Genomic DNA, 115343 nt, shown 5'->3' on the forward strand with positions numbered 1-115343 from the left:
GTCGCGACGGCCGCGCCGCTGGCGATGCTCGGCGGCGCGCTCGTCGGCCCCGGCTCTGCGGTCACCGACCTCGCCGCCAAGGCGGGCGGATCTGTCGCGAAAGGCGTCCTCGGCAAGCTCGGCGGCACCAAGGGCGTCACCGCCGCGAGCATCGGCGGCGTGGGCGCGGCCGTGGTCGTCGGCTGGTTGCTCTGGCCCACGGGCCCGCAGGTCGGTGGGCAGAGCCAGGGTGAGATCCACGCGTCCTTCACCCGCCCCGGAGTCCTGCTCAGGCAGCCGAACATGCCGGCTTCGGAGACCCCCTCGATGGATCTGAAGCTGTCGGTGGCCCCGGCCCGCGTCAAACCTGGGACGGACGTGCGCCTCGTGATCGAGTTCAGGGCGCGCACCCCGAACTTCGTGGAGTACGCGCCCGGAGGGCGGCGCCGTTGCCTCGGCGAACACAGTCCGTCGACGGACCACTCCAACAGCCCCTACAGTTTCGACCTCGGCGCCTCCGGGAGGGATCTGGGGATGAAGGGCGGGACGATCTTCGCGTTCTACCCCGCTCCGCCGGCGAAGTTCAAGGAGCTTCCGAGCGGCAGGAAGGCCGTGGTACTTCCCTCGACGTCCAAGACCACGGGAGTAGCGGAGCCCTGGATCCAGGCTGAATGCGCCTACCGGAGCCGGTGGACCGAGACGCGTACGCTCGTCCTGCCGGGGGCAGAGCTTCTGGAGCCGGGAAAGTATCTCGTCAGCCCGTCGGTCCCGCCGCGGTTCTGGAGGACGACGCGGAACGGCGTCGAGTTCCCGCCAGAAGAAGCGGGGGCGGTGGCGCGGGGGGCGTTGCCGGTGATCGAGGTTCTGCGGGGTTGAGGGGTGGGGGTGAGCGAGGCCGGGGCACGGGGGGCGCTGCTATGATCGCCGCCATCGCGTGGGCGGACGCGGTGACAACCCTTTGACGCGAACCGGGCGGACGGGCGGCCCGCGCCTCCCCGGTTCACCGCGCCGTCGCCGCAGCCGACGACCGCCGAGGTAGCCGACAACCGCATAGGAGGCCGACCGCCCGCGGTGGCTTCCGGTTCAGCATCCGTCAGCCGCACGTCCACAGTTAGGGTCCCGTGTCGCCAACCCCTCCGAAGGCCAGGTGGCCGAAGGTCGCGCCCGTCCGGGCGGCCGTCGGGGGCAACCGGCTGTTCTCGGGGCTGCTCCTCGCGGGCGTGCTGCTCCGGGTGGTCGCGATGCTCGGGTATCCGCCGACGCTGTGGTTCAACGACAGCTACGACTACGTGCGGATCGCGAACGCGCCGTTCCCGCACCCGCTGCGGTCGGAGGGGTACGGGCTCGCGCTGTGGCTGCTGCGGCCCTTCCACAGCCTGTACCTGGTGACGGGGTTGCAGCACGCGGCGGTCGTGGTGATGGCGGTGTTCGGGTACCGGGCGCTCGTCCGCGACTTCCGGTTGCGGCGGCATTGGGCGGCGCTGGCGCTCGCGCCGGTGCTGCTGGACGGCTACCAGATCGAGCTTGAGCACCTGCTGCTGTCGGACACGCTGTTCACCGTGCTGGTGTTCGGGGCGGTGCTGCTGCTGGCGCGGCCGGGCACGACCGGGTGGCGGCGGGCGGCGCTCGCGGGGACGCTGCTCGGGGCGGCGGCGGTCACCCGGACGGTCGGGCTGCCGCTGATCGCGATCGCGCTGCTGTACCTGCTCGTCCGGCGGACGCGGTGGCCGGTGCACGCGGCGCTCGCGGTGACGTTCGCGCTGCCGCTCTGCGGCTACGCGGCCTGGTTCCACCACGACCACGGACGGTTCGCGCTGACCGGCACGGACGGCGTCTTCCTCTGGGGCCGGACCTCCGCGTTCGCCGACTGCGACACGTTCCGGCCGCCGCCCGACCTGGCCTCGCTGTGCCCCTACGGGGCGCCGGGCGACCGGCCCGCCTCGTCCCACCAGGTGTGGGAGGCGAACTCGCCGACGGGCTGGCGGGACGGCCACCCGTTCGAACCGGAGGTCAACGCGCGGGCCCAGCGGTTCGCGGTGTGGGCGATCAGGAACCAGCCGCTGGACTACGCGCGGGTCGTGACCTACGACTTCTTCGGCCGGACGTTCACCTGGCACCGCAGCCCGTATCCGCAGCCGGGCACCGAGAACAAGTACCGCTTCCCCGTCCGGCCCGACCGGATGCGCCCGCTGCCGGTGATCGGCGGCGGGGACCGGCTGTCGGTGGTGGCGGACTACGAGCACGGGTCCGGGCGGACGCGGGTCGTGAGCCCGTTCGCCGACATCATCCGGGGCTACCAGTTGGTGGTGCACGTGCGCGGCCTGATGCTCGGCGTGATGCTGCTGGCGGGCCTCGCCGGGATGGCGCTGCGGCGGGCGCGGCGCGGCGCCGGGCTGCTGTGGCTGACGGGGACGGCGCTGCTCGCCGTCCCGCCGCTCACCGCCGACTTCGACTACCGGTACCTGATGCCCGCGCTGCCGTTCGTGTGCCTCGCCGCCGCGACCGCGTGGGCGCGGCCGCGGCCGGACGCGCCGCCCGCCCCGGAGCCGGACGGGTCGGCGGGGACGGCCCCCGCCGAGCGGGAGGCCGAGGTCCAGCCCGCCGGGGCCTAGCCGAGGATCCGGGTACCGGTGCGGATGTCCGCGTGGGCGGGGCCGCTGTCATGATGAACGTGTGCGCCGACGTATGGGCATCGCGGTCGTCCTGCTCCTCATCGCGGGATGCGGCCTCATGCCGTCCCCCGAACGGCAGGCGACCGACCAGGCGCGTGAGAACGCGCGCGCCGCGGCCGCGCGGGTGGCGGGCCGCCCCCCGGCGGACGCGGGGCGCCTCGCGGCGGGGGTCCGGGGCGTCCAGGTGCTGCGGGAGACGCCCGTCGCGGGCGGGACGCGGCTGGTCATCCGGACGTCCGGCCGGGCCCACGAGGACGCCTGGAGCACCGAGCACATCACGATGCGGCGCTGCTACGCGCTGACGGTCGCCCCGTCGGCCGGTCCGCCGAGGCCGCACCGGGTGGACTGCCCGCGCGGGGCGCCGCTGACGTTCAGCTCCTAGATCGTTGATGGGGGTTTGTGGTTAGTGGTCGTAGGCGGTCAGTGATCGTTTGATCGGGGCGTCGGTCAGCCAGTTGTGCCAGATCGCGGCGTTGAGGGCGCAGATGCGCTGGCACAGGCGTGTCCACAGGCCCTGGGTGGTGCGTGCGGCGTGGCGTTCCAGCCCGAGTTGGTTCTTCAGCGTCCAGATCACTGCTTCGATGCGCTGGCGCAGCCAGCCGGGGAACACCGCGACCTGCGGTTCGGGCTCGTCTTGGCGGACGGGGCGGATCAGCACATGGCCCAGGTCGGCGGTGGCCTTCTCCACCCCGGCACCGGCGAACCCTTTGTCGCACACGATCGGGCACGGTCCCGGCGCGGCCTGCTGGACGTGCAGCAGGTGCACCGCTTGCTGGCGTTCGTTCAGCTCTTTGGGGTTGGCCAGGCTGAAGGCGCATACCGCTCCCTCGGCGGTGGTGATCAGCATCAGCTTGGCGCCCCAGTAGAAGGCGTGGTGCGATTGGTCCATCCCGTAGCCGGCCACCTCGCCCAGCGCCGAGCGGTCCACCGTGGTGCGCGAGGCACCGCAGCGCAACGGAGTGCCGTCCATGAGCCGCAGCCGGTCCTGCCAGGACGGGATTCGGCGCACCAGCCACATCGCGGCGGCGAACAGGGCCGGGGCTGCATCCCGCAGGTGCCGGTTGTACTGCGACTGGCCGGGCAGCCGTGGGAACAGGTGCCCGATCCTGCCGGGCGCCCGCCGCAGCCACAGGCGCTCGGAGTCGGCCCCGAGCAGGACCTGGGCGACAGCGACACAGACCAGCTCAGCGTCGTTGAGCACCCGGTCGGGACCACGCCTGCGGGGACGACCGGCCGAAGGCACGACATGGTCGTCCAGATGGACGTACAGTGCGGTCAGAAGGGCGTCCAGGTTTGTCTTCACACACCGATCATGGGCGCCCTTCACCATGCCCGCAGCGCTTCAGCAAACCCCCATCAACGATCTAGGGGGAGCCGAGGCGCGCGGCGGCGACCTTCTTCGGGACGACCATGCGCCACGCTTCGGTGACGAGCTCGTACATCTCCTCCTCGTCGAGCGCGGACGTCCACGCGTGCACCCAGTTGAAGCGCAGCGACGACTCCTCGGGCAGGTGGAACCTGTCAGGCTCGGAGGCGATGAGCGCGTCGCGCTCCTCCTTCGGGAACGCGAAGCCCATCACGGTCTCGTCCCGGGAGAAGGCCACGTAGACGATGGAGCCGACGCGGAACTTCACCCGGTCCCGGATCAGGTGCTCCGACGTGCGGGGCAGCGTCAGCGCGAGCCGCCGGACATCGTCGACCGTGATCATCGTGACCTCCTGTGGCCGTGGTTCACCGACGCACCGTATCCGCTGCGGCTGATCTTGTTACATTGGCCACCGGACGGAGAGGGTGGGCGTGAGCGAACTGGTGCGCTGGCGGACCGAGCACGGCGTCGTCGTCGTCGAGAGCGACCCGGACGAGCCCGGGTTCGATCCGGTGTCGGTGGGCGCCGGGGTGATCCATGACGCCAGGGAGCGGTTCGAGGACGCGCTGCGGAGCGTCCGGGACGCGGCGGAGTCGGCGCTCGCGACCCTGCGCGGCGGCGACCTGCGGCCGGACGCCCTGGAGCTGGAGTTCGGCGTGAAGCTCAACGCCGCGGCCGGGGCCGTCATCGCCAAGACCTCGGTCGAGGGGCAGCTCAAGGTCAAGATGACCTGGGGCGATCCGGCGGCGCCGGGGGCCGGGGCCGCGGAGGAGGGCTAGCCCCGTCGTGGACGGCTTGGAGTGGCGCGGGTGGGTCGGCCGGCCGGAGGGCGGCAGGCTCGGCGCCGCGTTCCTGATCTCCCCGACCCGGCTGCTGACCTGCGCGCACAGCGTCCGGGGCCTGGCGGAGGCGCGGGTCGGGTTCTCCGGGGCGGCGGGCGCGGGCGAACGCGCCAAGGTGATCGCGTGCGGGGACTGGAACGCGCCCGGCGACCTCGGCGACGTCGCGGTGCTGGAACTGGAGGCGCCCGTCCAGCGCCGTCCCGCGCGGCTGGCCGCGCCGGACGACCTGCGCGGGGCGTCCAGGCGGGAGTTCGGCGTCTGGGGGTTCCCGGCGCGGCCCGACGGCGGCGAGCGGCACGCGACCGTGACGACCCGCGCGCAGCGCAGCATGCGGGACGAGTGGTGGGAGCTGAAGCCCGGCCCCGGCGACTGGCTGGAGCGCGGATACAGCGGGTCGGCGGTCTACGACCTCGACACCCACGAGGTCATCGGGATGGTGACCAACGCCGAGATCCGCGACGGCCGCGCCGCGCTCGGCTGGATGCTGCCGGTCACCCGGATCCGGCACTACTTCGAGGAGCTGGACGACCTCCTGCCGCTGACCTGGCTCACCCCCGAGGCGCGCCGCGACCTGCGCGGGCTGCTGGAGGGCGTCCGGTTCACCGACCCGCTCGCCGCCGACCTCGCGCGGGTCGTGGGCCGTCCGCCGCTGGAGGGGTTCCGGTCGGCGTGGGGCGCGGTGCGGCACGTCGCCGAGGGCTGGTCGGCCGAGCACCTCGCCCGTTACCTGGCGGCGCTCGGCCCGCGCCTGCCCGAGGACCGCGGGCGGCGGCTGGCGTCCTGGTCGGGGCGGCACCTGGGCGCCGCGCCGCCGCGGCCGGGCGACGAGCCGGCGTCGGTGATCGTCCGGCTGGAGCGGCTGACGCACGGCGACGCGTTCGACCTCACCCTGCACACCTGGGCGGACGGACGGGAGGGCCCGTCCCTCCCGACCGAGCGCGTCACGAAGGACCGGGTGCGCGGCGCCGTGGAGAAGGGCGTCGCCGACCTCGCGCCCACCCTGTTCGGACGCGACTGGATGATCGAGTTCGCCGTCCCCGAGACCTGGCTCGGCCGGCCGTTCGAGGAGTGGTACGTCGACCGCGACCACGGCATCCAGATGCGCAAGTACCCGGTCGTCGTCCGGGACGTGGAGCGCCTGCGCCCCCGCTCGTTCCGGCTCGACCAGGCCCACCGGCGCTGGCGGCTGCTCACCGAGCGGGGCCGCAGCGAGCCCCGCCCGATCCACTGCGACGCGCCGCGCAAGGGCAGGGCCTTCCAGGACCTGCTGGAGGCCAACACCGACTACTGCGTGCTCGTCTACGGGTCGCGGCCGGTCAAGTCGTGGCTGACCGCCGCGCTCAACAACGGCGTCCCCGTCATGCTGTGGACGCGGACGCCCTGCGACGCCGCCACGCACGAGGACTGCCGGGGCCACCGCGTCCTGGACGAGCTGACCGCCGCGGTCGAGCACGCGCACCCCGGCGACCTGCCGCGCCTCGCGCTGACGCTCCGCAAGAAGGCGCTCACCGCGCCCCGGGACAGCCCGCACTGCGGCCGCGACCTCACCCTGCTGTGGGACGACCCGTCCCGCTTCCCCGACCCCCCGCTCGCGATGGAGGACTAGGTGCCCGACTGGCTGCTCTACACCGGGAGCCGTCACCCCCACGACGCCGTCGAGCGGCTGCCGCCGCCCCCGCCGTGGCGGGCGTTCGACGGCGGGCCCGTGCTGCCGCCGCCGTCCGGGCCGTCGGGGAACGCGCACCAGGCGCGGACGTACCGGCCGTCCGACGACGCCGTCCAGCAGGTCAACGCCGCGCTGTACCTGCGCCGCCCGCTGCTGGTGACCGGCCCGCCCGGCACCGGCAAGTCGACCCTCGCCTACGCGGTCGCCCACGAGCTGGGGCTCGGGCCCGTCCTGCACTGGCCCATCACCAGCCGGACGACCCTCCGCGACGGCCTCTACCAGTACGACCCGCTGACCCGGCTGTACGCGGCGGGCCGCGACGACGCACCCGCGGACGAGGACATCGGCCGCTACATCCGGCTGGGCCCCCTCGGCACCGCCCTGCTCCCCTACGCGCGGCCCCGCGTCCTGCTCGTCGACGAGATCGACAAGAGCGACATCGACCTGCCCAACGACCTGCTGACGATCTTCGAGAAGGGCGAGTACGAGATCCCGGAGCTGACGCGCCGCGCCGACCCGTCCGCCGAGGTGATGACGGCCGACGGGCCGCGCGTCGCGGTCACCGGCGGGACGGTCCGCTGCCGCGCGTTCCCGCTGGTCGTGCTGACCAGCAACGGCGAGCGCGAGTTCCCCCCGGCGTTCCTGCGCCGCTGCGTCAGCGTGGAGCTGCGGCAGCCCTCGGGGGAGGCGGAGCTGGCGGCGATCGTCCGCGAGCACCTCGGCGCGCTCGCCGACGACAGCGACGACCTCGTCCGCCGGTTCTTCGAGCGCTCCTCGGCGGGGACGCTCGCCACCGACCAGCTCCTCAACGCCGTCTACCTGTGCCGCCACGCCGGCGCCGCCGACCGCCGCGCCCTCGCCGACCGCGTCATGCCCTACCTGACGGGCCCGGCGGATGACGAGTGACCTCGACCGGTTCCGGGACGTGCTGGCGGCGGTGGGTCCGGCGCCGGACGCGCGGGAGCTGAGCGAGATCCTGTGGCTCGCCTGCCACGTCCCGGTACCGGACGAGACACCGAAGCCCGCGTCGCCGGTGCCGTCCGAGCCTCCCGCCGAACCCGTCGAGGACCGGCCCGCGTCCCCGCCGCCCGTGCCGGACGTCCCGTCGCCGCTCACCGCGCTGCATCCGCGTCCGGTCGCCGGGACCGGGCCCGGGGGCACGGCGGCCGCGGAGGTCCTCGTCCCGACGGCGCCGATGCTCGCGGACCCTCGGGGTGTGCAGCGCGCGCTGCGGCCGCTGAAGCGGCGCGTCCCGTCCCGGCACCGGCTCGAACTGGACGAGGAGGCGACCGCCGCCCGCGTCGCCGACACCGGCCGCTGGACGCCCGTCCTCGCGCCCGCGCCCGAACGCTGGCTGACGCTGGGCCTCGTCGTGGACGGCGGCCCCTCGATGCGGCTCTGGCGCCCCCTCGCCCGCGAACTCACCGAGGTCCTCGTCCGCCAGGGCTCCTTCCAGGACGTGCACGTCAACCACCTCGACACCGCCGGCCGCGTCTCCTCGGCCCCCGGCGCCCCCCGCCGCGACCCCGGCACGCTCGTGGACCCGTCGGGCCGCCGCGCCGTCCTCGTCCTCAGCGACTGCTCGGGCCCGCACTGGTGGGACGGACGGGCCGCGCGCGCCGTCCGCCGCTGGGCCCAGGCCGGGCCGACCGCGGTCCTCCAGCCGCTGCCCGAGCGCCTGTGGCGGCGCACCGCCGCGCCCGTGACGCCGGGCCTCGCCGTCCTGCCGCGGCCCGGCGCGCCCAACACCGACCTGCTGTTCACCCCCTACGACGGCGCCACCGCTCCGGGCGTCCCCGTCCCGGTACTGGAGATCGCGCCGCACTGGTTCGCCGCCTGGGCCCGCCTGGTCTCCGGCGCGGGCCCGCAGCCCGCCGCCGTCGCGACGCTGCCGGCCCGGCCGCCCGGCGGCGCGCCGGTCCGGCGCGAGCGCGACCTGCCGGTGGAGGAACGCGTCCGGCGCTTCCTGGCCGCCGCGTCCCCGGCGGCCGCCGAACTCGCCGCGCACGTCGCCGTGTCCGTCCCGTCCCTGCCGGTGATGCGGCTGATCCAGCACCGCGTCCTCGGCGGCCCGGGCCCCGGGCAACTGGCGGAGGTTCTGCTCAGCGGACTGCTGCGGCCGATGGGAGGCGTCCACTACGAGTTCGTCCCCGGCGCACGCGAGGCGCTGCTCGACACGCTGCCGCGCCCCGAGGCGCTGCACACCCGCGACGTCCTCGAAGCGGTCTCGGCCGAGATCGAGCGCCTGGCCGGCACGTCCGCCGAGACGTTCCGCGCCCTCCTCCCCCGCGACGGCGGCCCGGTCGTGCTCACCGCCGGCACCGACCACTTCGCCCTGGTCACCCCGCGGACCCGCGCCGTCCTGACCCAGGACGAGCCGGCCCCCCGGAGCCCCGCGCTCTTCGGCCACGACTTCGACCCGCTCGCCGCGTCCGCGCGGATGCCCCACGGCCTCGTCGTCGGCGAGACCGAGGCGCGGCAGCGGGTGGTGCGCGAGATCGTCACCGAACTCGCGGCCCACCACTCCCCCGCCGGCCTCGACATGATCTTCGCGGGGTTCGGCGAACATCCCCTCGGCGGGGCCATCGGCCTCCCGCACCACACGCACGACTACGAGGAACTCCTCGGCCGTCCCGCCCTGCTCGACGAGTTCCTCGACTTCCTTGCGGAGGAGATGACAGCGCGCGACCTCGGCCGCTTGTCCGGGCGCCTCCTGGTGGTCGCCGACATCTCGCTGACCTTCCCCTCCAGCAGGCGGGACGCGGCCGAGGCGCTCCTCTCCCTCGCCCAGCGGGGCGAGCCGCTCGGCGTCCACCTGCTGCTGTCGTCCACGACGGTCGAGCGGACCACGATCTGGCGCCGCTTCCTCCCCCTCCTGAAATGGCGCGTCGCGGCCACCCGCCTCCCACCGGCGGAACTCCAACAGGTCATGGGCCGCGCCACCCTCCGGTTCCCGACCGAGGACACCGCCTACCTCCTCACCCCCGGCTCCCCTCCACGCCCCTTCGAGGTCCAGGGCATCCCCACCCGGATCCTGCGGCCGCCTCAGTTCGATCAGCCCACCTACCAGGGCGTACCGCCGCCGTTCAGGTCGGCGCTGAGGTCCATCGAGACGAGGCTCAGGGCGCGCGAGGGCCGGCTGTCGAGCCCGCCGCACGCGATCTTCGAGGGCCCCTTCGCGCCGGACCGCGAGGCGGCGGCGACGGCCTACGGAAGGATGCTCGCCCGCCTCGGCGTGACATCCGCCGACAGGGTGATGCTGACATCGTGGACGGTTCTCAAGGGGTGGCTGAGCGGCGCTCCGGCCAATGCTCCGTCCCGCTGGCCGGGCACGATGCTGATCAGCGACGCGGACCTGATGCCGTCGGCCGCCGACTCCTCCTCCGTCGACGCGCTGGCGGCGCAAATGGACGAGAACGAGGGCCTCGTGGTCGTGCTGTGCGGAGAACGGGGGTTGCTACGGGCGCTGTCGGAGCGCCATCCCCGGTTCACAAGTCGCTTCGCGGGCATCACCGCCGAGAGGACGTTCGCCCTGGCCCCGGGAGCCCCCGCCGATCTCACCGAGGTGCCGCAGGTCAGCGGGCGGCGCCTGCCGCTCGGAATCGAGCACGGAGACGCGGACGAGCCGGTGGTGCTCGACCTGGACGTCCACCCGCATCTGCTGGTCACCGGGCCGCCCGGCACCGGCGCGGCGGACGTGATGCGGCTGGTTCTCGGTGAGCTGCTGAAGCGACTCCCGGCGGATGACAAACCGGTGTACTTCATCGACCGGGTGGCCGGTCCGGGCGTTCCCCCCGACGTATCCGAACGGTACCTTCGCTACGCCCGGACCCAGAGCGAGGTGGCCGCGCTACTGGACGAGGTCGGGACAAGGGTGCGCGGCGGCGGCCCGTCGCGCAACGCCGAGACCTATCTGGTGATCGAGGGCCTCTTGGAACGGGGTCACGAAGATCTCACACGTGCCGTCATGCCGCTGCTGGAGAGCAGTCACCAGACGGGCTTCCACCTCGTGATGTCGCATCCGCAGACGGTGCGGGCGGATCCCGGACCGCTGCTGAGCAAGCTCCGCGAACTCGCGGCCCCGGCGGTCATCACCGGACCCTGCACCGGCCCGGAGGCGGAGACCTGGGCGGTCACGCCCCCCTCGGAGCCGCTGCCCCGGGGGTGGGTGGTGGTGGCGCGGCCGGGCGACCGGCCCAAGATCGTCCAGTTGGTGACCTGACGAGTTTTGTACTGATCGGTTTTTTATTGTTACGGTGGGGCGCATGGCCAGGCCGCGGAGGTTCGAGGAGGGGCGGGCCGTCGACGCCGCGATGCGGGCGTTCTGGACGGCCGGGTACGAGGGGACGTCCACGCGCGACCTGTGCGAGGCGACGGGCCTCGGGCGCAGCAGCGTCTACAACACCTTCAGCAGCAAGCACGACCTGTTCATGAGGGCGCTGGCCCACTACATGGACGAGCGGACGGGCAGGCTCCTCGACCTGCTGGAGGGCGACGGTTCCCCGAAGGAGAAACTGCGGACGCTGCTGCTGCAAACGGCCGACCTTGAGACCGGTGACCCGGTCGGATGCCTGGTCGTGAACACGATGGTGGAGATGGTGCAGCGCGATCCGGAGATCGCCGCGATGGTCGAGCGGGACCAGCGGCGCCGGGTGGAGGCGCTGCGGGCGGCGATCGAGGCCGGGATGCGGGCCGGGGAGATCGACGCGGCCCGGGACCCGGCGGCGCTCACGCACTACATCGTCGCGATCGTCAGCGGGATGCGGGTCGCCGCCAGCGGCGGCGCGGACCACGAGACCCTCGTCTCGATCGCGGAGACCGCGATGACCGCGCTCTGAGGAGAACGAAGGCGGCACCGGCCGCCTTTTTTCACGTCCGAATTTTGAACTGAACGATCTAAAACAGGAGGTGGGACCGGATGCCACGGGCCGTCTACGTGCTGGGGCTCGCGATCTTCGCGCAGGGGACCTCGGAGCTGATGCTCGCGGGGCTGCTGCCGGAGATGGCCGGGGACCTCGGCGTGTCCGTTCCGCGCGCGGGACTGCTGATCTCGGCGTTCGCGCTCGGGATGCTCGCCGGGGCGCCGGTGCTGGCGGTGCTGACGCTGCGCTGGCCGCACCGGCGGTCGCTGCTGCTGTTCCTCGCGCTGTTCGCGGCGAGCCATGTCGCGGGCGCGCTGACGCCCGGGTACTGGGTGCTGTTCGCGACGCGGGTCGCGGGGGCGTTCGTGTACGCGGGGTTCTGGGCGGTCGCCGCGGTGGTGGCGGTCGGGCTGGTGCCGGAGGGCGCACGCGGGAAGGCGATGGGGATCGTCGCGGGCGGGCTCACGCTGGCGACCATCGTCGGGCTTCCGGCGGGGACGGTGATCGGCCAGCACCTCGGCTGGCGCGCGGCGTTCTGGACGGTCGCGGTCATGTCGGCGGCGTCGATGGCGGCGGTCGCCGTGACGGTCCCGGCGGGGCGGCCGGAGGGGCGGGCGCCGCGCCTCCGGGACGAGGTGCGGGCGCTGGCGACGCCGAGGGTGTGGCTCGCGTACGCGACGACGGCGCTGTCCACCGGGGCGCTGCTGGTCACCTTCAGCTATCTCGGCGCGCTGCTGACGCACACGACCGGCCTCGCCGAGCGGTGGGTGCCCGCCGTGCTCGCCGTGTACGGGGTGGGCGCGCTGATCGGCATCACCCTCGGCGGACGGACGGCCGACACCCGCGCCGTCCCGACCCTGTACGTGGGGATCGGCAGCCTCGCCGCCGTGTCCGCCCTGCTCGCGCTGACGATGGGGTCGCCGGTGCCGGTGATCGGGCTGGTGTTCCTGCTGGGCGCGTTCGGGTTCGCGACGAACCCGACGCTGAACACGCGGGTGTTCACGCTGGCCGCCGGCGCCCCGACGCTCGCGGCGGCGGTGAACGTGTCGTCGTTCAACGTCGGCATCACCGCGGGGCCCTGGCTCGGCGGCCTGGCCCTGGACGCGGGCGCCGGGTACGAGGCGACGGCCTGGATCGGCGTCGCCCTCGCCGTCGCCGCGCTCGGCGCGGTCGCCCTGGGGCGGGCGCTCGAACGCCGTCCCGCCGGTGAGCGGGAGAAGGGGGCCGAACTCCCCGCGATGAACGTCTGAGCAAGCGCGGAAGGCCGGTACGCGGAAACCGCGTACCGGCCTTTCCCATGCCGCCTTCTCGCCGAGGCCGTCAGTGGCAGGGCCGCGCCGTCAGGCCCCACAGCGCGCGTCTGCCCGGATGCTCGGCGACCGTCCAGATGCGGTGCTGGCCCCGGTAGCAGGTGAGGGCCTCCGGGCCGTGGGAGATGGTGCGGTGCGTCACGCGGCCCCAGCCGGACCCGTCGCGGCGCGTGCTGAGGAGCAGCCCGCGCTGCTCCCCCCGGTTCTGGGTGAACCACCAGTGGCCGTGCGTCCTGAGCGCGCCCTGGATCCGGTCGGCGGGCAGGGTACCGGCCCAGTCGGGGCGGACGCGGTCGCCGTCGCCGGTCAGCCCGCGCAGCGGCCAGGTGACCACCCGGCCCCGCGGGGCGGACGGGCGGCAGTACTCCCCCGCGATCAGCACCGGGCGCGCGGCCGTCCGGTCGAGGGAGAGCCAGGACGTCCGCATCGGGCCCGTGCCCCGGCACCTCGGCCCGGCGCTGCCCCCGGTGTAGCGCCAGCTCCCCACCTGCGCCATGACGTAGCGGAAGCCGTGGCCGTGGTACCTGCCGCCGTGCAGCCCGACCATGTCGTCGTGCTCGGTCGAGCCCGCCGCGCTCCTGGCCAGGTCGAAGATCTGCCTCATGTCGAACACGCGGAGCCCGTGCCGGGTGTCGGCGACGTACAGCTCGTCGCCGTACCAGGCGATGCCGCCGGCGTGGACGTCGATGTCGCGGTAGGTGACGCGGCCGTCCGCCAGGGCGGGCTCCACGAGCAGGACGTGCCGGTAGGTGCGCCGGTCGGGGTTGACGAAGGTGACCCGGGTGCTGCCCTGGTCGTGCCAGGACACCAGCAGCGGCCGGCCGCCGCCGCGCCACCGCTCGCCGCGCACCGCGTCGGAGACGCTCGTGACGCCCTGCGGCACCCACACGCCGGTCGTGGCGTCCTGGTGGTCCCAGCAGTACACGCGGGAGCCGGACGGGACGCCCGCCGCCCCGCCGCAGCCGCTCCCGAGCCTCCGCTGGCCGGAGGAGTTGATCAGCGCGTTCACACTGCTCCGGCGGAGCGCGCCATCGAGTACGCGCAGCGGGAACCCCAGCCCGGGGCCGCGCCCGAGTTCCATGTCGCTCCGGCGGGGGGCGGCGGCGCCGTCCGCGCGCGCCGGGACCGCGGCGGCGGCGCTCGCGACCAGGGCGGCGAGGGGGACGCCCGCCACGAGGACCACGGCGGCCGGACGCCTGAGCGCCGCGCCACGGCGGCGGCCCACCACTCTACGCTGCATGATCATCACAAGCCGCAACGTATCCCAGATGGGAGCCGGGTGACGGCGGCGACATCACCCGGGGAGTGCAACTTTAGTTTCGCTGACCATTACGTCAGCCGCGCCAACCCGTCCCGTCGCCCGCACGTCCCCGGCATGCCGACGGGGCGGCCCCCGCGATAGGAGGCCGCCCCGTCAGGGATGGAGGGGTCAGGGCAGGCGACAGGTCCCCGAGTCGGTCTTGGTCGGGTCGCTCTCGGAGGTGCCCGTGAGCGTGATCTTCGCCTTGCGGTCGGCGTTCGGGCCGGGCTTGGCCCAGACCTCGACCGAGGTGGCGCCCTGCGCCGGCGCGCTGGCGAGCGCGTTCGGCAGCCACGTCGTCCAGCCGTTGCCGCTCACGGCGGCCTTGAGCCGGAACACGTCGGAACCGTAGTAGCCGGTTCCGCCCTTGCCCTTGTTGTTGAGCTGCATCGTGCACTTCTCCCAGCCGGAGCCGGCCGGGGTCGAGTCACCGGAGTCGACCTTCACGCCGCGGCGCTGCGAGCCCGCGCCGTCCAGCGAGCGGATCGCGACCGTGTACGACAGGACGCCCTTGTCGTCGCGCTTCAGGTCCAGGACGTAGAAGTGCAGCCGGTTCTCCTGGTCGACGTACTCGTACTGGCTGCCGGAGTTCGTGCCCGCGTGGTAGAGGGCGTCCGAGAGCTGGCGGTAGTCGCCGATCGTCATCTTCTGGGGCGTGCCGTCCGGGCGGACGAAGTCGACCTTGTCGATGTCCTGCGGGTTGGCGTCCTTGACCCAGATGAACGGGGCGTCGTCGCGGTTCTTGGTCTTGGACAGCAGCACGCCGGAGTCCGGGGTGAAGGAGTCGAAGCCCATCCGGTCGACGACCTCGACCGTGTAGTTGTCGTACTTGTGCTTGGCGTCGCCGTCGCACAGCGGGTCGGTCGAGGGGTTGCAGCCGGGGCTCTTGTCGCCGCCGGTGCCGAACTTCAGGTTGATGCCGGCCAGCCCGCCCTTGCCCGGCTCGACGGCGCGCGCCGTGACCTTCGCGACGACCGTCCCGTCCTGGGCGAGCGTGTCGCGGTTGAGCTGGAGCACCTTCTCCGGGTCGACGATGCCGAGCTTCAGCTTGTTGCGGAGCGTGTGCTGCGCGCCCATCGACCCGCCGCTCGTGGCCGGGATCGTCCAGCGGCTGTGCGGGCCGCCCGGGCCGTTGAAGCTGCCGCGGCTCAGCATCTCCCACGGGCCGGTGTAGGCGCGCCGCGGCGGCATGCCGTACGGGTTGTTGTAGTTGTCGCCGATGCCGAGGATGTGGCTGAACTCGTGGGCGAACACGCCCATGCCGGAGCTCTCCGCCTGCGTGGAGCTGCCGGTGACGGCGTTCGGCCAGATCGTGGAGCCCGCCTGCCAGGACGTCCACGGGACGTACCGGGTCTGCACCCAGTTCGGCAGCGCCGGGTCGCCCGAGCCCCACTCCGGCGGCACGTCCTCCTTGGTGTTGAACTTCATCTGGCCGAACTCCTGCCAGGTGGACGACTCGTCCTGCCCGGCGCTGAGGAAGAAGACGAAGTCGAACTTCTTGGCCTCCTCCTCGCCGACGTCGGCGATCCACGCGGCGCGCGCGTCCTTGCGGATGTCGCGGCGGCAGGTGTCACCGGCCGGGCAGCCCGTGCCGCCCTGCATGTCGTCCACGCCGTACTCGTGGTCCTTGGCCGGCATCTTGTAGGCGCCGAAACCGGTGAGGTCGACCCCGTACCGACCGCCGGAGTCCTCCATCCAGTACTCGTGGAGGGTGTGGCCGTTGTTCAGCTTCTGCGGCTTGTTGAGGAACTCCTCGTAGAACTTCGCGACCTTGGCGCGCGGCACGTCGCCGACGACGGTCGGGTTGCCGAAGATGGTGGAGTTCTTCGGCTGCGTCACCACGAACGGCTGGTTGGCGTAGTCGACCAGCACGACCGCGCCCTTGAAGTTCTTGATCGAGCCCTTGCGGGAGGAGTCGGACCACGAGGTGTCCGGGACCGGCTTGTAGTCGTCCCACGTCATCGTGTCCGGCAGTTCGTAGTTCTGCGGGTCGATGGGGCGCGGGTCCCCCTTCTTCGCGAACGCCCGCGTCTCCTGGCCGCGCTGCCACGGCTGCGTCTGCGGCCAGTGCCGCATCTGCCACGGGTTCGCGGTGGGCTCCGGGATCGGAGGTCTCGCCTGCGCGGCGGCCGGTGCGGCCGCGAGTCCCGCCAGCAGCGTCAACGCCGCCGCCGGAACCAACAGAGTCTTCTTGGCGCGCATGTCTCCCCTGTCTCAGTCGTTGCCTGAAGGTAAAGACAGGGCCATCCCCTGTTCAATGGCCGACTTGTACGAGCTTGCGGGGAGAGTACTGGCATGAACCGCCCAGACGGGGAGGCTCCATCCGTTTTCGGGCAGCGGACAGCGACGTCAGCGCAACTGTCGGTTCGCGACGACGACGCCGTCCTCGTCGCTGTAGAGCCAGTCGCCGGGACGGAACTCCACGCCCCCGAAGGACACCGGGACGTCCTCCTCGCCGGCCCCGTCCTTGACGCTCTTGCGCGGGTTCGAGCCGAGCGCCTTCACCCCGAGGTCGAGCGTGCGCAGCTCCGCCACGTCGCGGACGGCGCCGTTGATGAGCACCCCCGCCCAGCCGTGCGCCACGGCCGCCGCCCCGATCATGTCGCCCAGCAGCGCGGCCGCCAGCGAGCCCGCGCCGTCCACGACGAGGACGCCGCCGTTCCCCGGCGTGCTCAGCCGCCGCTTCACCAGCCCGTTGTCGTGGCGGCAGCGGACGGTCGAGACCGGCCCGGCGAAGGCGGGCCGCGCCCCGTACTGCCGGAACTGCGTCTCGCAACTGCGCAGCTCGTCGCCGAAGTCGTCGATGAGGTCGGCGGTTTTGACGTCCATCAGTGCGAGACCTGCCGTTCGGTGATCGGCGGCGGGCGGCCCCCTCCGCGCGTCCCGGAGGTTAACATCGGGCGATCAGGCCGCCGGCACCCGGCCAGTCTCCCAGGAGGGCCCCGATGCAGTCCCCCGCTCCGCCGCCCGCGTGCGAGCCGCTCCGTCCGGGCGATCCCGCGCTGGTCGGCGGCTACCGCGTGCTCGCCAGGCTCCGCGACGGCGCGGGAACGGTCTATCTGGCGACGACGCAGAGCGGGGTGCGGCTGGCGGTCCGGCGCCTCCCGGCGCGGCTCGCCGACGACGCCGGGTTCCGGAGCCGCCTCAAGGCGCGGATCACCGCCGTCCAGCGGGCCCGGAGCCCGTATCTGGCCGCCGTGTTCGACGGCCACGCCGACGAGACCGGCGCCTGGGTCGCGACCGAGCACGCGCCCGGACCCTCGCTCGCGTGGGCGGTCGCCGAGGCGGGCGCGCTGCCCGTCCCCGCCGTGCGGACGCTGGCGCGTGCCCTCGCGGAGGCGCTCCAGGCCCTCCACGACGCCGGGGCCGCGCACGGCGACCTGACCGCCTCGGCCGTGCGCCTGACCGAGGCCGGGCCGCGCCTGGACGCCTTCGGAGCGCCCGACCCCGCGGGCCCGCCGGCCGACGACGTGCCGCACCTCGGACGCGTCGCGCTCCACGCCGCCACCGGACGCGCCGTCCACGACGACGGGGCGGGCCTCGACGCCTGCCCGGACGAGCTGCGCGGCCCCCTCGCGCGGATCCTCGCCGGCGACCACCCCGAACCGCTCGCCGAACTCGGCGGGGACGCGCCCCGGCCGGGCTGGCTGCCCTCCGGCGTCGCCGCGCTCCTGCCCGCCTACCTCGCCGAGCCGCCGGGACGCGACGACGCCGCCGCGGCCGGTCCGGTCCCGGCGCCGAGATGGGGGCGCTCCACCCGGCCCGTCATGCTGCCCCCGGCCGCGCCGCCCCCGCCCGGGGTGTTCGCCGGGCCGCCCGCCACCCGCCCCGACCTGCGGCGCGGGCGCTGAGCCTCACGCGGGCGGCGCGTCGATCGGGCGTCCGATCAGCCGGGACAGCACGATCGCGGTCTTGGTCGCCGTGATGTTGTCCTCCCGGCGCAGCCGCTCCAGCGCCTGCTCCAGGTGCTGGATGTCGCGGGCCCGGACGTGCACGAGCGCGCTCGCGTCGCCGCTGACCGTGTACGCCGCGACGACCTCGGGATGGCCGCGCACGCTGGAGTAGATCTGCTCCGGCGACGTCGCGCCGGTGCAGAAGATCTCGATGAACGCCTCCGTCGTCCAGCCGAGCGCGGCCGGCTCCACGACGGCGGCGAAGCCGTTGATCACGCCGTCGGAGCGGAGCCGGTCCACGCGGCGTTTGACCGCCGGGGCCGACAGCCCCACGGCCGCGCCGATCTGCGCGTAGGAGGCGCGACCCTCCTCCAGGAGCCGCGCAACGATCCGACGGTCCAGGTCGTCAAGACGCAACAAATAACACCCCCGAAGTCGGTTTTCATCATTGGTCGGCGATTGATGCCGAACATACGCTGGGAAGCGGACCGGCGGCCACCCCCTCCCCGCCGGCCACCCCCTCCAGGCACCGGGCCGCCGCCCGGTGTCCCAGGCATGCCCCCGGCCGGGCCGGCCGGGGCCGAGCGCGAAGGAGCGTCGTGACGACCACCGACGAGCTGCGGGCGATGTCCGAGGAGCACAGCGCGCACAACTACCACCCCCTGCCGATCGTGGTCGCCAGTGCCGACGGGGCGTGGCTGACCGACGTCGAGGGGAACCGCTACCTGGACATGCTGGCCGCCTACTCGGCGGTCAACTTCGGGCACGGCAACCCCCGCCTCACCGAGGCCGCCCGCCGCCAGCTCGACCGGGTCACGCTGGTGAGCCGCGCGTTCGAGCACGACCAGTTCGGCCCGTTCGTGACCGAGCTGGCCGACCTGTGCGGCAAGGACATGGTGCTGCCGATGAACAGCGGCGCCGAGGCCGTCGAGACCGCGCTGAAGACCGCCCGCAAGTGGGGCTACGAGGTGCGCGGCGTCCCCGCCGACCAGGCCAACATCATCACCTTCGAGGGCAACTTCCACGGCCGCACGACCACGATCATCAGCTTCTCCACCGACCCGGACGCCAAGGACTCCTACGGCCCGTACACGCCCGGGTTCCGGACGGTCCCCTACGGCGACGTCGACGCGCTCAAGGCGGCGATGGACGACCTCACCGTCGGTGTGCTGATCGAGCCGATCCAGGGCGAGGCGGGCGTGAACGTCCCGCCGAGCGGGTTCCTGCGCGCGGTGCGGGAGCTGTGCGCGGAGAACGGCGCGCTGATGATCGCCGACGAGATCCAGTCGGGCCTCGGACGCACCGGCACGACGTTCGCGGTCGAGCACGAGGACATCGTCCCCGACGTCTACATCCTCGGCAAGGCCCTCGGCGGCGGCATCATGCCGGTGTCGGCGGTGGTCGCGGACCGCGACGTCCTCGGGGTGTTCAAGCCGGGCCAGCACGGCTCGACGTTCGGCGGGAACCCGCTCGCCTGCGCGATCGGGCGCGAGGTCATCGCGATGCTGCGGACCGGCGAGTACCAGGAACGCTCCAGGACGCTGGGCGCGCACATGCACGAGCGGCTCGGCGCGCTGCCCGGCGACGTCGTCCGCGAGGTGCGCGGGCGCGGGCTGTGGGCGGGGGTGGAGCTGGCCGGCCCAGCGCGTCCCGTCAGCGAGCGGCTGATGGGGCTCGGCGTGCTGGCCAAGGAGACACACGAGACCACGATCCGGCTCGCGCCGCCGCTAGTGATCGGCCGCGAGGACCTCGACTGGGCGCTCGACCGGCTGGAGATCGCCCTCAAGGACTGACACCGCCTGACGCGGCGGACCGGCCCGACCCGCGAAAGCCGCGCCCCACAGCGGGCTCAGGGAAGCCCCAGGTTCGTCAAAGTCTTGCCCGCCGCCTGCCCGTCGCACCGCCGGGACGGGCGGGCGCGGGCAGGGTGGGGCGCATGCTGGAGAGCGGGAGAAGGCGCCGGGTCCTGATCGGCTGCGGCGCGCTGGCGGTGGGCGCCCTGCTGCTGCTGGGCGGCGGCGCCTACCTGCTGCAGCGCGCCTACGACGGGCAGGTGCGGCGCATCGCGGGCGCGCTGCCCGAGGGGAAGGGGCGGCCCGCCTCCGGACGCGGCGAGAACTGGCTGCTGATCGGGTCGGACCGGCGCGCCGACCAGCCCTCGATGGGCGCCCGCGCCGACACGATCATGCTCGTCCACCTGGCCGGACGCGGCGACCGGCTGTCGGTGGTCGCGCTCCCCCGGGACGCCTACGTGGCCGTCCCCGGGCACGGCACCACCAAGATCAACGCAGCCTTCGCCTACGGCGGCCCGCCGCTGCTGATCCGCACCGTCGAGCAGCTCACCGGCGTGCGCGTCGACCACTACGCCGCGCTCGACTTCGGCGGCTTCGTGAAGATGACGGACGCGCTCGGCGGCGTGGACGTGAACGTCGCCCAGAAGACCCACGACCCCATGCACGACCGCACCTGGCCCGCCGGGCGCCAGCACCTGAACGGCGTGCAGGCGCTGGACTTCGTCCGCCAGCGCTGGAACCTGCCCGGCGGCGACCTCGACCGGATCAAGCGCCAGCAGGCGTTCCTGCACGCGCTGGCCGACAAGGCGATGGACACCCGCAACCCGATCAGGATCGACCGGTTCGTCCGCGCGACGACCCGGTCGGTGAGCGTGGACGACTCGGTGTCGTCCGGGACGCTGCGCGGCCTCGCCCGGCGGCTGACCCGCATCTCGCTGATGGAGTACCTCACCGCGCCGGTCGCCGGGACGGGCACCCGCGCCGGGCAGAGCGTCGTGCTGCTGGACGACGGGCGGGCGCGGGAGCTGTTCCGCGCCGTGCGGGAGGACCGGATCGGCGACTACGTCACCCGCAACGGCGCGGCGAACGCGGTGGACTCCGTGCGCTGACCTGGCACGACATGTCGGACATGAATAATATGTAGTGACTGCGGTCTAGATGGATTAGTCTGATTGGACTAATCGACCTCGACCACAAGGCACCGCCATGTCCCGACCCCTCACGCCGCTCGCGCTGGCCGTCCTGCGCATGCTCTGCGACGGGCCCATGCACCCGTACGAGATGCAGCAGCGCATCCGCGACCACGCCTACGACAGCGCCGTGAAGATCACGCACGGCTCGCTGTACCACACGGTGGAGCGGCTCACCGGCGCCGGACTCATCGAGCCGCTGGAGACCAGCCGCGAGGGGCGCCGTCCCGAGCGCACCGTCTACGCGGTCACGGTCGCGGGGCGCGACGCCGCCTGCGACCGGCTGGCCGAGCTGCTCGCCAAGCCCGCCCAGGAGTTCCCGCTGCTCGGCGCGGGTCTCGCCTTCCTCAACCTGCTGTCCGAGCGCGAGGTCGAGCAGCAGCTGCGGTTCCGGGCCCTCGCCCTTGAGGCCGAGCTGGCCGGCCACCAGACCGTCAACGACTCGCTGCTCAAACGCGGGCTGGAGCGCTACAAGCTGATCGACCACGAGTGGACGATCGCGCGCGTGCGGGCCGAGCTGGACTTCGTCAGGGGGCTCGCCGACGACCTGGAGGCCGGGCGGCTCACCTGGGAGGAGGGCGCCGACCCCACCTGCTGCGCCCCGCCCGGCGACCACGGGGGCAGCCACGACGACGACAACGCGCGCTACACCGAAAAGGGGACCTCATGAGTAGATGGCGCGGCAACCCGTGGGCGATCCTGCTCACGCTCTCCCTCGGGTTCTTCATGACGCTGCTGGACCTCACGATCGTGAACATCGCGATCCCCAGCATGATCGACAAACTCGACGCCTCGCTGGACCAGGTCCTGTGGGTCGTCAACGCCTACGTCCTGGTGCTGGCGGTGCTGCTGATCACCGCCGGCCGGCTCGGCGACCTGCTGGGCAAGAAGAACCTGTTCATCGCCGGTGTGGCGGTGTTCACGGTGTCCAGCCTGGCCTGCGGGATCTCCCAGGACCCGACCCAGCTCATCGTCGCCCGCGCCGTCCAGGGGCTCGGCGCGGCGCTGCTGATGCCGCAGACCATGTCGATCATCATCAACGTGTTCCCCGCCGAGCGGCGCGGGGCCGCGCTCGGCGTCTGGGGCGCGGTCGCGGGCGTGTCCACGATCGCGGGCCCGACGGTCGGCGGCCTGCTGGTCACCAGCCTCGACTGGCGGTGGATCTTCTTCGTGAACCTGCCGATCGGCATCCTGGTGCTGGCGATGGCGGTGCCGATCCTGCCCGCGCACACGCCGTCGGTCCGGCACCGCTTCGACGTCGCCGGGGTGCTGCTGGCCTCGGCCGCGCTGTTCTGCCTGACGTTCGCGCTCACCGAGGGCCAGAAGTACGAGTGGAACGAGGGCATCTGGGGGCTGATCGCGGCCGGCCTCGCGCTGTTCGTGATCTTCGGGATCTACCAGCGCTCCCAGCAGGACGGGGAGCCGCTCGTCCCGTTCTCGCTGTTCCGCGACCGCAACTTCACGATCCTGAACTTCGTCGGCGCGGCCGTGTCCGTCGGCATGATCGGCATGTTCCTGCCGATGACGATCTACATGCAGTCGGTGCTCGGCTACAGCGCGCTGAAGGCCGGGCTCGTGATGGCGCCGTCCTCGGTCGTCTCGATGTTCCTCGCGCCGGTCGCAGGCAAGATGTCCGACCGCATCGGCGGCAAGTTCATCCTGATGGCGGGCCTGCTGCTCTACGCGGCGGGCATGCTGTGGCTCGTCGCGATCGTGGACGTCGGCATGGGCTGGCCGTCGTTCATCGCCCCGTTCGTGCTGTGCGGGCTCGGCGTCGGCGGCGTGTTCGCGCCGATGGCGACCGAGGCGACCCGGAACGTTCCGCCCCGGCTCGCGGGCGCCGCGTCCGGCGTCAACAACACGACCCGGCAGATCGGGTCGGTGCTCGGCAGCGCGGCGGTCGGCGCCATCCTGCAGAACCAGCTCGCCTCCTCGCTCAAGGACGAGGCGGCCACCCGCTCCACCGCCCTCCCGCCGGACGTGCGGGGCGGCTTCGTGGACGGCTTCGCCAGGGCGGCCAAGGGCGGCCTGGAGGTCGGCGCCGGGCAGAGCGGCGCGGAGCAGAAGCTCCCGCCCGGCGTCCCGCCCGCGGTGGCGCACCGCGTCCAGGAGCTGGCCGGGCAGGTGTTCACGCACGGCTTCGTCCACGCGATGCGGCCGACGATGGCACTGCCGATCGTGGTGATCGTGATGGCCGCCGCCGCGTGCCTGGGCGTCAAGGGCTACCGGTCGGGCGCGCCGTCCGACGCCGCGGCCGAAACCGCGTCCGTCGCGCGCTGACGCGGACCGGCGCGGACCGGCGCGGACCGATCAGCGGGCCCCTGCCGCACCCGCGGCGGGGGCCCGCGCGCCCTCAGAGCGCGTGGTAGGCGCCGCCGTAGTAGATGAGGGGGCGGCCGTCCGGGTCGGGGACCTGGAGGGTGAGCACCTCGCCGACCACGATGCTGTGGTCGCCGCCGTCGTGGACGGCGTGGGTGCGGCACTCCAGGACGCCGAGCGCGCCGTCCAGGACCGCGGCGCCGGTGGCGGGGCCGCGCGCGTGCGGCCAGCCGCGCAGGCCGCCGTCCAGGGCCCGGCCGCGGGTCGCGAACCACTCGGAGGCGTCCCGCATGTCCGCGGCGAGCACCGACACCGCCCACCGGCCCGCCGCGAGCACGACGTCGTGGAAGCGGGCGACCCGCTCGACGCAGACGAGGACGAGCAGCGGCTCCAGCGACACCGAGGTGAAGGCGTTCACGGTCATCGCGTGGTCGGCGCCGTCCGCGACGGTCGTGACGATCGCCACGCCGGTCGCGAACCTGCCGGCGACCTCGCGGAACAGCGCGCGATCGAGGTCGGGCGCGGGGGGCCCGGGGGAATCATCGGTCACAAGGCGGCCACCCTACCCGCGCGCCTAACCGCGGCTCCGCGCCGCCCTTCCCAGCAGCCACTGCCCGGGCGGCCCGGCCGCGGGGACGCGCGCCACACCGAGGACGGCGGCCAGCATGCCGCCGATGATGTAGACGTACCCCGGCAGGGTCGCCGGGACGACGAGGTCGCCCTCGGGGCGCCGCGTCGACATGACGAACACCACGATGCCCCACACGACCGCCGGGACCGTCGCGCCGATCCGTCCGCCCATGCCCCAGCCCGACAGCCGCACCGTCGCGAACACCACCGCGATGAGCAGGATCGAGGCGACCGGGACGTCACCGGCCGTCCAGCCCTGGGCGTAGGAGCCGAGCAGCCCGACGACCCCGCCGAGCAGGCCCACCAGCGCGTAGGCGGCGCCGGACACCAGCGCCTCCAGCGGCCCGCCGCCCGCGCGCGGCTCCGCCTCCGCCGGGGTGGCGCCCGCCACCGGTGCCGTGAGCGCCCGGCCCGGGGGGCTGCCGGGGGCGCTGTCGCGGGCCTCGTCGTCCTCGTCCACGCCCGCCAGCGTATCCAGCCGTTCAGTCACGCGCTTCCGGGAGCCCGGCGAACAGGTCGCGCTCGCGGCGGCCGGGGCCGAGCGGGCCGAGCTCGCCGTCCTCCAGGACGAAGTACTCGGTGCCGAACGCCTGCTGGCCGAGGTTGTTCGACAGCGCGAAGTACGGGCCGACCTGCTCGGGCGCGACGACGATCTGGGTGTGGTGGGCGCGCAGCGCGGCGAGCTTGGCGGGCAGGTGGGCGCGGGCGTCCACGACCGTGGTGACCGTGTCGTCGCGGACGCCGGAGCCCAGCTCGTCGAGCCCGGCGACGCGCGCGAACGGCAGCTTGGCCTCGCGCATCACCGCGATCGCGCGGGCCAGGACGGTGCGCGGCGTCGCATAGGCGTAGAACTTCGCGGCCCGCCACGGCTCGGCGCCGTCCTCGTGGGACGGGTCGGCGGCCATCTCGTAGGCCCGCCGCGTGACGCGGTGCGCCTGGATGTGGTCGGGGTGCCCGTAGTTGCCCCGGTCGTCATAGGTGACGATCACCTGCGGCCGGACCTCGCGGATCACGGCGGCGAGGTCGGGGGCGGCCTCCTCGGGGTCCGCGCGCCAGAAGCAGCGCGGGTCGTCGTTGGTGGGGGCGCCCATCATGCCCGAGTCGCGCCAGCGCCCGGCGCCGCCCAGGAAGCGGTGGTCCCGGACGCCGAGGGCCGCGCAGGCCGCCGCCAGCTCCCCGATCCGGTACTCGCCGAGGGCGTCCTCCTTGTCGGAGGCGAGATGGCGCAGATCGTCGGGGATGACCTCGCCCTCCTCGCCCAGCGTGCAGGTGACGAGACAGACGTGGGCGCCCTCGGCGGCGTACTTGGCCATGGTCGCCCCGGTCCCGATGGACTCGTCGTCCGGATGGGCGTGGACGAACAGGATCCGCGGCTCCTTCATAGTCACCGAGCCTACTCAGGACGCGGCGCCCCGGCGATGACCGCCCTCCCCCGGGGGGAGGGCGGCCAGGTCACCCGTCGGTCTTCGGCTTGCCGCCGCCACCGGCGCCGCCACCGCCGCCGGCACCGCCCTCTCCGCCGTCCGGCGGCTCGCTGGTCGGCTTCTCACTCGTCGGCGGCTTCTCGCTCGTCGGCGGCTTCTCGCTGGTCGGCGGGGTGTCGCTGGAGGGCGGCTCGGTCGTCGGCTCGCGGGTCGGCTCCCGCGTCGGGCGGCGGGTCGGTATGCGGGTCTGCGTCGGCTCCTCCGACTCCTCGTCGGTCGGGCTCGGGGACTCCGACTCCGACTCCGAGACCGACGGGGTGACGGGCGTGCTCGGATCGTTGCCCCCGCGCTTGGCCATGGCCACGCCCACCACCAGCGCGAGGATGAGGATCGCGAGCACGGCCGCGACGATCGGCAGCTTGGACTTGCGGCGCGGCTCGAAGTCGTCGTACCCGGCGCCACGGGTGCCGCCCGCGTAGGGGGGACCCGCGGCGGGCGGGAGCGTCCCGGTGTAGTCGGCGGGCGACACGCGCTGCGTCCGGCCGCCGGGCGGGCCCCCGGCGTGCGGCAGCGCGGCGGCGGCGCCCGCTCCGGCGGCGAGCGTCGAGCCCTCCGCGAGCAGCGTGGTCGCCTGCGCCGGGTCGTCCAGGCGGGTCTGCCCGGCGCCGCCGGGGCCGCTGCCGATCAGCGCCATCATGAGCTGCTGCGCGGTGGGCCGCCGCTCGGGCTCCTTGACCAGGCACGCCGCGATCAGCCGGTGCAGGTCGGCGGGGACGCCCTCCAGCGACGGCGGCTCGTGCATCACCCGGTTGATCACCGCGACGACCGTGTCGTCGCCGAAGGGCGGGTGGCCGGTCGCGGCGAACACCAGCGTGGTCGCCCACGCCCACACGTCCACGGCCTCGGTCAGGGTCGCGCCCGCGACCTGCTCGGGCGCCATGTAGGACGGGGTGCCGATCGCCTTGGTCGCGGCGGTCTGCCCGGTGTCCAGGGCCCGCGCGATACCGAAGTCGATCACCCGGGGGCCGTCCGGCGCCATGATCACGTTGTGCGGCTTGAAGTCGCGGTGCACGATGCCGGCCTGGTGGATCGCCACCAGCGCGGTCACGGTGCCGATCGCGAGCCGGTCCAGCGGGGCGCCGGTGATCGGCCCCTGCTCGGTGACCTGCTTGTACAGCGATGGGCCCGGGACGTACTCGCTGGCGATGTAGGGCTGGTCGCCCGCGACGTCGGCCTCCAGCACCTGCGCGGTGCAGAACCGCGCGACCTGCTTGGCGGCCTGCGCCTCGCGGACGAACCGGTTGCGCGCGGCGGCGTCACCGGCCAGGTCGGCGCGCAGCAGCTTGATCGCGGCCCGGTTCCCGGAGGCGTCGACGCCCGCGTAGACGACGCCCTGGCCGCCCTCTCCGAGCCGGTCGACGATCTCGTACGAGCCAAGCCGCCGGGGATCTCCCGGCTGCAGCTCCGGCATGGACCACTCCTTCTAGCGCCCGCGACGACGAACGTGGTTGGGGAAGCTCCGAGCTTACGCGAGCGCGGACCCGGCCACGGAAGGTTCGATGTCCGCACGGCGACGACCCGTGATCATAGGGCCAGCGGGCCCGCCGTGCGCCCTACTTCGGGTTCGGCGCCGTGCTGGCAGACTCTGGTGCCATGAGCATCAGCTATCCGCGGCAGAGCGCCCGCACCCGGCGCTTCACCCTCGGCGTCCCGCGCGCCTTCCAGATCGCGCCGGACGGTGCGCGCGTGGCCTTCCTGCGCACCAGGGCCGGCGACGACCCGGTCACCTGCCTGTGGACGCTGGACACCGCCACCGGTGAGGAGCGGCTCGTCGCCGACCCTGCCGCCCTGGACGTGCCGGGCGAGGAGAACCTGCCCGCCGAGGAGCGGGCCCGCCGCGAGCGCGCCCGCGAGCAGGCGGGCGGCGTCGTCGGCTACGCGACCGACCGCGCCATGCGGCAGGCCGTCTTCGCCCTCGGCGGACGCCTCCATGTGGCCGATCTTGAGTCCGGGCGGGTGCGGGAGCTGCCCGCGCAGGCGCCGGTGTTCGACCCGCGCCCCGACCCGGCCGGGCGCCGCGTCGCCTACGTCTCGGGCCGGACGCTGCGGATCATCGAGATGGACGGCACCGAGGACCGGGCGCTCGTCCAGCCCGAGTCCGACCAGGTGTCCTACGGCCTCGCCGAGTTCGTGGCGGCCGAGGAGATGAACCGGATGCGCGGCTACTGGTGGGCGCCGGACGGCGGCACGCTGCTGGTCGCCCGGGTGGACGAGACGCCCGTGCAGCGCTGGCACGTCGCCGACCCCGCCAACCCCGAGCGGCCGCCCGGCGAGATCGCCTACCCGGCCGCCGGGACGCCGAACGCGCTGGTCTCGCTCGTGCTGCTGAAGGTGGACGGCCGCCGCGTCGCGGTCGCCTGGGACCGCGGCGAGTTCCCCTACCTGGTGACGGCCGCGTGGGACCGGCACGGCCTGCTGATCGTCGTGCAGCCGCGCGACCAGCGGTCCCAGCGGGTGCTGCGGGTGGACCCGTCCAACGGCGAGACGGCGCTGCTGCACAACGAGCACGACCCGGTGTGGACCGACATCGTGCCGGGCATCCCCGCCCGGACGGGCGGCGGCGACCTCGTCTGGATCACCGAGGACCACGACACCGCCACGCGCCGGATCACGGTCGGCGGCAAGCCGGTCACGCCGCCCGGCCTCCAGGTGCGGTCGGTGCTCGGGGTGGAGGACGGCTCGATCCTGTTCACCGCCTCCGAGGACCCGACGGAGATCCACCTCTACTCCCTCGACGCCGGTGAGGTGTCACGGATCAGTGAGGGGCGGGGCGTGTTCAGCGGTGCCCGCTCGGGCGAGGTCACCGTGGTCACGGGGGCGCGGCTCGACGCCCCCGGTACGGAGGTGGAGGTGCGCGGGCCGTCCGGGACGCACGCCGTCGCCTCGCTCGCCGAGACCCCGGTGATCACGCCGAGGGTGGAGCTGCTGCGCGCGGGCGACCGGGAGATCCGCACCGCCGTGCTGCTGCCCACCGGCTGGGAGCCGGGCGACGGGCGGCTGCCCGTGCTGCTCGACCCCTACGGCGGGCCGCACGCGCAGCGCGTCCTCGCGGTCCAGCGGGCGTACTGCGAGGCGCAGTGGCTGGCCGACCAGGGCTTCGCCGTCGTCATCGCCGACGGGCGCGGCACCCCCGGGCGCGGTCCGGGGTGGGAGCGCGAGGTGCGCGGCGACTTCGTCGGGCCCGTGCTGGACGACCAGATCACCGCGCTGGTCGAGGCGGCGAGGCAGCACCCCGACGCGCTCGACCTCGACCGGGTCGGCATCCGGGGCTGGTCGTTCGGCGGCTGGCTCGCGGGCCTCGCCGTGCTGCGCCGCCCGGACGTGTTCCACGTGGGCATCGCCGGGGCGCCCGTCACCGACTGGCGCCTGTACGACACCCACTACACCGAGCGCTACCTCGGCCACCCCGACGAGGAGCCCGAGGGCTACGCCGCGAACTCGCTGGTCGAGATGGCCGGCGACCTGGAGCGGCCGCTGATGATCATCCATGGGCTGGCGGACGACAACGTGGTCGCGGCGCACACGCTGCGGCTGTCGTCGGCGCTGGTGGCGGCGGGCCGCCCGCACACCGTGCTGCCCCTGTCGGGCGTCACGCACATGACGCCGCAGGAGGTCGTGGCCGAGAACCTCCTGCTGATCCAGGTCGACTACCTGAAGGCGGCCCTGGCCCGCTGACGCGCCCCCGGCCCGCGGGCGCGTGGAGCCCGCGGGTCAGGGGGTGCCGTGCCAGGACGCCCACAGCGCCGCGTAGGAGCCCTCGCGCGCGATCAGCTCGTCGTGGGTGCCGAGCTCGGTGACGCGGCCGTCCTCGACCACCGCGACGCGGTCGGCGTCGTGGGCGGTGTGCAGGCGGTGCGCGATCGCCACGACGGTCCGGCCGTCCAGGACGGCGGCGAGCGAGCGCTCCAGGCGGCGCGCGGCGCGCGGGTCGAGCAGCGAGGTCGCCTCGTCCAGCACCAGCGTGTGCGGGTCGGCGAGGACGAGCCGCGCGAGCGCGAGCTGCTGCGCCTGCGCGGGCGACAGCGTCGCGGCGTCCGCGCCGGTGGCGCCCGCGCCGACCCGGGCGTCCAGGCCGGGGCCGTCCCAGTCGACGGCCTCCAGCACCTGCGCGATCTCGGCGTCGGAGGCCCCCGGCCGCGCCATCACGAGGTTCTCGCGGAGCGTGCCCTGGAACACGTGGTGCTCCTGGGTGACCAGCGCGACATGGCCGCGCAGGTCGTCCAGCGGCAGCTCGACGAGCGGGACGCCGCCGTCCGCGCCGACCGTGACCGCGCCGGCGCGCGGGCCGTCCACCCCGGCGAGCAGGCGGCCGAGCGTGGACTTGCCCGCGCCGCTCGGCCCGACCATGGCCAGCCGCTCCCCCGGTCTCAGGTCGAGGTCGACGCCGTGCAGGACGTCCTGCCCCGGCCGGTAGGAGTAGCGGACGCCGCGCGCCGTCAGCCGCTCCCCCTCGGGCACGCGGCCGCCCGCCGCGCGGTCGGGCGGCACGTGGCCGACACCGAGCAGCCGGGCCAGCGACGCGCCGCCGAGCTGGAGCTCGTCCAGCCGGAACAGCACGATGTCGACCGGCTCGATGAGCTGCTGCGCGTACAGGGTCGCCGCGGTCACCTGCGCGAGCGAGGCGTGGCCGTGGATGTAGAGGAACCCGCCGGTCACCAGCGTCGCGACGACCGGCAGCACGAGGCCGAGCTCGGCGGCGGGCAGCAGCACCATCCGCAGCCGCAGCGTGTAGCGCTCGGCGCGGTAGGACTCGGCGATGTCGGCGTCGCCGCGCGCGTGCCGGCGGCCCGCGAGGCCGAGCGCCTCGACCGTCCGCGCGCCCTGGACGGTCTCGGTCAGCCCGGCCGCGATCCGCGACCACGCCGCGTTCTCGCGCAGGTAGCCGCCCCGGGCGCGGGGCAGGTACCAGCGCATCACCGCCCACAGCAGCGGCGCGGTGACCAGCGCGGGCAGCGCGACCAGCGGGCCGGTCAGCAGCAGCGCCCCGGCGGTGAACCCGCCGACGACGACCGCGACGAGCGTCTCGGGCAGCGCGTAGCGGACGGACGAGGCGAGCGTGTCCACGTCGCGGGACGCGCGGGTCACGAGGTCGCCGGTGCCCGCGCGCTCGACCCGCGACAGCGGCAGCGCCAGGACGCGGTCGACGAACTCCTCCCGCAGCTCGGCCAGCACCCGCTCGCCGAGCCTGGCCGAGGCGAAGTAGGCGTACCGGGTCAGCACCGCCTGGACGGTCACGAACCCGGCGATGGCGAGGCCGACGGCGTCGATCGCCGCGTGCCCGTCGCGAACGCCCTCGACCAGCTCGCCGAGCAGCCGGGGCGTCACCAGGCCCGTCGCGGCGGCCAGCGCGTGCAGCGCCAGCACCCCGGCGAGCGCGCGCGGGTGCCGCACGATGAGCCGCCGCGCGTAGGTCCGCACCTGCGCGGGCGTCGCGACCGGCAGCGCCTCGGCGCTCATCTCCTCGCTCCTTCCGTCGCCGTGTCGGTGCCGCTGGTCTCGCCCCTGGTGACGACGCCCGCGTAGCGGGGTTCGGTGTCGAGCAGGTGGCGGTGGGTGCCCTCGGCGACGACCTTTCCGTCCTGGACGAAGACGACGTGGTCGGCGCGGTCCAGCACCAGCGGGCTCGTCGTGCACACGAGGGTGGTGCGCCCGGCGCGGGCCGGGCCGAGCCTGCCCGCGATGCGCGCCTCGGTGTGCGCGTCCACCGCGCTCGTCGGCTCCACCAGGACGAGGACCTCCGGGTCGGCCACGAGCGCCCGCGCGAGGCGGAGGCGCTGCTGCTGGCCGCCGGAGAACTCCCGGCCCGCCTCGGCGACGTGGGCGTCCAGGCCGGTGGAGTCGACGACGTCCTCGACGCACGCGGCGCGGATCGCGGCCCGGAGCGCCGCCCCGCCGTCGTCCGGCGCGGACGGCGGCGTCAGGGTCTCGGCGAGCGGCCCGGAGAACAGCCGGTCCTCGTTCACCGCGACGAGGACCCGCCGCCTGAGGTCCGCGACCGCGTGGAGCGGGACGCCGCCGAAGTCGACCTCGCCCTCCTCGTAGCGGCCGAGCCGGTCAGCGATGGCCTGCGCGTCGCGCGGGTCGGCCGCCGCGACCGCCGTCACCCGTCCGGGCCGCACGACCAGCCCGGAGGCGATGTCGGTCAGCTCGGCGGGCGCCGCCGGACGCCGCGTCCCCGCCTCGGGCAGCTCGGGCTCGACGTCCAGCAGGGCCTTCACCCGGCCCGCCGCGACCAGCCCCTTGGTGACCTTGCCCGCCGCCTCCCCGAGGGTCTTCAGCGGGACGATCAGGAACACCGCGTAGCCGTAGAAGGCGACCAGCTCGCCGACGCCGATCGCCCCGTCGGCGGCGAACCGGGCGCCGACCCACGTCACCAGCGCGATCAGCAGGCCGGGCAGCAGCACCTCGGCGCCGTTCATCCGGGTCTCCGCCCGCGCGGCCGCCACCCCGGCGACGCGCACCCGCTGCGACTCCGCGCGGTAGCGGCCGGAGAACAGCGGCTCGCCGCCGATGCCGCGCAGCACCCGCAGGCCCGCGACGAGGTCGGTGGCGTGGCCGCTCAGCTCGCCGACCATCTCCCGGTGCGCCGCCTCGCGGTCGCGGTAGGGGCGCAGCAGCGGCGCCGCGGCCAGCAGGATCAGCGGCACGCCCACCAGCACGATCAGCCCGAGCTGCGGCGAGGTCGACAGCAGGATGCCCGCGACCACGACGATCGCGACGACCGCGCCGGTGCCGCGCGCGACGATGTCCATGGCCTCGCCGAGGTGCGCCACGTCCGACAGGCCGATGCTCACGACCTCGCCCGCGCTCGTCCGCTTCGGCAGCGTCGCGCCGAGCCGGGTGGACTGCCGGGTGACGACCTGGACCGTCCGGTAGGCGGCCGACAGCCAGTTGAACACCGCGAACCGGTGCCGGGTGACTCCGGTCACCGCCTGCGTGACGCCGAGCCCGGTGAGCACGGCCGCCCACAGCAGCAGCGCGCTCCCGTCGCGGGCGAGGATGCCGTCGCCGATGGCGCGGCCGATGGCCGCGGGCATCAGGGCCTGGCTCAGCATCCAGACCACGCCGAGGGAGGCGCCCGCGACACTGCTGCGCCACTGATGCCGCAGCAGCCACAACAGGTAGCGGGCGGGGGAGCTGTGGTCGGGGCTGCCAGGGTCGGTTTCCGGCAACGATCTCACCGGACGAACATAGACACGGCCGCCCGGCGGGTCGACCGATTTTCCCGGCGGCGGCCGCGCCCGTAAGAGGCGCGGTCAAGTCCCCTCCCCTGTGTGGGCGGGGTGTCGGCGCGTCCGCGCGGCGGCGGCGCCGGGGGATGCGTCAGGGCGGACGGAGGCGCTAAAGTCGACATGTACGGAGTGAAAATCTCACCGCACCATGAGCCAGACCGCACCACGAGCCGGGATCCCTGCGGCCACGAAGACGCCGTCGGCCCGGCGCGGCCCGGTCCCGCCCGCCCGCGCGCAGGAATAAACCGGAACGGTCCGGCCGTTGCCAGTGCCGTCGCCAGCCCCGACTTCCGGAAGCCTTGTGAGCACAACGAGTCACCAGACGTCCGCCCTGGCACCAGGGGCCGAGGACAGGATCGACCTGCTCCTCATCGACGACGACCCCGCCGACGTCCTCATGGTCGAGAAGATGCTCGCCGACAGCGGCCTGGACATCCAGATCACCGTCGCGGGCGACCTGTCTGCGGCGCGGCGCCGGCTCACCCGCCGCACCCAGTGCATCATCGTCGACCTGTCCGCCCCCGGCATCGACCGGCTGGACGGGCTGCGCCGCGTCCTCGCGATGGCGGGCGACGCCGCCGTCGTCGTGCTGACCGGCCTGAACGACTCCCACCTCGGCGTCCGCGCGGTCGCCGCCGGGGCCGGGGACTACCTCGTCAAGCAGGAGGTCGACGGGCCGCTGCTGGCCCGCGCGATCCGCTACTCGATCGAGCGCAAGCGCGCCGAGGAGACCGAGCGGCGGCTGGTCGAGGCGCGGATCCTCGGCCGCGAGAACGCCCGGCTGGAGCGCGGGCTGCTGCCCGTCCCGCTGATCGACGACCCGTCGCTGCGGCACCACACCCGCTACCGCCCCGGCCGCCGCCGCGCGCTGCTCGGCGGCGACTTCTACGACACCGTGCAGACCGAGGGCGGCGCGGTGCACCTGATGATCGGCGACGTGTGCGGGCACGGCCCCGACGAGGCGGCGCTCGGCGTCCAGCTCCGGATGGCCTGGCGGACGCTCGTGCTGGCCGGGCACACCGGCGAGCAGCTCCTCGGCACCCTCGACAGCGTCCTCGGGCACGAGCGGCGCAGCGAGGAGATCTTCACCACGCTCTGCATGATCACCATCGCGCCGTCCCGGCGGACCGCCCGGATGCACCTGGCGGGGCACCCCGCGCCGCTGCTGTTCCGCGAGCGTCCCGGCGGCGCCGAGGTCGCGGCGCTGCCGGAGTACGCGCACGGCCCCGCGCTCGGCCTGCTGCCCGGCGCCGAGTGGCCGACCACCGAGATCGACCTCGGCGAGAGCTGGGGGCTGATGCTCTACACCGACGGCCTCATCGAGGGACGCGTCGGCCGGGGCTCCGAGCGGCTCGGCACCGACGGGCTGGTGGAGCTCGCGCGGGTCGCGAGCGGCCGCGGCGCGAAGGGGCGCTCGCTCATCGACGAGCTGGTCACCGAGGTGGAGCGGCTCAACGGCGACTCCCTCACCGACGACCTGGCGGTGCTGCTGCTGTCGCGGCGGAGCGCGCTCATCTGAGCCCGCCCGACCCCCCGCGTGTCCGTCAATGTCGGCTGCGTCACCGCGCCGCCGAGTTCCCGGCCCCGCTATGAGGTCACTCACCTTCGCGCCCGCTCCCGAACGCCCCAGGTGGCCCCGCCGCTCGGTTCATAGCCTGCGGCTATCGCCACGAGTTCCCTGATGACTTGGAACTCTTTCCCCAGGCAGACGTACCGTCGCGAGGTGGCTATAGCGATACCTGCGATCTACCGATCGACCGTCGGCAAGAAGGCCGTCATGGCCGTGACCGGCGGCATCCTGGTGCTGTACCTGGTCGCGCACATGGTGGGGAACCTGAAGATCTTCCTCGGCGCGGAGGAGTTCAACCACTACGCGCACTGGCTGCGGACGATCGGCGAGCCCGCGGTACCGCGCCGCACCGTGCTGACGCTGATCGAGGTCGTGCTCGGCGTCTCCGTCGTCCTGCACATGTGGTCGGCGGTGTCGCTCGGCAAGCGCGCCGCGCACGCGCGCCCGGTGAAGTACCAGTCGAAGAAGAAGTCGCACGCGCAGGGCTACGCCGTCCACACGATGCGGTACGGCGGGATCATCATCGCGTTCTACATCGTCTGGCACCTGCTGGACCTCACCTTCTTCGTCGTGAACCCCAAGGGCTCCGACGCGACCCCCTACGAGCGGATGGTCGCCGACTTCGACGCCTCCCGCTGGTACGTGACCGTCTGGTACGTCGCCGCGCTGCTGCTCGTCGGCCTGCACCTGCGGCACGGCATCTGGAGCGCGTTCCAGACGCTCGGCCTGCGCACGCCCCGGAAGGAGCGGGCCCTGCGGGCCCTCGCCAACACCGTCGCCGGGCTCGTGACGCTCGGCTTCGTCTCCGTCCCGCTGTCCATCACGTTCGGGTGGGTGAGCTGACCATGACCGACGGCTTCTACAAGTCCGGCGAGCCGATCGCCGACACCAAGGCCCCGGGCGGCCCGATCGAGGACCGCTGGACGACCCGCAAGTTCGAGGCCAAGCAGATCAACCCGGCCAACAAGCGCAAGAAGAAGATCATCATCATCGGCACCGGGCTCGCCGGCGGCTCGGCCGGGGCGACGCTCGGCGAGGCGGGCTACCACGTCCAGCAGTTCTGCTTCCAGGACAGCCCGCGCCGCGCCCACTCGATCGCCGCGCAGGGCGGCATCAACGCCGCGAAGAACTACCGCAACGACGGCGACAGCGTCCACCGGCTGTTCTACGAGACGGTCAAGGGCGGCGACTTCCGCTCCCGCGAGTCCAACGTCCGCCGCCTCGCCGAGATCTCCACGCAGATCATCGACCAGTGCGTCGCGCAGGGCGTCCCGTTCGCGCGCGAGTACGGCGGCCTGCTCGACAACCGCTCCTTCGGCGGGACGCAGGTCTCGCGCACCTTCTACGCCCGCGGCCAGACCGGCCAGCAGCTCCTGCTCGGCGCCTACCAGGCGCTGATGCGGCAGGTGGACGCCGGGAACGTCGAGCTGTACCCGCGGCACGAGATGCTCGACCTGATCATGGAGGACGGGCGGGCGCGCGGCGTCGTCGTCCGGAACCTGATCACCGGGGAGATCAAGCACTACACGGCGGACGCGGTCGTGCTGGCGTCCGGCGGCTACGGCAACGTGTACTTCCTTTCCACGAACGCGATGGGCTCGAACGTCACCGCGTCCTGGCGCGCGCACCGGCACGGCGCGCTGTTCGCCAACCCCTGCTACACCCAGATCCACCCGACGTGCATCCCGGTCAGCGGCGACCACCAGTCCAAGCTGACGCTGATGTCGGAGTCGCTGCGCAACGACGGCCGCGTGTGGGTGCCGAAGAAGGGCGGCGACACCCGCCGCCCCGCCGACATCCCCGAGAGCGAGCGCGACTACTACCTGGAGCGCATCTACCCCTCGTTCGGCAACCTCGTGCCGCGCGACATCGCCTCCCGCGCCGCCAAGAACGTCTGCGACGAGGGACGCGGCGTCGGCCCCGGCGGCCTCGGCGTGTACCTGGACTTCGCCGACGCGATCGAGCGCCTCGGCCGCGACAAGGTCGAGGCCAAGTACGGCAACCTCTTCCAGATGTACGAGCGCATCACCGGCGAGAACCCCTACGACACGCCGATGCGCATCTACCCCGCCGTCCACTACACGATGGGCGGGCTGTGGGTCGACTACGACCTCCAGTCCAACGTGCCCGGCCTGTTCGTGATCGGCGAGGCGAACTTCTCCGACCACGGCGCGAACCGGCTCGGCGCGTCCGCGCTGATGCAGGGCCTCGCCGACGGCTACTTCGTGCTGCCGAACACGGTCAACGACTACATCGCCCGCAACGCGCTCCCGCCGGTCGACCCGGAGGCCGTCGCGGCGGCGGAGGAGCGCGTCACGTCCCGGATCGAGCGGCTGCTCGCCGTCGACGGCGACCGCACCGTCGACTCCTTCCACCGCGAGCTCGGCCACATCATGTGGGAGTACTGCGGCATGGAGCGCACCGAGGAGGGCCTGCGCAAGGCGCTGGAGCTGATCCCCGCGCTGCGCGCCGAGTTCTGGGAGCGCGTCAAGGTGACGGGCAAGGGCGAGGAGCTGAACCAGCAGCTGGAGAAGGCGGGGCGCGTCGCCGACTTCCTGGAGCTGGGCGAGCTGATGGTCGTGGACGCGCTGCACCGCTCCGAGTCCTGCGGCGGCCACTTCCGCGCCGAGAGCCAGGACGAGGACGGCGAGGCCAAGCGCGACGACGCCAACTTCGCCTACGTCGCCGCATGGGAGTGGGCCGGGGAGGGCGGGCAGCCCGTCCTCCACAAGGAGGCCCTGGACTTCGAATACGTCAAGCCGACTCAGAGGTCTTACAAGTAATCATGAAGCTCACACTGCGCGTCTGGCGCCAGAGCGGACCAGAGGACAAGGGCACGATGGTCGAGTACAAGCTCGACGACATCTCCCCCGACGCCTCGTTCCTGGAGATGCTGGACGTCCTCAACGAGAAGCTCATCGCGGAGGGCGCGGAGCCGGTCGCCTTCGACCACGACTGCCGCGAGGGCATCTGCGGCATGTGCTCGCTGGTCATCAACGGCACCCCGCACGGCCCGGAGCGCGCGACCACCACCTGCCAGCTGCACATGCGCAAGTTCCGGGACGGCGAGGTCATCGACGTCGAGCCGTGGCGGGCCAGGGCGTTCCCGGTCGTGAAGGACCTGGTCGTCGACCGGTCCGCGTTCGACCGCATCATCGCCTCGGGCGGGTTCATCACCGCGCCGACCGGCACCGCGCCCGAGGCGCACGCCGTGCCCGTCCCGAAGCCGGACGCCGACGCGGCCTTCGAGGCCGCCGAGTGCATCGGCTGCGGCGCCTGCGTGGCCGCCTGCCCGAACGGCTCGGCCGCGCTGTTCCTCGGCGCCAAGGTCACCCACCTCGGCCTGATGCCGCAGGGGCAGCCCGAGCGCTGGGACCGGGTCGTGTCGATGCTCGACACCCACGACGGCGAGGGCTTCGGCGGCTGCACCAACACCGGCGAGTGCACGGTCGCGTGCCCGAAGGGCATCCCGCTGGACGTCATCGGCCGCCTCAACCGCGACTACCTGGGCGCCACCGCGGGCGGCAAGAAGAAGTAGCACGCCCCGTCGACCGCCCCGCCGCGTTCTGGGCGGGGCGGTCGCCTCGGGCCCGGTCAGCGGAGGAAGCCCTCGTAGTTGTGCTGCTGGAGGCGGCTCTCGATCTGCTTGACCGTGTCCAGGCCGACGCCGACGACGATGAGGATCGCCGTCCCGCCGAACGGGAAGTCGTCGCCGACGTCCAGCAGCGCCAGCGACACCATCGGGACGAGGGCCACGAGCCCCAGGTAGAGGGCGCCCGGCGTGGTCACGCGGGTGAGGACGTGGTCCAGGTACTCCGCCGTGGGACGTCCCGGACGGATGCCCGGCACGAACCCGCCGTACTTGCGCATGTTGTCGGAGACCTCGACCGGGTTGAACGTGATCGCCACGTAGAAGTACGTGAAGAACACGATGAGCACGAAGAACGAGGCCATGTGCCAGGGGTCGGCCTGCTGGAGGTAGGGCTGCGCCCGTTGCAGCCATCGGGCGTTCGGCCACAGCTGCGTCGCCAGGACGGGTATGTACAGCAGCGACGACGCGAAGATCACCGGGATGATGCCCGCCTGGTTCACCTTCAGCGGGATGTAGGTGGCGGCTCCCCCGTACAGGCGGCGCCCCACCATCCGCTTGGCGTACTGGACGGGGATGCGCCGCTGCGCCTGCTCGACGAACACGACCCCGGCCATGATCGCCAGGCCCACGAGGACCACGAGCGTGAACACGAAGCCGTGCCGGGACTGGTAGATCGCCCAGAGCTGGCCGGGGAAGACGGCGACGACCTGGGTGAAGATGAGGATCGACATGCCGTTGCCCACGCCGCGCTCGGTGACCAGTTCGCCGAGCCACATGGTGACGGCCGTCCCGGCGACCATGCAGACCACCATGGTCGCGATCGGGAGGATCCCGTCGTCGTGCAGGACGTCGCCGGACGAGCGGAACAGCCGGCCGCTCGACGCCATCGCGACGACGCTCGTGGCCTGGAGCACGGCGAGCGCGACGGTCAGGTAGCGGGTGTACTGGGTGATCTTCGTGGTGCCCGACTGCCCCTCCTGCTTGAGCGACTCCAGGCGCGGGACCACGACCGTCAGCAGTTGCAGGATGATGCTGGCGGTGATGTAGGGGTAGACGCCGAGCGCGAACACCGACAGCTTCAGCAGCGCGCCGCCGCTGAACAGGTCGAGCATCCCGTAGAGCTCGCTGCCCTTCTTGGCGGCGTCCGAGGCGTCCTTGAGCGCCCTGACGTCGACGTTCGGCGCGGGCAGGTTCTGCCCCACCCGGAACACCACGACGATGAACAGCGTGAACAGCAGTCTTCCGCGCAGCTCCGGGGTGCGGAACGCGCGCGCGAACGCGGTCAGCACGCCGCGTCCGGATTCTGGGCAGGGGTCTTCCGGGCGGGCGCCGAGAGCGCCCGCCCCATGGCGGTGCGGTTGATGACAAGCCTCCGTACGGGTACGCCGCAGAGCCCGCGGGGACATCGCGGCAGATGACTGTGAGCGTCAGGAACCCGTGCGGGGCGGAGGCCCCCGTACCTTGACCGGGCCGAGGTGGAGCGACTTCGGCGCCGCCGCGCGCGTGGGCGTGGCCTCGGCCCGATGTGTGCCGAGGTCGGGAGCGGTGGCGTCGGGCGGCAGGACGGCGTGCTGCGCCGTGTCCGGGGACGAGCCGAAGCGGAGATGGTGGGAGAACGCGTCCGCCTGGCGCCAGAAATGCGCCGCGTCGACCGCGACGAGCCGCTGCCAGACCGCCGCCGGACGCCGGTCGCGGCTCAGGGCGGCCGATCTGGCCGCCGTCTCCCGGTTCCCGGCGCTGTTCGCGGCGGCCGCCGCGCCCGCGCGGATGACCTCGGCGACACCGGAGCCGGGGACGATCGAGAGCGTGGCGGTGACGGCGAAGCCGAAGAAGCCCGCCAGGAGCGCCAGCAGGCGCCGCTGCCGAGCGGTGCGGTCGCGCACGCCCGCCTCCCCCCGCCCGTCCCGTTTCGGAAACCGTACCTCGCGGAGCCGATCACCGGGGACCGCACGGGGTCGCGGTTGGCCGGATCCTTCCGGACGTTGGCGATCCCGCCCCTGTCGCCCGCGCGGGAGCGGAGCGCACAGTAGTGCGGTGTCCAGAATCACCCGTATGCACCGCGCCTGGCCGGTGGCGGCCGTCGCGTTCGTGGCGCTCGTCGGCGCGGCCGGCTTCCGGGCCACGCCGGGCGTCCTCATGGTCCCGCTCCAGGACGAGTTCGGCTGGTCGCGCGCCACGACCTCGGCGGCCGTGTCGGTCAACCTCGTCCTGTACGGGCTGACCGCGCCGTTCGCGGCGGCCCTGATGGACCGCTTCGGCGTCCGCCGGGTCACCGCCCTCGCGCTCACGCTCGTCGCGCTGGGCAGCGGGCTGACCGTGTTCATGTCCGCGAGCTGGCAGCTCGTCCTGTGCTGGGGCGTGCTGGTCGGGCTCGGCACCGGGTCGATGGCGATGGTGTTCGCGGCGACGGTCGTGAACCGCTGGTTCACCCGGCACCGCGGCCTCGTCGTCGGCGTCCTGACCGCCGGGGGCGCCGCCGGGCAGCTGGTCTTCCTGCCGCTGCTGGCGTGGCTGGTGGACGAGTCCGGCTGGCGGTCGGCGTCCCTCACGGTGGCGGGCGCCGCGCTGGTCGTGGTGCCGCTGGTCGTGTTCGTCCTGCGCGAGCGCCCCTCGGACGTGGGCCTGCTGCCCTACGGCGCCACCGCCGAGGAACCCGCCCCGCCGCCGAGCGGGGACGCGGCGCGCCGCGCCCTGCGCGCACTCTCCGGCGCGTGGCGGACGAAGGCGTTCTGGCTGCTCGCGGGCGGGTTCTTCATCTGCGGCGCGTCCACGAACGGGCTCGTCGGCACCCACTTCATCCCCGCCGCGCACGACCACGGCATGCACGAGACGACGGCCGCGAGCCTGCTCGCCCTCGTCGGCGTGTTCGACATCGTCGGGACGGTCGCGTCCGGCTGGCTCACCGACCGGCTCGACAGCCGCGTGCTGCTCGCCTGGTACTACGCCCTGCGCGGGCTGTCGCTGCTCACGCTGCCGGTGCTGTTCGCCGACTCGCCGCACCCGAGCATGCTGGTGTTCGTCATCTTCTACGGCCTGGACTGGGTCGCGACCGTCCCGCCCACGATCGCGCTGGCCCGGGAGGTGTTCGGGCCGTCCGCCGGGACGATCGTGTTCGGCTGGGTGTTCACCGCGCACCAGCTCGGCGCCGCCGCCGCGGCCGCGCTGGCGGGCCTGGTCCGCACCTCGCTCGGCTCGTACACGCTGGCGTGGTGGGGCGCGGGGGTGCTGTGCCTGTTCGCCGCCGGGATGTCGATGTCGATCGGACGTCCCTCGGCGGAGCGCCCCAGGGTGCCCGAGCCGAGCAGCGCCTGACCCCCGGCCTCCGGGCGCCCGGCCTCTAGACTAGCTAGGCGTCCACGAGGTTCTCGACCCCGGCCGGGAGGCTGCCCTCCAGGCCCGCCTCGACGAGGAACGCCTCCAGGGTGTCCTGGAACGCGCGTGCGGCGTGGGTCAGGTCGACGTCCTTGCGGTGGGCCAGGGCGACCGTCCGCAGCAGGCCGGGGGCGTGGTGGCCGCGGCGCGGGGGGTCCTCCGCCTCGTCCAGGACGAGCGGCGTCCCGCGCAGGCCGGGACGCCCGGCCAGGACCATGCTGGGGACCACCGCGATGCCGAGCCCCGCCTCCACGAACCGCAGGACGGCGTCCATCTCGCCGCCCTCGACGGCGAACTTGGGCTCGAACCCGGCCGTCCTGCACGCGCTGATCGTCGCCTCGCGCAGGTCGTAGCCCGGACGGAACATCACCAGCGGGCGGTTCCGGAGGTCCTCGATGCGCAGGTGCGACCGCCGCGGCATGTGCGCCGCCCGGGACGGCCGCTCGGACGGCCCCTGGCCGGCCGGGGACGCCACCACCAGGTACTCGCGCAGTATCGGGGTCGTGTCCAGCGGCGGATCGCCGTGCAGGGGCAGGATCACCAGGGCCAGGTCCAGCGAGCCCCGGGTCAGCTCCCGGACGAGGTCGCGCGAGCCGCCCTCCTCGACCATCAGCTGGATGCCGGGGTAGGCGTCGTGGAAGCGGCGCAGGACGTCCGCCAGCAGCCCCGCGCACAGGGACGGCGTCGCGCCGAGCCGCACCCGGCCGCGCCTCAGCCCGGCCAGCTCCTGCACCTCCACGCGCGCGGTGTCGACGTCGGCGAGTATGCGCTTGGCCAGCGGAAGCAGCGTCTCACCGGCGGGCGTCAGCGTGATGTTCCCCCGGGCGCGGCTGAACAGCGAGACGTTCAGCTCGGCCTCCAGCGCGCGGATCTGCTTGGACAGCGACGGCTGGGCGACGCGCAGCAACTCGGCGGCCTGGGTGAAGTGGCGTACGTCCGCGACCGCGACGAAGTAGGCGAGCTGCTGCAACTGCATCCTGCACAGGGTACGGGTCGCCCCCGCGCGGGTTCGCGGGCGCCCACCCGTCCAGCCAGTTCAGCGGGGTGCGGCGCTCATCTCGCGTGCCGCTTGAGGGCCTGGAGGTCGTGCACGATGACGCGCCGCCGCCCCGTCTCGATCCAGCCGCGCCGGCGCAGCGTGCGCAGCGCCTTGCTGACCGCCTCCCGCGACGCGCCGACCCAGCCCGCCAGCTCCTCCTGCGACAGGTTGAGCGTGATGCGCACGCTCTGCGGCGCGCCGCCCGCGTTCGCCGCCGCCGACGGGACGCGGTCGTAGGGCACGCCGAACCGCTCGGCCAGCTCCACGAGCCGCTGCGCGACGCGTCCGGTCGCGTCGAACATGCCGAACTCCACCCGCTTGCGGTCGGCGTCGCGCCAGCGCTGGCACAGCATCCGCATGATGAGGATCGAGACGCGGCCGTGCGCCTGCAGGAACGCCCTGAACTCCTCGGCCGTCAGCGCGAGCACCTGTGCCGGTTCCATCGCCGCGACCGTCGCCGAGCGGGGCAGCCCGTCGATCGCGGCGACCTCGCCCAGCAGCGCCCCCGGCCCGCGCACCGCGAGCAGCGCCTCGCCGCCGTGCTCGCGGTAGGAGAACGCCTTGGCCCGCCCCTTGAGCAGGACGGCCACCCAGCTGGAGCGCTCCCCCTCGATGAACAGGGCCTCCCCCCGGTCGAACTCGCGGACGCGGCCACGCGCTTCAAGGTCGGCGCGTTCGGCCGGGGTGAGTTCGGCCAGGAACGAGCCCGGTTCGAGGGCGGTCATGCCACCACGCTAAACGGAACGGATGTTCAGGTGGCACCCGAAGGCGAATCACGAATGGATTACGCGTTGTGTGCATTTCTCCCTATACGCCGTGCCGGAGGTGCACCAGTGTTGGGCCGGGCCTGAGCGGCCACACGGCGGCACAGCGGCCACGGCGTTCATGGGGAACGGCGGTACGGCAGTATGGCGGGCGGCGGTCCGGGGGCACGCCGCCCGTACATATTGCAAGCTCGGCTGCGTTCGTTGCGACCTCGGCCCAGCGTGCTCGCCGGGCGGCTCGCACGCCGACCGTGATCGTGCGGGTGCGGCATCGCTTCACGATCTTCCCGGTGAGGCTCGCCTCCGGCGTCGCCCCACCGGTCAGGTCACGCACTCGCGTGACGGCCGGGGTCGCCGTTCTGGCCGTGGTCGCCGTTCTGGCCGGCACCGTGGATCGCCTGGCCCACGCCGTGCAGGTTGCCCTCGGAGTCGCGGAACCAGGCGGCGCGTTCGCCGCGGCCGCCCGCGGAGGGGTAGTTGCCCTCGACCTCGGTGATCCCGTTCACGGTGCGCAGGCCGGGGACGTCCACCTCCTCGAACACCACCCCGCGCCGCCGCAGCTCGGCCACGACCGCGTCGATGTCGTCGACCTTCCACGCGATCTGCGTGTGGTCGCCGGACGGGCGTCCCGCCGACTGGAACAGCGAGAACCCGCCGTCGCGCGTCTCGTAGCGCAGCCCGCCCGGACGGGACTCCACCGGCTCCAGGCCGAGCTTGTCCGCGTAGAAGCGCCGGGCGCGGTCCAGGTCCCGCGCCGGGAGCCGTCCGGAGGCGGACGCGTCGGCGAGCGTCCACACCGTCTCCTCGCGCTCGGCGCCCCGCAGGACCCTGGCGCGCTGGGCGCGTTCCCTGCGGCCGGCCCAGTACGCCTCGGTCAGCTCGATGATCTGGACGTGGTTGCCGTCCGGGTCGACCGCGGTGGCGAACCACGAGCCCACCTCGCGGTACTCCAGCGGGGCCAGCCAGGTCACGTCCATGGAGTCGAGGTGGGCCACGACCGCGCGCGCGTCGGGCACGTGCATGTTCAGGATCACCCGCGCGGGCTCGACCGCCCGGTCGGCGACGTCGTCGCGGCCGTCCACCAGCACGCCCACGCCGCCGAAGTCGAGGAAGCCGTCCATGTCGGCGGTCAGCCCGAACGCCTTCTCATACCAGGCGCGCAGCCGGTCGGGATCGGTGCTGGCCAGCAGCATGCTCCCGAGCCGGGGCACCGCACGCGCCGCCGTCTCCGCCTCTGCCCCTGCCACAGGTCCCCCCTGAGATTGAGTCGTTTCCTATTGAGACTCCCCGCCCCTCCAAAACTCACCGCGCCCGGAGACACGAACGCCTCCCGCCGGTGGACGGCGGGAGGCGTTTCGCCATGTCGGCCAGATCAGGCGGACGGGGTGTCCTGGCCCTTCCTGACGACGCCGAGCTTGCTGCCGAGCCACACCAGCGGGTCGTACCGGCGGCCCACCACCCGCTCCTTCATCGGGATCAGGGCGTTGTCGGTGATCTTGATGTGCTCGGGGCAGACCTCGGTGCAGCACTTGGTGATGTTGCAGAAGCCGAGGCCGTGGTCCTGCTGGGCGATCTCGCGCCGGTCGGCGGCGTCGGCCGGGTGCATCTCCAGCTCCGCGATCCGCATGAGGAAGCGGGGGCCCGCGAACCCGGGCTTGTTCTCCTCGTGGTCACGGATGACGTGGCAGACGTTGTTGCAGAGGAAGCACTCGATGCACTTGCGGAACTCCTGCGAGCGCTCGACGTCCACCTGCTGCATGCGGAACTCGCCCGGCTTGACGTCCCCGGGGTCGAACGAGGGGATCTGCTGGGCCTTCTCGTAGTTGAACGAGACGTCCGTGACGAGGTCGCGGATGACGGGGAACGTGCGGACGGGGGTGACCGTGATGGTCTCGTCCGGCTCGAACGTCGACATCCGCGTCATGCACATCAGCCGCGGCATGCCGTTGACCTCCGCCGAGCACGACCCGCACTTGCCCGCCTTGCAGTTCCAGCGGACGGCGAGGTCGGGCGCCTGCGTGGCCTGGAGCCGGTGGATGATGTCGAGGACGACCTCGCCCTCGTTCACCTCGACCTTGTAGTCCTTGAGCTCCCCGGCGCCGTCGTCCCCGCGCCAGACCCGGAAACTGGCCTCGTAGCTCATCGGTCGCCCTCCTCGTTGTCCTCGCCGCCGGCCTCGACCGCGCCGGCGGCGGTCGCGCCGCCCTTCGGAGCGGCCGCCTGCCCGCCGTCCCCGGCCTCGCCCGCGTCCGGTCGCGCACCGGCGTCCCCGGCGGCCTCCTCGGCCGTCTCAGCGCCTCCGGCGGCCTCCTCCGCCACGGGCCCGCCGGCGCCGGGCAGCTCACCGTCGGTGAGGTACTTCTTCAGCTCGTCGGTCTCGAACAGCCCGATCAGGTCGTCCCGCATGGGCTCCATCGGCTGCCGCCTCAGCTCGACCCTCGGCGCGGACCCGTCCCCCGTCAGGCGGCAGACGAGGTTCACCTTGCGCCACTCCGGCGACATCACCGGGTAGTCGTCGCGGGTGTGGCCGCCGCGGCTCTCCTGCCGCTCCAGCGCCGCCTTGGCGATCGCCTCCGACACCAGCAGCATGTTGCGCAGGTCGAGCGCGAGGTGCCAGCCGGGGTGGTAGCCGCGCCCGTCGTTCACCGCGACGGGCTCGACGCTGACGTTGGCGACCCGCTCGCGGAACTTCTCCAAGCCCTCTATGGCCTGCGCCAGCTCCTCTTCCTTGCGGATGATGCCGACGAGGTCGTTCATCATCTGCTGGAGCTCGGCGTGGACGGTGTAGGGGTTCTCCCCGCCCTTGCGCTCGAACGGGGCCATCGCCTCCCGCTCGGCGGCCTCGACCACCTCGGCGGAGACCGGCGGGCGCTCCGCGAGCGCGTCGACGTACTCCGACGCCCCGAGCCCGGCGCGCCGTCCGAACACCAGCAGGTCGGTCAGCGAGTTGCCGCCGAGCCGGTTGGAGCCGTGCATGCCGCCCGCGACCTCGCCCGCCGCGAACAGGCCGGGCACGAGCGCCGCCGCCGTGTCGGGGTCGACCTCGACGCCGCCCATCACGTAGTGGCAGGTCGGGCCGACCTCCATGGCCTCCTTGGTGATGTCGACGTCCGCCAGCTCCTTGAACTGGTGGTGCATCGAGGGCAGCCGCTTGACGATCTCGGCCGCGCCGCCCGGCATCCGGTCGACGACGGTGAGGAACACGCCGCCGTGCGGGGACCCGCGGCCGGCCTTGACCTCGGAGTTGATCGCGCGGGCGACCTCGTCGCGGGGCAGCAGCTCGGGGGGCCGCTTGTTGTTGTCGGGGTCGTCGTACCAGCGGTCGCCCTCCTCCTCGGAGGTCGCGTACTGGGACTTGAACACCTCGGGGATGTACTCGAACATGAAGCGCTTGCCGTCGGAGTTCTTCAGCACGCCCCGGTCGCCGCGCACCGACTCGGTGACCAGCAGGCCCTTGACCGACGGCGGCCACACCATCCCGGTGGGGTGGAACTGCACGAACTCCATGTTGAGCAGCGTCGCGCCCGCGAGCATCGCGAGCGAGTGCCCGTCCCCGGTGTACTCCCAGGAGTTCGACGTCACCTTGAACGCCTTGCCGATGCCGCCCGTGGCGAGCACCACGGCGGGCGCCTCGAACACCACGAACCTGCCGGTCTCGCGGACGTAGGCGAACGCGCCGCAGATGCGGTCGCCGTCCTTCAGCAGCCGCGTGACGGTCGTCTCGGCCCACACCTTGAGGCGGGCGTCGTAGTCGCCGTGCTCGCGGTGGTCCTCCTGCTGGAGCGCCACGATCTTCTGCTGGGCGGTGCGGATCAGCTCCAGGCCGGTCCGGTCGCCGACGTGCGCCAGCCGCGGGTACTCGTGCCCGCCGAAGTTCCGCTGGCTGATCTTGCCGTCCTTGGTGCGGTCGAACAGCGCGCCCCAGTGCTCCAGCTCCCAGACGCGGTCGGGCGCCTCCTTGGCATGCAGCTCGGCCATCCGCCAGTTGTTGAGGAACTTGCCGCCGCGCATGGTGTCGCGGAAGTGCACCTGCCAGTTGTCGTTGGGGTTGACGTTCCCCATCGCCGCGGCGGCGCCGCCCTCGGCCATCACCGTGTGCGCCTTGCCGAACAGCGACTTGGAGATGACCGCCGTCTTCTTGCCCTGGAGGCGGGCCTCGATCGCCGCCCGCAGCCCGGCGCCGCCGGCGCCGATCACCACGACGTCGTAGGCGTGCCTCTCGATCTCAGTCATGATCCTCGGCCTCAGTTGAAGATGCGCGGGTCGGAGATGGTGCCGCCGGCCACCAGCGCGACGTACAGGTCGGCCACCACCAGCGAGCCCAGCGTGATCAGGGCGTAGGTGCCGTGCCGCTGGTTGATCTTGGACACCCAGCCCCACATCCGGTAGCGGAAGGGGTGCTTGGAGAAGTTCTTCAACCGCCCGCCGACGATGTGCCGGCACGAGTGGCACGACAGGGTGTACAGCCACAGCAGCACCACGTTGGCGACCAGGATGATCGTGCCGAGCCCGATGCCGAACCCGCCGTCCTCGCCGTGGAAGGCGCGGACCGCGTCCCAGGTGTTGACGAGGGAGATGAGGACGGCGGCCAGCCAGAAGTAGCGGTGCAGGTTCTGCCCGACCAGCGGGAAGCGCCGCTCACCGGTGTACTTGCTGTGCGGCTCCCGCACGGCGCACGCCGACGGCGCCGCCCAGAACGACCGGTAGTAGGCCTTGCGGTAGTAGTAGCAGGTCAGCCGGAACAGCAGCAGGAACGGCAGCGAGATCGCCGCGAACGGGATGAAGCCCCGCGTCCCGGACGGGAGGAACGTCCCGAACTCCGCCGCGTCGCCCGTGTGGCCGTCCACGGTGACGCCGTTGCAGATCTCGTTGAAGCAGGGCGAGTAGAACGGCGTCAGGTAGTGGTACTGCGGGACGTAGAAGGCGGACCCCCAGAACGCCCGGACGGTCGCGTACACCACCCACGCCGTGAAGATCACGAACGTGGTGACGGGATAGAGGCGCCAGTTGTCCTTCCGGAGCGTGCGGTCCTTGATCTGGGCGCGCGACTTGACCGGCGCCTCCACTGTGCTCATCGATCGCTCTCCTGAGCTCGGGTCGTCGTGTACCCGTACCTCGGTCCGAGCGCACTCATGCGGTCGTCGCGTGCGGCCGTCGCGCCTAGGCCGGAGGCCCTGCCGCATGCGGGCGGTGACGCCTCGTGTGCGCTTCCAGCGAAGCGACCCTACGCCAACGGCGCGGCACTGTGACACACATAACAGCCACACCCCCCTGTGACCCTGACCACAGACTTTAGGCCCGAAAACCCCCTGCGGCACGGCCGGGCTTCCATAACCAGTTGTTATGGCGCAGGGGAATCGAGACGAGCACACGAAAGCATGGCCCGCCTCGTCCGCCGGAGGCGCTAGGCCGGACGCGGGGCCGGCTACGGAGGGGCATCATCGGCTCGGACGAGAACCGCGTTTTCCGGACGTGTGTCAACACTTCGGGCCGAGCACGCATCCAACGGATGGGGATCCCGTCCGCACGGCCCCCGGGGGACCTCCCCAGCCGACGACCGCACGCCCTCGACAGGGCCCTGCCCGAGACGGGACCGGATGAGCGACGAAGACACCGGCCGCGACGACCTCGCAGGGGACGACCAGGCGGCCGAAGAGTCCGCGGGCGGCGACGAGGCGACCGACGACAAGGCGCCCGCCCCCGTGTCCGAGGACGCGGCGCCGAAGCGCGGCCGGACGCGCAGGCGGAGGATCCTGCGGTGGACCGCGGCCGGCACGGCCGTGGCGGTGCTCGCCGCCGGCGCGGGCGCGGTCGTCCTGTACCGGGACCTGGTCGGCGGCATCGAGCAGAAGCACGTGGGCGGGCAGCTCGGGGCGAACCGTCCGAAGAAGCTCAACAAGAGCCTCAACATCCTGCTGCTCGGGTCGGACACGCGCGAGGGCGACAACGCCCGCTACGGCGCGGCCGCCGGGCTGACCGGGGCGCGCTCGGACACCGCGATCCTGCTGCACCTGTCGCCGAACCGCGACCAGGCGGTCGGGATCAGCTTCCCGCGCGACTCGATGGTGAGGATCCCCGAGTGCGAGAAGGAGAAGGGCGGCAAGGTCCCGGCGCAGTTCGGGATGCTGAACGCCGCGTTCGCCTACGCGGGGCCGTCCTGCACCTGGAAGACGCTGGAGTCGCTGACCGGCATCCACATCGACCACTTCGTCCAGATCGACTTCTCCGGGTTCAAGCGGATGGTGGACGCGCTGGGCGGCGTGGAGATCTGCGTCGACCGCCCGGTCGACGACCCGCGCGCCGAACTGCACCTGAAGGCGGGCAAGCAGACGGTCAAGGGCGAGGCCGCGCTCGGGTACGTCCGGGCCCGCTACTCGCTCGGCGACGGCTCCGACCTGGAACGCATCGAGCGGCAGCAGCGGTTCATGGCGGCGGTGGTCGACAAGGCCACCAGCGGGTCGGTGCTCACCGACCCCGCCAAGACCTACAAGTTCCTCAAGGCCGCCACGAAGTCGATGACCACCGACGACGAGCTGGACCTGTCGGCGATGCGCAGGCTCGCGGACGGCCTCAAGGGCATGAGCGCCGGGCAGGTCCGGTTCGTGACGGTGCCGGTCGAGGGGTACGCGCCCGACCCCAACCGCGTCCAGTGGGACATGGAACGGGCCAGGCCCCTGTTCTCCGCGATCCAGCACGACGACGACCTGCCCGCCGAACCGGCCGCCCCGGCCAGGCCCGAGCGCAGGCCGCCCGCGCCGCGCGAGGTCAAGGTGTCCGTGGTGGACGCGGGCGGCGACGCCAAGCTCATCGCGGACCTCGTCCAGCGCCTCGGCGAGCGCGGCTTCGACGTGGGGAAGAAGGTGGAGAAGGGCCCGGCGTCCGCCGAGAGCAGGATCGTCTACGCCCCGTCCGAGGAACTGCGGGCCTCGACGCTGGCCAGGGCCCTGCCCGACGCGCTGCTCTCCCCCGACGGCGCCGCTCCCAAGGACGGAGTGCGGCTCGTCATCGGGCGCGGCGGCGCCCGCCTCGCCCCGCCCGCCCTGAAGGTCACCGGAGGCGTCAAGGCGGGGCGCCCGAACCCCTGCGCGTAAGGGCGGGCGACCCGGTCCCCGGCCGGCCCCGCGAGGCGCGTTCCAGGCTCTAGAGTCTTCCTGTAGGCGGAGAGTCTTCCTGTAGGCGGCCCCACCCTGGAGACGACGGCGATGACACATCCTTCGGACCCCGGTTACCCACCGCGCCCACCCGGGCCCGGCCCCCAGGGAGACCCCTACGCACCGCCCCCGCGCCAGGGCCCCGCCCCCGACCCCCGAGCCTCCGGCCCCCACCCCACAGGCCCTCACAACACGGGCCCTCAGAACACGGGTCCTTGGCCGCAGGGGCCCCCACCGGGTCCGCACGGCGCCCCTCCGGGTCCGCCCGGGCCGGCGGGGCCGATGGGCCCGCCGAACCAGCCGCCGCAGGGCTGGGCGCCGCCTCCGGGCGGCCCCCGCGGGAAGGGGTTGTTCGGGGCGCTCTTCGACACCAACTTCGACCACATGGTCACCGCCCAGATGATCAAGATCATCTATCGGCTGGCGCTGGCCCTGATCACCCTGTTCGCCCTGGTGATGGCGTGGTACGGGGTCGCGTTCCTCGAATGGAACCAGGCGCTCGGGATCGGCACGCTCCTCGCCACCCCCATCGTGTGGATGTTCCAGCTGCTCACGGTGCGGATGGCGCTGGAGTTCCTGATCAACCAGTTCAAGATCAGCGAATATCTGCGGATCATCAAGGACAAGAGCTAGACGGGCGGGCCGGTGACAGACGACGTCGGCGGGACGGGGAACGGCGGGGGGCTTCCCCCGCGCGAGACGCGGCGCGACGCGGGGGTGACGCGGCGCGACCAGTGGGTTCCGGCGCCGCGCGGCGAGACGCCCCCGACCGGCGGGACGCGGCGGGAGGGCGGCCCTCCCGGCGAGTCGCTGCTACGGTTGCCGGCGGCGCTGGCCGAGCGGTACACGGCGGTCGCGGAGCTGCCCGTCCAGGGCGCGGAGTCCGACCTGCTCCTGGTCAGGGAGGCGCACGCGCCGGGGGACTCCGCCGAGTACGTCGTGAAGATCTTCCGGCGCGGCTACCGCGCCGACCGCGAGGTGTGGGCGAAGCTGCCCGCGCTCGACTCCCCCAACGTCCTGCGGATCCTGGAGACCGGCCACGCGGACGGGCGGGACTACGAGGTCACCGCGTACGCGCCGGACGGGAACCTGCGCGGGCTGATGGAGGGGGCGCGGCCGCCCGCGGAGGCGGCCGAGATCGCGGCGCAGCTCGCGGCCGGGCTGTCGGCGCTGCACCGGGCGGGCATCGTGCACCGCGACCTGAAGCCGGAGAACGTCCTGGTCCTCGGCACGGCCCCGCTGCGGCTGGCGATCGCCGACTTCGGGCTGAGCAAGGTGCTCGACCAGAGCGTGGTGTTCGCCTCGTCCTCGCGGACGCTGGCCTACGCGGCGCCGGAGTCGCTGTCGGGGCAGGTGTCGCCCGCCCGCGACTGGTGGTCGCTCGGCATGATCGTCCGGGAGCTGGCGACGGGGCGGGCGCCGTTCCTCGGGCTCAGCGAGACCGTGGTGGTCGACCATCTCGCGACGCGGCCGGTGACGGCCGACGACGTCGCCGACCCGCGGCTGCGGCTGCTGTGCCGGGGCCTGCTCGCGCGCGATCCGCGCCGCCGCTGGACGGGCGCCCAGGTCACCGAGTGGCTCGACGGCGGTTCGCCGCCGGTGGCCGAGGAGACCTCGGCCGCCTCCGCTCCCCCCGGCACCGGCCTGCCGTTCAGGGGTCGCCGCTACTCCGACCGCGCCGAGCTGGCGCGCGCGCTCGTCGACGAGTGGGAGCACGCCGCGCCCTACTTCTTCGGACGCGGCGAGTCCGGTGAGGCCTGGCGCGCGCTGCGCGACTGGCTCGCCGGCCTCCCCGACGACGGGCGCATCGACCTCGTCGACGGTCACCTGGCCACCCGCCTGCCGCCGGACGTGAAGCTGCTGCACCTGGTCCGGTGGCTGGATCCGGGTCTCCCGCCGCACTTCCTCGGACGGCGGGTGACGGCGGACGACCTGCCCGCGCTCGCCGCGCTGGCCACCGACCACCGGCACCCCGACCACCGCACGGCCTGCCTGCTCGGCCGGGAGCTGTGGGAGCAGGACCTGCTGCCCGTCCTGGCCGGGTTCGAGGGGGGCGGCGACCTGGCGCGCATCGACGGCCAGTGGCGTGCGCACGTGGCGGCGTGGAACGACCTGGCCCGCTGGCTGCGCGCCCAGGACGCGGCGCCGCCCGGCCTCGCGCCCCGCCTCCCCGACGCGGGCACCCGCCGGGACGAGGCCGTGCGGGTCGCGGGCGGGCGCCCTCCGGGCCCGTCCGACGACCCGCCGGTGGTGCTGCTCACCCTGCTCGCGCTCGCGGCGCGCCCGGCCGAGACGCACCGGCTGCTGGCCGAGGCGGCGGCCCACGCCCGCGAGGCCGTTTCCGAGCCGGTGCCGTGGTTCGACTGGCTGGCCGACGGCGCGGGCGACGACCCGCTGCGCCTGTTCGCGGTGACGCGGGCGGTGCCGGAGGCGGTCCTGGAGACCGAGAACCGGGCCCGGCGGCAGGACGCGGACCGGCGGCGCGACGAGGCGCTGCGCGCGCGGTGGGCGGAGCGGGAGCGCGAGCGCCTCGCCGGACGCGGCGCGGCGATGGTCCGGGCCGCGCTCTGGACGGTCCCCCTGCTCGTGTTCTGGCTGCTCGGCGGCGCGGTCGTCAACGCCCTGTTCGGCGGCGGGGGCGAGGACAGGGGGACCTCGTCCGTCGGCGTCCACGTCCAGCGGTCGTCGTGGCTGTCGTTCGGGCTCCTCGCCGTGCTGTCCGTCCTCGCGTGGGCGGTGCACTGCGGCGCCGAGGTGCTGCTGGCGCGCGCGCAGGGCAAGGACTACCTCCCCTACGGGCCGTGGTCGTCGATCGCCAAGGCGCTCGGCGCGTCCGGCCGGGGGCTGTCCAAGGCGTCCCGGACGATGTCGGGCGCCGCGCAGCGCGGCGGACGGCGCGGCTGCGGCATGACGCTCCTCGCCGTGACCGTCCCGCTGCTGATCCTGCTGCTGCTGTTCGGGGCGCTGTCCTCCATCGCGGGCGTGCTGTGGGTGCTGGTGCTCGTCGCGGTCCCCGCCGCGCACGCCGCCGCCGCCGGGCTGCGCCTGCACCGCTGGCGCGAGTCCCGCGCCCCCGCCGCCGGCCCGGCGCACCGGCACGACCCCACGTACCCCGGAGGAGCAGCATGAGCAGCGGCGTCGAGGCCGACATCGCGCTGGACGCGGCCGTGATCCTCACGCTCGGCATGAACCGCGTCCTCGGACGCGGCGCGGGCCTGGCCGGACGCGGCGCGGAGGCCCTCGCCGCGCTCGCCGCCGGGCGGGCCGAGGCGCGCGCCGCCGCGCTCGCCGAGGTCGAGACCCACGAGCGCGCCCTGCGCGAGGTCGTCGAGCGCAACGCCCGGATCGCCGCGCTCGCCGAGACCCGCGCCAAGATCGGCGCGAACGCGGCGCTGCCCGAGCCGCTCCGGCCGGAGGAGCACCAGACCCCCGAGGAGCTGGCCGCCTGGTGCGCCGCGCTCGACCCCGTCCTGGACGAGGCGGAGCGCGCCCTCTCCGAGCACCTCGCCGCCCAGGTCACGGCGCAGATCTTCACGGTCCCCGCGGCCGGGTTGCAGGCCGACACCGGTCAGCGCGGCCCCGAGCGGGGCGCGTCACCCGTCCCGCGCGTCCAAGACGACGTGCAGGGGACACTCGAACGGATCATGACGCGGCTGCTGCCCGACGCGGCCGAGGGCGAGCGGCGCGCGGTCGCCGACGCGGCGCGGCTGCTCGCCGGGACCGGCACCGCCGAGGAGGCCGAGGCGGTCCTCCAGGAGGTGCGGCTGCGCATCCGGGACGCCAACCGCCGCACCGAGGAGCGGCGCGAGCGGGAGCGGCGGCGCGCGGCCGAGCGGGACGCCGCCGAGCAGGCCGAGGCCGAGCGCCGCTACGTCCTCGACTCGATCACCACGGCGTTCGAGGACATGGGGTATGAGGTGGCGCCCGGGTTCGAGACGCTGACCGCCGACGGCGGCGCGCTGGTCCTGACCAAGGGCGGCTGGCCCGAGCACAGCGTGAAGATGCGGGTCGACGACGCGGCGCACGTGCGCGCCGCGATGGTCCGCGAGACGCCCGCCGAGAGCGAGGACGACCGGCGTGTCGACGCCGAGCGCGAGCGCGAGTGGTGCGAGGCGTTCGAGGCCGCGCGGACCCGTCTCGCCGCGGCCGGGATACGGTCGCAGGTGGCCTGGCGGCTGGAGCCGGGCGTGCGTGAGCTGCCGGTTTCCGAGCGGCCACGGCAGACTGGGGGGCGTGCCGAGCGGCGCGAACGCCGCCGGGAGCGGGGCCGGTGACGGGTCCCGCGTCCGGTGTGGGAAAGGCGGGAACGGAGTGGAGCGAGCCTGATGAGCATTGATTCGCCGACCCTCGGCGGGCGGTTGCAGGGCTGGCCGCCGTTCATCCGCGAGCTGGACGCGACGCTCTCGGTCCACTCCCAGTACGTGCTGTCGGGCAACCTCTACGACAGCTTCCTCGCGCCGCCGCAGGAGGTCGTCGGGCCCGCCCGGCTGCTGCCGCTGCGCGGGCTGCTGTGGGAGACGCTGCGCTCCAGCGGCGCGTCCTGCATGATCGTGTACGACCCGGTGGACGGCGTGCAGGTCTACCCCGACACCGGCGACGAGATCGCCGAGGAGGCGGAGCGGTCGGCCGACCGGCTGCTCGGCAAGCGCGGCCGGGACGAGAAGCCCTCGCTGGAGGCGCTGACCCGCCAGCTGGAGGCGGTGGCGCGGCCCACGGAGAACGTCCGCGCCGCGTTCGTGATCGACTCGGCGTCGCGGATCGCCCGCACCCCGACCGACCTGGAGCCCGCCGAGCGCGACTTCTTCCGGTTCTGCGCGAAGCTGTCGCGGACGGCGCGCCCGGTCCGGGTGCCGGGGGCGCGGCCGAAGCCGCTCTACAACCCGGTGCTGTGGCTGGTGGAGCGGCCGGGCGACCTGCCGCCGTGGCTCACCACCGACAACGAGAACATCCGCGAGATCACGATCCCGCGCCCGCACCTCGGCGACCGGCAGGAGACCGCGCGGCTGCTGGCCCGCGCGTTCGGGGTCACCGACGTCGGCACCGACGAGGCCGCCGCGGCGGCCTGCGACGCGTTCGCCGAGCAGGCCGACGGCCTGACGCTCCAGTCGATGATCGAGGTGACCCGGCTGGCGAAGGAGCGCAACGTCGACCTCGCCGACCTGCCCGACGCCGTCCGGACCTACAAGCTCGGCGTCCTGGACAACCCGTGGAGCCGGGGGCACCTGCGGCGGCGCGTGCTGGAGGGCGAGAAGCGCGTGCCCGAGCGGGTGATCGGGCAGCCGCAGGCCGTCACCAAGACCCTCGACATCCTCAAGCGGGCCGTGCTCGGGCTGTCGGGCGCGCAGGCGACCCGGTCGGGCAGCCGCCCGCGCGGCGTGCTGTTCTTCGCCGGGCCGACCGGCACCGGCAAGACCGAGCTGGCCAAGGCGATCACCGAGCTGGTGTTCGGCGACGAGTCGGCCTACCTGCGCTTCGACATGAGCGAGTTCTCCGCCGAGGGCTCCGGCGACCGGCTGATCGGGTCGCCGCCCGGATACGTCGGGCACGAGGCGGGCGGGGAGCTGACCAACGCCGTCCGCGAGGACCCGTTCCGCGTCATGCTGTTCGACGAGATCGAGAAGGCGCACCCCCGGATCCTCGACAAGTTCCTCCAGATCCTGGAGGACGGGCGGCTCACCGACGGGCGCGGCAACACCGTCCACTTCTCCGAGTCGATCCTGATCTTCACCTCGAACCTCGGGATGTACGTCCCCGGGCGCGACCTCACGACCCGTGACGGCGCGTTCTCCCCCGGTGCCGGCCGTGTGCAGAACATCACGCCCGGGATGACCTACGACGAGGTCGAGCAGCGGATCAAGGACGCCGTCGCCGACCACTTCACCGAGGTCCTGAACCGGCCGGAGCTGCTCAACCGGTTCGGCGACAACATCGTCGTGTTCGACTTCATCTCCGCCGACGCCGCGCACAAGATCTTCGACCTCCAGTTCGCGAACATCTGCAAGCGGGTCGCCGAGGAGCACCGGCTGGTGCTGGCGGTGAAGGGCGACGCGCTCCAGACGCTCCGCGGGTGGTGCACCGACGAGCTGGACAAGGGCGGCCGCGGCATCGGCATGGCCCTGGAGTCGCACTTCGTCAACCCGCTGGCGCGCGCGCTGTTCGACCGCGAACTCGTCCCGGACGAGCGGGTCACCGTGTACGGGATCCGGCGCGAGGGCAGCATCGTCCATCTGGAAATCCAGTGAGCGACATCACGTCCCGCGATGCCGCGTCCGGGGAGCGGCTGCGGCTCGCCAAGGCGCATTATCCGGTGACCACGCTCGGTCCCGGGACGCGCGCCGGCATCTGGGTGCAGGGCTGCACGCTGCACTGCCACGGGTGCCTCTCCCGCGACACCTGGGACGCCGATCCCGGCAAGGAGGTGCCGGTCGAGGCCGTCCTCGGATGGCTGAGATCGCTGCCCGGACCGGTCGACGGCGTGACGATCTCGGGGGGCGAGCCGTTCCAGCAGCCGTCCGCGCTGGCGGCGCTGCTGCGCGGCGTCCGCGCGTGGCGGGACGACCATCATCATGAGACGATTGGGTTGGACATATTGGTCTACAGCGGATATGTCTACTCTCGGCTCTCGCGGAGCGCGGCGACGCGGGAGATCCTCGGCATGTGTGACGCCGTGATCACGGGGCCGTACGTCGACCGGCTCAACCCGGGAGGACGACACTCCGAGAGTGGCTCTCTACTCTGGAGGGGGTCGGCGAACCAGCGCGTCGTGCCGTTGTCCCCGCTGGGACGCGAGCGGTACGGGGCACTGGCCGGTATCGGAGAGACTAGGGACGAGGCAGGGCCCCGGGTTCAGGTGTCCGTGGACGAGGGGCCGGAGGGAAGGCGGGTGTACTACATCGGGATCCCGCGAAGGGGTGACATGGAGCACCTCACGTCGAGGCTCGAACGCGCCGGGGTGCGCGCGGGGGAAGTGTCATGGCGACCTTGAACTGTCCTATCTGTGACGAACCGTTCCAGCCGGGCGATCTGCTCTGCCTGAGCTGCGGGGCCAACCTGGCGCGCGCCGGGGCCGGCCAGCAGCACGGGCAGCACGCCCAGGGCGGGTACGGCCAGCACGGCGGCCCTCAGCACGGCGCCCCCCAGCAGGGGGCTCCCCAGCACGGCGCCCCTCAGTACGGCGCGCCTCAGCAGGGGGCCCCGCAGTACGGCGGCCCCCAGGGCGCGCCCCAGCACGGGGCTCCCCAGCACGGCGCCCCGCAGCATGGGGCGCCGCAGCACGGGCAGCCGTACCAGCCTCCCCAGCACTCGCACGACCCCTACCAGCAGCAGGCGCCCCAGCAGCAGGCACCGCCCGACTACGGGCAGCCGCAGCAGAGCCAGCCGATGTCCCAGCCCGACCCGTGGGCCCAGCAAGGGCAGCAGCAACAGCAGCAGGACCCGTGGGGTTCGCCCATGCAGCAGGGTCCTCCGCAGCAGCAGGGCCCGCCCGACTACGGCCAGCCGCAGCAGCAGGCCCAACCGGACTACGGCCAGCCCGACTACGGGCAACCCGACTACGGGCAGCCGGACTACGGCCAGCACGCGGGCCAGCAGGGCGGCCAGTACGGCGGGCCGCAGGGCGGGCAGCCCGCGCAGCACCAGCAGCAGCCCTCGGCGGACCCGTGGTCCTCGCCGCCCCCCGGCCAGCAGGCCCCGGGGCAGCAGCAGCCCGACCAGTGGGGCATGCCGCAGCAGCAGGCGCCCGACCAGTACCAGCAGCAGCCCGAGCAGCACCAGTACGCGCCGCCGGACCAGTACGGCCAGCCGCAGCCCGGCCCCGGCGGGCCCGGTGGTCCGGGCGGGCCCGGTGGTCCCGGCGACCACCAGTTCGGGGCCCCGCCGTCGCACCAGCACGAGCCGCAGGCGCCGATGCAGTCGCGGCCGCAGCCGCCGAGCGACAGCACGGCGTTCATGTGCCCGTACTGCGAGGCCGTCCTGACCAACCCGGGCGCCGCGCAGTGCGACACGTGCCTGCGCCCGCTGCCGCAGAAGGGGACGCCGGTCCTGCGGGTCCAGTTCCCGACGGGCGAGCTGAAGGTCTCGGTGGGGCAGCACCTCGTGCTCGGCCGGGACGCGGGCCAGTCGCCCGTGGCGGCCACGTTCACGCAGTACGACAACGTGTCGCGGCGCCACTCGACGGTCTGGCTCGACCCGTCCGGCACCGCCTGGGTCCGCGACGAGGGCTCCACCAACGGGACGTTCGTCAACGGCGAGCGCCTCCCCCGCGGCGTGGAGGCGCCCCTGCGCGACGGCGACCAGCTCCGGCTGGCGGCCGACGTGACCGGAACCGTCCAGCTCAACTGAGGCCGGAACGAACCACGACGGCGGCGGCCCGGGGATCTCCCCGGGCCGCCGCCGTTTTCCGCCTTCTCCCCCCCACGAACGGCGGGGACGGAAACGGGGGCCGCCCGTGTCGGACGGCCCCCGTTCCCCGATAGCGCTCGGTCGGCCGTGAAAGCTCGGTCCGCCGCGGTCGGCCGTGAAGCTTGGCCCGCCGGAACGCTTGGTCTTCGGATCGCCTGCGGTTCGGATCGCCGGGTTCGCGGACCGGCCGCCCGGCCGGTCCGCGAGGCCGGCCGGTCGTCAGGTCAGCCTGCGCGCTTGGTGCGGGCGCGGGTGCGCTCGCGCTCCTTGGCGTCCAGGACGACCTTGCGGATGCGGACGGCGGTCGGGGTGACCTCGACGCACTCGTCCTCCCGGCAGAACTCCAGGGCCTCCTCCAGCGACAGCAGCCGGGGCGGGGTCAGCCGCTCCAGCTCGTCGCCGGTCGAGGACCGCATGTTCGTGAGCTTCTTCTCCTTGGTGATGTTGACGTCCATGTCGTCCGAGCGGGAGTTCTCCCCGACGATCATGCCCTCGTACACCTCGGTGGTCGGGCCGACGAAGAACGTCCCGCGCTCCTGGAGGTTCGTGATCGCGTACGCGGTCGCGGCGCCGGCGCGGTCGGCCACCAGCGACCCGGACGGACGGGTGCGCAGCTCCCCGAACCAGGGCTCGTAGTCCTCGAACACGTGGTGGGCCATGCCGGTGCCGCGCGTCTCGGTCATGAACTCGGTGCGGAACCCGATCAGGCCCCGCGCCGGGACGAGGAACTCCATCCGGATCCAGCCGGTGCCGTGGTTGGTCATGTGCTCCATGCGCCCCTTGCGGACGGCCATGAGCTGCGTGACCGCGCCCAGGTGCTCCTCGGGGATGTCGACGGTGAGCCGCTCGACCGGCTCGTGCTTCTTGCCGTCGACGATCCGGGTGACGACCTGCGGCTTGCCGACGGTCAGCTCGTAGCCCTCACGGCGCATGTTCTCCACGAGGATCGCGAGCGCCAGCTCGCCGCGGCCCTGCACCTCCCAGGCGTCCGGGCGCTCGGTCGGCAGCACCTTGATCGAGACGTTGCCGACCAGCTCCCGGTCGAGCCGGTCCTTGACCATCCGGGCGGTGACCTTGGTGCCCTTCTCGCGGCCCGCCATCGGCCCGGTGTTGGTGCCGATCGTCATCGAGATCGCCGGCTCGTCCACGGTGATCAGCGGCAGCGGGCGCGGGTCGTCGGGGTCGGCGATGGTGTCGCCGATCATGATGTCGGGGATGCCGGCGATCGCGATGATGTCGCCGGGCCCGGCCTCGTCGGCGGGCTTGCGGGTGAGCGCCTCGGTCATCAGCAGCTCGGTGATCCGCACCTTCTCGACGCTGCCGTCGTGGCGGCACCAGGCGACGGTCTGGCCCTTCTTGATCGTCCCGGCGTGCACCCGGCACAGCGCGATCCGGCCGAGGTAGCTGGAGGCGTCCAGGTTGGTGACGTGCGCCTGGAGCGGCGCGTCCGGGTCGTAGGAGGGCACCGGGATCGCCTCGGTGATGACCTTGAACAGCGGTTCCAGGTCCTCGCTGTCGGGCATGGCGCCGTCGGCGGGCTTGTTCATCGAGGCCCGCCCGGCGCGCCCGGAGGCGTAGACGATGGGGAAGTCGATCTGGTCCTCGTCGGCGTCGAGGTCCATGAACAGCTCGTAGGTGTCGTCCACGACCTCGTCGATGCGGGCGTCGGGACGGTCGGTCTTGTTCACGACGAGGATCACCGGCAGCCGCGCGGCCAGCGCCTTGCGCAGCACGAACCGGGTCTGCGGGAGGGGGCCCTCGCTGGCGTCCACGAGCAGTACGACGCCGTCCACCATCGACAGCCCGCGCTCGACCTCGCCGCCGAAGTCGGCGTGGCCGGGGGTGTCGATGATGTTGATCGTGAGGCCGTTGTGCCGGACGGCGGTGTTCTTCGCGAGGATCGTGATGCCCTTCTCACGTTCCAGGTCGCCGGAGTCCATGACGCGGTCGTCGACGTCCTGGTTCTCGCGGAAGGCACCGGACTGCCAGAGCATGGCGTCGACCAGCGTCGTCTTGCCGTGGTCGACATGGGCGACGATCGCGACGTTCCGGAGGTCATCGCGCGTGGAGATGGGCATGCGGGCTCGCCTTGCGTGAGAGTTCGGGAGTCGCCGCAGACGCGCGGCACCCCCCATTCTACTTGGCCTCGCGCGCGGCCCCACCCCCGCAAGGGGTTCCGCCCGTCACACCGGGCCTTTCCGGGGGGTGTGAGGGGCCGTCCCTCCACGGGAAACCTCCGGGAGGCCCGCAGGAGAACGGCGCGGATTGGCCAACTTTGCCGATCCTTTGTAATCTCCCTGAGATCCGGCCGTCCGGAGCGCCCCACCCCCCGGGGCCTGCGGCCGGAGCGCCGAGTCCGCCGCGGCGGGGCCTGTGAGCACGGGCCGCGCGGCGCGGAGCCGGGGACCCAGGATCCCCCGGGGTGAATCGACCTCGTGTCGTAGGGCGCCTCCTGGCCCGAACCCGTCAGCTAACCCGGTAGGCGCGCAGGGAGAGGAGAAACCGGCTTGGCAGCCGATTCCCACCGGCGGCGGCGCCGCACGCCCGTCGCCGTCGCGGCCACCACCCTCCTGATCGGCCTCGGCACCACCGCGCCGCTCGCCGCGCACGCCGCGCAGCCGTTCGGCGCGCCGAACGGCGCGCCCGCCCCGACGCCGCTGCCGACCTCGGAGAAGGGGCTGCGGCAGAGCCTGGACGCGCTGAACACCGAGGCGGAGAAGCTCACCGAGCAGTACAACAAGGCCCGCGTCGACCTCGACCGGGCGAGGAAGGCCGAGCAGGCCGCCGCCCGCGCCGCCGCCACGCTGGAGGCGCAGACCGCGCCCGCGCGCGAGCGGCTCGGCCAGATGGCCGCCGCGAACTACATGAACGGCGGGCCGAGCGCGATGTTCGGCGTGAGCGGCTCGTCCGAGGGGCTGTCGGCCGGGGCCTACCTCACGCAGAGCCAGGCCGGCGCCGTGGCCGCGCTGCAGAGGCAGATCGACCGGGCGAACCAGGCCAGGCGCACCGCCGAGGCGAGGACCGCGCAGGTCCAGCAGGCGGCGGAGCGGGCCAAGGCCGCCCGCGAGGCCGCCCGCCAGAAGGTCGCCGAGGTCACCAAGCGGCTCGACAAGCTGACCACGACCCACGTCAAGGACCCGCGCACCGGGCTGTCGGCCACGATCCAGGGCTCGGGCCTTCCGGCCAAGATGACCCGCAAGGCCCTCACCAAGCTGGGCTCGCCCTATGTGTGGGCCGCCGCGGGGCCGACCACGTTCGACTGCTCCGGCCTCGTCGTCTGGGCCTACGCCCAGGTCGGCAAGCCGGGCCTGCCGCACTACACCGGCGACCTCCTCGCGATGGGGCAGCGCGTGTCGCGCGGCTCGCTGCGCTCGGGCGACCTCGTGTACTTCGGCGCCAGCGTCCACCACATGGGGATCTACCTCGGCGGCGGCAAGTACCTGCACGCCCCCCAGACCGGCGACGTCGTCAAGATCTCGAACCTGTCCGACCGCTCCGACTTCGCCGGGGCGAACCGCATCACCTGACGCGGGTCACGTCGTCCGCTTCAGCAGCCTCTCCAGCTCGTCGATGACGGGACGGTCGCCGGGCAGCCAGTCGACGTCGTAGAGCTCGTCCGGGGTGAGCCAGCGCAGCGCCAGGTGCTCCAGCGCGCGCGGCTCACCCTCGACGATCGCGGCCGTCCACACCCGCAGCAGGCTGCGCCCGCTGAGCCGCCAGTCGCCGCCGACCCGGCGGTCCAGGCGGATCCCGATGTCGAGCTCCTCCCTGCACTCGCGGACGAGGGCCTCCTCGTCGCTCTCCCCCGGGTCGACCTTGCCGCCCGGCAGCTCCCAGCCGCCCGCCATGTGCGCCGGCTCGGCGCGCTGGGCGCTCAGCAGCCGCCCGTCCGAGATGATCGCTGCACCCACCACGACGAGGTCGATCGCCACCAGCCCCCTCCGGCTCTCCGTTCACTTCATTCTGAGACGGTCGCGGGGGTGGGCCCGGTTCCGGTCGCGCCGTTTCCGCCGGGACGAGCGTCCGCGACGACGCGCGCCGCGTCCCGGACGATCTCCTCCAGGTGGCCGCCGTGCGCGCCGCGCCAGTACACCTGCCCGCAGTCCACGCACCGCCCGTAGACGTCGTAGCTGCGGCGGGTGCCCGCCTCCAGGTCGCGCTCGACGTCGCGCTTGTCGACCTCGGCGAGCGGGCCGTTGCAGGCGGTGCAGCGCGTCCAGGGCGCGAGGACGGGCGCGAACCGCTCCAGCAGGTCGCGGAGCTGGTCGTCGGGGCGCGAGCCGCGCACGTACGCGCCGAACCACAGCGCGCGGCGCCGCAGGAGGCCGCGGTCCTGGGTGAGCAGGACGCGCCGCTCCTCGTTGGCCTGGACGACGAGCGCGGGGTCGTCCATGTCGTTGTGGTAGGCGGTGTCGAGCCCGAGCAGCCGCATCCGCCGCGCGAGCGTGCCGAGGTGCACGTCCAGGAGGAAGCGCGGCGCGGCCTGCCCGGGCTCCAGCGGGACGGGCTGCGGGCGCGGGACGGCCTCCACCAGCACCTCCTCGCCCGCGTCCGGACGGGCGGACGGCGCCACCCGCTCCCCGCGGACCGTCATCGGCCCGACCTCGGGCAGCGGCACGCCCAGCGACTCCACGAGGTGCCCCAGCGTCGAGGTCCCGTCGTAGGCGACCCGGCGGGCGGACTCGCGCCGCGTCGCGGGCAGGAACATCAGCAGCTCGTCGGCGATCCGGATGCGTATCTCGGGCTCCACGCCGTCAGCATGCCACGCGGCCCTGGCGAATCCCTCCGGATTATCGTCAGGCGGCCGTGAGGCGGCCGGCCGACGACTCCAGGGAGGCCAGCAGGGACGGCACGTCCTGCCCCAGCAGGACGCCGCCGCGCTTGACGATCCTCCCGGCGACCAGCACGGTGTCGACCTCGCGGGTCCCCGCGTACCGGACCACCGCCGCGATCGGGTCGTGGGCCGCCGCCATCCCCGGCGTGTCGGTGCGCAGGACGACCAGGTCGGCCTGCTTGCCGGGGGCGAGCGACCCGGTGACGCCCGCGAGCCCGGCGGCCTCCGCGCCGCCGATCGTCGCCATCCGGAGCACGTCGGACGTGGTGAACCCCATCCCCGCGCCGTCCGGGCGGCCGCGCTCCAGGACGTGGGCGGCGCCCATGACGCCGAACATGTCGCCGGGGCCGCTGACGACGGTGTCGGCGCCGAGCCCGGTCGGGACGCCCGCCGCGAGCGACCGCCCGGTGGCGGCGGGACCGAGGCCGAGGGCCGCCTCGACGCCGGGCGTGACCGAGACCGTCCCGCCGGAGGCGGCGATCCGCCTGAGGTCGTCGCCGGTGAAGTGGTTCGCGTGGACGTACATCGCCCCCTGGTCCATCAGCCCGTGGTCGACCAGGAACGCCATGCCGCGCTCGGCGCTCTCGGCGCCGTGGCCGCCCATGTGGGTGGTGACCGGGAGGCCGAGGTCGCGGGCCACCGCCCACTCGCGCAGCGCGCGCTCCGGGCTCGTGAGCTCGGGGCCGAGCGCGGCCATCGCCATCGTGAGGAGGCCGTCCGGGACGTCGAAGTAGGCGTCGCGGACGCGGGCCGTCTCGGCGGCGAGGGCGTCGAGGTCGCCGTCGCCGAAGTAGCAGAAGCCGAACACGGCGCGCGCGCCGGCCGCGCGCAGCGCCGACACGCTCGCCTCGGCGTACTCCGGGCGGAGCTGGATGTGCGACCAGTCGACCACCGTCGTGACGCCCGAGTCGAGGCACTCCAGGGCGCCCGCGAGCGTCCCGGCGTACACGTCGTCCGCGGTGTGCCGCGGGGCCAGCACGCCGAGGACGCGCTCCACGTAGGCGGGCAGCGTGCCGTCGGGCAGGGCGGCGCGGATCCCCGCCTGCCAGACGTGCCGGTGCGTGTCCACGAAGCCGGGCAGCACGATCCGGCCCGACGCGTCGATCACCTCGGCGTCCGCCGGGAGGGGCGCGGCGGCGGAGGAGGCCAGGTCGGGGCCGACGGCGGCGATCCGCCCGTCCTGGACGAGGACGTCGGCGCGCCCGAGCACGGTGGGCGCGGGGTCGGTGTCGATGACGAGGCCGTCGCGCAGGAGGTAGGTCGATGTCATGCCAGAAAGCTTAAAGAAAAGCTTTTTAGAAAGCAACTTGGTGAGCGAGTATTCTCGGCGTGTGCGCGACGACGTTTCCCCGAGTGCCTCCCCCGACGTCCCCGGGGACGAGGTCGACGCGATCGCGCGGGAGTGGCGGCGGAGCGGGATCTCCGAGCCGCTCATCGCGATGCTGGAGGTCGGCAAGCGCGCCCAGCGGATCGGCGCGCTCGTCCAGCAGGCGCTGCGCGACGGCCTCGCCGAGTACGGGCTGACCTACGCCGAGTTCGAGGTGCTGACCGTGCTGCACCGGGCGGGCCCGCCCCACCGGCTGCGCCCGAGCGACCTCACCGGCCCGGCGCTGCTCACCTCCGGCGGGACGAGCAACGTCCTGCAGCGGCTCCAGAAGGCCGGCCACGTCGAGCGCGAGGCCGACACCGCGGACGCGCGGAGCCGGTTCGTCCGGCTCACCGAGGACGGCCTGCGCGTCACCGAGCGGGGGATGGAGATGTCCGCCCGCGTGCACGAGGAGATCATGGCGGGGCTGCCGCCGGAGACCGTGCGGGCTGCGGCCGACGCCCTCCGCGACGTGCACGCGGTGATCGGCCGGCGCCGCTTCCGCTGACCGTCCGCGTCCCGCCGGGCGTCGTCCAGGGCCGCCCCCTCCTCGGATCGATGCCGAACCGGCGGTGACGCCATCGGCAACATCCCCTGAATTGCCCCGCTTCGCCGTGACGGGCGGGCCTCCGCCGGGTGACACTCACCGCATGAACACCCCCCGCTACTCCACGTTCCGCCGCGCACTGCTCCTGGTCCCCCTGCTCGCCGCGGGGCTGGCCGGGCCCGCCGCACAGGCCGCCGCCGTCCCGGGCCCGGCGGCCGCCGTGTCCGTCCGCGTCGAGGCGATCGCGCCGATCTGCGGGACGCGGCTCCCCGACCAGGCCGACGACACCATCGCCCTCATCGACCGGGGCGGCCCCTACCCCTATCCGCAGGACGGCACGGTCTTCCAGAACCGCGAGGGCCTGCTGCCGAAGGAGCCGAAGGGCTTCTACCACGAGTACACCGTCAAGACGCCGGGCAGCCCGGACCGCGGCGCGCGCCGCATCATCACGTCCGGCGACGAGGGCCACGACGGCATGTACTGGACCGCCGACCACTACCGCACGTTCTACGACATCGACTTCGGCTGCTGACCGCCCCGGAGGCGCCCCGGCCCGTCGCGGAACGGGCCGGGGCGCCGCGGCTCGGGGACGGCCCCGTCCGGGCCTGGGCCCGGATTACTGGGCCGCCAGCTGGGAGACCTTCTGCTTGAGGTCCTTGCGCGCGAGCGGACGCGTCGTCCCGATCCAGTTGGCGCGCTTGTAGGGCTTCACGCCGATGGCCGGGACGCACGCCGAGCAGCTCGCCACGATCATCTTGCCGCCGCCGATCACCATCCCGACATGGCCGGGATTGTTGGCCGAGGTCCCGGGCCCGGAGTTGAAGAACACCAGGTCACCGGGCTGCTCCTTGCCCTTGTCGATCTTCACGCCGAACGGCCACTGCTCGAACGTCGTGCGCGGGATCGCCAGCCCGACGGACCGGTAGGCGGCCTGGAGCAGGCTGGAGCAGTCCCACGCGTCCGGACCGTTCGCGCCGAACACGTACGGCTTGCCGCGCTGCGCCAGCGCGAACGAGATGATCCGCTTGACCAGCTCGCCGGCGTTGGCGGGCAGGTCGTTGTCCTGGCACTCGACGCCGTTGGACTGGACGATGTCGAAGTCCCCGCCGACGTACTTCTTCGCCCAGTCCAGGACGAGGTTCACGTAGTCCCACGAGTGGTTGTACATGAAGATCGCGGTGCGCATCCGGCGCGGGGCGCCGTTGTGCTTGAGGTAGGCGGCGGCGGTGGGGATGGCGTCGGCCGGGTCGTAGCGGTTCTTGCGCCCGTCCTTGTTCCCGTCCACCGCGAACGCCTTGAACGTGGGGTCGAGGAACTGCATCGGCCCGCCCGCGCCCGCGTAGTTCTCGCCGCTCTTGACGCCCGGCAGGTTGGAGGTGCCGTGCCCGGTCTCGACCTTCCCGATGCCCGCGAGGACGTTCCACGGGATGCCGTACCGCCCCCCGGCCTTCTTGTAGAGGTCCAGGTAGTCGGCGGGGATCGCGCGGGCGCCGGTCGCGGCGGCCGGTTGCGCGCCCGCCTGCGCCACGTCCACGCAGCCGCCCGCGCCGCCGCCGAACACGAACTGGCCGCCGCCGAACAGCACGGGCACGAACAGCATCGCCATGAACAGCGTCGCGGCGACACCGAGGCCCCCGGCCGCCAGGAGCCGCTTGGGCGTCATCCGGTGTCACCCGCCTGACCGGTGTCGGCGGGCTGGAAGGCGTACACCTTCAGCGAGCCGCCGTCGCGGGCGATGGTCACGGCCCACTGCTTGCTGTCACCGCCGTTCTTGCCCGCCCGGGTGAGCTGCTGCTTGCCGGTCACCAGGAAGATGATCGAGTTGTCCTCGATGTCGCGGACCCGGTCGAGCGTCGCCGTCCCCTGCGCGACGACCTGCTCGCGGCGCCGCTCGTCCTGGATGCCGGGGGCCGCGGCGCCGCGCGCGAGCTCGCCGCGCAGCGCCTCGGTGACGAGCCCGGCCAGCCGTCCGATGTAGACCTGCGGGTCCTCGTCGAAGCGGTAGGTGCCGTAGGCGGCGACGAAGCGCTGCGCCAGGTCGGCCGCCGTGGCGAACTCCTGCCGCGAGAACGGCAGCAGCCGGTACACGTCGAAGTCGTTCGGGTTGACGGCGCTCTGGATGCCCGCCGGCGGCGACGCCGGCCCGGTCGGGCCCGTGCTCGGGGTGGACGCGGCGGCGCTCGGCCGGTCGCTCGCGCCGCCGGAGTCGTCACCGGGCGCGGCGATCGTCAGGTAGACGCCGACCAGCGCGAGCACCACCACGAGCCCCCCGAACAGCAGCTTGCGCTGTCGGTCGTTCAGGTTCATCACTCGTCCCGATCACCGGAGTCGCCGTCCACCGGACGCAGCCAGAACGGGATCGGCGGGCCCTCCTCGGAGCCGCCGCGCCCCCACAGCGGCGGAGGCCCGCCCGGACCGCCGGAGCCGCCGGTCCGGCCGCCGCCGCCCGCGCCCGCGCGCGGCCTCGGGACGTTGGACGCCGGGTCGGGCTGCCGGCCGGCGGGCGCGCCGCCCCCCGAAGGCGACCCGCCGCCGGACCCCGAGCCGCCGTTGGAACCGGACCCGCCGTTGGAGCCGGAGCCGCCGCCTTCGCCGCCGCCGGAGAACCAGCCTCCGCCGCCGTTGGAGCCGCCGCCGGCACCCGCACCTGCACCCGCACCCGCGCCCGCTCCGGCACCTGCACCGCCCCCGGCCCGGCCGCGTCCGCGTCCGTTGAACCAGCCGCCGCCACCGGGGCCCTTCCCGGCGCCGTTGCCCTCGGAACCGCCGGAACCGCCGGATCCGCCGCCTGAGCCGTTGCCGCCGGACGCGCCGCCTCCACCGGAGGTGTCACCGCGTCCCGCCCAGGAGGTCGGACGGGTGGTACCCGCGCCCGCACCGGCCCTCGACCCGGACCCGGCACCCGATCCGGCGCCCGCCCCCGACGAGGGCCTGCCGCCCCCGGACGCCGCGGCGCCCGCGCCGGAGCCCGCTCCACCGCTCGCACGCACGCCCGCCGACCCGCCGGGGCGCGGCGGCGCGGCACCGACCGAGTCGGCGCCGCCGTCCGCGGGCCCGCCCGCGCGGGACGGCAGGTTCAGCGGGGGCGCGCCCCGCCGGGACCGCCCCTGCGCCGCGACCGCGCCGGACGTGCGGGGCCGCGCCGCGAGCACGGGCGCCTCGTCCGGCGAGGGGGCCTCACCCGCGCCGGGCGCGCCGACCGCGGCGGTCCTGCGGTCCGCGCCGACGACCACGCCGCCGTTCTGCGCGTCGGCGGCCGCGGCCGCCTCGGTGGTCGCGTCGCGCTTGGCCCGGCGGCCGAGCCGGTATCCGGCCGCGCCGGGCATCACCGTGCCCGCGACCGACGTCGTGCTCCGCCGCGCCTCGGTGATCGACTTGTCGAGCTGCGCCTCGCCCTTCTCCCGCGCCCCGACCGCCGAGTACCCGACGGCGGAGAACAGGTGCTGGAACGGCTTGCGGTAGATGAACGCCGCGAACGTCACCAGCGCGATGAGCAGGATCTGCAAGCCCCACGGCAGCGTCTCGCCGAGGATCAGCCCGTAGGCCCACAGCAGCAGCGACAGCACCCCGATGAGCGCCGCCTGTTTCAGCAGCATCGACAGCAGCAGCTCCAGCCATCGGACGGCGATCACCCGTCCGATGCCCGGATGTATCCCGATGCCGAGGAAGATCGGCCCGGCGACCAGCAGCAGCAGGAAGGCGATCTTCACCACGATCAGCGCGATCGCGATCACCATGATCAGCAGGCCGGCGACCAGCGCCGCGAACAGCCCGCCGAACGCGACCGCCAGCCGGTTCTGCCAGTTCCGCCCCTGGAAGAGCGAGTAGCTCCCGGGATGGTTCTCCTTGATGTCCTTGGTGACGTCCTTGTAGGCGTCGGCCTTCTTGCCGAGATCGACCTTCTGCCCGCCGTAGGTCTCGGGCATGTCGACGGCCTGCGACCACAGCAACCGGTCGGCGTTGTCCTTGACGATCTTGGCGTTGGGGTCGGTGGTGCCGAACTCGCCCTGCAGCCACGGCTTGCAGACCAGCGCCACCCACAGCCCGTTGGCGTTGCGGGTCGTCGCGTCCAGGTTCTGGGACGCGGCCGGATCCTGCTTGCCCTGGGGCGGCGGCACGCATCTGCCGCCCTTGGTGTCGCTCTGCGGCAGCGCCGCGTTGAACGCCGCGCTCGTCGCCTCCGACACCTTCGTCCCGAGCGTGGTGAAGTCGGCGGGCCGCGCGACCAGCCAGATCAGCGCCACCATCGCCGCGACCATCCAGATCACGCCCTCGGTGACCTTGCTCGCCCGCCGCCGGACGAGCCCCCACCAGGCGAGCCACATCGCCCCGAGGATGACCACCCACGACCAGTACCGCGCGTTGAACGTCTTGCCCATGCCGCTGATGACGCCGTCGACGGTGTCCTTCAGCCAGCTCAGCAGCGACTCCGACGCCGCGGCCTGGTAGACGCTGATCGTCGTCCGGTCGATCGACCGGACCAGTGTGAACGTGGTGTTGGCGAGGGCGTTGCCCATCATCGCCATCGCGTCCGAGCAGCCCATGTCGACCGCATACCAGGTCTGCCCGGCCGTCCCGTACCGGTCGTAGTAGGTCAGCTGGTCGACGGGGGTCTTGCGCAGCTTCTCGTCGGGGTAGCCGGGCGGTTTGATGAGCCCGTCCGTCCCCGACTCGTACTGCTCGGGCGAGGGGTTGTCGGCGGGCGCGCAGGCGTCGTTCGGGTTCGAGCCCGGCGGAAGCGGGATCGACGCCGACGCGGGTGACAGCGGGCTGACCAGAAGCAGCGCCATGATGACGAGCAGCAGCACCGACCGGCGCCGGCGCGGGCTCCGCGCCCGCTTGCGGCGGGTGGGGGCTGGGAGTTCGAGCCCTTCGCCGGGGGAGCGCTGCAGGCGCGCCATCCGGTCGCGGGGACTCCTCATCGACGGACCTCCTCGGCCTTCGCCCCCGCGGTGGTGAGTTCGGACGCGCCCGGATGCGACCGGGTCGGGTTGGTGTCCAGCCAACGCTGCAGTTCCTCGGATATCAGGTCGACGCCGATGCGTCCCGCACGGCCGTCGAGGTCGCGGAAGATGCATTCGCCGTTGCCCAGGTTGCGCAGCACGGCCTTGTGCTCGTCAGACGCCTCCACCCCGAGAAGCGACATGACGTCGGCCACCTCCACCCGTTCGGTGGAGCGGAAGCAGAACACCGACGACAGGCAGTTGGTCACCTGTTCGTTCAGCAGGTCGCCGGCGTTCTGCGAGACCAGGATCAACGCGGTGTTGCGGGACCGTCCCATCCGCGACACCTCGGGCACGAGCTTCGCGCCCTCGGGAGTCGAGGTGATGGCCCACGCCTCGTCCAGGAAGATGGCCTTCGGCAGCCGCCGGTCGAGGCCGTGCATGAGCCGGCGCGCGAACTGCGACACCAGGTACATCAGCGCGACCGACAGCCGCTGCTCGTAGGAGTAGTCCTCGCGGTTGATCGCGACGTCGGGGAGCGTGAGCCCGCCGAGCGTGAACACGGTCGTCCAACCGGCGCTGTCGATGCGCTCGCCGCCGGACGGGTCGAAGCACAGCCGCGCGAGCCGCATCTCCGACATCGAGCGCAGCACCGCGCCGAGGTTCTTGGACGCGGGGTCGGCCGCGGCCTCCAGGTGGTCGACGACGCGGCCGAGCGAGGGGCGCTCGCCGTTGGCGACCGCGCCGACCGCCTGGATCATCGCGGACTCGCGCTCCTCCGACATGCGCGGCAGCAGCAGCCGCAGCGTCTCGGTGGCCATCGTCTTCTTCGCCGCGAGGTCGTCGCCGAACGAGAACGGGTCGAGCAGGCCGGGTGCCGCCGACCCGAGCGGCAGGACCCGGGCCTTGCGCCCGCGCGCCCGCAGCAGCTCCACGAGCGACTCGGCGTCGCCCTTCGGGTCGATCGCCGCGACCGTGACGCCGCGCAGCGCCATCTGGTAGATCAGCAGCAGCGCGAGCGTGGTCTTGCCGCCGCCCGGCTCACCGGTGATCGCCACCGCCGTCGGACGGTTGCGGGCCGCGGCGACCAGCGGGTCGAAGTGGACGATCGACCGGGCCCGCCCCAGCGTCTCGCCGATGTAGGGGCCGATCCAGCCCTCGTCGTTCTCGTCCGGACGGTCGCCGAGGTCGACGGTCGCGATCGGCATGCCGCCCGCGATCGTCCGCAGCGGCTGGCGCTGCGCGTAGGCGTTCAGCCGGATCCGGTCGCCGGGCAGCGACTCCAGGAACAGCGAGAACTGGTCGCCGGTCGAGTTGACGACGTCGATGCCGATGTCGCGGTAGTGCTCGACCACCGCGTCCACCCGCTGGGCGAGCAGGTCCTCCGTCGGCGCGGACACGATCAGACGGTGCCATCCGTACACGAACGGCAGCCGCTCCTTGGTGATGCCGTGCTCCAGCATCCGCGCCGCGTCGATCTGCTCCGCCAGCGCGATCGGGGCCTCCGCGCCCGCCTCGCGGATGTGCTGGTCCATGTCGCGGGCGTGCGCGAGCTTCCGCGAGACGTCCTTGGACGCCTTGGCGGGCGGGACGAGCTTCATCCGCGCGCTGATCTCGACGGGGAACGGCAGCGCGTCGGCGTAGTGGAACCACGGCTCGCCGTCCGGGAACGGCATCATGTCGGGGAACCGCGCGAACGACAGGTAGGCGACATAGGACGCGGCGGTCGCGCCGCCGCCCGCGCCCGTGTAGTTCGGCTGCTCGACCCGCAGGTAGGAGCGCCCGTTGTGGATGGCACCCTCGACCAGCGACTCGATCTCGCCCTTGCCCCACGTCCGGCGCGGCACCGCCGAGGGCGGCGGGTCGGCCAGCGACCCGGTCACCGCGTGCTGGAACAGCCACGCCACCTCGGTGGCCGTGGCGTGCCGCGCGAACAGCGCCGACCCGCCGAGCGCGCGGCCGATCCGCTCGGCCTGCTCCGTCCAGCGCCCGATCTCCCGCTTGTCGACCGCGTCGTCGTTCACGCCGAGGACGCTCTCGCTGCGCTTGTAGAACCCGAGGAGCTGCGACAGCACGCCGCCGGACAGGTGCGCGCCCATCCCCCGCGGCCCGAGCCGCACGCCGAGGTAGACCTCCTTGGTCCAGAAGTCCTTGGCCCACACGTGGGCGTAGGTCTCCTCCAGGTACTCCCGCCACCCGGACCCGGCGTCGGACGTCCGGTCCAGCGCGAGCGCCCACTCCGCCGCCGGATACGTCCGGTGCGCGATCCGCAGGTGGATCTCGGCGTCCTGCATGCGGATGCCCGCGAGCGCGATCGTGATGTTGGTCGCGAGCGCCTCGCGCTCCTCACCGGTGGTGAACTCATACGACACCGTGGGCAACCGGAAGTAGGCCCAGGCGGCGTTGTCGGTGAGCAGCACGCGGTCGTCGAAGTACCGCACCGCCAGCCGGCTGGCCTTGCTCATGCCGTCCTCCCGACCAATGATTCTCCCGGTGCGCCGCGTCCGGTGAAGGGTTGCCCGAGGGACTGTTTCACGTCCGGACGGCCAGCAAGATCAGACGCGTCCGCAAGGGACGCGCGCGCCGTCGTTCGATGCCCGCGAGGGGCGCTCATCGGGTGGCCTCCTGCTCCTGCTGAAGCTCCTGGTAACGCTCGGGCACGACGGTGAAGCCGCCGGCGACCACGCCGGCGAGGGCAAGATAGGCACGCCGCGTCGGCGCGCGCAACGACTTCAACTCGTTGCGCGGGGCGCGGTCCATGCTCAGATGATCGTCCCACGGGATGCGGACGAGCGCCCGGCAACGGCCCCGCGCCACGGCCTCGGCCTGCTCGACGTCGTCCATGCTGCGGCGGCTGACGCCGTTGATGACCGTCACCGCGCGGGACCGCAGCTCCTCGTAGCCGTGGCCGTCGAGCCACTCGAACGTCATCGCCACCGCGCGCGGCGCGTCGGCGCTGGCGGGCGCGACCAGCACGACCTGGTCGGCGTAGGGCAGCACGCGCGCGACCACGGCGGCCGCTGCGTCCAGCAGCGTCACCGAGTAGAACTTGTCGATCGTGCGGATCGCGAGCGCGTAGTCCCGGTCGTCCAGCGCCTGGAGCGGGTTCTTGCCCGCCGCGACGACGTCGAGGCCGGACTTGGCCTGCGAGGTGTACCGGCGCATCGCGGTGAGGCTGCCCACCTGGTCGGCGCGCGTGATGAGCCCGGTGAGCGTCTCGTTGGTCTCGCTGCGCGTCCGCCGGGCGAGCGCGCCCGGGCCGGGGTTGACGTCGATCGCGACGATCGGCTCCCCGTTGTGCTGGGCGAAGGTGTGCCCGAGCATCAGCGCGGTCACGGTCTGCCCGGCACCGCCGGTGCATCCGAGGACGACGATGTGGCGCGTTCCCTGGAACGGCTGCTGGAGCCGCATCTGGTAGTCGCCGTCGACGTCCCCGTGCCCGCCGCCGACGGCCTGGATGAGCCGCCGCAGCCCGCCGGCCGTGACCTCGTGCTCCGGGTCCGGCGGCGTGATCGCGGGTCCGGACGGCGGCGGCGCGGGCGGCGGCGGCAGCGGCCTCGGCCGCACCGGCGAGGCGGGCCCCGACCGCACCTCGCGCGGCGGCGCCTGCTCGTCCGGTGACGGCTGGCCGGGCCCGCCGTGCGGGTAGGGCACGGGCCCGTGCGGAGCCTGCTGGGGCGGCGCGGGCGCCTGCGCGGCCGGTGCCGGCGGAACCTGTGGCTGCTGCGGCTGCGGCGGCGCGGGCGGGCGGGGCTCGGTCGGACGCGCGGGCTTGGACAGCCCCTTCGACCACGGCTTCGGCGGCTCCTTGCGCGGCTGCTCGCCGGGCGGTCGCGCACCGAACGCCCCGGGCACCATCGGAACGTCCGGCCGGGTGATCGGCGGCTCCCCCGGCCCGCGCTGGGGCTGGGGCCGCTGCTCGGGCGCGGGCGCCGAGGGCGGGGGGTTCTTCCACCCCGCGACCTTCTTGTCACCGGGCTCCCCCTGCGAAGAACGCGCGGCCCAGGGCCTCGGGGCAGGCCCGGCCCCCTGCTGGGGCGCTCCGCCCTTGCCCTGCCCCTCCCGAGGAGGAACGGGCGGCTGCTGCGGCACATCCGGACGCGTATCGGTCTCGGCCTGCCCACGCCCGGCGGCCCGAGGCCCGGCCAAGGGAGGAGGCGGCCCCTCAACGCCCGCACCCGCCTGCGGCACAGGCGTCCCGTCCCGCCGCCCCTCGGGACCCGACTTCGCAGCAGCCTCACGCGGCGCCGACTCGGTCGACCAGGGTTCGCGCGGAGCGGGCCCACCCACCCCTTGCTCGCGCCGACCCGACTGGGGCGACCCGAACTGACGCGGAGCGGCCTCACGCGGCCCAACCTCAGGGGACGCGGGCTGGCTTGGAGCGGCCTCGGCCGCGGACTCACGAGGCTCCGACTCGCGCGGAGCGGGTTTGGTCGACCATGGCTCCCGTGGGGCGGACTCGCGCCTCGCCTCGTGGGGTGCGGACTCACGAGAGACGGGCTCGTGCGGGGTGGCCTGGGGCGCGGGCTCGCGAACCTCAGGCTCACGCGATGCGGGCCTGGCCGCCTCCGACTCGCGCGGAGCGGGCTCGGTCGACCAGGGCCCGCGAGGAGCCGCCCCAGGCGCACCGACCTCGCGCGGCCCCGGCTCACGCCGACCCGACTGAGGCGAACCGAACTGACGCGGAGCGGCCTCACGCGGCGTGACCTCAGGGGACGCGGGCTCACGGATCGCGGGGCCGTGTGGAGTGGCCTGGGCGGCGGGCTTATCGGCCTCGGGCTCGCGCGGCGCGGACGCGGGTGGCTCCGGCTCGCGGGACGCGGGCTCGCGTGGAGCGGCCTGGGCCGCGGGCTCGCGAGGCTCCGCACCGCGCGGGGCCAGCTCGGACGGGCGAGGCTCCTGCGGAGCCGATCCGCGCGGGCTCGGCTGAGGTGATCCGAACTCGCGTGGCGCGGATTCGCGGGGGGTGGCCTGGGGTGCGGGCTTACCGGCCTCGGGCTCAGGCAGCGCGGGTGTCTCCGAGCCGCGCGGTGCGGAGTCAGTCGACGACCGCTCGTGAGGGGCGGACTCGCGGGCTGCGGGCTCGCGTGGTGTGGCCTGGGCTGCGGGCTCAGCGACTTCGGGCTCGCGCGGCGCGGACGCGGGTGGCTCCGGCTCGCGCGGTGCGGAGTCGGTCGACCACCGCTCGCGGGACGCGGGCTCGCGTGGAGCGGCCTGGGCCGCGGGCTCGCGGGGCACTGGGCCGCGCGGAGCGGGCTCGGACGGGCGAGGCCCCTGCGGAGCCGATCCGCGTGGGCTCGGCTGAGGTGAGCCGGACTCGCGTGGCGCAGGTTCGCGGGAGGCGGGTTCGCGGGGCTCTGCGCCGCGCGGGGCGGGCTCGGACGGGCGGGGCTCTTGGGGGGCCGGTCCGCGGGGGGTCGGCTGGGGGGGGCCGAACTCGCGGGGGGCGGCCTGGGCGTCTGTTGGGACGGGGGGCCGGGGGGCGGCCGGGCGGGGGGTGGAGGCGCTTGCGGGGGGTGGGGTGTCCTGGGGGTGGGCCGGAGGGGTCGCCTGCCAGAGTTCGGTGGGTTCGCCGGGGCGGCGGACGCCGGACGCCAGGGCGCGCTTGCCCGAGCCGGGGGCCTCCAGGTGGGGGGTCGCCGGGGGGCCTTCCAGGCCCGGGGAGCCCACGAGCACGTCGTCCTCGTGGGAGATGTCGCGGGTCGCGCGGCGCCAGGGCTTGGGCGGACGGGGCGTCGCCGCGCCCGCCATGGGGACGTCAGCGGCGGGCTGCTCGGCGACCGGGACGCCCTCGGCGGGGATGGGCGGTGTGGCGGGGGCCGCGGGCGCCGGGGCGAAGGGGGCGGGTGGCGGGGCGGGCGCGTCCGCGCGCTGGGCGGCGTACTCGGCCAGGGGCTGCGGGGCCGAGGCGGCGGACGGGCGCGGGACGGCCGGTGCCGCGGGCACGGCGGCGACCTCGGGCTCGGGGGCGGCCTTGCGCTTGCGGCGGCGGGCCTTGACGGCGGCCTGCTCAGGGGCGGGCGCGGCCACGCCGGGGCGGCGCCAGACACGGGCGACGATCACGACCTCGCGGGGTTCGCGGATCGGGGTGAGGCGGCACCAGGTGCGGGGCTCGGAGAAGTAGCGGCTCTGGGAGAGCAGAAGTTCGGTGAGGCGCTTGCCCTCGATGACGGGCCGGGTGGCCAGCCAGGTGAGGACGGCCGGGGGGACGATGTAAAGGACGTGCCAGGGGGACTCGAAGGGGATCCCGACGAACCTCAGCAGCACGATCCAGGGGACGAACACGCCCGCGAACACACCGATCTGGACCAGCGGCAGCGGCATCGGAAGCCGCAGGTCGTACAGCTTGTAGAGCCGCTTCTCGATGCGCCATATGTTCGTGTACGTGAATAGGTCCACGCCCCTACTCCCCTAGCTGCGCGAGCACGGTGCCGTCTGCCTGGCCCCGGGCGGGGGCCGTCCGACCTCGGGTGTCCGCCGGTATGGAGTTCAGCTGACGTCCACTCCCAGGGCCTTGGCTATCGCCTTGGCCGTGGTCTCGATGATGTTCGGCACGTAGAAGACCACTCCGATTCCGATCGCCAGGACGATGAATTGCACGAAACGCGTGATCTCGCGCGTGAAGAGGAAGAAGATCGCCACAATGGAGACGATCACCAGGAACAGCGGGCCGAATATCTGGCGGAGCCAGTCGGCGAGCTGGTCGGTCTTGAGTTCGTCGTTCTCGGTCGGAGCCGCCAGGAGTTCGTGCGGAATCGACGCCATGACGTGGTGCAGCATCGATGGGCTACCTTCCTCGGTCGGCGGTTGTGTCGGGGGCCGGGTGCGGCTGTCGTCTCATGAGCCGTTCGTTTCCGTGGTGCCGCGGATGTCTCGCACGAGCCAGGTCGTTCCCTTCTTCATGATGAGCTGGTAGCTCTGCTCCAGCTCACCGCCTCCGGTCAGCTGCCACACGACCGTCGCGGTGACGGTGCGCTCACCGGAGGGCCCCTTCGGCGCCACGACCTCCTTGACCTGCACGAAGGTCACGGTGTTGGCCAGACCGGTGATGGTCGTCCCGTCGGAGAAGCGTGACAGGGCCGACTGGTTGCTTGAGGCGTACGCCTGAAAGAAGGTACCTAGGAACGGCTGTAGTTCGGCTTCCAGGGCGGTGTCGCGGTCCTGGACGCGGTTCTGGGGAAGCAGGGCCTTGGTGGGCGGGGGGAGCAGCGCCGGACGCGCGGAGACGACCAGCGAGCCGGCGGTGTCGGCGTAGACCGGGACGGCGAGCCGGAGCCATTTGTCCTGGCTGCGGGCGAGCAGCGTCACGGTCGCGTTGTTGGCGTCGCGGACGTCCACGCCGGCCACCTGGACGGACTGCACCTGTAGCCCGCCGACGCGGTTCCAGCCGAACTGGCCGTCGGCGCCGTCGGGCAGGAACGGGCGGAGCTGCGCCTCGCGGGCCGCGGCGTTCTTCTGGTCGAAGTTCAGGTAGACGCTGGCGAACTGGAGCGCGAACGCTCCGGCGGCGCTGGAGGGGAACTGCGCGCTCTTGCCGGGCTTGGGCGCGCTCGGCGTCGCGGACTCCTCGGCGGTGAAGCGTTCGAAGGGGGCCCGGACGCCGTTGACGAGGATGACGAGGATGACGGCCCACAGGATCGCGCGGCCGACCCACACCCACCAGCGACCGCCGGAGCCGCCCCAGCGTCCGGCGCGCGAGTCGCCGCCCGAGCGTCCGCGGCGGCGGTCGGGCTCGGGCACGTCCCACGGGTCGGCGGAGGAGGCGAGCGCCCGGCCTGGCGCCGGCGTCTCCTCCACCACGGCGGTGTCACGGCCGCGTCCAACGGCCGACCTGCGAGCCATCCTGCCTCCGCTCGCGCCTCGCCCCCGGTCGGCGCGGTCATGTGTGCCTGGTCGTGTACTGGGTGGCCCTTTCCGAACCCACCCCGGGCCCAGCGTAACCACGAGCGCCAATTGTTCCAGCGCATCGCGGCGAAGCACAGCCCCGGCACGCGGTTGTGGATAATGCAATCCACCTCAGCAGGAACAGGGAAGATTGCCAAACGGTGACGATCCCCTATCCAAGCCTCCGAACGGAGCGCGCGGACACGTTCCAGACAAGCGTCCCGGATCACGAGTTGGTTGGTTACCGCGTGGCGGCCCCGGCCGGAATCTCTTCCCCAAAGAAACCGGCAAACTATCCATCTCGGGACATATCACGACAGAACACCCTGCCCGGGTGCCCGTCCCGCCCCACATGCAACACCCGTCACAACGAACGCACAAGGCCCGCGCGCACGGAGCGTGGCGCGGGGACCCAGGGAGGTGGGGCTCAGACGTTGAAGCGGAACTCCACCACGTCGCCGTCCTGCATGACGTAGTCCTTGCCCTCCATGCGCACCTTGCCCGCCGTGCGGGCGGCCGCCATGGACCCGGCGGCGGTGAGGTCGTCGAAGGAGACGATCTCGGCCTTGATGAAGCCGCGCTGGAAGTCGGTGTGGATGACGCCCGCGGCCTCGGGCGCGGTGTCGCCGGTGCGGATCGTCCAGGCGCGGGACTCCTTCGGGCCCGCGGTCAGGTACGTCTGGAGCCCGAGCGTCGCGAACCCGATCCGGACGAGCTGCGACAGGCCGGACTCCTCCTGCCCCATCCCCTGGAGCAGCTCCAGCGCCTCGTCGTCGGGCAACTCGATCAGCTCGGCCTCGATCTTGGCGTCGAGGAAGACCGCCTCGGCGGGCGCGACGAGGTCGCGCAGGCGGGAGCGGACGGACTCGTCCGACAGCTCGTCCTCGTCGAGGTTGAACACGTACAGGAACGGCTTGGCGGTGAGCAGGTGCAGCTCGCGCAGCAGCGCGAGGTCGATCCCGGCCTTCTCGGCGCCCGCGAAGAGCGTCACGCCCTCGTTCAGGAGCTTCTGCGCGGCGGTGACGGCGTCGACGACCGCGAGCTTCTCCTTGTCCTTCTTGGTGCGGGCCTCCTTGTCGAGGCGCGGCAGCGCCTTCTCGATCGTCTGGAGGTCGGCGAGGATCAGCTCGGTGTTGATCGTCTCGATGTCGCGGGACGGCGCGACGTCGCCGTCCACGTGCGTGACGTCGGGGTCCTCGAACGCCCGGATGACCTGGCAGATCGCGTTGGTCTCGCGGATGTTGGCGAGGAACTTGTTGCCGAGGCCCTGCCCCTCGGACGCGCCCTTGACGATCCCGGCGATGTCGACGAACTCCATCGTCGCCGGAATGATCTTCTGCGAGCCGAAGATCTCCGCCAGCACGCCGAGCCGCGGATCGGGCACCCCGACCACGCCGACGTTGGGCTCGATGGTCGCGAACGGGTAGTTGGCGGCCAGCGCGTCGTTCTTGGTCAGCGCGTTGAACAGGGTGGACTTGCCGACGTTGGGCAGCCCGACGATTCCGATGGAGAGGCTCACGGCCGTCAAGTTTATGGGCCCGCCGAACCTCCTCCAGACGACGAGCGGGTGAACCTTCCCCGCGTGGACCCGCCGGACGGGCGAGGGCGGCTGCGAACAGTGCGGCCAATTGTCCGGTCCGGGGCTCCTACCGGCGAGTCGCGGACACGGTGCGCGCGTCCGCTGTCACGATGAACGGATGGATCTCGCGCTGTTCGCCGGACTCCTCGTCGGCGCCGTCTTCGGCGTCGTCGCCGGGTACGCGCTGGCGACGAGCCGGCAGGGCGCGCTGATCGCCCGGGCGCGCGCGGCCGAGGAGAAGCTCGCCTACGCCGAGGAGCGGATGGCCGAGCACTTCGAGAACCTGTCCGCCAAGGCCCTGGACGCCAGCAACCAGCGGTTCCTCGAACTGGCGGACGCGCGGCTCAAGGCGGCCGGGGCCGAGGCGGCGGGCGAGCTGCAGCGGCGCCAGCAGGCCGTCGAGCACCTGGTCGCCCCGCTGAAGGACACCCTCGCCAAGGTGGAGGAGCAGCTCCGCGAGGTGGAGACGGGACGCCGCGAGTCGCACGCGATGCTCGCCAAGCAGGTCGAGTTCGTCCGGCACAGCTCCGACCAGCTCCGCCGGGAGACGCAGTCGCTCGTCCGGGCGCTCCAGCGGCCCGAGGCGCGGGGGCGGTGGGGCGAGCTTCAGCTCCGCCGCGTTGTGGAGATCTCCGGGATGGCGCACCACTGCGACTTCGACGAGCAGGCGAGCGCGGTGACCGCAGACGGGACGGTCCGCCCCGACATGGTGGTCCGGCTGGTCGGCGGCAAGAGCATCGTGGTCGACTCCAAGGTGTCGCTGGCCGCCTACCTCCAGGCGGCCGAGAGCGGCGACCCGGTGCGGCTGGACGCGCACGCCCGGCACCTGCGCGACCACGTCGACCGCCTCGCGGCGAAGTCGTACTGGCAGGCGTTCAGCCCGGCGCCGGAGTTCGTGGTGCTGTTCATCCCGGGCGAGGCGTTCCTGGCCCCCGCGCTCGACCGCGACCCCGGGCTGCTGGAGCACGCGATGCGGCGCCGCGTCCACATCGCCACCCCGACCACGCTGATCACCATGCTGCGGACGGCGTCCTACGCCTGGCAGCAGGCCGCGCTGTCGCGCAACGCCCGCGCCGTCTTCGAGCTGGGCAAGGAGCTGTACGAGCGCCTGGGGACGATGGGGCAGCACGTCGACGAGCTGGGCCGGGCGCTGACCGGCGCGATCAAGTCCTACAACCGCACGGTCGGCTCCCTGGAGACCCGCGTCCTGGTCAGCGCGCGCCGCCTGAACGACCTCGGCGTCGTCGAGGACCCCCTGGAGGGGCCCCGGCCGGTCGAGGAGAGCCCCCGCGCGCTGTCGGCGGCGGAACTGACCGATGCGGAACCGACCGGTCACGACCGCGACGACCGCCCGGGCGTTCCCGCCCCGGGCGTCCCGTTCGAGGAGGATCCCCCAGAAGAGCCGCGTCATCGGCCAACCGACGACCCCTACGGCGAATCCAACGGAAAGGAGCCGTCCGGCGCCCCCCGCGAAGGCGAGCACGATACCGAGTACGGGAGCGAACCGGTAGGTTTCGGCCGACGGGCCATCCCTGATCAGTTCGATCAGCGGGAGAGGTGGCAATGAGCAGATCGACGGTGGACGACGCGCCGGGCGGCGCGTCCCCGGCCCCAGGGGGTCCAGTGCGTGGTCAGCGCGACGGCTCAGCCCGGACGTCGCGGGCGGCGAAGGGGTCGCGGGCCCGCGCGAAGGCCGCCCCCGCCGCCTCCTCGGCGCCGGTGGCGCTCACCGCGCGCGGCGGGATCGTCGTCATGTTCGGCACCGGCCTGGTGTGCGCGCTGCTGGCGCGCTGGCTCGGCGTCGGGCTGCTCGCGGGCGGCGGCTTCACGATCGGCTGCGTGCTCGCGGCGTTCGCGACCCGGCCCGCCGACCTGCTCACGCTGGTCGTCAGCCCGCCGCTGGCGTTCTTCGCCGCGACCCTCACCGCCGTGTTCCTCGACACCCTCGGCGACGGGTCGCTGCTGCGCGGCATGACCGTCGGGGTGCTGACCGCGCTCGCGGGGACCGCGCCGTGGCTGTTCTTCGGCACGCTGCTGGTGCTGGTGATCTGCCTGTTCCGGGGGCTGCCCGCCAACGTGCGGGAGCTGCGCGGCAAGCTCGTCCGGGTCCGCCTCTTCGAGAAGGAGGACAACGAGGACCCCGTCCGCTGGGACGACTCGCCGTCGGCCGGGCCGGAGCGCCCCGGGCCGGAACGCTCCGGCAAGGAGCGCCCCCTGCACCACGGGGACGTCGACTGATCCGTCAGACGGGCGTAATGCGCAGGTCCCGGCGCAGTTCGTGCGGAAGCGCGAACCGCATGCTCTCCTTGACGGACTCGATCTCCTCCGCCTCGCCGAAGCCCCGCTCGGCCAGCCAGCCCAGCACGCCCTGGACCAGCTCGTCCGGGACGGACGCGCCGCTCGTCACGCCGACCGTGCCGACGCCCTCCAGCCAGGCCGGGTCGATCTGGTCGGCGTAGTCGACCAGGTACGCGGCGTCCGCGCCGTGCTCCTTGGCCACCTCGACGAGCCGCACCGAGTTCGAGGAGTTCGTGGAGCCGACCACGATCACGAGCTGGGAGCGCGCCGCCATCTCCTTCACGGCCGTCTGCCGGTTCTGGGTGGCGTAGCAGATGTCGTCGGACGGCGGGTCGGTCAGCTTGGGGAACCGCTCGCGCAGCTTCTCAACGGTCGCGATCGTCTCGTCCACCGACAGCGTGGTCTGCGAGAGCCAGGCCACCTTCTCCGGGTCGCGGACGGTGATGCGGGCGACGTCGTCGGGGCCGTCCACCAGGTGGATGTGGTCGGGGGCCTCGCCGGTGGTGCCGATGACCTCCTCGTGCCCCTCGTGCCCGATCAACAGGATGTCGTAGCCCTGCGCGGCGAACCGGACGGCCTCCTTGTGGACCTTGGTCACCAGCGGGCACGTCGCGTCGATCGTCCGCAGGTCGAGACCCTTGGCCTCCTCGTGCACGACCGGCGCGACGCCGTGGGCGGAGAACACCACGATCGCGCCCTCGGGGACCTCGGCGGTCTCGTCCACGAAGACGGCGCCGCGCTCCTCCAGCGTCTTCACCACGTGGACGTTGTGGACGATCTGCTTGCGGACGTAGATCGGCGCCCCGTACTTCTCCAGGGCGATCTCGACCGCCTGCACGGCGCGGTCGACGCCCGCGCAGTAACCACGCGGCTTGGCGAGCAGGACACGGCGCTCGGTGTCAGCGGTCATGACCCCATCGTACGAGCCGCCCCGCCCGCCCCGCACAGCGCCGCACGGTAGCGTGCGCAGTTCGTACGAATCATGAAAGGTCAGGTCAAGCCCGCTGTGTGACCCACTCCATGTCACTGTTGGACGAAATTCCACTAACGCGGGGTGACCGAGATCGCGCCCATGGGGCAGAGTGAAACCGACGAGACGATTGCCGTACGACGCGGGACGACGCGCTCGGCGGCAGGAAGAGGAAGACGATGACGAGATCGCCGCGCCGCCTCAAACAGCAGGTCCAGGACACCGTCGGCGAGCAGGTGCGCGACCTGCCGCTGCACGCCGTCCGGCTGGCCATGTTCGGCGTGGGGCGTGCCCTGCTGCTCAGCGACCGCGTGACCAGGGACTACAAGGAGATCACCGAGGGCGGCGGGGTGCGCCCGGTGCTCGGCCGGCTGCGCACCGACGTCCAGGGCACGGCCGAGCGGGTCGTCGGACGGGTGGTCGAGCGGGTCCGCGGTGAGGAGCCCGCGCCCGCCCCGCGCCCGCGGCCGGCGCGCCCGTCCGCCCCGTCCGCCCCGTCCGCGCCCCGCACGGCGCCCAGGCACGCCGCCGGCGGCCAGGACGGCGAGATCTCGATCGGCAAGCCCGCCGCCACCCCGCCCGACACCGGCCACACGCCCAAGCACGCCCGCCCCGCCGGCGAGCCCGCCGAGCCGCGGCCCGCCAAGCCGGAGGCGGAGAAGCCCGCAGCGGCGAAGCCCGAGCCCGCGAAGCCGGAGCCCGCCAAGGCAGAGCCCGCCAAGCCAGAGCCCACCAAGCCAGAGCCCGCCAAGCAGGAGTCCGAGGCCGCGAAGGCCGAGCCCGCCAAGGCCGAGCCCGCCAAGGCCGAGGCCGCTGAGTCCGAGGCCGCGAAGGCCGGGCCGAAGGACGCGGCGGAGCTGCCCGTCCCCAACTATGACGAGGCGACGCTGCCGCAGTTGCGCGCGCGGCTGCGCGGGCTGTCGGCCGACCAGGTGAGGCTGCTGCGCGAGTACGAGCGCGACCACGCCGCCCGCACCGACGTGATCAGGATGTACGAGCGGCGCATCGCCAAGCTCAACGGCCACGGCTGACCGCCGGAACGGCCCCCGCCCCGCCGCGGGGGCCGTCGCACGTCAGGCCGGGGCGGGAGCGTCCCGGAGCGCGTGGTCCACGTCGACGCGCACCAGCGCCTCCAGGTGGCGGCGCCGCACGACGAGGATGCCGATCGCGATGGCGCAGCAGGCGGCGCCGACGTAGTACGGCAGGTCCGCGTCGACCTCTTCCGCGAGCCTCGTCGCGGAGTAGGGGGCGAGGGCGCCGCCCATCCAGCGGACGAAGTTGTAGCCCGCGGACGCCACCGGGCGGGGGTTGTCGGACACCTCCATCGCCGCCTCGGTGAACGCGGTGTTGTTCAGCCCGATCGGGATGCCGGACAGGATCGTGCAGACGATCACGCCGCCGTGCCCGAGCGCGGCGAGCCCGAGCTGGAACACGATCAGCAGGCCGAGCGCCAGGTACATGACCCGGACGGTGCCGAACCGCCGCTGAAGGGGCGGCGCGCCGAACACCGAGGCGAGCGCCACCATCACGCCCCAGCCGAAGAAGACCAGGCCGATGCCGTGCGCGCCCATCCCGAGGACGAACGGGGTGAAGGCGAGCACGGTGAAGAACGCGTAGTTGTAGAACAGCGCGGTGAACGCGGTCGTGGACAGCCCGCCGTGGCCGAGCGCGCGGATCGGGGCGCTCAGCCGGGTCCGCTCCGGGGGCGGGGGCGTCGCCCTGAGCAGCGTGGTGATCAGCAGGAAGCCGGCCGCCATGAGCGCGGCCGTCCCGAAGAAGGGGAGGCGCCAGTTCAGGTCGCCGAGCAGGGCGCCGGCGAGCGGGCCGAGGGAGATGCCGAGGCCGAGCGCGGCCTCGTAGAGGATGATCGCCGACTCCGCGCCGCCCCTCCCGCCCGAGGGGGGACGACCCCCCGCACCCCCCGGAACGCCTCCGGCGTCGCTAGTCGCGGCGCCCACGATGACGGCGAGCGCCGTGGCGACGAACAGCGCGTTGCCGAGGCCCCACCCGGCCCGGAAGCCGACGAGCTGGGAGACGCTGTCGGACGTCCCGGCGAGCGCGGCGAACACCACGACGAGGCCGAGCCCGATCAGCAGCGTCCGCTTGCCGCCGATCCGGCTGGACACCCATCCGGTGAGCAGCATCGCGACCGCGGTGATCAGGAAGTAGCTGGTGAACAGCAGCGACACCTGGCTCGGCGAGGCGTCCAGGTTGGCGGCGATGGCGGGCAGGATGGGGTCGACCAGCCCGATGCCCATGAAGGCGACCACGGCGGCGAACGCGGTGGCCCAGACCGACAGCGGCTGCCGCAGGACGCCGCCCTTCGCGGAGGGGCGCATGGGACCTTCCTTTCCAGGGTGTGCGCTTGCCGAGGAGAGCGACCCCGGCGGCCCCGGTCCGGACGGCCCCGCCCGGGTCAGGGGCGGTCGAAGAGCTTGTCCAGCGCGGGCAGCGCGGCGGCGACGGCCGCGCGCTCCTCCTCGCTCAGCCCCGCGAACCGCTCGGCCAGGTAGCCGAGCCGGCGCTCGCGTCCGGCGGCCAACTGCTCGCGACCCGCGCGGGTGAGCCGGGCGGTGACGACGCGGGCGTCGGTCCCGTCCCGGCCGCGCCCGACGAGGCCGTCGCGCTCCAGCCGGTTGATCTGGGCGGTCATCGTCGGCAGCCGGACGCCGTGCTCGGCGGCCAGCTCGGTCATCCGCCGCGGGCCGCCCTCCAGCGAGCCGAGCACCGACAGCTGCTGGCTGGTGATCGGCTGGTCGGCGCTCACCCGGCGCAGCATCAGCACCACGTGGCGCAGGCGCCGGTTCAGCTCTTCGGCCAGCTCGCGGTCGGAAAGGGTCACGGTCGCTCTCCTCGATTACTTAGCTAGTCTAAGTTAGCTCGACTAAGTGTTCAACGGGTCCCGGTGTCGCTCCGGTCACACCCCGACGCGCACACCGTAGGCTTCCGGGCATGGCGATGGAGACCACGGCGGAGTCCCCCGTGCCGGTGCGGACCGTCCTGCAGGCGGTCGGCGGCTGGATCGGCAGGCTCGGGCGCATCTGGGTCGAGGGCCAGATCACCGACCTCAACGCCCGGGGCGGGACGGTCTACATGACCCTGCGCGACCCCGTCGCGAACATGTCGGTGCGGGTCATCGGGCCGCGCGCGGTGTTCGAGGCGGCGGGCCCGGCGGTGACCGACGGCGCCCGGGTGGTCGTGCACGCCAAACCCGACTTCTGGATCAACCGGGGGACGTTCTCGCTGAGCGTCCTGGAGATCCGCCCGGTCGGCGTCGGCGAGCTGCTGGCCCGGCTGGAGCGGCTCAAGCAGGTACTCGCGTCCGAGGGCCTGTTCCGTCCCGAGCGCAAGCGGGCGCTGCCGTTCCTGCCGGGGAAGATCGGGCTGATCTGCGGGCGGGACTCCGACGCCGAGCACGACGTCCTCCAGAACGCGCGGCGCCGCTGGCCCGCCGTCGCGTTCCAGGTCGAGAACACCGCCGTCCAGGGCTCGTACGCGGTCGGCGAGGTGATGGAGGCGCTGCGCAGGCTCGACGCCGACCCCGCCGTCGAAGTGATCATCATCGCCCGGGGCGGCGGCGCGATGGAGGACCTGCTGCCCTTCTCCGACGAGGCGCTCGTGCGCGCGGTGTCGGCCGCCCGCACCCCGGTGGTCAGCGCGATCGGCCACGAGCAGGACAGCCCGCTCCTCGACCTGGTCGCGGATGTGCGGGCCTCCACGCCCACCGACGCCGCCAAGCGGACCGTCCCGGACGTGCGCGAGCAGCTCCAGCTCGTCCGGCAGCTGCGCGACCGGGGCCGCCGGTGCCTGGCGGGCGGCGTGGAGCGGGAACTGGCGTGGCTGAAGGCGGTCCGGTCGCGGCCCGCGCTGGCCGACCCGGTCCGGGAGGTGGAGCGGCAGTCCGAGCGGGTGCTGGCCCTGCGCGACCGGGCGCGGCGCTGCCTCGCCGGGGCCCTCGACCGGGCCGGGGACGAGCTGTCCCACACCCGCGCCCGGCTGCTGGCCCTCTCCCCCGCCGCGACGCTGGACCGCGGCTACGCGATCCTCCAGCGGGAGGACGCGTCGGTCGTCCGCGAGCCGGCGGAGGTCAAGGAGGGCGAGCGGCTCCTCGTCCGGCTGTCGGGCGGGCGCCTCGGCGTGACGGTCTCCGACGTCGGACCGGGCCGGGAGTGAGAGGGTGGACGGGTGGCCGAAGAGAAACTGTCGTACGAGCAGGCACGGGACGAGCTGACCGACGTCGTCAAGCGGCTGGAGGCGGGCGGGCTGACGCTGGAGGAGTCCCTCGGCCTGTGGGAGCGCGGCGAGCGGCTCGCCGCGATCTGCGAGGAGTGGCTGGAGGGCGCGCGCGCCCGGCTCGCCGCCGCCATGGCGCCGCCCGAGAACGGCGGCGCGGACGCGCCCGCCCCCTTCTGACCCCGGGCGCGCCCGTCCCTGCCGACCCCGCTACACCGCCGTGTCGAAGTTGATCGAGCTGTAGGCGCGGAGCTTGCCGAGCTGGTGCTCGCTGGAGATCGTCCTGATCGTGCCGCTGCGCGAGCGCATGACCAGCGAGTGCGTGACCGCGGTGTCCTTGCCGTAGCGGACGCCGTCGGCGAGTTCGCCGTCGGTGATGCCGGTCGCGGCGAAGAACACGTCGTCGGAGGTCACCAGGTCGTCGGTGGTCAGCACGCGGCCGAGGTCGTGCCCCGCGTCCTGCGCCTTGCGCCGCTCGGCGTCGTCCTGCGGCCACAGCCGGCCCTGGATCACCCCGCCCAGCGCCTTGATCGCGCACGCGGCGATGATGCCCTCGGGGGTGCCGCCGATGCCGAGCAGCAGGTCGACGCCGGTGCCGGGGCGGCACGCCATGATCGCGCCGGCGACGTCGCCGTCCAGGATGAACTTGATCCGCGCGCCCGCCTCGCGGACCTCCTTGACGATGCCCTCGTGGCGCGGGCGGTCCAGGACGCAGACGGTCACGTCGTGCGGCGAGGAGCCCTTGGCGCGGGCGACGGCCCGGATGTTGTCGGCGATCGGGCGCCCGATGTCCACGGCGCCGGCCGCCTCGGGGCCGGTCACCAGCTTCTCCATGTAGAAGACGGCGGACGGGTCGAACATCGACCCGCGCGGCGCCACCGACAGCACCGCGATCGCGTTGTTCATGCCGAGCGCGGTCAGCCGGGTGCCGTCCACCGGGTCGACCGCGACGTCGCACTCGGCGCCGCCGCCGTCGCCGACCTCCTCGCCGTTGTAGAGCATGGGCGCGTTGTCCTTCTCGCCCTCGCCGATCACGACGACGCCGCGCATGGACACGGTGTTGATCAGCTGGCGCATGGCGTTCACGGCCGCGCCGTCCGCGCCGTTCTTGTCGCCGCGCCCGACCCAGCGGCCGGCGGCCAGCGCGGCGGCCTCGGTGACCCGGACGAGCTCCATCGCGAGGTTGCGATCCGGCGCGGCGGGCTCGGTCGCGAGCGGGGAGGAGACGGTGGTGTCGTCGGTCATGGCGGACGGCCCCTTCGGTCGATGGTGACTCGGATTCTCTGCGGACCGGACGGCGGCCCACAAATTGGACCAGACCAGAGCGGACGCGCGAGAGCGCCGGACGTGCGCCGGGCACCGCGACGAGGGCGGATTCGGCGGGCGCGTGGGCAAGGGATCGTTTCCCCCGTGGAAGAGGGCGTAATCTCAGGCACCATGAGCAGCGACATGGACGTCTCGTCCGGCGGGGTGCCGCGCAACGGTTCCGCGCGCGCCGCGGGCGACCCCGCGCGGACCTCCGACCGCGGCGCCGCGACCCGCGGCGCCCTGCTGGACGCGGCGCGGGACGTCTTCTGCGAGTCCGGCTTCGCGCAGGCGGCGGTCACCGACATCGTCGCGAAGGCCGGGGCCAGCGTCGGGAGCCTCTACCACCACTTCAACGGCAAGGCCGACCTGTACCTCACGCTGTTCGAGGAGTTCCAGGCCGCGCAGCAGGAGCGCACCCGCGAGGCGATCAGCACCGTGCGGGAGGCGGGCGAGACCGACCCGATGCGGCAGTTCATCGCCGGGGCCCGCGCCTACCTCGACGGCTGCCTCGCCCAGCGCGACGTCTCGCGGCTGTTCATCTCCGGCGACGGCCCGCCCGGGTTCGACCGGGTGATGCGCCAGCGCCTGACCCGCTGGGCCCGCCGCAACGCGGCGCTGTTCCACACCGACGACGGCGGCGTCGACGAGGCGCTGGTCATGGTGCTGACCGGCGCGATGGCGGGCGCCGTGTCGGAGATCTCACTGATGGACGACGAGGGCGCCGCGCGCCGCCTCGCGGGCGAGGTCATGGCGATCCTCGGCACGATCCGCAACCCCCGTACGGAGCAGCGCTGAGCGTGCGGGATCCTGGAGGGGTGAGCGACAAGACCCCTGCCCCGGCCGAGGGCGCCGCGCAGACCGCCCCCGCCGGGCCCGAAGCCGCCCCGGAACCCGGACAGACCCCGGAAACCGGACAGGCCCCGGAGACCGAGCGGGGCCCCGAGACCGAGCGGGCTGCCGAGACCGGGCGGGCCCCGGAGGGCGAGCAGGCCCCGGAGGGCGAGCAGGCGCCGGCGCGGCAGGTCGTCCAGGTGAGCCCGGGCGTCCACAAGCGGCTGACCACGGGCCTCGGCGGCTTCACGATGGCGATGGGCGCCTGCCTGCTGATGGTGGCGGCGATCTTCCTGATCACGCCGCGCAGCAACAAGGAGGTGCTGCCGACCGTCGACTACGCCTCGCAGCAGTGGGCGATGCGCAACGGCGCGCCGTTCACCTCCTACGCGCCCGAGGGGCTGCCGCCCGGCTGGCGTCCGACCAGCTCGCGGCTGCACGGCCTGGACGCGAACGGGAGCAAGCCCGTCGCCTGGCACCTGGGCTTCGTGACGCCGAGCGATGAGTACGCCGCGCTGGAGCAGAGCAACGAGAAGGCCTCCGACTACGTCCCGCGCATGACCAACAACCGCAACGCGCTCGGGACGCAGCAGGTCAACGGCGTGACCTGGATGAAGTACCACCGCAAGGACAAGAAGGCGAACTCCCTCGCGCGCACGCTGCCCGACGGCGTGAGCCTGGTGGTCACCGGCACGGCGTCCTACGAGGAGCTGGCGGTCCTGGCGGCCTCGCTCCGGCCGCAGAGCAAGCAGGGCGCGATCCCGGCCCCCTCGACCTCCGCCAAGCCCGGTTCCTGACCCCGCGCGGCCGGGTCAGCGGCGGCCGAGCCGCCCGCGGACGCGGTCGCGCAGCGAGCGCCGCGGCGCCCGCGCCCGCACCGACGTGCAGATCAGCGTGCCGCCGACCTCGATCGTCGGGCCGTCGGCGCCGGGCCGGGTGCGCAGCTCGCGGGTGCTGAGGACGGAGCGCCCCGTCACCTCCACGCGGACGCCCTCGGGCACCAGCAGCCGGATCCGCCCGCCGAGCACGGTCGCGTCCAGCACGATGTGGCGCCGCTGCAGGACGGCCTCGCGCAGGTCCAGCTCGACGGTGCCGAACAGGGCGAGCAGCGGTAGCCGGACGGGCACGACCCAGCGCCCCTCGCGCCGCGTCCGGCCGAAGAACACGGTGAGCGGGCGGTCGTCCACGAGGATCGGCTGGGCCTCCTCGGGGCCGAGGTCGCCGGTCAGCCCGGTCAGGTCGCCCAGCGTCCGGGCCTCGTAGACGCGGGAGGCGCGGTCGGCGTGCTCCTCGATGCTCAGCCGCCCGTCGGCGAGGGCCTCGGCGAGCACGGCGGCGACGCGCTCCCGGTCGGCGTCGGAGGCGCGCAGGTCGCGGACGCGCGTCGCCTGTTCGGCGGCCGGACGCCGGGGAATCTCCACGTCTAGAGGGTAACGTCCGGGCGATGGTGTTCCGCGAGAAAAATCGCTGGGGTTCGGCCTGCCCCTCTACCTAGGGTGACGGGATGACGGTGCAACGGTCCGATCCGGAGGGTGGGGACGGTCGTCCCCCCGCGAGAGTCCAGACCCGCGTCGCGGCCGCCGGGGACGGTGGGGCCGCACCGGCGGCGGTCAGCCTCCGGGGCGTCGTCAAGCGCTTCGGCGACTTCACGGCGGTGGACGGCCTCGACCTCGACGTCCCCTCCGGCGTCTGCCTGGGGCTGCTCGGCCCGAACGGCGCCGGGAAGTCGACGACGATGAAGCTGCTGACCGCGCAGGCCGTCCCCACCGAGGGAACGATCCACGTGCTCGGCTTCCCGGTCCCGCGCGAGTCCAAGCGCGCGCGGGCGGCGATGGGGGTCGTCCCCCAGCAGGACAACCTCGACGAGGAGCTGACCGCCCGCGAGAACCTGGAGGTGTTCGCGCACCTGTACCGGGTGCCGCGCGGGAAGCGGCGGCAGGCGGTCGACGACGCGCTGGCGCTGGCGCACCTCACCGAGCGGCAGCTCACGAAGGTCGACGACCTGTCCGGCGGGATGCGCCGGCGGCTGCTGATCGCGCGCGGCCTCGTGCACCGCCCGGCCCTGGTCCTGCTGGACGAGCCGACCGTCGGCCTGGACCCGCAGGTCCGCGCCGAGCTGTGGGGGCTGATCGACGGGCTGCGCGCCGCCGGCACGACCGTCCTGATGTCGACGCACTACATCGAGGAGGCCGAGCGGCTCGCCGACGAGTGCGCGCTGATGTCGCACGGCAGGGTGATCGCGCGCGGGACGCCCGCGAGCCTCGTCGCCGAGCACGCGGGCGAGCTGGTGGTGGAGCACTACGGCCCGCCCGAGCGGCTCTCCGACGTCGAGCGGCTGGCCCGCGGCGCGGGGCTGCCCACCCGCCGCACCGGGCCCTCGGTGTCGGTGCTGCGGGCCGAGACGATCCCGCCGTCGCTGGACGAGGCGCTCGGCCCCGACGGGGTCCGCCGTGCGTCCAGCCTGGAGGACGTGTTCGTGGTGCTGACCGGGGAGCGTGTGGAATGACCGCGCAGGCGGAGCGGGCGGCGCGGGCCCCGCGCCTCAGGCGGTTCGAGATGGCGCCGATCAAGGGCGTGTGGCGGCACGAGCTGGCCCTCTACAAGCGCTACTGGAAGTCGCAGTCGTTCGCCTCGATCGTCGAGCCGACGTTCTTCCTGCTGGCCTTCGGCTACGGGTTCGGCTCGATGGTCGCGGCGATCGGGGACTACCGCTACCTCGACTTCGTCGCGACCGGCGTGGTCGGGACGGCGGCGCTGTTCACCTCGATCTTCCCGGGGATGTTCAACAGCTACATCCGGCGGGTGTTCCAGCACACCTACTCCGGCATGCTGGCCGCGCCGGTGGACGTGCACGAGCTGGTGACGGCCGAGGCGCTGTGGATCGCGGCGAAGTCGGCGGTGTACTCGTGCTCGCCGCTGGTCGTGGCGCTGTGCTTCGGCCTGGACCCCTCCTTCGGCATGCTGCTGGTGCCGGTCGTCGCGTTCTTCACCGCGCTCGGGTTCGGCCTGTTCGGGATGTGGACCTCGGCGGTCGTCCCCTCGATCAACTCCTTCGACTACGTGATCACCGGGGTGGTGACGCCGCTGTTCCTGATCGCCGGGACGTTCTTCCCCATCGGCACGCTGCCCGGCTGGGTCGGGTTCGCGGCGCACCTCAACCCGCTGTACCACTGCGTGGAGCTGGTGCGGCACGCGGTCTTCGGGCTGCGCCCGCCGGCCGATCTCGGCCATCTGGGCGCGCTGGTGCTGTTCGCCGCGCTGATGTGGATCATCGCCGTCCGGGGGATGCGCCGCCGCCTCATCGACTGAGGCCCCGCCGGCCGATTGACCCCGGCCGCCACCTGTCCCTACTCTGACGCGAACTTTCTTCACATTTCGCGGCGGGACGCGGCGGGAAGCGGCGCGGAGAGGTCGGGCGGCATGGGCCAGAGCATCACCGCGCGGGACCGGCGGGCCCGGTCCGCCGCGTACGCGGCGTTCGCCGTCCAGGGGCTGTGCTTCGCCTCGCTGGTCACGCAGATCCCGCGGATCCAGAAGGCCCACCACCTCGGCGACGGGACGCTGTCGCTGGTGCTGCTGACGGTCCCGCTGGTCGCCGGGGTCGGCAGCGTCGTCTCGGGCGCGCTGTTCCAGCGGATCGGGAGCGCGCCGGTGCTGCGCGCGGCGCAGCCCGCCGTGGCGCTGACGATCGCGGTGATCGGCCTCACCGGCGACCACGACCTCCCGCTGTACGCGGCGGTCGCGCTGTTCGGCCTGTTCGTCGGCGCGGTGGACGCCTCGATGAACGCGCAGGGCGTCGCGGTCGAGCGCCGGTACGGGGTCAGCCTCATCACCGGCTGCTACGCCGTGTGGAGCCTCGCCGGGATCCTCGGCGGCCTGTGGTCGTCGCTGTCCAACCGGGTGGACCTCCCGCTCGGCACCGCCTTCGCGGTCGCGGCGGTCGCCGGCGCCGCGGCCTCGCTCGCCACCGGGCCGCGCCTGTACGGGCGGGAGGAGGAGGGCTGCGGGCCGTCCGCGCGGGAGCTGCGGGCGGCCGGGCGCCGCGTCCCGTGGCGCCCGATCCTGGTGGTGGGCGCGGCGATGGCCGTCGCCTACCTCGCCGACGCGGCGATCTCCTCCTACGGCGCCAAGTACCTGGACGACGAGCTGTCCGGCTCCGACTGGGTCGCGCCGCTCGGCTACGTCGGCTACCAGGTCGCGATGGTCGCGAGCCGGGCGGTGGCGGACCTCGCCGTCCGCCGCTCGGGCCCGGTGCGGGTGGTGCGGCTCGGCGGCGCCGTCGGCCTCGCCGGCATGGCCGGGGTGGTGGCGGCGCCGAACGCGGCCCTCGCGATCGCGGCGTTCGCGGTCGCCGGGCTCGGCCTCAGCGTGATCGCGCCGGTCGCCTTCTCCGCCGCCGGACGGGTCGACCCCACCGGGCTCGGCGTGGCGGTCGCCCGCGTCAACATCTTCAACTACGTCGGGTTCGTGCTCGGCGCGGCGGTCGTCGGCGCGATCGCGCCGGTCAGCGCGGAGCACGGGCTGCGGATGGCGTTCGCCGTCCCGGCGGCGCTGGTCCTGGTCGTGTTCGTCACCGCGCGGGGCTTCGACCCCGCGCCCGCCGGTGGCGGCGCCCGGCCGGGCGCCGCCACCGCGGACCTCTGACGGACCTCGCCCCTCCGCCCTACCGCGCCGGGGAGGTCAGGCGTCCTCCAGCGCGGTGATGGCACGTTCCCCCTCGACCTGCGCCTGTTCGGGCGTGAGGTCCTTCAACGCCTGGGTCAGCGCGACCTCGGCGGCGTCGGCGGCGGCGCGGAGGGTGACGGCGTGCTCCTGCGCCCGGTCGAGTTCGCCGAGCCCGACGCAGTCGAAGGCCACCTGCGCGTCGTGGCCGGCCATCTTGAGCTGCCGCGCGGCCTCTTCCAGACTCATCCATACCTCCTACACCGGGGACCGTGTTCCTACCCGCGAGCCTCCCTGGCAACCGCGTGCCCCAGCAGTTCCGCCGCCTTGACCAGCCGGGGCTCGCTCTGCCTGGCGTAACCGAGGACGAGCGCGGGCGCGGCGCGTCCGGCGCGCGCGGGCGACCACATCTGGCGGGCGCCCGCGACGGCGACGCCGGCGCGCCCGGCGGCGGCCGCCACCCGCTCCTCGTCGCATCCGGGGGGAAGCTCCACGTACAGGTGGATGCCCGCTGAGACGCCCTGAACCATCGCGCCGGGCACGTGGTCGCGGAGCGCGCCCGCCAGCGCGTCCCGCCGGGCCCGGTACCTGCGCCGCATCGTGCGCAGATGCCGGTCGTAGCCGCCGCCCCTGATGAACTCGGCGAGCGCGTACTGCTCCAGGACGGGCGCGCCGAGGTCGGTGTGGGCGCGGTGCGCGCGCAGCCGCTCGGCCAGGACGGGCGGCGCCACGGCCCAGCCGAGCCGGAGCGCGGGCGCGAGCGACTTGCTCACCGAGCCGAGCAGCACGACCCGGTCGGGGTCGACGCCCTGGAGGCAGCCGACCGGCTCGCGGTCGTAGCGGAACTCGGCGTCGTAGTCGTCCTCGATGATCAGGCCGTTCACCGCGCGGGCCCAGGCGATCAGCGCGGCGCGGCGCCGCGCCGACAGCACCACGCCGGTCGGGTACTGGTGCGCGGGCGTGACCAGCACCGCGCGGGCCCCGGTGCGGGCCAGGTCGTCGACGCTCAGGCCCTCGGGGTCCACCGGGACGCGGGCGACGCGGATGCCCGCCTCCAGCATCGGCAGCTGCCGCACGCTCGTCGGGTCCTCCACCGCGAGCACCGTGTGCCCGTCCGCCCGCAGCAGGCTCACCAGCGCCGACAGCCCGTGCGCGACCCCGTTCATGATCACCGCGCGGGTCGGGTCGGCGTGCGCGGCGCGGACCCGCGAGAGGTAGGCGGCCAGCTCGGCGCGCAGCGCGGCGACGCCGCCGGGATCGGGGTAGGTGAGGGCGTCGCTCGGCAGCGTGCGCAGCGCGGCGCGGGCGGCGGCCAGCCAGCGGTCGCGGGGGAAGGACGCGAGGTCGGGGTGGCCCGGCAGCAGGTCGTAGGGGCGGGCGCCCTCGGCACCGGCGGCGGCGCCGGCCTGCGGCGCGTCGGCGCGGGAGGGCTCGGGGGACGCCGCGCCCGGCGGCTCGTCGGGGCGGGCCAGCGGCGCGATCCGGGTCCCGTCACCGCGCCGGGCCACGAGGAAGCCCTCGGCGGTGAGCTGTTCGTAGGCGGCGACGACGACGCCCCGGGAGACGTCCATGTCGCGGGCCAGGTCGCGGCTCGACGGCAGCCGGGTCCCCGCCGTGAGCCGGCCGGATCGGACGGCCGCCCGGAAGCCCGCGGCGATCTGCGCCGACAGCCGTCCGGCGGCCCGGTCGAGGGGGAGATGAAGGTCGGTCACATCACGTTCAGCGTCCGAGGGGACGTGGCGTGTCACGGCCCGGAGTTTTGGTCCAGGACACAGTGCGGCGATTGGCCCTGTTTCACAGACCAAACACGCCATAACGTGCCATGTCATGAACCTGAACTCCAGCCGCCGCGGCATGGCGGGCGCCGGGACCGCGATGTTCCTCGTCGGCTCGCTGGCGGCCGTGTCCGCGACGATCTCCGACTACCCGGTGTTCGGCGGGCAGGCCGTCCGGTACGCGGTCGCCGCGCTGATCCTGCTGCTGGTCGTCCGCCTGGACCGCACCCCCGCCCGGTGGCCCAGGCCGCGCGAGTGGGCGCTGCTGGCGGCGCTCGCCGCGACGGGCCTCGCCGCGTTCAACGTGTGCATCGTGTTCGCTACCCGCGACACCAGCCCGGCCACGATCGGGACGGTGATCGCGACGGTCCCGATCGTGCTGGCGGTGGTGGGGCCGCTGATGGAGCGGCGCCGCCCGACCCTGCCGGTCGTGCTGTCGGCGTGCGTGGTCGCGGCCGGGGCGGGGCTCGCGAGCGGCCTGGGCGGCGCGAGCGCGCAGGGGCTGCTGCTCTCGCTCGGCGCGCTCGGCGGCGAGGTGTGCTTCTCGCTGCTGGCCGTCCCGCTGCTGCCGAGGCTCGGGCCGCTGCGGGTGTCGGCCTACTCGGCGGGCCTCGCGGCGCCGATGCTGCTCGCGGTCGGCCTGGTGCGCGACGGCGGCGCCGTCCTGCGCGTCCCCACCGGCCCGGAGCTCGCGGGCCTGGGCTACCTCTCGGTGATCGTCACGACGATCGCGTTCCTGCTCTGGTACGACGCGCTCGGCCGCCTCGGCCCCGACCGCGCGGGCCTGTTCGCCGGGGCCATCCCGGTCAGCGCCGTGATCGCGACCGTGGCGCTCGGCCTGGACACCCCGGGCCCGGCCGACCTCGGCGGGGCCGCGCTCGTGGCGGCGGGGGTCGTCGTCGGCCTGCGCGCCCGGGTCGTACCCTGTGAGGCGGCCCCCATCGAGCCCCCTGGGACGGCCCCCATCGAGTTCGCGCGAGGTTCTGCCTGATGCCTGAGTTCTCCTACACCGACCTGCTGCCGCTCGGCCCCGACGACACCGACTACCGGCTCCTCACCTCCGAGGGCGTGTCGCGGTTCGAGGCGGGCGGGCGGACGTTCCTGCAGGTCGAGCCGGAGGCGCTGCGGCTGCTCACCGAGACCGCGATGCGCGACATCGCGCACCTGCTGCGCCCCGCGCACCTGGCGCAGCTCCGCCGGATCCTGGACGACCCCGAGGCCTCCCCCAACGACCGGTTCGTCGCGCTGGACCTGCTGAAGAACGCGGGCATCGCCTCCGGCGGCGTCCTGCCCATGTGCCAGGACACCGGCACCGCGATCGTGATGGGCAAGCGCGGCCAGCACGTCCTCACCGACGGGCGCGACGAGGAGCACATCTCCCGGGGCGTCTACGACGCGTACACGAAGCTGAACCTGCGCTACTCCCAGATGGCGCCGGTGACGATGTGGGACGAGAAGAACACCGGCAGCAACCTGCCCGCGCAGATCGAGCTGTACGCGTCCCAGGGCGAGGCGTACAAGTTCCTGTTCATGGCCAAGGGCGGCGGCAGCGCCAACAAGTCGTTCCTCTACCAGGAGACCAAGGCCGTCCTGAATCCCAAGCGGATGATGACGTTCCTGGAGGAGAAGATCCGGTCGCTGGGGACGGCGGCGTGCCCGCCCTACCACCTGGCGATCGTCGTGGGCGGGACGTCCGCCGAGTACGCGCTCAAGACCGCCAAGTACGCCTCGGCGCACTACCTCGACACCGTCCCGAGCGAGGGCTCGCCGCTCGGCCACGGGTTCCGCGACCTGGAGCTGGAGCTCCAGGTGTTCGAGCTGACCCGGCGGCTCGGGATCGGCGCGCAGTTCGGCGGCAAGTACTTCTGCCACGACGTGCGGGTGATCCGGCTGCCCCGGCACGGCGCGTCCTGCCCGGTCGCGATCGCGGTGTCGTGCAGCGCCGACCGGCAGGCCCTCGCCAAGATCACGGCGGACGGCGTGTTCCTGGAGCGGCTGGAGACCGACCCCGCGCGGTACCTGCCCGACACGACCGACGAGCACCTCGACGACGAGGTGGTGCGGATCGACCTGAACCGTCCGATGAGCGAGATCCGCGCGGAGCTGACCCGGTACCCGGTGAAGACGCGGCTGTCGCTGACCGGCCCGCTGGTGGTGGCCCGCGACATCGCGCACGCCAAGATCAAGGAGCGGCTGGACGCGGGTGAGCCGATGCCGCGGTACCTGCGCGACCACGCCGTCTACTACGCGGGCCCGGCCAAGACGCCGGAGGGCTACGCGTCCGGCTCGTTCGGCCCGACCACGGCCGGGCGGATGGACTCCTACGTGGAGCAGTTCCAGGCGGCGGGCGGCTCGCTGGTCATGCTCGCCAAGGGCAACCGGTCCAAGCAGGTGACCGACGCGTGCGCCGCGCACGGCGGCTTCTACCTCGGCTCGATCGGCGGCCCCGCCGCGCGGCTCGCGCAGGACTGCATCCGCAAGGTCGAGGTCCTGGAGTACCCCGAGCTCGGCATGGAGGCCGTGTGGAAGATCGAAGTCGAGGACTTCCCGGCGTTCATCGTGGTCGACGACAAGGGCGAGGATTTTTTCGCCGACACCACCGGACCCGTCCTGTCCATCGGCCGGCGGGGCTGACTAGGGGATATAAGCCGCTAGATCATATTATTGGTCCGAAATCCAACTTGGTACGAAGGTCTCACCGATGACCGCACGGCCACTCCGGTATCTTTTCGGCCATGTCTCAGTCTGAGCGCCTCGTGCTCGCGACGCGCTACCGGCTGGTCTCGGAGCTGGGTCAGGGTGCCAACGGCACCGTGTGGAGAGGGCATGACGAACTCCTCGATCGCGCCGTCGCGATCAAGGAGCTGCGGCTCCCCGATGAACTCTCCGAGGACGACCGGGTGGTCTTCTACCGCCGTACCCTCCGCGAGGCGCGCGCCCCCGCCCAGCTGCGGACGCACAACATCGTCGAGGTGTACGACGTCGTCATCGAACAGGGCCGGCCCTGGATCGTGATGGAGATGATCGAGGCCCCCAACCTCGAACAGCTCATCGAGGGGTCGGGACCGCTCCCGCCCGCCCGCGTCGCGCACATCGGCCGCGCGCTGCTGGACGCGCTCGACATCGCGCACCGGGCCGGGATCGTGCACCGCGACCTCAAGCCCAGCAACGTGCTGCTGGACGGAGACCGGGTCGTGCTCACCGACTTCGGCCTGGCGTTCTCCTCGGGCTCGGCCAGCCTGACCAAGACGGGGCACTTCATGGGGTCCCCCGCCTACGTGGCGCCGGAGGTCGCCGCCGGGGAGAAGGCCACCCCCCGCTCGGACCTGTGGTCCCTCGGCGCGACCCTGTACGCGGCGCTGGAGGGGCGCCCGCCCTTCGAGCGGCACAACGTGATGGCGACGCTCAGCGCGCTCGCGAACGAGTCGATCCCGGCGCCGCAGCACGCGGGCGCGCTCGCACCGGTCATCACCGGGCTGCTGGAGAAGAACCCCACCCGCCGCCTCAGCCACGCCCGCGCCGCCGACCGGCTGGAGCGCGCGCTCACCGGCCCCCGCCGGGCCCGCCGCGCGGAGACGCCCCGCTACCGGGTCATGGTCGTGATCGGGCTGATCGGCGCCACCGTCGCCTCCTGCGGCATCGGCGCCACCGCGCTCATCGTCGGGATGACGAAGAACTCCGGCTCCTCCCCCGCCCCGCCCGCCTCCGATCCGCCCGCGCCGGGCGTCCCGGCGGGCGTCGCCTCCAGCACGCTCGCGGTCCGGGCCCGCAACGCCACCTGCAAGATCTTCGTGTCGGTGCCCGGCGGCGTGAGCACCGTCCTCACCGACGCGACGCTCGTGGAGGGCGAGGTCCGCAAGTACGACCAGCCGCGGCTCAACGCCGTCATCTACGACGCCTCCGCCTGCGACGTCTGGGTGAACGGGCGCCAGAAGCCCCTCGGTTCGCCCGGCGAGCGGAAAAGCTACAGCCTGAACAGGGCCGCGCCCGGCGACTGACCCGCGCGGGCCCGGGAATGCGCGGGGCCCGCGCATGGCTGCCACCGGTGAGGACATGACGTCGGTGTCGGAGGTGGCTTGTCAGATGACCGAGCAGGAGTTCCGGGTGGAGCACGACTCCATGGGCGAGGTCCGGGTGCCGGCCGCGGCGAAGTGGCGCGCCCAGACCCAGCGCGCGGTGGAGAACTTCCCGATCTCGGGCCGGACGCTGGAGCCCGCGCACATCGCCGCGCTCGGCCAGATCAAGGCCGCCGCGGCGGCCGTCAACGCCGAGTTGGGCGTCCTCGACGCGGATGTGGCGGAGGCGATCCGCGAGGCGGCGCTGGAGGTCGCCGCCGGACGCTGGGACGACCAGTTCCCCATCGACGTGTTCCAGACCGGGTCGGGCACCTCGTCCAACATGAACGCCAACGAGGTCGTCGCGACGCTCGCGCAGGAGCGGCTCGGCCGTCCCGTGCACCCCAACGACCACGTGAACGCCTCTCAGTCGTCCAACGACGTGTTCCCGTCCTCGATCCACGTCGCGGCCACCGGGGCCGTCCTGAACGATCTCGTGCCCGCGCTGGCGCACCTGGAGGCGGCGCTCGCCCGCAAGGCCGAGGAGTTCGCGACCGTCGTGAAGTCCGGGCGCACCCATCTCATGGACGCGACGCCCGTCACGCTCGGCCAGGAGTTCGGCGGCTACGCCGCGCAGGTGCGGTACGGGGTGGAGCGGCTGGAGGCCGTCCTGCCGCGGCTCGCGGAGCTGCCGCTCGGCGGCACGGCGGTCGGCACCGGCATCAACACCCCGGAGGGCTTCGGCGGGCGCGTCACCGCCGAGATCGCCCGCGTCACCGGCCTGCCGCTGACCGAGGCGCGCGACCACTTCGAGGCGCAGGGCGCGCGGGACGGCCTGGTGGAGGCGAGCGGCGCGCTCCGCACGGTCGCGGTCGGCCTCAACAAGATCGCCAACGATCTGCGCTGGATGGGCTCGGGACCGCGCGCCGGGCTCGCCGAGATCGCGCTGCCCGACCTGCAGCCCGGCTCCTCGATCATGCCGGGGAAGGTGAACCCGGTGATCCCCGAGGCGGTCACGCAGGTCGCCGCGCAGGTCATCGGCAACGACGCGGCGGTCGCGTTCGGCGGCGCGGCGGGCAGCTTCGAGCTGAACGTGATGCTGCCGATGCTGGCGCGCAACGTGCTGGAGTCGGTCGCGCTGCTGGCGAGCGTGTCGCGGCTGCTCGCGGACCGCTGCGTGGACGGGATCGAGGCGAACGTCGGGCGGCTGCGCGAGTACGCCGAGTCGTCGCCGTCGATCGTGACGCCGCTCAACCGCTACATCGGCTACGAGGAGGCGGCGAAGGTCGCCAAGCAGGCGCTCGCCGAGCGCAGGACGATCCGGGAGGTCGTGCTGGAGCGCGGCTACGTCGAGGACGGGAAGCTGACCGTCGAGCAGTTGGACGAGGCGCTCGACGTCCTGCGCATGACGAACGCGTCACGCGGCTGACACGGCGGGTGGTACGGCCGGCGTCCGGCGCCCGCTCCGGGCGCCGGACGACCTGTGATCAGTACCAGCCGACGGACTCGGAGTGGTTCCAGGCCGAGCACGGGCTGCCGTAGCGGCCCTTGATGTAGCCGAGGCCCCACTTGATCTGCGTGGTGGCGTTGTTCTGCCAGTTGGGCCCGGCGCTGGCCATCTTGGAGCCGGGCAGCGCCTGCGGGATCCCGTACGCGCCGGAGGTGGGGTTGTTCGCGTGGGTGTTCCAGTGGCTTTCCTTGTTCCACAGGTCCACCAGGCAGCCGAACTGGCCGGCCTTCCTGAACGCGGGGCCGTAGCCCCCCATCAGACCTTTGGCGAGCTCCTGCGCCTCGCCCGCCGGGACGGGGTCGCCGGTCGGACCGCCGTTGCCGTTGCCGTTGCCGCCGTCGTCGCCCTTCTCCTTCTCGGGCGTCTTGGTGGGGATCGGCTCGCCCTTGGGCTGGAGGGAGGGGCCCTTGCCGTCCTCGTCGCGGACGGCGCGGGAGGCGCGGTCGAGCGCCTGCTTGCGCCGCTTCTCCTCCATGACCTTGGGGTCGATCTTGGGGGCCGCCGCGTCCGCGAGCGGCGTGGAGGCGACCGTGGCCTTGTCCGCGGTACCGCCGTCGCCGCCGGTCAGCGCGAGCGCGGCGACCGCGCCGCCGCCGACCACGACCGCGGCGCCCGCGACGACCGCCGCGATCCGCACGCCGTTGCGGCGGCCGGTGCCCTCGGAGGGCTTCCGGGGGCGCCCGGAGGAGCCCCGCCTGCCCTTGGGACCGGACGGTCCGGGCATCCGCGCGCCGGAGACGATCTCGTCGGCCCCCTCGGGGCCGGTCGGACCGGTCGGGCCGGTGGGACCGGTGGGGACGCCGGGGCCGACGGCCTGGAAGCCGAGCGTGTCGCCCGCCGGGGCGCTCGGCGCGGCCGGGGAGCCGGCCACCCGCACGTCGTCCTCGTGCGGCGCGCCCGCCGGGGGCTGCTGGGGGTCGAAGCTCTGTCGATCGTCTCGCCTAGGGGACCCGGGGCGGTCTCCGTACAAGGCGGCCCTTCCGACGGTCGCACGCGTATGGACGCGCGCGCGAACTGTTTCCACCCCGGCCCGCCGGCCGCCTGGCGGCGGCCCCGGGCCGAGACCGGCGCCGTGTCCGTTCGCGCGTGACTCAGGGGGCGCGCTGCGGTCGGGCACCGTTCGGGGGGTGCTTACGACAGGACACAATGCCCGAGCACGAGGGCTGCTCCGCAACCGAAACGAGATAAGTGGGAGCGCCGGGACCGTTGTCAACTCGGCGTGAACGGCGCCGAAACGTCCTGGAGAGCTGGGGATCCACCTTCACACCGGCATGGGTGTGATGTTCCTCACAGGCCAACGCAGCGGCGGCGGGCGATCACCGTCCGTAGATCATCGGCGGCCGTGACCCGGCGGCGCCTCCATGCGGAGGCGCCGCCGGGCACACGGGCGGGGCGTCAGGCGCCGACGTCGCCGAGCATGTCGGTCACCAGCGCCGCGATCGGCGAGCGCTCCGACCGGGTCAGCGTCACGTGCGCGAACAGCGGATGCCCCTTCAGCTTCTCCACCACCGCCGCGACGCCGTCGTGCCGGCCGACCCGCAGGTTGTCGCGCTGCGCCACGTCGTGGGTGAGCACGACCCGCGAGCCCGCGCCGATGCGCGACAGCACGGTCAGCAGCACCCCGCGCTCCAGCGACTGCGCCTCGTCCACGATCACGAACGCGTCGTGCAGCGAGCGGCCCCGGATGTGGGTGAGCGGCAGGACCTCCAACATGCCACGGTCCAAAACCTCGTCGATGACCTCCGGCGTCGTCACCGCCGACAGCGTGTCGTAGACGGCCTGCGCCCAGGGCGACATCTTCTCGTTCTCCGACCCCGGCAGGTAGCCGAGCTCCTGCCCGCCGACCGCGTACAGGGGCCGGAACACCACGACCTTGCGGTGCCGGTGCCGCTCCATCACCGCCTCCAGGCCCGCGCACAGCGCGAGCGCGGACTTGCCGGTGCCGGCCCGGCCGCCGAGCGAGACGATGCCGACGTCCTCGTCCATCAGCAGGTCCAGCGCGATCCGCTGCTCGGCGGAGCGGCCGCGCAGCCCGAACACCTCCCGGTCGCCGCGCACCAGCCGCACCGACTTGTCCGCCTGGGTGCGGGCGAGCGCCGAGCCGCGCTCCGACAGCAGCCGCAGCCCCGTGTGGCAGGGCAGGTCGCGCGCCTCGTCGATCTCGGCGCGGCCGCTCTCGTACAGCTCCTCGATCAGGCCGCCGCCGATCTCCAGCTCGCGCATCCCGGTCCAGCCGGACTCGACCACGGCCAGCTCGGCCCGGTACTCCTCGGCGGCCAGGCCGACGGCCGACGCCTTGACCCGCATCGGCAGGTCCTTGGAGACCAGCACGACGTCGCGTCCCTCGTGGGCCAGCCAGCCCGCGACGGACAGGATCCGGGTGTCGTTGTCGCCGAGCCGGAAGCCGTCCGGCAGGACCGACGGGTCGATGTGGTTGAGCTCGACGCGCAGCGTGCCGCCCTGGTCGCCGAGCGGGAGCGCCTCGTCCAGCCGCCCGTGCTCCAGCCGCAGGTCGTCCAGCACGCGCAGGGCCTGCCGGGCGAAGTAGCCGAGCTCCGGGTGGTGCCGCTTGGCCTCCAGCTCGGAGATGACGACGATGGGGAGTACGACCTCGTGCTCGGCGAACCGGGTCATCGCCCCCGGGTCGGCGAGCAGGACGCTGGTGTCGAGGACGTACGTGCGCCGGTCCGGGACGGGCGTCCCGGACGGGTTCCCGGACTCGGGACGGCGCGGGAGGGTTGTGGCCACTCGATCTCCCTGAGTAGGGGCGAACTACCGGTGGCGCGCCAGTCCACCCCCGAACGGCCCGCGCCCCGGATGGGGGACGGGCCTGGGGTGGTGATCAGTGCTGGGATGGTGACCGGTGACTGACCGTCAGGTACCGTAGCGCCGATGCCGCGCGGCGTAGGAGCGTATGGCCCGCAGGAAGTCGACCTTGCGGAAGTCCGGCCAGTGGACCTCGCAGAAGTAGAATTCCGAGTGGGCGCTCTGCCACAGCATGAAGCCGGAGAGCCGCTGCTCCCCCGAGGTGCGGATGACCAGGTCCGGATCCGGCTGGCCGCGCGTGTAGAGATGCTCCGCGATGTGCTCCACGTCGAGGACCTCGGCGAGTTCCTCGATGCTGGTGCCCCGGCTCGCCTGCTCGATGAGCAGAGAGCGCACCGCATCAGCGATCTCACGCCTACCTCCATACCCAACCGCGACGTTCACAATCAGGCCGGGTGCGTCCGATGTGGTCTCTCCCGCGTCTTTCAGGACACGGGCGGTCTTATCGGGCAGCAGGTCGAGGGCGCCGACGGGCTTGACGTGCCAGCCGTCGTCGGCGAGCTTGCGGACGGTGTTCTCGATGATCTCCAGGAGCGGGTCCAGCTCCCGCGCGGGCCGGGTCAGGTTGTCGGTGGACAGCAGCCACAGCGTGACGTGCTCGACCCCCGCCTCGGTGCTCCACTGGAGCAGCTCGGAGATCTTCTGCGCGCCGCGCTGGTGGCCGGTGTTGACGTCGGCCAGCCCCATCGAGCGGGCCCAGCGCCGGTTGCCGTCCAGGATGACGCCGATGTGGCGGGGGGTCACGTCGGTGGGCAGCGACGCCTCGACGCGGCGCTCGTACATCCGGTAGACCGCGTCGCGGACGGTCGCGTACGGGCCGCTGCGGCGGATCGCCGACGTGACGGCGCCGCCGTCCGAGGGGTTGCGGCGCACCCCTTCCCTCCGCGCGCCGCCGCGCGACATCCCGCTACGCCGAACCCCCATGCAGGCATCCCTTCGAGCGACGGTCCCTGGTGCGCGAACGCCGCTCAATTATGGCCTGACGGCGATACTTCTCCCACCGTTCCGGTGATATCAGGCTGACGCGCTGCGGGACGCCCGCGGCCGGATCCGGCCTGGCGGGCATCCGCGCGGGGTCGGGCGCCGGTCAGGGCTGGGGACCGGCGGCGCGGGCCCGCTCCACGTACTGGAGAGCCGTCCTCAGCTCGGAGAGCCACTCGTCGGTGTTCTTGCCCACCAGGCGCACGCACCAGGCGAGGGCGTCGCTGCGGCTGCGCGCCACACCGGCGTCCACGAGCGTGTCCAGGACGCGGCGCTCAGGCTGCCGCAGCCGGGTCATGACCGGCACCGACAGCGTCGTGAACATCTCCCGCTGGTCGCCGCAGTCGGCGCCCCAGGAGACCTTGTGGCCGAAGCGGTGCTCGGCCTCGCGGGCGATCGCGATGCGCTTGTCGCGGGTGTCCTCGCGGAAGCGCTGGATGTGCCCGGCGAACATCGCGGCCCGCTCGGTCTGCGAGACCTCGGCCGCGCCGTCGGGCTCGGGGAGGCGGCCGACGACGCTGACCTCCTCGCGGTCGAGCACGACCTCCAGCGGCCCTTCGAACCAGCCCTCGGGGAGCCGTCCGGAGAACCAGCCCCGCAACTGCTCCGCTGATTCGTTGGTAGTCATGTAATCAACATTACATCGCCATCGGCACAAGCGGCAGGGCCCGCGGACGATTGGAGTCGACCGTGGGCCGGAGAGGTGCTGCGGAGGCGGCGGGGGTCAGCCGGAGAGGCCGGCGACCGTCTTCGGGCTGACCCTGACGGCGCCGCGCATGTTGCGGGTGTAGACGTCCTGGACCTGGACGCGCAGGCCCGTCCTCGGCGCGGCGAGCATCTTGCCCTCGCCGAGGTAGAGGGCGATGTGGGAGATGTAGCCGGGCGCGGTCGGGTCGTTGGCCCAGATCAGCATGTCGCCCGGCTGGGCCTTGGCGTAGGGGATGACCCATCCCGCGCGCGCCTGGTCGGCGGCCACGCGGGGCAGCTTGATCCCGGCGCGGGCGAAGGCGTACTGCATCAGGCCCGAGCAGTCGTAGCCGCCCTCGGCCTCGGACTCGCCGCCCCACACGTACGGCCAGCCGATCCGCGTGTAGGCGGCGCGGATGACGGTGCGGACCTGGCTCGCGGTCATGACCTGGCCGCGCGCGGTCGGCACGTCCTCGTCGCCGCCCGCCTTCGGGTAGTCGATCTCGGGGTTGATCTCGACGGCCCTGGCGTCCTTGGGCAGCACCTTCTTCAGCCGCTTGATGAAGGCGGCGGGCTTGCCCTTGGGGACGCTGATCAGCATCGCGTTGCCGGTCGGCATGCCGAGCGACTGCGCGGTGGTGTGCGAGACCACGGCGTCCACGTCGCTGATGCCCATCGTCGCGTACGCGCCGACGCGCAGCTGCGCCGGGTGTTGGCGGCCCCCGGCGGGAACCTGGCTGCCGAGCCGGACGCCGCCGTCGTTGCCCATCGTGAAGGAGATCGCGACGTCGCCCGCGGCCACGTTCCGCCACAGCCCGTCGGACTGCGCGGTCGGCTTCGGCGTGTAGTTGCGGAACGTGGACGGCTCGACGCCGAGCAGCCCGACCCGCTTGCCCGCGACCATGCCCTGCACCGCGTCCACGACCTCGACGCCCTGGACGCCCTTCTCCGCGCGGACCTTGTCGACCACCTCGGCCGGGAGCGTGGACGGGGCGGCGACCAGCACGTGCGGGGTGAGCCGCTTGGACAGCGGCGCCACGGCCCGGGAGGAGAGCGAGGCCGACGCGGCGACGAACTGGGCCCGCTGGTCGCCCCGCAGCGGCGAGCCGCCATCGCCGTCGCGCACGACCAGCACGGCGCCGTTCACGCTGAGAGTGGTGAGTACGGAAACGCCGACGAGCGTGGGCAGGACCCGGCGGTTCGGCTTTCGCACAGCGACGCTCCCTCGTTGGTCGATGCCCGTTCTACCACGGCGGCACGCACGGCGACGGCCCCGGTTGAACGGCTACGGCCCGGCTCCACGACTATGGCCCAGCGGAGCGACCGACGTCCAGATACCCCACGCGTCGCCGGGTATCCCCGTCCCCGCCCCATTGGTCAGCCGCGTCCCCGCCGTTTCCCGGTCTGGGTGAGACCAAGGTCACGGTGCCACAAAATGGACAATTAATCCAACAACCCACGTAGTTCGCGGTTCAGGTCCGCGGGGGCCGTCACGGGCAGCCGGCAGGTGAACCCGCGGCACACGTACGCCGCCGGGGCACCGTCCACGAGCCCCCGTCCCTCCAGCAGCGGCACGTCCCCCGCGCCCGGCTCGCCGACGCTCACCACGGCGCCCGGCGCGACCGCCAGCAGCGCGGCCCGGTGCAGGTCACGCGTGCGCGCGTCGTCGCGCGCGCCGACGACGGCGATCTCCGCCGGTCCCGTGACCAGCGCCTCCGCGACCGCCAGCCCCCAGCCCGCGAACCGCGCGTGCTCCCCGGCCAGCGGCCCGACCGGCCCGAGCGCGGCGACCGCGGCCTCGCGGTGCCGCTCCGACCCCGTCAGCGCCGCGAGCGACAGCAGCGCCCCCGCCGCCGCGAACTGCCCCGAGGGCGTCGCGTTGTCGGTCGGGTCCTGCGGCCGCCGGAACAGCCGCTCGGCGTCGTCGGCGGTGTCGTAGAAGCCGCCGGAACCGTCACCGAACCTTTCCAGGACGGTATCGAGCAGGCCACCCGCGCGCCGCACGTGCGCCGCGTCCCCGGTGACCGCGTGCAGGGCCAGCAACCCCTCGGCCACGTCCGCGTAGTCCTCCAGGACGCCGGAATTCGCCCCGGCGACCCCGTCGCGCGACGTGCGGACCAACCGCCCGTCACGCATGTGCACGTCGTCGAGGAGCCGGGCGACCTCCTCCGCCGCCCGCACCAGGTCGGGACGGTCGAACAGCGCGCCGCACTCGGCCAGCGCCGCGACCGCGAGCCCGTTCCAGGCGGCGACGACCTTGTCGTCCCGCGCGGGAGGCACCCGGTGGGCGCGCGCCGACAGCAGGGCCGTCCGCACGCGCTCGTACCGCTCGGGGTCCTCCGGGTCGCTGAGAAGCTGCAGGACGGACGTCCCGTGCTCGAACGTCCCCGTCACCTCGAACAGGCCCGCCGCGTACGCGCCGTCGTCCTCCCCGAGGACCTCGCGCAACTGCGCCGGAGTCCAGACGTAGTACTTCCCCTCCTCGCCCTCGCTGTCGGCGTCCAGCGCCGAGGCGAGCCCGCCGTCGTCCGTGCGGAGGTCGCGCAGCATCCAGTCGCACGTCTCCAGCGCGACCCGCTTCGCGAACGGCGAGCCGGCCAGCCGCCACCAGTGCGCGTAGACCCGCGCCAGCAGCGCGTTGTCGTAGAGCATCTTCTCGAAGTGCGGGACGACCCACTCCGCGTCCACCGAGTACCGCGCGAACCCCCCGCCGAGCTGGTCGTAGAGCCCGCCCCTGGCCATCGCCTCCAGGGTGCGCGCGGCCATCGCGAGCGCGCCGCCGTCGCCCGTCCGCGCGTGGTGGCGCAGCAGGAACTCCAGCGCCATCGACGGCGGGAACTTGGGCGCCCCGCCGAACCCGCCGCGCGCCGCGTCGAAGGACTCCGCGAGCACCCGCACCGCGTGCGCGAGCCGCTCCTCCTCCGGCACCGCCTCGCCGGCGAGCCCGCTCCCCCGCGCGGTCAGCGCGGAGACGACCTGCCGCCCCTGCCCGACGACGTCCTCGCGCCGTTCCGTCCACGCCTTGTCGACGGCCTGGAGCAGCGCCCGGAACTGGGCGCGCGGAAAGTAGGTCCCGCAGTAGAACGGATGCCCCTCCGGGGTCATGAACACCGTCATCGGCCAGCCGCCCTGGCCGGTCATGGCCTGGGTGGCCTCCATGTAGACGGCGTCGATGTCCGGCCGCTCCTCCCGGTCGACCTTGATGTTCACGAACAGCTCGTTCATGATCCGGGCGGTCCCACCGTCCTCGAAGGACTGGTGGGCCATCACGTGACACCAGTGGCACGCGGCGTAGCCCACCGACAGCAGCACCGGGACGTCGCGCCGCCGGGCCTCGGCGAACGCCTCCTCGCCCCACTCCCACCAGTCCACCGGGTTGCCGGCGTGCTGCAGCAGGTACGGGCTGGTCGCGTCCTTGAGCCGGTTCATGCCTCCGATCCTGCCCGATCGCGGCGCGCGGTCACGGGGCGAGGGGGGCCAGGGCGGTCTGGATCGCGCGGTGGAAGGTGGGATAGGCGTAGATCATCTCGCGGAGCGCGGCGGTGGGGGCGCCGGTGTGGACGGCCACGGCCAGCGCGCCGAGGATCTCGCCGCCGGACGGGCCCGCCACCGTGGCGCCTACGAGGACGCCCCGGTCGGCGTCCTCGACCAGCTTGACGAAGCCGTCGTTGCCGACCTTGTGGATCCAGCCGCGGGTGGACTCGGGGATCTGCGCCGTCCCCGTGCGGACGGTCAGGTCCTGCTCCCGGGCCTGCGCCTCGGTGAGGCCGACGGACGCGATCTCGGGGTCGGTGAACGTCACGCGCGGGACGGCCCGGTAGTCCGCGGCCGCGCCCCGCTCGCCGAGGATGTCGCGGACGGCGATGTTCGCCTGGTACATCGAGACGTGGGTGAAGGCGCCCTTGCCCGTGATGTCGCCGATCGCCCAGACGCCGTCGGCGGCGCGCATGGCGCCGTCCACCGGGATCGCGCGGGCGCCTTCGTCCAGGCCGACGGCGCCGAGGCCGAGGCCCTTCAGGTTGGGGCGGCGGCCGGTGGCGACGAGCAGGCGGTCGGCGGTGAGGCGCTCGTCCCCGAGGTGGAGCGTGAGGCCCTCGGCGTCCTGCGACGCGCCGGTCACCTTCACACCGGTGCGGACGCCGATGCCCTCGCGCTCGAAGACCTCGCGGAGGAGGTCGCTGGACTCGGGCTCCTCGTTCGCCAGGAGGCGGGCTCCGGCCTCGACCACGGTGACGCGGCTGCCGAAGCGGGAGAACACCTGCGCCATCTCCGCGCCGACGACGCCCCCGCCGAGGACGAGCAGCGAGCCGGGCACCTCCTCGGTCTGGACGGCCTCGCGGTTCGTCCAGTACGGGAGGCCGGCCAGCCCGTCGATCGGGGGCGCGGTCGGGGACGTGCCGGTGTTGAGGACGATGCCGCGCCGGGCTCGGACGACCCGGCCCTCGACCGTCACCTCGCCGGGGCCGGTGATGCGGCCCTGGCCCCGCAGGAGCGTCACGCCCTTGCCGGTAAGGCGGTCGGCGGCGGCGGTGTCGTCCCAGGAGTCGGTGGCCTCCTCCCGGATCCGCGCGGCGACCGGCGCCCAGTCCGGGGTGAGGGTGGCCGCGCCCGCCATGCCGGGGACGCGGCGCCCCTCGGCGAGCAGCCCGGCGGCGCGCACCATCATCTTGGTCGGGACGCACGCGTAGTAGGGGCACTCGCCGCCGACCAGCCGCGACTCCACCCCCACCACCGCGAGCCCGGCCTCGGCGAGCCGGCCCGCCGCGTCCTCTCCGCCGGGCCCGAGCCCGATGACGACGATGTCCACTTCTTGGGTCATGCCCCACTCCTGCCCAGGAAGTCGCCCGTAGTCACGCGGCGCGGCGGCATGGGCACGCGGTCCAGGTCGTGGACGAGGGTGATCTCGCCCCCGAAGACGCGGGACGCCTCGTCCAGGAACCGGCGCTCGTCATCGCCCTTGTAGCGTTCCGAGAAATGGGTGAGGACGAGGTGCCGCACCCCCGCGCCCGCCGCGATCGCCGCCGCCTGGGTCGAGGTCAGGTGCCCGTACTCGGTCGCGAGCGCCTCGTCCTCGTGCAGGAACGTGGACTCGATGACCAGCATGTCGACGCCGTCCGCCAACTCCCGCGCCCCCTCGCACACGCGGGTGTCCATGACGAACGCGACCTTCTGGCCCGGACGGCGGACGCTGCACTCCTCCAGCGTGACCGTCCGCCCGCCGGCCTCGACCCGCCCCTCCTTCTGGAGGCGCCGGACGAGCGGCCCGCGCACCCCCCGCTCGGCGAGCGCGTCGGGCAGCATCGTCACGCCGTCGGGCTCCTCCAGCCGGTACCCGTACGCCTCGACGGGATGCGACAGGCGCCGGGCGACCAGCGTGAACGGCTCCTCGGCCAGCGTCGCCCGGTCGCCGGACACCGGGTGCTCGCGGATCACGTCGGTGTCGCGGAACGCGGACGCGTGCCGCAGCCGCTCCCAGAAGCGCAGGCCGCCGGCGGGGAACGCCGCGTCCACCGGGTGCTCGACGCCGTCGCGGGCGACGCGCTGGACGATCCCGGGGACGCCCAGGCAGTGGTCGCCGTGGAAGTGCGTCACGCAGATCCAGGTGACGTCGTGCGCCGACACCCCGGCATGCGCCATCTGCCGCTGCGTGCCCTCGCCCGGGTCGAACAGGAGGCCGTGCCCGTCCCAGCGCAGGAGGTAGCCGTTGTGGTTGCGGGACTTGGTGGGCACCGCGCTCGCGGAGCCGAGGACGATGAGATCACGAGCCGACATCCCCCCATCGTGCCGGGCGGGCGGCTCCGCGAGCGCCTGAATTCGTCGCGGTCAGGGGCCCGGCGCGGCGCGGCGGTCCGCCACGGCCCGCCCCCGCGAGCTCGGGACCGAGGCGTACAGCTCCGCCGCGCGGTCCAGCGCCGCGCCCTCGGCGGGGGTGTCGCCGCGCAGGTGGGAGGCGTCGGCGAGGTGCACGAACAGGTCGGCCTGCCGCTCGACGGCCTCCGCCGCCCGCATGATCTCCAGCGCCTGGCCGAAGAGGTTGAGCGCGGTGACGGGACGGCGCATCCCCAGGTACGCCTGTCCGAGGCCGGTCAGCGCCAGGGCCCGGTGGTAGCCGTCGGGGTCGGGCGGCGCGGCGAACGCGTCCGGCAGCGGGCCGAGCAGGTCCAGCGCCCGCTCGGGCGCGCCCGCCGCCGCGAGCGCGCGCCCGAGGTGGAGGCGCGCCATCAGCACGTCGCGGGCGTCCCCGTCGCGCTCGGCGCGGCGGAGGGCGTCCTCCAGGGCGCGGGCCGCCTCCGTCCAGCGTCCCCGTTCGAGCAGGGCCAGGCCCTCGGCGGCCGGGTCGCCGGCGGCGAGGCAGTGGTCGAGGACGCGGCGGAGCGCCGCCTCCCGCTCCGGCTCCGGCTCGTCCCGCTCGGCGAGCTCCCGCGCGTGGTCGTGCGGCGGGCCCGGCAGCGCGAACCGGCCGCCGCCCGCGTCGGTCAGCAGCCCGCGGCCGGCCAGCGTCGCCAGCAGGCCGCGCGCCTCGTCCTCGGGCAGGTCGGCCAGGACGGCCGCCGCCCGGGGCTCCACGTCCTCGGCCGGGTGCAGGCCGAGCAGCCTCAGCAGCCGGGCGGCCTCCGGGGGCAGCTCCCGGTAGGCGGCCTCGAACCTCGCGCGCACACCGGGGGTCCTCCCCGACCGGACGCGCCCCAACCCGGCGGACGCCTCAGGCGTCGTCGGCCGGCTTGTCGGCGGCGGCGGCCCTCGCGGCCTGGGCTCGCTCCCATTCCTGCTGCTTGAGGTCGGCCTCGCGGGGCGCCTGGATCTTCTTCATCTGCTTGTTCATCGAGCGGACGAGGAACACCGTGGCGACCGCGAGCGCCAGGAACACCCCGAAGCCGAGGAAGCCGGGGCTGACCGTGTCGTCGTTGAGGGGGATCGCTAGTGGTAGCACTGCAAGGACACCTTCTCCCGGATGCCGGCGAACAGATCGTCCTCCGGCAGCTCGGTGTCGACCAGGGACCTGGCCAAATGGTAGTCCTCCGTCGGCCACGCCTCGCGCTGGACGTCCATCGGGACGACGAACCAGAAGCCGTTCGGGTCGATCTGGGTGGCGTGGGCGAGCAGGGCCCGGTCGCGGGTCTCGAAGTGGTCGGCGCAGGGGACCTTCGTGGTCACGGCCCAGCGGGCGGGCTCGGTGTCCTCCTCGAAGCGCTTCAACCAGTCGTGGTAGGGCGACTCCAGGCCGGCCCTCAGCATCGCCTCGTGCAGCGTGACGACCCGCTCCTTGGTGAAGGTCATGTGGTAGTAGAGCTTGAGCGGCGTCCAGGGCTCGCCCGCGTCGGGGTAGCGCTCCGGGTCGCCCGCCGCGTCGAACGCCTCCACCGACACCTCGTGGCACTTCACGTGGTCGGGGTGCGGGTATCCGCCGCGCTCGTCGTAGGTCAGCATCACGTGCGGGCGGAACTCGCGGACGGCGCGCACCAGCGGCTCGGCCGCGGTCTCCAGCGGCTCCAGCGCGAAACAGCCCTCCGGCAGCGGCGGCAGCGGGTCGCCCTCGGGGAAGCCGGAGTCGACGAACCCCAGCCAGCGCTGCTGGACGCCGAGGATCTCCCGCGCCCGCGCCATCTCCGCCTCGCGGACCTTGCCGATGTCGGCCTTCACCTCGGGACGGTCCATCGCGGGGTTCAGGATGTCGCCGCGCTCCCCGCCGGTGCAGGTCACCACCATCACCTCGACGCCGTCCGCGACGTACCTCGCCATCGTCGCCGCGCCCTTGCTGGACTCGTCGTCCGGGTGGGCGTGCACCGCCATCAGGCGCAGCGCCTCCGCGCCCCCGCCCGGCCGTTCCAGCGTCGTACCGTCGATGACCTCGGACACCTGGGGATCTCCCTCTCCGCGAACTGGGACATACAGGGCCGGGCGGACCCCCGGTTCGGAGCACGCGCCGCGGCAGACGAGAATTGTCCCTGACAACGTCCACGGCCGCCACGGAGATTCCCGCCATGACCACGAGCGTGTCCGACGCCCCGGCGTCCGCGGAGCCGAAGCGGGGCCGCCTCGGCCTGGTGCTCATCGGCGTCCTGGCGGCGGTGACGGCGGGCGGTTTCGGCATCCTGGCCGCCCACACCGGGCAGACCCCCGGCATCGTCCCGCAGACGATCACCTACGACGTCCGCGACGACACCACGGTCGAGATCAGCTACTCGGTCGCCAAGCCGAAGGGGGACGAGGTGCACTGCAAGATCGACGCCTACGACGTGAACTTCGTGGTGCTGGCGGAGAAGGCGGTCACGGTCCCGGCCGGGACGTCCGGGGCGACCCGCTCCGACACCCTGCGCACCCCCCGCCGCGCGACCGGCGCGCGGGTCAAGGAATGCCGCAAGGCCTGAACCGCCCACCACACCGCTAGCCACGGCTCACGACACGCCTCACCGCCGGGACGCCGACCTGTGTTTGCCCGGTTGCAGACGCCGAGTTCAGGGAACCTTTACCCGCACACACCGGATAGGCTAGAGGTTTCACCCGGCCGCACTTCATGTCGATGTGGCGCTCTCCCCGGCGGGACGAGCGAGGATCGCAACATGTGGATGAGGAGTACCCGTGACCGAGACCCGCGCTGACAACGTCACCTGGCTGACCCAGGAGGCGTACGACCGGCTCAAGGCTGAGCTGGACCACCTGTCGGGCCCGGGCCGCATCGAGATCGCACAGAAGATCGAGGCGGCGCGGGAGGAGGGCGACCTGCGCGAGAACGGCGGCTACCACGCGGCCAAGGAGGAGCAGGGCAAGATCGAGGGGCGCATCCTCCAACTCCAGGGGATCCTGGAGAACGCCCGCGTCGGCGAGGCCCCCCGCACGGAGGGCGTCGTCGGGCCCGGGATGACCGTCACGGTCGCCTTCGAGGGCGACGACGAGGAGGTCACGTTCCTGCTCGCCTCCCGCGAGGAGAGCGGCGCCCCGATCGACGTCTACTCCCCGAAGTCCCCGCTCGGCGCCGCCATCAACGGCAAGAAGGTCGGCGTCAAGGCCACCTACTCGCTTCCCAACGGCCGCAGCATGACCGTGGAGATCCTCGACGCGACCCCCTACGTGGGGGCGTAGCCGTCGCCGCCCTTGGCGGCGGGTCCCCCGGACCCGACGCCAAGGGCACGGTGTTCAGGCACCGCTCCGGGCCACGGCCCGCACCAGCGGGAGCGTGCGGTAGGGGACCTGCTCGGCCAGGGAGATCACCGAGGACGCGCGTTCCACGCCCGCCACGTCCACGATCACGTCGATGACCCGCTGCAGGTCGGTGTTGCTGCGCGCGACGATCCGGCAGAGCATGTCGCCGGGGCCGGTGATCGTGTGCGCCTCGATCACCTCGGGCACCTGCGCGAGCCGCGCGGCCACCGGGTCGTGCCCGCCCGCCTGCCGCAGTTGCAGGGTCACGAACGCCGTCACCCCGTAGCCGATCGCCGCCGGGTCGATGTCGGGGCCGAAGCCGCGCGTCACGCCGTCGCGGGCCAGCCGGTCCAGCCGCGCCTGGACGGTGCCGCGCGCCACCTTGAGCCGCCGCGACGCCTCCAGCACGCCCACGCGCGGCTCGGCGGCGAACATCTCGATCAGCCTGCCGTCCAACTCGTCGATCGACATCGCGCCTCCAGCGATG

Annotated in this window: 97 protein-coding genes and 1 riboswitch (1 of these 98 running past the window's edge); of the genes, 46 read left to right on the forward strand and 51 right to left on the reverse strand. The window is 73.5% G+C overall.

The window, feature by feature from the left end:
• From GNZ18_RS24980 to GNZ18_RS24990, 3 genes are all read left to right on the forward strand, one after another.
• Positions 1-855, forward strand: the 3' portion of a protein-coding gene (locus GNZ18_RS24980) for a serine/threonine-protein kinase (protein ID WP_156218978.1). Its footprint begins 846 nt before the window's first position; only the last 855 of its 1701 coding nucleotides appear in the window; its start codon lies off the left edge, out of view; it ends in the stop codon at positions 853-855.
• 245 nt (positions 856-1100) lie between these two features.
• Entirely contained in the window at positions 1101-2591 is a 1491-nt protein-coding gene (locus tag GNZ18_RS24985) for a hypothetical protein (RefSeq protein ID WP_156218979.1), read from the forward strand.
• A 61-nt stretch (positions 2592-2652) separates the two neighbouring features.
• On the forward strand, positions 2653-3033 hold the full coding sequence (locus GNZ18_RS24990) for a hypothetical protein (protein WP_156218980.1): 381 nt from the start codon (positions 2653-2655) through the stop codon (positions 3031-3033).
• A gap of 21 nt (positions 3034-3054) precedes the next feature.
• On the opposite strand, the gene GNZ18_RS24995 is transcribed toward GNZ18_RS24990, so the two are convergent.
• Both GNZ18_RS24995 and GNZ18_RS25000 read right to left on the reverse strand, forming a co-directional pair.
• A complete protein-coding gene (locus GNZ18_RS24995) occupies positions 3055-3954 on the reverse strand; it encodes a hypothetical protein (RefSeq protein WP_312874720.1) in 900 nt (299 codons plus the stop codon).
• A 61-nt stretch (positions 3955-4015) separates the two neighbouring features.
• Entirely contained in the window at positions 4016-4360 is a 345-nt protein-coding gene (locus GNZ18_RS25000; RefSeq protein WP_156218982.1) for an MmcQ/YjbR family DNA-binding protein, read from the reverse strand.
• An 88-nt stretch (positions 4361-4448) separates the two neighbouring features.
• On the opposite strand from GNZ18_RS25000, the gene GNZ18_RS25005 reads away from it, so the two are divergent.
• From GNZ18_RS25005 to GNZ18_RS25030, 6 genes are all read left to right on the forward strand, one after another.
• Entirely contained in the window at positions 4449-4796 is a 348-nt protein-coding gene (locus GNZ18_RS25005; protein WP_308165955.1) for a CU044_2847 family protein, read from the forward strand.
• A 7-nt stretch (positions 4797-4803) separates the two neighbouring features.
• On the forward strand, positions 4804-6465 hold the full coding sequence (locus GNZ18_RS25010) for a VMAP-C domain-containing protein (protein WP_156218983.1): 1662 nt from the start codon (positions 4804-4806) through the stop codon (positions 6463-6465).
• On the forward strand, positions 6466-7431 hold the full coding sequence (locus tag GNZ18_RS25015) for an AAA family ATPase (RefSeq protein ID WP_312874721.1): 966 nt from the start codon (positions 6466-6468) through the stop codon (positions 7429-7431).
• Positions 7421-10747, forward strand: a complete 3327-nt coding sequence (locus GNZ18_RS25020; RefSeq protein ID WP_156218984.1) for an SAV_2336 N-terminal domain-related protein — start codon at positions 7421-7423, stop codon at positions 10745-10747. The genes GNZ18_RS25015 and GNZ18_RS25020 overlap by 11 nt, the downstream gene beginning before the upstream one ends.
• A gap of 43 nt (positions 10748-10790) precedes the next feature.
• Positions 10791-11363 carry a TetR/AcrR family transcriptional regulator gene (locus GNZ18_RS25025; protein ID WP_156218985.1) on the forward strand — a complete coding sequence of 191 codons (573 nt, stop codon included), beginning with the start codon at positions 10791-10793 and terminating at the stop codon, positions 11361-11363.
• Between the two features lie 80 nt (positions 11364-11443).
• On the forward strand, positions 11444-12637 hold the full coding sequence (locus tag GNZ18_RS25030) for a Cmx/CmrA family chloramphenicol efflux MFS transporter (RefSeq protein WP_156218986.1): 1194 nt from the start codon (positions 11444-11446) through the stop codon (positions 12635-12637).
• Positions 12638-12707: 70 nt separating this feature from the next.
• On the opposite strand, the gene GNZ18_RS25035 is transcribed toward GNZ18_RS25030, so the two are convergent.
• From GNZ18_RS25035 to rraA, 3 genes are all read right to left on the reverse strand, one after another.
• Entirely contained in the window at positions 12708-13922 is a 1215-nt protein-coding gene (locus tag GNZ18_RS25035; RefSeq protein ID WP_156218987.1) for a hypothetical protein, read from the reverse strand.
• 204 nt (positions 13923-14126) lie between these two features.
• The gene (locus GNZ18_RS25040) at positions 14127-16199 is read right to left on the reverse strand and encodes a M6 family metalloprotease domain-containing protein (protein ID WP_156218988.1); all 2073 of its coding nucleotides are present in this window, start codon (positions 16197-16199) and stop codon (positions 14127-14129) included.
• 147 nt (positions 16200-16346) lie between these two features.
• Positions 16347-16826, reverse strand: coding sequence for a ribonuclease E activity regulator RraA (rraA, locus tag GNZ18_RS25045; protein ID WP_156218989.1), 480 nt, complete (start codon positions 16824-16826; stop codon positions 16347-16349).
• A gap of 116 nt (positions 16827-16942) precedes the next feature.
• Here rraA and GNZ18_RS25050 point away from each other — a divergent pair, with 116 nt between their 5' ends.
• Positions 16943-17848 (forward strand): protein kinase family protein, encoded by a 906-nt coding sequence (locus GNZ18_RS25050; RefSeq protein WP_156218990.1) that lies wholly within the window; start codon positions 16943-16945, stop codon positions 17846-17848.
• A 3-nt stretch (positions 17849-17851) separates the two neighbouring features.
• Here GNZ18_RS25050 and GNZ18_RS25055 read toward each other — a convergent pair whose 3' ends face one another.
• A complete protein-coding gene (locus tag GNZ18_RS25055) occupies positions 17852-18307 on the reverse strand; it encodes an Lrp/AsnC family transcriptional regulator (RefSeq protein ID WP_156218991.1) in 456 nt (151 codons plus the stop codon).
• A 209-nt stretch (positions 18308-18516) separates the two neighbouring features.
• Here GNZ18_RS25055 and rocD point away from each other — a divergent pair, with 209 nt between their 5' ends.
• From rocD to GNZ18_RS25075, 4 genes are all read left to right on the forward strand, one after another.
• The gene (gene rocD, locus GNZ18_RS25060; protein ID WP_156219153.1) at positions 18517-19683 is read left to right on the forward strand and encodes an ornithine--oxo-acid transaminase; all 1167 of its coding nucleotides are present in this window, start codon (positions 18517-18519) and stop codon (positions 19681-19683) included.
• A 143-nt stretch (positions 19684-19826) separates the two neighbouring features.
• Entirely contained in the window at positions 19827-20792 is a 966-nt protein-coding gene (locus tag GNZ18_RS25065) for an LCP family protein (protein WP_156218992.1), read from the forward strand.
• Between the two features lie 97 nt (positions 20793-20889).
• Complete coding sequence (locus GNZ18_RS25070; RefSeq protein WP_156218993.1) at positions 20890-21543, forward strand: PadR family transcriptional regulator; 654 nt, start codon at positions 20890-20892, stop codon at positions 21541-21543.
• Entirely contained in the window at positions 21540-23153 is a 1614-nt protein-coding gene (locus GNZ18_RS25075; RefSeq protein ID WP_156218994.1) for a DHA2 family efflux MFS transporter permease subunit, read from the forward strand. The genes GNZ18_RS25070 and GNZ18_RS25075 overlap by 4 nt, the downstream gene beginning before the upstream one ends.
• Before the next feature lie 73 nt (positions 23154-23226).
• Here GNZ18_RS25075 and GNZ18_RS25080 read toward each other — a convergent pair whose 3' ends face one another.
• The 4 genes from GNZ18_RS25080 to GNZ18_RS25095 all read right to left on the reverse strand — a co-directional run bounded on the left by GNZ18_RS25080 (position 23227) and on the right by GNZ18_RS25095 (position 26717).
• Positions 23227-23742, reverse strand: a complete 516-nt coding sequence (locus GNZ18_RS25080; protein WP_312874722.1) for a flavin reductase family protein — start codon at positions 23740-23742, stop codon at positions 23227-23229.
• A gap of 24 nt (positions 23743-23766) precedes the next feature.
• Entirely contained in the window at positions 23767-24282 is a 516-nt protein-coding gene (locus GNZ18_RS42475; protein WP_156218995.1) for a DUF6113 family protein, read from the reverse strand.
• A gap of 22 nt (positions 24283-24304) precedes the next feature.
• Entirely contained in the window at positions 24305-25204 is a 900-nt protein-coding gene (gene mshB / locus GNZ18_RS25090; protein ID WP_156218996.1) for an N-acetyl-1-D-myo-inositol-2-amino-2-deoxy-alpha-D-glucopyranoside deacetylase, read from the reverse strand.
• A gap of 70 nt (positions 25205-25274) precedes the next feature.
• A complete protein-coding gene (locus GNZ18_RS25095; protein WP_156218997.1) occupies positions 25275-26717 on the reverse strand; it encodes a serine/threonine-protein kinase in 1443 nt (480 codons plus the stop codon).
• A 182-nt stretch (positions 26718-26899) separates the two neighbouring features.
• Between GNZ18_RS25095 and GNZ18_RS25100 the strand changes: the two genes are divergently transcribed.
• Complete coding sequence (locus tag GNZ18_RS25100) at positions 26900-28981, forward strand: S9 family peptidase (protein ID WP_156218998.1); 2082 nt, start codon at positions 26900-26902, stop codon at positions 28979-28981.
• A gap of 36 nt (positions 28982-29017) precedes the next feature.
• On the opposite strand, the gene GNZ18_RS25105 is transcribed toward GNZ18_RS25100, so the two are convergent.
• Both GNZ18_RS25105 and GNZ18_RS25110 read right to left on the reverse strand, forming a co-directional pair.
• Positions 29018-30763, reverse strand: coding sequence for an ABC transporter ATP-binding protein (locus GNZ18_RS25105; RefSeq protein WP_156218999.1), 1746 nt, complete (start codon positions 30761-30763; stop codon positions 29018-29020).
• Positions 30760-32487: an ABC transporter transmembrane domain-containing protein gene (locus tag GNZ18_RS25110; protein WP_312874723.1), complete on the reverse strand. Its 1728-nt coding sequence runs from the start codon at positions 32485-32487 to the stop codon at positions 30760-30762. Before GNZ18_RS25110 ends, GNZ18_RS25105 begins: the two co-directional genes overlap by 4 nt.
• Before the next feature lie 352 nt (positions 32488-32839).
• Between GNZ18_RS25110 and GNZ18_RS25115 the strand changes: the two genes are divergently transcribed.
• The 4 genes from GNZ18_RS25115 to GNZ18_RS25130 all read left to right on the forward strand — a co-directional run bounded on the left by GNZ18_RS25115 (position 32840) and on the right by GNZ18_RS25130 (position 37646).
• Positions 32840-34057, forward strand: coding sequence for a PP2C family protein-serine/threonine phosphatase (locus GNZ18_RS25115; protein ID WP_308165956.1), 1218 nt, complete (start codon positions 32840-32842; stop codon positions 34055-34057).
• A 204-nt stretch (positions 34058-34261) separates the two neighbouring features.
• The gene (locus tag GNZ18_RS25120) at positions 34262-34951 is read left to right on the forward strand and encodes a succinate dehydrogenase cytochrome b subunit (protein ID WP_312874724.1); all 690 of its coding nucleotides are present in this window, start codon (positions 34262-34264) and stop codon (positions 34949-34951) included.
• Between the two features lie 2 nt (positions 34952-34953).
• On the forward strand, positions 34954-36891 hold the full coding sequence (locus tag GNZ18_RS25125; protein ID WP_156219156.1) for a fumarate reductase/succinate dehydrogenase flavoprotein subunit: 1938 nt from the start codon (positions 34954-34956) through the stop codon (positions 36889-36891).
• Between the two features lie 2 nt (positions 36892-36893).
• Positions 36894-37646: a succinate dehydrogenase/fumarate reductase iron-sulfur subunit gene (locus GNZ18_RS25130; protein ID WP_156219002.1), complete on the forward strand. Its 753-nt coding sequence runs from the start codon at positions 36894-36896 to the stop codon at positions 37644-37646.
• A 56-nt stretch (positions 37647-37702) separates the two neighbouring features.
• On the opposite strand, the gene secY is transcribed toward GNZ18_RS25130, so the two are convergent.
• Together secY and GNZ18_RS25140 are read right to left on the reverse strand one after the other, a co-directional pair.
• Positions 37703-38989 carry a preprotein translocase subunit SecY gene (gene secY, locus GNZ18_RS25135; RefSeq protein ID WP_214616869.1) on the reverse strand — a complete coding sequence of 429 codons (1287 nt, stop codon included), beginning with the start codon at positions 38987-38989 and terminating at the stop codon, positions 37703-37705.
• 138 nt (positions 38990-39127) lie between these two features.
• Complete coding sequence (locus tag GNZ18_RS25140) at positions 39128-39583, reverse strand: hypothetical protein (RefSeq protein WP_156219004.1); 456 nt, start codon at positions 39581-39583, stop codon at positions 39128-39130.
• Positions 39584-39752: 169 nt separating this feature from the next.
• Between GNZ18_RS25140 and GNZ18_RS25145 the strand changes: the two genes are divergently transcribed.
• Positions 39753-41012, forward strand: coding sequence for an MFS transporter (locus GNZ18_RS25145; RefSeq protein ID WP_156219157.1), 1260 nt, complete (start codon positions 39753-39755; stop codon positions 41010-41012).
• A 34-nt stretch (positions 41013-41046) separates the two neighbouring features.
• Here the strand turns inward: GNZ18_RS25145 and GNZ18_RS25150 are convergent, their stop codons facing one another.
• The 6 genes from GNZ18_RS25150 to sdhC form a co-directional block, all read right to left on the reverse strand.
• Complete coding sequence (locus GNZ18_RS25150) at positions 41047-42048, reverse strand: LysR family transcriptional regulator (protein WP_156219005.1); 1002 nt, start codon at positions 42046-42048, stop codon at positions 41047-41049.
• A 77-nt stretch (positions 42049-42125) separates the two neighbouring features.
• Entirely contained in the window at positions 42126-42836 is a 711-nt protein-coding gene (locus GNZ18_RS25155; RefSeq protein WP_156219006.1) for a Crp/Fnr family transcriptional regulator, read from the reverse strand.
• A 365-nt stretch (positions 42837-43201) separates the two neighbouring features.
• Positions 43202-44122: a VOC family protein gene (locus tag GNZ18_RS43780; protein WP_312874725.1), complete on the reverse strand. Its 921-nt coding sequence runs from the start codon at positions 44120-44122 to the stop codon at positions 43202-43204.
• A 125-nt stretch (positions 44123-44247) separates the two neighbouring features.
• Positions 44248-45018, reverse strand: coding sequence for a succinate dehydrogenase/fumarate reductase iron-sulfur subunit (locus tag GNZ18_RS25170; RefSeq protein WP_156219007.1), 771 nt, complete (start codon positions 45016-45018; stop codon positions 44248-44250).
• Positions 45015-47108 carry a fumarate reductase/succinate dehydrogenase flavoprotein subunit gene (locus tag GNZ18_RS25175; protein WP_156219008.1) on the reverse strand — a complete coding sequence of 698 codons (2094 nt, stop codon included), beginning with the start codon at positions 47106-47108 and terminating at the stop codon, positions 45015-45017. The genes GNZ18_RS25170 and GNZ18_RS25175 overlap by 4 nt, the downstream gene beginning before the upstream one ends.
• A gap of 11 nt (positions 47109-47119) precedes the next feature.
• Entirely contained in the window at positions 47120-47950 is an 831-nt protein-coding gene (gene sdhC / locus GNZ18_RS25180; RefSeq protein ID WP_156219009.1) for a succinate dehydrogenase subunit SdhC, read from the reverse strand.
• Positions 47951-48472: 522 nt separating this feature from the next.
• Here sdhC and GNZ18_RS25185 point away from each other — a divergent pair.
• The 7 genes from GNZ18_RS25185 (at position 48473) to GNZ18_RS25215 (ending at position 58366) form a co-directional block, all read left to right on the forward strand.
• Complete coding sequence (locus GNZ18_RS25185) at positions 48473-49966, forward strand: LCP family protein (protein WP_156219010.1); 1494 nt, start codon at positions 48473-48475, stop codon at positions 49964-49966.
• Between the two features lie 342 nt (positions 49967-50308).
• Positions 50309-50659, forward strand: a complete 351-nt coding sequence (locus GNZ18_RS25190; RefSeq protein ID WP_156219011.1) for a DUF4282 domain-containing protein — start codon at positions 50309-50311, stop codon at positions 50657-50659.
• Between the two features lie 12 nt (positions 50660-50671).
• Complete coding sequence (locus tag GNZ18_RS25195; RefSeq protein ID WP_312874726.1) at positions 50672-53155, forward strand: protein kinase domain-containing protein; 2484 nt, start codon at positions 50672-50674, stop codon at positions 53153-53155.
• Entirely contained in the window at positions 53152-54300 is a 1149-nt protein-coding gene (locus tag GNZ18_RS25200; RefSeq protein WP_156219012.1) for a response regulator receiver protein, read from the forward strand. The genes GNZ18_RS25195 and GNZ18_RS25200 overlap by 4 nt, the downstream gene beginning before the upstream one ends.
• A gap of 51 nt (positions 54301-54351) precedes the next feature.
• Positions 54352-56268, forward strand: coding sequence for an AAA family ATPase (locus tag GNZ18_RS25205; protein WP_156219013.1), 1917 nt, complete (start codon positions 54352-54354; stop codon positions 56266-56268).
• Positions 56265-57011 (forward strand): 4Fe-4S single cluster domain-containing protein, encoded by a 747-nt coding sequence (locus GNZ18_RS25210; protein WP_308165960.1) that lies wholly within the window; start codon positions 56265-56267, stop codon positions 57009-57011. The genes GNZ18_RS25205 and GNZ18_RS25210 overlap by 4 nt, the downstream gene beginning before the upstream one ends.
• Positions 56999-58366 carry an FHA domain-containing protein gene (locus tag GNZ18_RS25215; RefSeq protein ID WP_156219014.1) on the forward strand — a complete coding sequence of 456 codons (1368 nt, stop codon included), beginning with the start codon at positions 56999-57001 and terminating at the stop codon, positions 58364-58366. Before GNZ18_RS25210 ends, GNZ18_RS25215 begins: the two co-directional genes overlap by 13 nt.
• Positions 58367-58650: 284 nt before the next feature.
• Here GNZ18_RS25215 and typA read toward each other — a convergent pair whose 3' ends face one another.
• On the reverse strand, positions 58651-60504 hold the full coding sequence (gene typA / locus GNZ18_RS25220; RefSeq protein WP_156219015.1) for a translational GTPase TypA: 1854 nt from the start codon (positions 60502-60504) through the stop codon (positions 58651-58653).
• Positions 60505-60798: 294 nt separating this feature from the next.
• Positions 60799-60927, forward strand: a riboswitch (cyclic di-AMP (ydaO/yuaA leader).
• A 6-nt stretch (positions 60928-60933) separates the two neighbouring features.
• Between typA and GNZ18_RS25225 the strand changes: the two genes are divergently transcribed.
• Complete coding sequence (locus GNZ18_RS25225; RefSeq protein ID WP_246250323.1) at positions 60934-61953, forward strand: C40 family peptidase; 1020 nt, start codon at positions 60934-60936, stop codon at positions 61951-61953.
• A gap of 6 nt (positions 61954-61959) precedes the next feature.
• Here GNZ18_RS25225 and GNZ18_RS25230 read toward each other — a convergent pair whose 3' ends face one another.
• From GNZ18_RS25230 to GNZ18_RS25240, 3 genes are read right to left on the reverse strand one after another with little or no spacing between them, the layout of a single operon-like run.
• Positions 61960-62352, reverse strand: coding sequence for a (deoxy)nucleoside triphosphate pyrophosphohydrolase (locus tag GNZ18_RS25230; protein ID WP_214620922.1), 393 nt, complete (start codon positions 62350-62352; stop codon positions 61960-61962).
• Between the two features lie 32 nt (positions 62353-62384).
• Positions 62385-63176 (reverse strand): Mut7-C RNAse domain-containing protein, encoded by a 792-nt coding sequence (locus GNZ18_RS25235; protein ID WP_312874727.1) that lies wholly within the window; start codon positions 63174-63176, stop codon positions 62385-62387.
• Positions 63177-63222: 46 nt separating this feature from the next.
• The gene (locus GNZ18_RS25240) at positions 63223-64530 is read right to left on the reverse strand and encodes an amidohydrolase family protein (RefSeq protein ID WP_156219017.1); all 1308 of its coding nucleotides are present in this window, start codon (positions 64528-64530) and stop codon (positions 63223-63225) included.
• Positions 64531-64591: 61 nt separating this feature from the next.
• On the opposite strand from GNZ18_RS25240, the gene GNZ18_RS25245 reads away from it, so the two are divergent.
• Together GNZ18_RS25245 and GNZ18_RS25250 are read left to right on the forward strand one after the other, a co-directional pair.
• A complete protein-coding gene (locus GNZ18_RS25245; protein ID WP_173390883.1) occupies positions 64592-65134 on the forward strand; it encodes a MarR family winged helix-turn-helix transcriptional regulator in 543 nt (180 codons plus the stop codon).
• Positions 65135-65276: 142 nt separating this feature from the next.
• Positions 65277-65705 carry a guanyl-specific ribonuclease gene (locus tag GNZ18_RS25250; RefSeq protein ID WP_156219019.1) on the forward strand — a complete coding sequence of 143 codons (429 nt, stop codon included), beginning with the start codon at positions 65277-65279 and terminating at the stop codon, positions 65703-65705.
• A gap of 84 nt (positions 65706-65789) precedes the next feature.
• Here GNZ18_RS25250 and GNZ18_RS25255 read toward each other — a convergent pair whose 3' ends face one another.
• The 8 genes from GNZ18_RS25255 to ychF all read right to left on the reverse strand — a co-directional run bounded on the left by GNZ18_RS25255 (position 65790) and on the right by ychF (position 79519).
• Complete coding sequence (locus GNZ18_RS25255; protein WP_156219020.1) at positions 65790-66836, reverse strand: C40 family peptidase; 1047 nt, start codon at positions 66834-66836, stop codon at positions 65790-65792.
• On the reverse strand, positions 66833-67480 hold the full coding sequence (locus GNZ18_RS25260; RefSeq protein WP_156219021.1) for a hypothetical protein: 648 nt from the start codon (positions 67478-67480) through the stop codon (positions 66833-66835). The genes GNZ18_RS25255 and GNZ18_RS25260 overlap by 4 nt, the downstream gene beginning before the upstream one ends.
• On the reverse strand, positions 67480-70095 hold the full coding sequence (locus tag GNZ18_RS43275; protein WP_214620901.1) for a type IV secretion system protein: 2616 nt from the start codon (positions 70093-70095) through the stop codon (positions 67480-67482). The genes GNZ18_RS25260 and GNZ18_RS43275 overlap by 1 nt, the downstream gene beginning before the upstream one ends.
• Entirely contained in the window at positions 70092-72581 is a 2490-nt protein-coding gene (locus GNZ18_RS25270; RefSeq protein WP_156219022.1) for an ATP-binding protein, read from the reverse strand. The genes GNZ18_RS43275 and GNZ18_RS25270 overlap by 4 nt, the downstream gene beginning before the upstream one ends.
• A 145-nt stretch (positions 72582-72726) precedes the next feature.
• Positions 72727-76515: a TcpE family conjugal transfer membrane protein gene (locus tag GNZ18_RS25275; RefSeq protein ID WP_156219023.1), complete on the reverse strand. Its 3789-nt coding sequence runs from the start codon at positions 76513-76515 to the stop codon at positions 72727-72729.
• Positions 76516-76605: 90 nt separating this feature from the next.
• Positions 76606-76896, reverse strand: coding sequence for a hypothetical protein (locus GNZ18_RS25280; RefSeq protein WP_156219024.1), 291 nt, complete (start codon positions 76894-76896; stop codon positions 76606-76608).
• 57 nt (positions 76897-76953) lie between these two features.
• Positions 76954-77958, reverse strand: coding sequence for a conjugal transfer protein (locus GNZ18_RS25285; RefSeq protein WP_156219025.1), 1005 nt, complete (start codon positions 77956-77958; stop codon positions 76954-76956).
• Positions 77959-78427: 469 nt separating this feature from the next.
• Positions 78428-79519 (reverse strand): redox-regulated ATPase YchF, encoded by a 1092-nt coding sequence (ychF, locus tag GNZ18_RS25290; protein ID WP_214620899.1) that lies wholly within the window; start codon positions 79517-79519, stop codon positions 78428-78430.
• 178 nt (positions 79520-79697) lie between these two features.
• On the opposite strand from ychF, the gene GNZ18_RS25295 reads away from it, so the two are divergent.
• Both GNZ18_RS25295 and GNZ18_RS25300 read left to right on the forward strand, forming a co-directional pair.
• Positions 79698-81146: a DNA recombination protein RmuC gene (locus GNZ18_RS25295; protein WP_246250326.1), complete on the forward strand. Its 1449-nt coding sequence runs from the start codon at positions 79698-79700 to the stop codon at positions 81144-81146.
• A complete protein-coding gene (locus GNZ18_RS25300) occupies positions 81143-81817 on the forward strand; it encodes a DUF6542 domain-containing protein (RefSeq protein WP_214620898.1) in 675 nt (224 codons plus the stop codon). The genes GNZ18_RS25295 and GNZ18_RS25300 overlap by 4 nt, the downstream gene beginning before the upstream one ends.
• Positions 81818-81821: 4 nt before the next feature.
• On the opposite strand, the gene GNZ18_RS25305 is transcribed toward GNZ18_RS25300, so the two are convergent.
• Entirely contained in the window at positions 81822-82787 is a 966-nt protein-coding gene (locus tag GNZ18_RS25305; RefSeq protein ID WP_156219027.1) for a 4-hydroxy-3-methylbut-2-enyl diphosphate reductase, read from the reverse strand.
• A 239-nt stretch (positions 82788-83026) separates the two neighbouring features.
• Here GNZ18_RS25305 and GNZ18_RS25310 point away from each other — a divergent pair, with 239 nt between their 5' ends.
• Positions 83027-83878 (forward strand): DUF8129 domain-containing protein, encoded by an 852-nt coding sequence (locus GNZ18_RS25310; RefSeq protein WP_156219028.1) that lies wholly within the window; start codon positions 83027-83029, stop codon positions 83876-83878.
• A gap of 42 nt (positions 83879-83920) precedes the next feature.
• Here GNZ18_RS25310 and GNZ18_RS25315 read toward each other — a convergent pair whose 3' ends face one another.
• Entirely contained in the window at positions 83921-85186 is a 1266-nt protein-coding gene (locus GNZ18_RS25315; protein ID WP_156219029.1) for an MFS transporter, read from the reverse strand.
• 77 nt (positions 85187-85263) lie between these two features.
• A complete protein-coding gene (locus GNZ18_RS25320) occupies positions 85264-85689 on the reverse strand; it encodes a MarR family winged helix-turn-helix transcriptional regulator (RefSeq protein ID WP_308166538.1) in 426 nt (141 codons plus the stop codon).
• A 110-nt stretch (positions 85690-85799) separates the two neighbouring features.
• Here GNZ18_RS25320 and xseA point away from each other — a divergent pair, with 110 nt between their 5' ends.
• Both xseA and GNZ18_RS25330 read left to right on the forward strand, forming a co-directional pair.
• Positions 85800-87020 (forward strand): exodeoxyribonuclease VII large subunit, encoded by a 1221-nt coding sequence (gene xseA, locus GNZ18_RS25325; protein ID WP_156219030.1) that lies wholly within the window; start codon positions 85800-85802, stop codon positions 87018-87020.
• A gap of 12 nt (positions 87021-87032) precedes the next feature.
• Positions 87033-87260 (forward strand): exodeoxyribonuclease VII small subunit, encoded by a 228-nt coding sequence (locus GNZ18_RS25330; protein WP_214620894.1) that lies wholly within the window; start codon positions 87033-87035, stop codon positions 87258-87260.
• A gap of 30 nt (positions 87261-87290) precedes the next feature.
• On the opposite strand, the gene glpX is transcribed toward GNZ18_RS25330, so the two are convergent.
• The gene (glpX, locus tag GNZ18_RS25335) at positions 87291-88325 is read right to left on the reverse strand and encodes a class II fructose-bisphosphatase (protein ID WP_156219031.1); all 1035 of its coding nucleotides are present in this window, start codon (positions 88323-88325) and stop codon (positions 87291-87293) included.
• A 192-nt stretch (positions 88326-88517) separates the two neighbouring features.
• Between glpX and GNZ18_RS25340 the strand changes: the two genes are divergently transcribed.
• Positions 88518-89183, forward strand: a complete 666-nt coding sequence (locus tag GNZ18_RS25340; RefSeq protein ID WP_156219032.1) for a TetR/AcrR family transcriptional regulator — start codon at positions 88518-88520, stop codon at positions 89181-89183.
• A 20-nt stretch (positions 89184-89203) separates the two neighbouring features.
• On the forward strand, positions 89204-90016 hold the full coding sequence (locus GNZ18_RS25345) for a DUF4245 domain-containing protein (RefSeq protein WP_312874728.1): 813 nt from the start codon (positions 89204-89206) through the stop codon (positions 90014-90016).
• A gap of 15 nt (positions 90017-90031) precedes the next feature.
• Here GNZ18_RS25345 and GNZ18_RS25350 read toward each other — a convergent pair whose 3' ends face one another.
• Positions 90032-90640 carry a DUF1707 SHOCT-like domain-containing protein gene (locus tag GNZ18_RS25350; RefSeq protein WP_214620892.1) on the reverse strand — a complete coding sequence of 203 codons (609 nt, stop codon included), beginning with the start codon at positions 90638-90640 and terminating at the stop codon, positions 90032-90034.
• 83 nt (positions 90641-90723) lie between these two features.
• Between GNZ18_RS25350 and GNZ18_RS25355 the strand changes: the two genes are divergently transcribed.
• The 3 genes from GNZ18_RS25355 (at position 90724) to GNZ18_RS25365 (ending at position 93863) form a co-directional block, all read left to right on the forward strand.
• Positions 90724-91725 carry an ABC transporter ATP-binding protein gene (locus GNZ18_RS25355; protein WP_156219034.1) on the forward strand — a complete coding sequence of 334 codons (1002 nt, stop codon included), beginning with the start codon at positions 90724-90726 and terminating at the stop codon, positions 91723-91725.
• A complete protein-coding gene (locus GNZ18_RS25360) occupies positions 91722-92528 on the forward strand; it encodes an ABC transporter permease (RefSeq protein WP_156219035.1) in 807 nt (268 codons plus the stop codon). The genes GNZ18_RS25355 and GNZ18_RS25360 overlap by 4 nt, the downstream gene beginning before the upstream one ends.
• A gap of 111 nt (positions 92529-92639) precedes the next feature.
• A complete protein-coding gene (locus tag GNZ18_RS25365) occupies positions 92640-93863 on the forward strand; it encodes an MFS transporter (protein WP_156219036.1) in 1224 nt (407 codons plus the stop codon).
• Positions 93864-93899: 36 nt separating this feature from the next.
• Here the strand turns inward: GNZ18_RS25365 and GNZ18_RS25370 are convergent, their stop codons facing one another.
• Positions 93900-94130, reverse strand: coding sequence for a hypothetical protein (locus tag GNZ18_RS25370; protein WP_156219037.1), 231 nt, complete (start codon positions 94128-94130; stop codon positions 93900-93902).
• 29 nt (positions 94131-94159) lie between these two features.
• Positions 94160-95593 carry a MocR-like pyridoxine biosynthesis transcription factor PdxR gene (pdxR, locus tag GNZ18_RS25375; RefSeq protein ID WP_312874729.1) on the reverse strand — a complete coding sequence of 478 codons (1434 nt, stop codon included), beginning with the start codon at positions 95591-95593 and terminating at the stop codon, positions 94160-94162.
• A gap of 115 nt (positions 95594-95708) precedes the next feature.
• On the opposite strand from pdxR, the gene GNZ18_RS25380 reads away from it, so the two are divergent.
• The 4 genes from GNZ18_RS25380 (at position 95709) to GNZ18_RS25395 (ending at position 101140) form a co-directional block, all read left to right on the forward strand.
• On the forward strand, positions 95709-96647 hold the full coding sequence (locus tag GNZ18_RS25380; protein ID WP_156219038.1) for a DMT family transporter: 939 nt from the start codon (positions 95709-95711) through the stop codon (positions 96645-96647).
• Entirely contained in the window at positions 96647-98290 is a 1644-nt protein-coding gene (locus GNZ18_RS25385; RefSeq protein WP_156219039.1) for a fumarate hydratase, read from the forward strand. The genes GNZ18_RS25380 and GNZ18_RS25385 overlap by 1 nt, the downstream gene beginning before the upstream one ends.
• 101 nt (positions 98291-98391) lie before the next feature.
• On the forward strand, positions 98392-99654 hold the full coding sequence (locus tag GNZ18_RS25390) for a serine/threonine-protein kinase (RefSeq protein WP_156219040.1): 1263 nt from the start codon (positions 98392-98394) through the stop codon (positions 99652-99654).
• An 85-nt stretch (positions 99655-99739) separates the two neighbouring features.
• Positions 99740-101140 carry a class II fumarate hydratase gene (locus GNZ18_RS25395; RefSeq protein ID WP_156219041.1) on the forward strand — a complete coding sequence of 467 codons (1401 nt, stop codon included), beginning with the start codon at positions 99740-99742 and terminating at the stop codon, positions 101138-101140.
• A 58-nt stretch (positions 101141-101198) separates the two neighbouring features.
• On the opposite strand, the gene GNZ18_RS41495 is transcribed toward GNZ18_RS25395, so the two are convergent.
• From GNZ18_RS41495 to mca, 11 genes are all read right to left on the reverse strand, one after another.
• Positions 101199-102092 carry an aggregation-promoting factor C-terminal-like domain-containing protein gene (locus GNZ18_RS41495; protein WP_216651442.1) on the reverse strand — a complete coding sequence of 298 codons (894 nt, stop codon included), beginning with the start codon at positions 102090-102092 and terminating at the stop codon, positions 101199-101201.
• A gap of 524 nt (positions 102093-102616) precedes the next feature.
• The gene (gene phoH2 / locus GNZ18_RS25405; protein WP_214620886.1) at positions 102617-103969 is read right to left on the reverse strand and encodes an RNA 5'-3' helicase PhoH2; all 1353 of its coding nucleotides are present in this window, start codon (positions 103967-103969) and stop codon (positions 102617-102619) included.
• Positions 103970-104095: 126 nt separating this feature from the next.
• Complete coding sequence (locus GNZ18_RS25410) at positions 104096-104971, reverse strand: isoprenyl transferase (protein WP_281378117.1); 876 nt, start codon at positions 104969-104971, stop codon at positions 104096-104098.
• A 163-nt stretch (positions 104972-105134) separates the two neighbouring features.
• A complete protein-coding gene (gene abmR, locus GNZ18_RS25415; RefSeq protein ID WP_156219042.1) occupies positions 105135-105656 on the reverse strand; it encodes an ATP-binding transcription factor AbmR in 522 nt (173 codons plus the stop codon).
• Between the two features lie 96 nt (positions 105657-105752).
• Positions 105753-106928 carry a C40 family peptidase gene (locus GNZ18_RS25420; protein ID WP_214620884.1) on the reverse strand — a complete coding sequence of 392 codons (1176 nt, stop codon included), beginning with the start codon at positions 106926-106928 and terminating at the stop codon, positions 105753-105755.
• A gap of 230 nt (positions 106929-107158) precedes the next feature.
• On the reverse strand, positions 107159-109144 hold the full coding sequence (locus GNZ18_RS25425) for a thioredoxin domain-containing protein (protein ID WP_156219043.1): 1986 nt from the start codon (positions 109142-109144) through the stop codon (positions 107159-107161).
• 31 nt (positions 109145-109175) lie between these two features.
• Positions 109176-110534, reverse strand: a complete 1359-nt coding sequence (locus tag GNZ18_RS25430) for a dihydrolipoyl dehydrogenase family protein (protein WP_156219044.1) — start codon at positions 110532-110534, stop codon at positions 109176-109178.
• Positions 110531-111487, reverse strand: a complete 957-nt coding sequence (locus GNZ18_RS25435) for a ribonuclease Z (protein ID WP_156219045.1) — start codon at positions 111485-111487, stop codon at positions 110531-110533. Before GNZ18_RS25435 ends, GNZ18_RS25430 begins: the two co-directional genes overlap by 4 nt.
• 51 nt (positions 111488-111538) lie before the next feature.
• Complete coding sequence (locus tag GNZ18_RS25440; protein ID WP_156219046.1) at positions 111539-112372, reverse strand: hypothetical protein; 834 nt, start codon at positions 112370-112372, stop codon at positions 111539-111541.
• 46 nt (positions 112373-112418) lie between these two features.
• A complete protein-coding gene (locus tag GNZ18_RS25445; protein WP_216651443.1) occupies positions 112419-112646 on the reverse strand; it encodes a hypothetical protein in 228 nt (75 codons plus the stop codon).
• Positions 112634-113506 carry a mycothiol conjugate amidase Mca gene (gene mca / locus GNZ18_RS25450; protein ID WP_156219171.1) on the reverse strand — a complete coding sequence of 291 codons (873 nt, stop codon included), beginning with the start codon at positions 113504-113506 and terminating at the stop codon, positions 112634-112636. Before mca ends, GNZ18_RS25445 begins: the two co-directional genes overlap by 13 nt.
• A gap of 191 nt (positions 113507-113697) precedes the next feature.
• On the opposite strand from mca, the gene GNZ18_RS25455 reads away from it, so the two are divergent.
• Both GNZ18_RS25455 and greA read left to right on the forward strand, forming a co-directional pair.
• On the forward strand, positions 113698-114084 hold the full coding sequence (locus GNZ18_RS25455; protein ID WP_156219047.1) for a DUF4307 domain-containing protein: 387 nt from the start codon (positions 113698-113700) through the stop codon (positions 114082-114084).
• A 211-nt stretch (positions 114085-114295) separates the two neighbouring features.
• Complete coding sequence (greA, locus tag GNZ18_RS25460) at positions 114296-114796, forward strand: transcription elongation factor GreA (RefSeq protein ID WP_214620878.1); 501 nt, start codon at positions 114296-114298, stop codon at positions 114794-114796.
• 54 nt (positions 114797-114850) lie between these two features.
• Here the strand turns inward: greA and GNZ18_RS25465 are convergent, their stop codons facing one another.
• Complete coding sequence (locus GNZ18_RS25465; protein ID WP_156219048.1) at positions 114851-115327, reverse strand: Lrp/AsnC family transcriptional regulator; 477 nt, start codon at positions 115325-115327, stop codon at positions 114851-114853.
• Positions 115328-115343 lie beyond the last annotated feature (16 nt).

It is taken from the genome of Actinomadura litoris, assembly GCF_009733595.1.
GTDB lineage: Bacteria > Actinomycetota > Actinomycetes > Streptosporangiales > Streptosporangiaceae > Spirillospora > Spirillospora litoris.

Bases quoted from the DNA above. Each gene is read 5' to 3' on its own strand.
- GNZ18_RS25365 (WP_156219036.1), top strand. From the start codon at position 92,640: ATGGGCCAGAGCATCACCGCGCGGGACCGGCGGGCCCGGTCCGCCGCG.
- GNZ18_RS25385 (WP_156219039.1), top strand. From the start codon at position 96,647: ATGCCTGAGTTCTCCTACACCGACCTGCTGCCGCTCGGCCCCGACGAC.
- GNZ18_RS25370 (WP_156219037.1), bottom strand. From the start codon at position 94,130: ATGAGTCTGGAAGAGGCCGCGCGGCAGCTCAAGATGGCCGGCCACGAC.
- GNZ18_RS25280 (WP_156219024.1), bottom strand. From the start codon at position 76,896: ATGCTGCACCACGTCATGGCGTCGATTCCGCACGAACTCCTGGCGGCT.
- GNZ18_RS25255 (WP_156219020.1), bottom strand. From the start codon at position 66,836: ATGACGCCCAAGCGGCTCCTGGCGGCCGGGGGCCTCGGTGTCGCCGCG.
- GNZ18_RS25175 (WP_156219008.1), bottom strand. From the start codon at position 47,108: ATGACTGAGATCGAGAGGCACGCCTACGACGTCGTGGTGATCGGCGCC.
- GNZ18_RS25380 (WP_156219038.1), top strand. From the start codon at position 95,709: ATGAACCTGAACTCCAGCCGCCGCGGCATGGCGGGCGCCGGGACCGCG.
- GNZ18_RS25205 (WP_156219013.1), top strand. From the start codon at position 54,352: ATGAGCATTGATTCGCCGACCCTCGGCGGGCGGTTGCAGGGCTGGCCG.
- GNZ18_RS25170 (WP_156219007.1), bottom strand. From the start codon at position 45,018: ATGAGCTACGAGGCCAGTTTCCGGGTCTGGCGCGGGGACGACGGCGCC.
- GNZ18_RS25360 (WP_156219035.1), top strand. From the start codon at position 91,722: ATGACCGCGCAGGCGGAGCGGGCGGCGCGGGCCCCGCGCCTCAGGCGG.
- GNZ18_RS25465 (WP_156219048.1), bottom strand. From the start codon at position 115,327: ATGTCGATCGACGAGTTGGACGGCAGGCTGATCGAGATGTTCGCCGCC.
- GNZ18_RS25315 (WP_156219029.1), bottom strand. From the start codon at position 85,186: ATGCGCCCCTCCGCGAAGGGCGGCGTCCTGCGGCAGCCGCTGTCGGTC.
- GNZ18_RS25150 (WP_156219005.1), bottom strand. From the start codon at position 42,048: ATGCAGTTGCAGCAGCTCGCCTACTTCGTCGCGGTCGCGGACGTACGC.
- sdhC (WP_156219009.1), bottom strand. From the start codon at position 47,950: ATGAGCACAGTGGAGGCGCCGGTCAAGTCGCGCGCCCAGATCAAGGAC.
- rocD (WP_156219153.1), top strand. From the start codon at position 18,517: ATGTCCGAGGAGCACAGCGCGCACAACTACCACCCCCTGCCGATCGTG.
- abmR (WP_156219042.1), bottom strand. From the start codon at position 105,656: ATGACTACCAACGAATCAGCGGAGCAGTTGCGGGGCTGGTTCTCCGGA.
- GNZ18_RS25020 (WP_156218984.1), top strand. From the start codon at position 7,421: ATGACGAGTGACCTCGACCGGTTCCGGGACGTGCTGGCGGCGGTGGGT.
- GNZ18_RS25310 (WP_156219028.1), top strand. From the start codon at position 83,027: ATGACGAGATCGCCGCGCCGCCTCAAACAGCAGGTCCAGGACACCGTC.
- GNZ18_RS25295 (WP_246250326.1), top strand. From the start codon at position 79,698: ATGGATCTCGCGCTGTTCGCCGGACTCCTCGTCGGCGCCGTCTTCGGC.
- GNZ18_RS25105 (WP_156218999.1), bottom strand. From the start codon at position 30,763: ATGAGCGCCGAGGCGCTGCCGGTCGCGACGCCCGCGCAGGTGCGGACC.
- GNZ18_RS25075 (WP_156218994.1), top strand. From the start codon at position 21,540: ATGAGTAGATGGCGCGGCAACCCGTGGGCGATCCTGCTCACGCTCTCC.
- GNZ18_RS25305 (WP_156219027.1), bottom strand. From the start codon at position 82,787: ATGACCGCTGACACCGAGCGCCGTGTCCTGCTCGCCAAGCCGCGTGGT.
- GNZ18_RS25300 (WP_214620898.1), top strand. From the start codon at position 81,143: ATGAGCAGATCGACGGTGGACGACGCGCCGGGCGGCGCGTCCCCGGCC.
- GNZ18_RS25100 (WP_156218998.1), top strand. From the start codon at position 26,900: ATGAGCATCAGCTATCCGCGGCAGAGCGCCCGCACCCGGCGCTTCACC.
- GNZ18_RS43275 (WP_214620901.1), bottom strand. From the start codon at position 70,095: ATGAGGAGTCCCCGCGACCGGATGGCGCGCCTGCAGCGCTCCCCCGGC.
- GNZ18_RS25455 (WP_156219047.1), top strand. From the start codon at position 113,698: ATGACCACGAGCGTGTCCGACGCCCCGGCGTCCGCGGAGCCGAAGCGG.
- GNZ18_RS25025 (WP_156218985.1), top strand. From the start codon at position 10,791: ATGGCCAGGCCGCGGAGGTTCGAGGAGGGGCGGGCCGTCGACGCCGCG.
- GNZ18_RS25070 (WP_156218993.1), top strand. From the start codon at position 20,890: ATGTCCCGACCCCTCACGCCGCTCGCGCTGGCCGTCCTGCGCATGCTC.
- GNZ18_RS25410 (WP_281378117.1), bottom strand. From the start codon at position 104,971: ATGGGGGTTCGGCGTAGCGGGATGTCGCGCGGCGGCGCGCGGAGGGAA.
- glpX (WP_156219031.1), bottom strand. From the start codon at position 88,325: ATGACCGACGACACCACCGTCTCCTCCCCGCTCGCGACCGAGCCCGCC.
- GNZ18_RS25430 (WP_156219044.1), bottom strand. From the start codon at position 110,534: ATGACCCAAGAAGTGGACATCGTCGTCATCGGGCTCGGGCCCGGCGGA.
- GNZ18_RS25215 (WP_156219014.1), top strand. From the start codon at position 56,999: ATGGCGACCTTGAACTGTCCTATCTGTGACGAACCGTTCCAGCCGGGC.
- GNZ18_RS25390 (WP_156219040.1), top strand. From the start codon at position 98,392: ATGTCTCAGTCTGAGCGCCTCGTGCTCGCGACGCGCTACCGGCTGGTC.
- GNZ18_RS25155 (WP_156219006.1), bottom strand. From the start codon at position 42,836: ATGACCGCCCTCGAACCGGGCTCGTTCCTGGCCGAACTCACCCCGGCC.
- GNZ18_RS25355 (WP_156219034.1), top strand. From the start codon at position 90,724: ATGACGGTGCAACGGTCCGATCCGGAGGGTGGGGACGGTCGTCCCCCC.
- xseA (WP_156219030.1), top strand. From the start codon at position 85,800: ATGGCGATGGAGACCACGGCGGAGTCCCCCGTGCCGGTGCGGACCGTC.
- GNZ18_RS25095 (WP_156218997.1), bottom strand. From the start codon at position 26,717: ATGCCGGAGCTGCAGCCGGGAGATCCCCGGCGGCTTGGCTCGTACGAG.
- GNZ18_RS25145 (WP_156219157.1), top strand. From the start codon at position 39,753: ATGCACCGCGCCTGGCCGGTGGCGGCCGTCGCGTTCGTGGCGCTCGTC.
- typA (WP_156219015.1), bottom strand. From the start codon at position 60,504: ATGCCCATCTCCACGCGCGATGACCTCCGGAACGTCGCGATCGTCGCC.
- GNZ18_RS25270 (WP_156219022.1), bottom strand. From the start codon at position 72,581: ATGAGCAAGGCCAGCCGGCTGGCGGTGCGGTACTTCGACGACCGCGTG.
- GNZ18_RS25340 (WP_156219032.1), top strand. From the start codon at position 88,518: ATGAGCAGCGACATGGACGTCTCGTCCGGCGGGGTGCCGCGCAACGGT.
- GNZ18_RS25185 (WP_156219010.1), top strand. From the start codon at position 48,473: ATGAGCGACGAAGACACCGGCCGCGACGACCTCGCAGGGGACGACCAG.
- GNZ18_RS25285 (WP_156219025.1), bottom strand. From the start codon at position 77,958: ATGGCTCGCAGGTCGGCCGTTGGACGCGGCCGTGACACCGCCGTGGTG.
- GNZ18_RS25065 (WP_156218992.1), top strand. From the start codon at position 19,827: ATGCTGGAGAGCGGGAGAAGGCGCCGGGTCCTGATCGGCTGCGGCGCG.
- GNZ18_RS25040 (WP_156218988.1), bottom strand. From the start codon at position 16,199: ATGCGCGCCAAGAAGACTCTGTTGGTTCCGGCGGCGGCGTTGACGCTG.
- GNZ18_RS25260 (WP_156219021.1), bottom strand. From the start codon at position 67,480: ATGAACCTGAACGACCGACAGCGCAAGCTGCTGTTCGGGGGGCTCGTG.
- mshB (WP_156218996.1), bottom strand. From the start codon at position 25,204: ATGAAGGAGCCGCGGATCCTGTTCGTCCACGCCCATCCGGACGACGAG.
- mca (WP_156219171.1), bottom strand. From the start codon at position 113,506: ATGGCGGTGCACGCCCACCCGGACGACGAGTCCAGCAAGGGCGCGGCG.
- GNZ18_RS25030 (WP_156218986.1), top strand. From the start codon at position 11,444: ATGCCACGGGCCGTCTACGTGCTGGGGCTCGCGATCTTCGCGCAGGGG.
- GNZ18_RS25200 (WP_156219012.1), top strand. From the start codon at position 53,152: ATGAGCAGCGGCGTCGAGGCCGACATCGCGCTGGACGCGGCCGTGATC.
- GNZ18_RS25190 (WP_156219011.1), top strand. From the start codon at position 50,309: ATGGGCCCGCCGAACCAGCCGCCGCAGGGCTGGGCGCCGCCTCCGGGC.
- GNZ18_RS25250 (WP_156219019.1), top strand. From the start codon at position 65,277: ATGAACACCCCCCGCTACTCCACGTTCCGCCGCGCACTGCTCCTGGTC.
- GNZ18_RS25000 (WP_156218982.1), bottom strand. From the start codon at position 4,360: ATGATCACGGTCGACGATGTCCGGCGGCTCGCGCTGACGCTGCCCCGC.
- rraA (WP_156218989.1), bottom strand. From the start codon at position 16,826: ATGGACGTCAAAACCGCCGACCTCATCGACGACTTCGGCGACGAGCTG.
- GNZ18_RS25125 (WP_156219156.1), top strand. From the start codon at position 34,954: ATGACCGACGGCTTCTACAAGTCCGGCGAGCCGATCGCCGACACCAAG.
- GNZ18_RS25435 (WP_156219045.1), bottom strand. From the start codon at position 111,487: ATGTCGGCTCGTGATCTCATCGTCCTCGGCTCCGCGAGCGCGGTGCCC.
- GNZ18_RS25240 (WP_156219017.1), bottom strand. From the start codon at position 64,530: ATGACATCGACCTACCTCCTGCGCGACGGCCTCGTCATCGACACCGAC.
- GNZ18_RS25130 (WP_156219002.1), top strand. From the start codon at position 36,894: ATGAAGCTCACACTGCGCGTCTGGCGCCAGAGCGGACCAGAGGACAAG.
- GNZ18_RS25395 (WP_156219041.1), top strand. From the start codon at position 99,740: ATGACCGAGCAGGAGTTCCGGGTGGAGCACGACTCCATGGGCGAGGTC.
- GNZ18_RS25425 (WP_156219043.1), bottom strand. From the start codon at position 109,144: ATGAACCGGCTCAAGGACGCGACCAGCCCGTACCTGCTGCAGCACGCC.
- GNZ18_RS25050 (WP_156218990.1), top strand. From the start codon at position 16,943: ATGCAGTCCCCCGCTCCGCCGCCCGCGTGCGAGCCGCTCCGTCCGGGC.